We start from the raw sequence: 115343 nt of genomic DNA, 5'->3' as shown, positions 1-115343 counted from the left end.
CAAGCTGATGGAGCTGCGCAGCAGGTGACCGAGGGACAGCGCGACGCGCGATATGTTCGCATGGCCTTCCGTTTGCGCCATCCAGTTGATCGTCTCCAGCGTGTTGTATAGAAAATGCGGATTGATTTGCGCCTGCAGCGCTTTAAACTCCGTTTCTTTGATACTGAGTTGTTTTACATAATTTTCTTGTATCAATTCATGGATTCGCGCGATCATCATCCGAAACGTCCGGTGCAGCAGTCCCACCTCATCCATATGACCGGACACTGGAGGCAATCCGCCGGGCTCGATGCTTTCAAGGCCGCCTTTATGAAGCGCTTTCATTTGGGCGGTGAACGATTGTATCGGCTTCGTTATGCTCCGGGCAAAACCCATTCCGGTGACGGCCGCCGCGGCGAAGGTGACGAGAAAGCCGGCAATCAGCATCTTCTTCATATACACAACTTTATCGAAGATGGAGTTGTACGGGACGATGTTGTAATAGGTCCATCCTGTATAGGGGGAGCGGATGTAGGAAATAAATACGTGTTTTCCGTTCGAATTTGCGATGTCGTAGCCCGTTTGCCGATCGGAAGTTGCTGCCGCTGAAGGGATCGTCTGCGCCGGCGGGTTGTCCGGAATGATGGCGTCGCGGCCCGACATGATCCGAAGCCCGCCGCCGGCCGCATCGGAGCCTGCCGCCAAGTCGTCTAACAGCTTTCGCAAATTGATGCGGATGATCAAGGTTCCGATCGGAGTCAGGCTTAGTCCTTCATACGAGCGGATTTCCCGCGCCATAATAACGGCTGAGTCGTTCTCGTCAGGGTAAAACCAACGGACCCTCCCTTCGGCAAGATGCGTTTCCGCCCTGATATTCTCCAGCTTGCCGTCCGGAATCGAAATGTTGTTGCCGGCGGCAAAGCTTTCCTTGTTCAAGGAATCGATCAAATGCAAAGACATCACGTAATGTTCCGAAGTGATGTGCCGGACAAGCGTATTTTTGAGCGCGGCGCGGTTTTGGAAATTTTCATAGTCCGCGTTCCCTTCCCGGATGGCCAGAAGCGTGCTTTGGATTTCGCCGTTGGACAAAATACCGAAAGACATCCGCTGGATCTTCCGCAGTTCGGCTTCAATCGCCGTGGAGGACAAATTCAGCAGCTGCGACGATTTTTCGTACAGCTGCCTGTCGTATATCGAGTAAACGTAATAGAGCGCGCTGAACGTTATGGTTAAGCCGGAGAGCATCACAAGCGACAGGAATAGAAACAGCTTCGACTTGATATCCATGTTTCGATACGTCCGCAGCATCATATTCGGAAGCATATTCACCATTGCAAGATCCCTCATTTCTAGGTAGAAACATCCCATATAACCACATAAGCGTCAAGGGAAAAATCCGGCCGTATCGTTCAAAAATCAGTGAGAATTCGGTCCTTCTTGACATTGCTACGATTTCGAACTAAAATAGGTTTTATAATTACTACGAACTCGTACTAAAAAGGAGTGGCGGCATGCAGGAGCTATACGATCTCTTTCTCAAGACCGGATTGCGGCCGTTCGCTTTCATGTCCGACACGCTGCACCTCGAACAAAATGTGACGCGCTCCGATCTGTCAACGCTGCTTATTTTGCTCTTCCGGGGAGATTTGCCGATGTCGGAGCTGGCGGCCGAGATGGGAGCTCCTTTAAGTTCTATGACAAGCATCGCTAAACGGCTTGAACGTAAAGGCTATATCGCCAGGGCTGCATCCGTGCAAGACCAGCGGGTTAAACTTGTCACGTTGACACAGGAAGGACGGCAGCTGGCGAAACAATGCGAGCAAATCATAATGGCCATGTTGAGCAGGCTGGAGGCGGCGTTTACGCCGGAAGAAATGGAGCAATTCACGACACTCCTGTTTAAGGCGGCCAGAGTTTTTCAAGACGGAGGAGCCATAACGCTCAAGGAGACAAAGTCCCGTCCGATGAAGATTAAGATTGAGGAATGACCGGTTTGAGCCGGATTTTTTTGAACATTTACTACGAAATCGTACTAAAGAGGAGCGAGCGGAATGAGAATTATTATTTTCACGGGAAAAGGCGGCGTCGGAAAGACAAGTGTGGCGGCGGCGACGGCGGTGAAGATGGCGAAACAAGGGAAACGGACTCTCGTTCTCAGCACCGATGCGGCGCACAGTTTGGCGGATTCCTTGGCCGTACCCGTCGGGCCGGATCCGGTCCGGATTTCCGAAAATTTATGGGGGCAGGAGGTGAACAGCCTCCGGGAAACGGAGCGCAACTGGGGAACCGTTCAAGGCTGGCTGTCGAAGCTGCTTGACAAAGCGCAGTTGAAAGATATCACGACGGAAGAAATGCTGGTATTTCCCGGTATGGAGGAACTGTTCAGTTTATTGAAGATTAAGGAGCATGCTCAAAGCGGACATTACGACGTGCTTGTGGTCGATTGCGCGCCGACCGGTGAAACGCTGCGGCTGCTCAGTTACCCGAACGTATTGAATTGGTGGCTGGAAAAAATTTTTCCGACCGAGCGCAGACTGATCAAGCTCGTCCGGCCGGTCGCCAGGCTTGCAAACAAAATAGAGCTTCCTTCGGATGACGTGCTGGACAGCATCGAGCGTTTCGCGCGGGGGTTGGAGGAAATGCAGCGGATCGTTCTGAATCCGGAGATCACGTCGGTGAGGATCGTGTTGAATCCCGAGAAGATGGTGCTTGCGGAAGCCAAACGCTCCTTCACCTATTTGAACTTGTTCGGGTTCAACACCGATGCGATCATCGTAAACCGGGTGCTGCCGGACGAGGCGGGACAGGGGTTTTTCGCTGGCTGGCGCGACATTCAAAAGAAGTATGAGGAAGAGATCGTAACAAACTTCCATCCGCTGCCGATTTTGAAAGCTCCAATGATGAAAGAGGAAGTTACCGGGCTTCCCGTACTTGATAGATTTGCCGATATCATATATGGAACCGGTGATCCTTCCGATATGTTTTATCGCGGCATAACGGAATCGATCCGGGAGGAGGGGGAGGAAATGGTGTTGGAGCTTGCGATACCTTTCGCCGATAAGGCTGTTCTGGATTTAACGCAGACGGGGGACGAATTGACAGTGGCTGCGGGCGCCTACAAACGGAAGGTCATTTTGCCAAGACCGCTGATCGGCCGGAAGGTTGCGGGCGCGAGGTATGCGGATGACAGGCTTATGATCCGTTTCGGCAAAAGGAATTTATCTGAACTGGAAAGCGGGGAAGACCAATGAGAGGTACCGGGCTGGGCATGGAGCGGATGCTTGAAAATTTAGCTGCTGCGGAACGCTTTCTAGCGCACCTGGAACGGAGAGAAACCAAATCGCATGTGAAAAACGCACTTAAGGAGTGGTTGCTCGCGTCCCGGTCGGTCATCGACAGTGTCATTGATACGTTAGAGGAGGAGCAAACCGCACCGTCTGCCCGAAAAATCGATATTTCGTAAGAGTGCCGGGAATGAGGCAAGCGAGAGGAGAGGAAACGGTATGGTGAGAGGGATCAAACGCCGCGCAGGGTTATTTCTTATGCTGACAGGGTGGCTTCATACGGCCGTGGGGCTGATTCTTTACAGGAAGCAGCTTCAGGAAATCTTGGCAGACGGCTTATGGAACACTGCGCCAGAGGGAGAATGGGAGGCTATGACGGTGTTCTGGTTTATGATGTTCGGATTTATGTTGATATACCTCGGTTACACGGCGGACTGGTTGTTGAAAAAGAAGGGCATTGCACCTCCGCCCGCATTCGGTTGGATACTCCTTGCGATATGTTTGGCCGGTGTTGTCGTTATGCCTGTTTCGGGTTTCTGGCTTGTCCTTCCGCAGGCCTGGATTTTATTGCGCAACTGAGTTTATCTACACACCAAGAAAAACTTCCGCTTAATGACTAACCTAAAGCTCGAACTGAAAAGACGCCGTCAGGCGTTTTTCTTAACGATAAAGAATTTATAAGTTTTCTGCTTCAGCAGGAAATGAGTCAATTCTTTACCAAGAAAAACTTCCTCTTACTCGCGGTCGCTCATCCTTGAATGTACTTCGATAGAAGTTTTTCTTACTTTCGGACGGCGACTGGACAATCCATCTAAATTTACAGCAAAAATATCGTTAGTACAGGCAGTTTTTTTATTTGATAATGAACAAGAATCCAAAAATCAGTGAAAGGAGCGGCCATTCTTGCAGTTCATTATTTTGAGAGGGGAAATGTGCATGAAGAAAAAGTTATCGGCGACAGCATTGACATTGACGCTTGTTATGCTTTGCAGCCTCTTTCCTTTAACCGCTTTTGCAGGAGAGTACAAGAACGACAAAAACCCGGCTGATCTCGATATGATTTTCATTGGCGCCCATCCGGATGATGAAGCGGGCGGACTTTCCACTTACGGTCAATGGATCGAACAATATCAATTTAAAATGGGTATTGTGACCGTCACTCGGGGCGAAGGCGGAGGAAATGCCGTCGGACCCGAAGAGGGTGCGGATTTGGGGATTTTGAGGGAGAGGGAGGAGCGGGATGCCGTTTCGATCGCGGGGATAACACAAGTTTTTAATCTGGATAAAGTTGATTTTTACTATAATGTGAGCGCTCCCCTGACCGAACAGGTTTGGGAGCATGATTCGACGCTTGAAAAAGTAGTGCGTACAATTCGGATCACTCAGCCCGAAATTATTTTTACGATGAATCCGTCCCCGACTCCCGGCAATCACGGACATCATCAATATGCGGCCCGGATGGCGGTGGAAGCATTCTACGCTGCTGCGGATCCTGCCAAGTTTCCGCAACAGCTGACCGAAGAAGGCTTACAGACGTGGGCGGCGAAAAAGCTCGTCTACCGTGGAGCCGCGGGCACGGGTACTAATTCCGGAGCCGCTTGCGAGACTACATTCGTACCGGCGGAGCCGACGGACAAGGTTTACAGCGTTTGGAGCGGAAGAATGTCGGAGAAGCAAGGCAAGACATGGGCCCAGCTCGAGCGCGAAGCGCAAAGAAAGTACGCGTCGCAAGGCTGGGCGGTTTTCGCCGACGTGCCGGCGAATCCGAATGAGTTAGGGTGCGATCGCTTTACCGAGTTCGACAGCCGCGTTCCGGTAACCGATAATAATCTGCAATCGACGGCGCTGTTGGAAGGCGCGCTTCTTTCCGGCCCGGGAAGCTTGGCTCTTGGCACGGAGCTGTTCGTGACAACGTCGGATTACAGCATTGCCCCGGGCGAGAAATTTACGGTCGACGTTGAAATTACGAATAACAGCCAGGACATATTGAAGGATGCCGTGCTGGCGCTTGAATTGCCTGCAGGCTTGCAGGCTGACGGCGGCTCGCAAACCTCAATTAAGAAGCTTGCCAAAGGGGAGACGGAGAAAATCAGCTTTAACGTGACAGCATCCGCAGCGTTGGAAGCGAAGAGGTACCGTCTTAAAGCCAAATTAACGGCTGACGGCAAAGAAGGTTATTCAAGCCATGTGATCGCAGGCGTGCCGGAGGTTCAATCGACCCTTGCGCCATTGCCTCATGTGAAAGAGTACCAACAATGGACTGCGGCAAACGGTGTTCAACACTTGGACAATCTGATTAAGCCCGTATTCTCGATCGGAGTCGGCGAAACAAAGTCGGTTCGGATTGTCGTAACGAACAACAGCGGCGAGCTTCAAAACAGTGAGGTGTCCTTGCAATTGCCGGAGGGCTTCGAAGCGGTTCAGTCCAAGTTGGCTTTGAATCTGCCAGCCAATGAAACGAGTACGGCCGAATTCTCGGTCAAAAATTCCGACACATCCTTGAAAACTTCCAATCAAGGCGGCGCGAACGGGGATTACAACTTTACGGTTACGACCGAAACAAATAATACGTCCGTCGTTCAACAAGCAGCCATCAACCTGGTTCCCGTTACTGAAATTTCTCAGGCAGCATCCGAGCCTGCCGTTGACGGGTACGTTTCCGGACACGAGTACCACGATCATGAATTGGACTTAAGCCGTGTATGGGAAGGCCAAGCGCCCTCGTCCGCCGAAGACGGTTCAGGCCATGCCAAAGTGAGCTGGTACAATGACGCGTTGTACTTCTATGTAAAGGTGAAAGACGATACGCTTGGCGCCGTGCTGTCCCAAGCGGATGCCAAACGCCACTGGAGAACCGATTCCGTTGAAATCGCGATCGATCCGCGCGGAAATTCTGAAAACACGTCGTCCACATTTAAAGTCGGCATTTTCCCTACTACGTCCGAGGGCAAGCCTGCCGCTTACCGGGATGCGGACAATCATCAAGGTCCGATTGATATTACCGCCAAGGGAATGGAAATAGCATCTCAAATCGATACAAGCGATTATTCCGGGTATACGATTGAGGCGAAGATTCCGTTCTCCGCGCTTCCGGCGGCCGTGGACCCTCGGATGATGGCCTTCAATATTTTCATCTATGATTCAGATACGCAAGACAAGACAGGGCAAACGCGGCTTGGCTGGTCGACATGGGGAGGCGTGCAGGGCGATCCGTACCGTTGGGGCCGAGGCTATGTGAAAGAATACGAACCGGACGGTTCACTGCCTGCAACGCCTATACCGCCCATCATTCCATTGAATGTCGCGAGAAGTACGCTCTCACCCCAGTCGATCCTGCAATCCTCTTTGAACGACGTGCCATTGGCGAGCGGTCAGGCGGCGGATAAGAACAGCCTGCAAATAGCGGGCAAGCCTAAACTGTTGAATGACGGCAAACTGCAAGTAACGCTTATAGCCCAGGATGACGGCGAAGCGAACTTGTTCATATGGTCGAACAATCAAACTGTCGATAAGCGTACGGTCAGCTTGAAAGCAAAGCAAAGGGTTGAAGTAACGTTAACATATCCGAGTTCCAAACAATCGATCGGTGATGTTCTGCTAATTTCATATGAGACGGACGAAGGCAAAACATTGAGTCTATCGCATTGGCTACGGAAATAAGCAGGTTGCGGCAGAACAAAGAGGTTGTGCGGTCGGCGTCGCACAACCTCTGAATTCTCCTCAATACTTTTTGCAACACTAGACAACTGTGTTATCTAGTGAGGCATGCGGTCGCGCAAGCCGGACTTCTAATGCTTCTTAAGATTATAGTAATACTTCGGCAGCTTCCGGTACTTATTCGGACTTACGCCTATCAGCTTTTTAAAGGTCCAATGGAAATGGGTCACATTGTTATACCCCACTTGAAAGGCGATCTCCGTGACCCTCGTATCGGTATGCAACAGGAGCTCCTTCGCCTTCCAAATACGCTTGAAAGATATGAACTCCATTACCGTAAAACCGGTGTTTCGTTTGAACTCCCGGCTCAGGTAGGAGGGGTTGACGCACAGATGCTCGGCAATGGGTTTCAAATGTATATCCTCGTGATAATGCACATTGATGTAGTCCATCGCTTGTTTCGTAACTTCTTTGAACCGGATGCCGTGCCACGATTCAACCCCGTTGTACCGCTTATTATTCGCGTATGCGCGGTTCAACTCAACGAGCAGCCACTGCAGCAGAGAGCCCACGATGCGAAGCGAGAAGCCGTCCTCGCGCGCATACTCCTCCATCATAAGATCAAAGCACATCCTAAGCTTGCAGTCCAACGGCCCGGAACATTTCAATTGATGCGAGAAGTTATCCGACCGTTCATAAAAGATGGAGAGCGGATTGAATCCGTCGTCGAGGTTGAAGAACGTCGTCAATTGCGGATCGAACATCAGCACCAGCACTTCGAACGCTTCATTGTCTATCAGTTGGCTGCGATGAAGCTCTTGATTTCCGATGACGAACAAGTCCCCCGGCTCAAAGATGTAGACCTTATCCTCGATATAATATTTGCCTCTTCCCGATCTCACGTAAAAAATCTCCAGAGGCTTATGCCATTCAAAGGGCATATGCCATTCGCCTTCATTCCGGTTGATGAAGATTTGAAAGTCATAAAAACTTCTAAACGTTTGCAGTGATTCCGGCAGATTTTTCACAATCTTTCACTACCTTTCGTTTAGCCTTTAATGGCGCCGTTAGTCAATCCTTCAATGACCTGCCTTTGCAATAAAATAAAAATTGTAACGATCGGAATAATGCTCATGATAATAGCAGCAAACATTGCGGAGAAGTCGGCGCTGAATTGCGCTTTGAACAAGCTGATTCCGACTTGGAGCGTTCGTACGGACTGGTCGCTCGTGAGCAGCAGCGCATATAAGAATTCATTCCAGCAAAACAGAAATTGAAAGATGCCTGCGGTTGCGAGTCCCGGCCGGATCAGAGGGAGCAAGATTCGCCAGAATGTATGATAGAACCCTGAGCCGTCGATTTGCGCCGATTCGAACAGTTCTTTGGGCAGTGTGCTTACGAAACCGTAAACGATCAGCAGCGTTAAAGGCATCCCGACCGCAGAGTATGTCGTAATAAGCGACATCTTCGTGTTGAGTATGTTCAGGTTGGATGCAATCAAAAAATAGGGAACCATCAAGGAGTTAATAGGCAAAAATATGCCCGTAATAATGACCGCATAGATGATTTTGCCGATTTTGCCGCCCAAATGAACGGCATAAGCAGCCATTGAGGAAAACAATAACGTGCAAGCGACAGAGACGGTGGAAATGGTTATCGTATTGATAAACAATTGTCCCAAGTTCGCTGATTGAAACGCTTTAATATAATTTGAAAAGCGCCAAACGGCAGGCAGCGAGAACGGAGATCGCATTAGCTCCGCGTTCGTCTTCAGCGACCCGACGATGACCCACAGCAGCGGGAGGATGGTCACACAAAAGAAAAACAGGATAACCGCATAAGCGGGAATCGATTTAATCCTTGGCATCTTTGTCACCGGCCTCAAGCTTCTTTCTCGTTGAACAAGGTTCGAACGAGCAGTACCATCAAGCTGCCCATAGCGATCAGCATGACAGCTAACGTGTTGGCATAGCCATACTGGTAAGAAGCCATTTTATTGTATATGTGCAGCGAAAGCACCATCGTCTGATCAACGGGTCCTCCGCCGGTCAACAGGAACGGAGCTTCGAAGTTCTTGAGCGTATCCGTCAACGACAGCAACACCGCCGTGGCAAATGCCGGTTTAATGAGCGGGATGGTAATATGCCAGGCTTGTTTGACGGCGGTCGCGCCGTCAATTTGGCTGGATTCGTATAACGAGGCATCAATTGTAGAGATGTACGCCATAAAGATAATCATGTAAAAGCCGATGTAAAAAATCCAATGAGCGATGAGAGCCGGAAACGCCGTATTCATCTCGCCGAGCCAGTTGTGCTGCCACGATGATAAGCCGATTGCTGTGAGCAGTCTGTTAAGCAAGCCGAATTCCCCGTTGTAAATAAATTGCCACAACATGGCGAGGGCAAGCGTCGAGATCAAATTCGGGATGAAGAAGAGGGTGCGGAAAAACTTCCAGCCTCGAATTTTCCTGGACAGTATCATGGCGACAAGTGCGGCCATGGGGATGTGGATGCAGATGGAGGCAGCACCCCATAGCACGGTGTTGATCATCGCTTTAGTGAAGGTGCCGTCCGAAAACAGCAGCCTGTAGTTGCGAAGCCCCACAAATTCCATAGGCGTTATGGAATCCCACTTCATAACGCTTGTATACAGTAAAAAACCGACGGGATAGACGAAATAGACTAAAAAAATGACCGAGACAGGTATTAGAAAAAGAAAGATGCCGATACGCTGATGTTTAACTTTAATCATAATTCGGAACACCGCCAATTATTGTTGGCTCGCTTTGACAACGCGCTCCACGAATTGTTCAGGGGTATACTCGCCAAGCACCAGTCCGGACAATGCCGCGGGAAACTCGGTTTTTACACCGGAGCTTACCATGCCTTCGAAGTAGTTGTACGTTTGAGGCGCTTCATTGACCTTAGCCAAAATATCTTGCGTAATCCGGTCGACATTATCGGTCTCCGCCAGCTCATAGTTGGTCGAATTGAAAATTTCGCCGCTTTGAAGGAAGATTTGTTTCGCGTTTTCCGGACTTATAAAATATTCGATAAACTTGGCCGCGAATTCCTCTTTTTTAGGGTCATCCTGTTTTTTTGCGGCCATGGTCCATCCTAGACCGGATACAAGCGCTCCTTCTATCCCGAGTCCGCTCGGCTGTCCGGGAGATGCGGCAACGCCGATTTTCGCAGGCAGTGCTTCGTTATGCTGCTGGAATTCGGAGATCATCCATGGGCCGTTAACCGTTATTGCGGCCTTTTCGTTCAGGAAGTGCGCTGCGTACTGCTGATAAGTGGCGCCAACAGCGTCTTTGGGAGTAAATTCGAACAGCTTTTTCAAAATTTCGGCGCCTTTGACGAACGCAGGGTCGTTCAATCCGGCTTGGTACACGTCAGGACCGCCAACGCTCGAAACGATATAGGAATAGAGCAGCATGGCGCTCCATGCGTTCTCTCCGGTCCCCATCGCAAAGGCGTTGATACCCTTGCTTTTCAACGCTTCCGCCGCATTGATTAAATCGTCCCACGTCTTCGGGAACTCTGTAATCCCTGCCTGCGCGAACAGGTCTTTATTATAGAAGAAAGGAGTGATCATCTGATCGAGCGGAACGGCCAAAACTTTTCCCTCATATGTACCCGCCGCGAGCACTTCCTCTCCGAAGTTCGCCTTCAATGAATCGCCGACGATAGGGGCGAGATCGAGCAAACGTCCGGATTTATAGTACAATTCGGACTCCACGGGATTATAGTAAAACGTAAAGATATCCGGAAGCTGGTTGGAAGCGAGATTGGTTTTCATCTTTGTCTGATAAACGTCGTCGTCCGGAATCGGATCAATGACGACTTTGGCTTGTCCCTCATATTTGGCATTGAAATCATTTACGATTTTTTGCACAATATCCGTTTTGCCGTCTTCACCGACCCAGAAGGTAGGAAAACTAAGCTCTACGGGTTCGCCGCCTGCGGATTTCGAATCCGATGAACACGCTTGCAAGAACAGTGCTGTGAACAGTATGATTGCCAAGGATGCCGGCAAACAAAATCTGCAGCTTCTTTTCATTCGGTATAACCTCCCTAATAATTATTAAATATCTTGCAAAGCATCAACCACATGTTGTTCCAAAGGAGCGCCGCTGTATCCTCCGATCGACTGAACGCACCTGCTGCCGCAGTAATTCGCTATGATCAGGCATTGTTCGATTGGCTTTCCGTTCAGCCAGCCGTATAGAAATCCGCCGATGAAGCAGTCTCCGGCGCCGGTCAAATCGATCGAATCGGCGGGAAAACCTGCAGCATGAAAGATTTGGCCCTGGAATTTCGCTATGGCGCCTTCCTTGCCCAATTTGACTACTGCAAGAGGCGTCATCTCGGCGAGCAGCTCGAGAGCTTCATAAGGGTCTTGCTTGCCGGTAATCGTCTGAGCTTCTTTCAAATTCGGAAGAAAAATGTCCGACTGGCGAATTTGGTTGCGAATTCCTTCGGATTTCAGCCATTCTTCGTCCCACACCGCGTCCAAGCTGACCGTGCGGTTGTTGTTCTTGGCCTCCCGAATAAACTCGGAATAGTCTCTCTGGGCCGAGAAGTGGTACACCCCCGCATCGCAGTTTCGGATAACGGATAACAGGTGAGATTTAAAATCATCGGAAACTTTGCCGGAATCTCCGTACGAAACCATGGCGCGGTCATCCTGATGGTTTAACGATACGGTTACTTGAGGATAAGGTCCGGGAAACTTTTTGGCCAAGGCGGTGGATACGCCTTCCTCCAACATCTTCGATTCGATGATATCTCCCCAGAGATCCGAACCGTATGCGGTTACAAGCCCGACATGTTTGCCGAGCCGGGAGAGCGATGCGGCGGAATTCATCATTCCTCCGACGGTGAGCAGCAGCCCCTTGGCCCATATTTCTTCTCCGGGCTTCGGCATAGAAGGCAGTTCGTTGAAAATAATATCGCAGCAGGCGGCTCCTACCAAGATTGAGTCGAATTTAGGCATGATTGGTATCCTCGCTTTAATGAAATTGCGGTAAATACGGTTTGTGCCGCTCTAGGTAATCGTCGACGATTTTCTTTGCAAGCGAATGGGAACCGACGAGCGGATGAACCGTTAACGCCATGATCGCGTCGTCATAAGAACCGCTCACAGCCGCGGAGACGGTATATCGCTCGTACTGTTTGACCGATTGGACCAGCCCCTTCACATGTTCGGGCATTTCTCCGACCGCCAGCGGTGTGGGGCCGTTTCCGTCCAACACGCAGGGAACCTCGACGATATCATCCTCTTGAAGAAAATCGATAATTCCTTTATTTTTTACATTCAAAATCAGATTCGTCTTTCTGTTATTAATGATTGCTGCCAGGATGGACATCGCGAGTCCCGCGTAGCCTTCGTTTTCGAACATATCCTTGTCAGGATGTGCGCCTGAATGCGGCTTGCTCCCGGTTTCCGCGGACATGTAGCTGTTTTGCCTCTCCATCATTGCGACGGTGTATGCGTGCATCACCTGTTCGATATCGTCTTTTGCAAGCATTTCTTTAAGCCGGGCGATCAAAGCCGAATTGATCTGCAAGATTTGTTCGCCGCGCGTTTGTTTACTCCCTAGAATATTCTCTACCGCTTGCTCCCGATAGTAAAAATAATAGAGATATTCGTTGGGCAGCATGTTCAACCGCTTAATCAGAGAAGGGGAGAAGCTCGCCATATGCGGGCATACTTCCGCAAACCGTTCATAATCGTTCACAATATCCGGCAGCCGGTCTTTGCCGTTTACCCGCACTTCGCTGATCCAGCCCAAGTGATTCAAACCCGCATAATTGATATGAATGGAGTCCGCGGGCTCATTCAGATATTTCGCGATGTCCAGCTTCATGGCTGAGGGGGCGTCGCATATTCCGATGATTTTCAGACCGGTGTATTTCGTCAGCGCCTCCGTAATCAATCCGGCTGGATTTGTGAAATTGACTACCCAAGAGGAGGGGGCATATGTTTCAATTACGCGGGCATATTCGAGCATGACGGGAATTGTCCGCAGCGCCATGGCGAAACCGCCCGGTCCGGTCGTCTCTTGCCCCAGAACGCCATAGCTTAACGGCACCCGTTCATCGATCGTTCTTCCTTCTTCTCCGCCGACACGGATGGCCGTGTAAATGAAATCCGCATCTCTAACGGCCTGCACGAGATCGGTCGTAAACTCAACCTTGAACGGCGCTCCTTGTTTGTCGGCCAAATACCTGACGATCGATCCGATCACTTCGATCCGCTCAAAGGAAACGTCGTGGACAGCCAACAGCTTAATTGGAATTTCCTTATGCCGCCGAATCAAATCGTTGATCATCGCAGGTGTGCGAACGCTCCCACCTCCAATAACGGTCAGTTTCAATTTGCCTCACTCCCTGTTCATTCTGTAGCATCAATATAATGTATAAAGAAGAGCTATTACTAACGAAATTATGGTTAGAAATTTAGATATTTTTACTTTTCAGGCCGATCTCACAACATAATTTCGAACAGACGGAAGTCATTGCATCGTTGAAAAAAGGACTGTCCGTATCTCATGCGCCGTGCACCGGCACAAGAAATATGAGACAGTCCCGAAAGCAGCTGTTGCTTCTATCCGTAATCTCCGACTTATTGGCAGTCTTTGGGTTGCGATAAGATATGGAGGTTTGCATCGGAATGCGCTGCGGACATTTTTAAATGTTCTTTTCCCCACTGTTCGAGCAAATCTAGTACCGGTATAAGACTTTTCCCGTGTGAAGTCAACGTGTACTCAACTTTTGGAGGAATCTCAGGATATACCGCCCTCCTTACCAGGCCGTTATTTTCCAATTCCCGCAAGTGCTTGGTGAGCATCTTTTGGGTAAGTCCGGGAATCAGCTTTGGAAATTCGCAAAATCGGACGGCCCCTTTTCTTAAATGACATAGAATCAGCATGCTCCATTTGCCTCCGATAATGTTCAGCGTAACGTAAGCGGCATAATCGTGGACTCCTTTTTTCATTACTCTCGCCTCCTCTTTATAACTTACCTTTTGGAAACTACCGCGAAAAAAAGTGCCTACTTAACAAAGATCAGTTCATGGGATACTTTAATAAACAACAACAAGGCTAAGGCAAATGCAGTGAATTGAATCATCATTTTACACAAAATTATCGTTAAGCGAAACGGGAGGCATCTCATGGGTAGGAAAGTATTGGTTACAGGGGCGACCGGCTATATCGGAGGGTCAGTAGCAGTAAAGTTGGAACAGGCGGGATATCATGTAACAGGGCTGACAAGGACGGTTGCCGGGGCAGAGAAGCTAAAGGAACTGGGAATTTCGCCGTATCTCGGTACGTTAGACGATTACGAGTCGTTGATTCGGGCGGCGAATGAAGCCGATATAATTATCAATGCCGCCGATTCGGATCATATTTTCGCGGTTTCAACCATACTGTCCGCTTTGGAAGGAACCGGGAAGATTTTCATTCACACCAGCGGTTCCAGCGTTGTTGGAGATAAGGCCGCGGGGAAAATCAGCAGTTTGGTCTTCCATGAAGAAACCATCGAACCTCGGCTTGAAAAATTAGCGCGCGTCACTATTGACCGGACGGTCGTTTCTTCAGCCAATCGCGGCGTACATTCCGTTGTCATTTGCCCTACTTTGATTTATGGAGAAGGTCATGGTATCCATAAGGATAGCATACAAGTTCCATGGTTGATCGATCTGGCGCTGGAACACGGTGCGGCCCTTCATATTGGCAAGGGAGAGAATGTCTGGTCGAACGTTCATATCGATGACCTGGTAGAGCTCTATTTATTAGCTCTGGAGAAAGCGCAGGCCGGTTCATTCTTTTTTGCGGAGAACGGTGAAGCGTCCATGAAAAGTGTTTGCGAGTCGATTAATCGAGCATTTGCACTTGGTCTTAAGACGAAGACGATGAGTTTGGATGAAGCGATTAGGCGATGGGGGCCTGAAGCCGCTCATTTTGCCTTCGGGTCCAATAGCCGTGTGAGTTCAACAAAAGCGCGGAGAATGCTGGATTGGAAACCTAAAGGCATTTCGTTGTTAGATGAGATCGAGAACGGGTACTACAAAAATAAATATAAGCGCGAATAATTCGCATGAACAAAAATCGGTGTCTCTCCCACGAACTTGAATTCGGCTGCAAAAAGGTTCAAAATGAAGATATTATTTTTTGACGGAACCTGCTTACATGGTGGTCGGCGGGGACGCAATATAGAATAGGGGGAACCGTCAGTGGAAATAGGTGTGAGCACCTTTGTGGAGACGACGCCGGACGTTCGGACCGGCGAGGTGATAAGCCATGCGCAGCGGTTGCGCGAGGTAGTGGAGGAGATTGTTCTTGCAGATCGGGTAGGATTGGATGTGTACGGTGTGGGGGAGCATCACCGCAAAGATTTTGCGGCGTCTTCTCCTGCGGTCGTGCTGGCCGCCGCCGCATCGCAGACGACAAGGATAAGGCTGACAAGCGCGGTCACGGTGCTTTCTTCGGCAGACCCGGTGCGCGTGTTTCAAGATTTCGCCACGCTCGACGGGATCTCGAACGGGCGTGCGGAAATCATGGCGGGCCGGGGTTCTTTTATCGAATCGTTTCCGCTGTTCGGATATGATTTGAAAGATTATGACGAGCTGTTCGACGAGAAGCTGGAATTGCTGCTTAAATTACGCGAGTCCGAGAAAGTGGCATGGAGAGGCGGACACCGGCCGGCAATCGATAATTTGGGCGTGTATCCGCGTCCGGTTCAGAATCCGTTGCCGGTGTGGATCGGCAGCGGCGGCAATTCGGAATCGGTAATCCGGGCGGGTCTGCTTGGACTGCCGCTCGTTCTCGCGATTATCGGAGGCAGTCCGCTGCAGTTCGCGCCGCTTGTGAAGCTTTATAAGAGAGCGGCAGCCCGCGCGGGCCATGACGTTTCGAAGCTGCCGGTCGGTTCTCACTCGCACGGGTTCATCGCGGAGGACAGCGAAGCGGCGGCCGATATGTTTTTCCCCTCCACTCAGCAAGTCATGAATGTGATCGGACGGGAGCGGGGATGGGGGCATTACGACCGCTCAAGCTACGACGCCGCGCGCAGCTTTGAAGGAGCGCTGTATGTAGGCGATCCGGAGACGGTTGCCCGGAAAATCATTCATCTGCGCAAGAACGTGGGCATAACGCGCTTTATGCTGCATGTGCCGCTTGGCACGATGCCGCACGAAGATGTGATGAGGGCGGTAGAACTGTTGGGAACTGAGGTTGCTCCTAGGGTTCGTGAAGAAATATCGGAATGGGAAGACAGGGGCGAGGCGGAGCAATAGAAGTTGCTGCCTTCCGGCAAAGTTCGGTTGAACCGTCATGAAAGCCGGATTTGAGCGTTGTAACCGAAAAACGAGCAGGGGCTGCCCAAAAGTCATCCGAAGATGACAGAGGGACAGCCCCTTTTAAACAAGAATCAATTTTCTCTCGCAGTCCACATCGCTTCCATTTGCTCCAGGGATCTGCCCTTCGTTTCAGGAACGGATCGCCACGTGAAGAAGAAAGTGAACAAAGCGGCCGCGCCGAAAACCCAGAATGTGCTTGCCGGGCCTGCAGAGCTTAAGAGGGGCGGGAATGCTTGCGATACGACATAATCGCCGGCCCACAGCGCCATCGATGCGATGGCGACGGCTTTCCCGCGAACATGGTTTGGGAAAATTTCCGACAGCATCACCCATACGACAGGTCCGAGCGATATCGCAAAGGCCGCCACATACACAAGAATTACGATTAGAACAAGCGGACCGGACGTAAGTCCCATCTTGAATGCTATTCCTATGATTGCCAGGCACAGGGTCATCAGAGCAGAGCCTGTGAGCAGCAGAGCTTTGCGTCCCACTCTGTCGATGAGCCACACGGCCAAGATCGTGAACAGGAAATTAATCAAACCGATCCAAATCGTCTGCTGCAGTGAGGCGTCGGTGCCCGCTCCCATTTCCTTAAAGATGACGGGCGCGTAGTACATAATCGCATTAATGCCGGATACATGCTGAAGCAGGGCCAGCATGACGCCGACAAACATGGCGATTCGAATGCCCGGGGAGAACAATTGCTTTAACGATCCGCTTTCCTTTTCCTGCTTGAACGACTCTTTAATTTCCAGCACTTCCTGCTTCGCCAACTCTTCTCCATGGATCTTCAACAAGATCGGCAAAGCTTGATCAGGCCTGTTTTGTTTAATGAGCCATCTGGGGCTTTCCGGAATAAAAAACAACAAAAGCATGAACAAGATACCGGGCACCGCTCCGACGCCGAACATCCAGCGCCATGCGGAGGAAACGTCCCAAGCGTCGTCTCCGAATCCGGCGATCCACAAATTCAAGAAATAAACGAGAAAGATACCCGTAACGATGGCCAGCTGATTAAGAGCCACCAGCCGGCCCCGGTATTTGGCGGGAGCAATTTCGGCATTATACATCGGACAGATGGCGGAAGTGATTCCGATGCCAATGCCGCCGATGATGCGGAAGATAATATAGCCTGTGAATGTTTCCGGGGTTGCGGTGCCGATCGAGCCGATAACGAACAGGAGCGCCGCAGCCGTCAGCACTTTTTTCCGGCCGAATTTTTCGCTCATACTCCCCGAGATCGCCGCGCCTATAACGCAGCCTACAATGATGCTGGATACGGCCCAGCCGATCTGCACATTATTCAGCACAAAATGCTGCTCCATAAAAACGATCGCACCCGAGACGACCGCAATATCAAATCCGAATAATATTCCTCCCAAAGCCGCTGCGATAGATACAAGCGTTACAAACAGCATGTTGGGTTTTTCCGCTTGCAGAGATGCTGCCTTAGCCGTAGTAACCCTGTTGGCAACCACTGTCATTGTTCAAGTCTCCCTTCCTTCACTTCAGACCGGTCTGCCGGTTCTCATGTTGGATTATATCATCGGGGCCCGGGCGCTTAAGCTGCAATCGTCTTCATTAATCCGGCTATTTCCCGCACTATATTGTCCTGAACGGTTCGGCAGACGGGAATCGCTCCTGCAATAGCATTTTTTTGTTCCGCGTGCACAAAAAAATCCATGCCGGGCCGCCCGGCATGGAGAACTACTGATTTCTGTATTCCGTTGGTGTAACTCCGGTAATTTTTTTGAAGACACGGCTGAAATAGTTGGGATCCTTGTAGCCTGCCTCGAAGCATACTTCTTTGAGACTCATCTGCCCTGTACTCATGAGTGAAATGGCTTTTTCGATCCGTAAGCGTGTTACGAAATCGATAAAGGTCTCACCGAACTGCTGTTTGAAAATTTTGCTGAGATAATGGGGGTTCAAATGGACGTATTCGGCCACCTCTTCGAGCGATATGTCCTCTGTGAACCGCTGCTGAATATAGTTTTTTGCCCGGTCAAGAGCGGTCAACGTTTGCTGCTCGCGCTGCTCGCGAATCCGGTGCAAAGCGGAAACGACGTAAGACTGCTGCGCGCCTTCGTTCTCCGGTTTGCCGTTATGCGAAGAGTTTACAGGGATATCGCCTTTCTTGAGCTCTTCGAAACTGTAGATATTATTTTCCGGCGACGAGCAGGTGGAGGCAAAAACAGCCTCAAAGTACGATTTGTGCAGTCCTTCCGTTCCGCTGCCCGGGGAACCGATTCCGACGGATAACCGCAGTCCGAGCTGCTGCCGGGCAAGCTCGTTAAGCCGATGGGCCAACCTCTTCGTTTCCTGCCGCCAGCCGCTGTCGTTCAGGGATGACGGTTTCCGCAAAAAGACGGCGATATGGCTGTCGATCAACGAACTGATGATGGAGGCGGGACCATGCGTTTTGACAAAGCTGCGAAGACGGTCGTAAATCTTCTTTTTGTCCTGCGGATAGACCTCCTCGGTAAAAGCCATCACTATCGCGCACCCATGATCGAGGGGAAACAACAGCCATTCGGAAAGCTGCTCCGCGTCGGCATCAACCGTTTGGTCAACCATGAGCATTAATGCCAGCTCATTCTCCGCAAGAGGAATCAGTTGGGACACTTTATTCCGCAGGTCAAGCTCCTCGGCCCTTGCCCGTTTCTCCCGCTCGATTTCCTCTACCAGCCGCTTCAGCGTACCGACAATCTGTTCCTTCTTTGCGGGCTTCAATATATATTCTTTGACGCCGAGCGACAGCGCCTCCTGAGCGTATGCGAAATAATCGTATGCGGTAACCAATACGAATCTGGTGTCCGGGAGCCGCCGTTTCATGTCACGCAGTGCCTCCAAGCCGCTAATGCCGGGCATGTTGATGTCCATGACGGCGATATGCGGACGATGCTCTTCCGCGAGTTCAATTGCCGTTCGGCCGTTAGCGGCTTGAATAATTTGGAACGTATCCGGCATAGCGTGTTTCACGATCCATTCCAAACCTTCCAATTCCAGCGGCTCGTCATCCGCGATCAACAGCCGGTACATCTTTATGCTCACCGTCCTTTCCAACGGGAATCCGAATCACGACCTTCGTGCCTTTTCCGGGACTGCTGTCGATCTCGACAAGATCGTCCCTTCCATAGAAAAGCTGCAGCCGCTTGAATACGTTGCGGGTTCCGATCCCCGTCGACCGCATGCCGTCCGGTTCGGCTTCCAGCCGGAGCATGGAGAGCCTGGTCTCTTCCGTCATGCCGGCTCCATTGTCCGAAAGGGCGATAAGCACGCCGTCCGCTCCGCCCGATATGCTGAGTCGAATGACGGCTCCGCTCTCCATGCCGGCAACGCCGTGCAGAAATGCGTTCTCGACGAGGGGCTGAAGGGTTAACGCCGGTATTTCCACCTGCAGGGGAGCATCAATTTGAAGCTCAAATGTGATGCGGTCGCGAAAGCGGGCCTGCTGGATGGCGGCATATTCCTTGACGTGCGCGAGCTCCTCCTGCAAAGTGACCGGCTTGTCCAGCTTGCGGAGGCTGTAACGCAGCAGATTGGACATCGAGATAATAAGATCGCTTGTCTTCTCCGCTCCTTCCAGGAGAGCCATCTTCGAGAGTACATTTAACGTGTTGAAAAGAAAATGAGGGTTAATTTGGCTTTGTAATGCCTGAAGCTCCAGTTCCTTCACAAGACGCTGCATTTCGAGACTTTCCTTATCCTTCTCGATCAATATGCTTAGATCGGCGGACATTTGCCGGATCGCTTGCGACAGTATGCCGAGCTCATCCTCCGTTTGCGGCAGCGGGCCGATGCGGAGATTTCCTCTGGCGATTTGTTTCGCCACGCCAACAAGCCTTCCGACCGGACCGGTTATACTGCGCGAAATCCAAACCGCAAGAAGAGCTCCCATAAGCGCGTTCATGCCGAACAGTGCTGCGCCGAGCCGGTTCATGCGCTCCGTCTCGGCTCTAACGCTTTCAATGATCGGGCGGTAAAACGTGAGCTCGGCATCGACCATCCGCTGTCCTTCTTCACGAACATAGCCGACTGTTTTCTCGGCTTCTATATAATGCTCGAAGGCGGATTGAAAATCCCGTGCCTCCGCTGCGGATACGGCGGACCGCTTATACTCCAGCAATGTTGTCAGCAAATTGGCGTAGCCTTGCGGAGTGAACGATTCGGAAGAGTAGGCCGGCCCGGCGCCTTCCTTTATGCGGTCGCGCAGCCGTGCCAACTCGTCCCCGGCCGCGTCCATCCCGTCGGCGGCGGCCGCCGGGTTGAGCAAATAAGCGTAGAGCATTCTCAGATTGCTTTCCGCCTTTTCGGCTGACTGCTCGATCAGCAAAATGCGCTCCATCATTTCGTCATAGGTAGTCTGAACGATTTTCCCGCTTTGAAACACGAAATATGCGACCGTGTTCGCGAGTACGACAAGGAGAGGAATAAAGATCAACAGCTTCGTTCGAATGGTCATCGGCAATCGCCTCCGGCCCCGGCGTCCGGCGAGCCGGCCTTTAGTACGTATGATTCGGTAAAGGTTACGTTACGGGGTGTTTCCCCTTGAAAGTACCCGTTTAGCAGTTGAACCGCTTTAAATCCCATTTCCACGGGCCGCTGCACGATCGTCGCTTCGATCCGGCACGCTTGAACGGCTTTCACCGTTTCCGGCAAGTCATCAAAGCCGAAGATTCGGACCCCGGCCGGCCGAACCCGCTGCGCCGCTTCGATAATGCCGAGACCGTCCAACGAGCTGAAGCCGACCATATATTGAATCTGCGGGTGCCGCGACAGCATGTTTTGCGCCCGCTGCGCCGCCTGAAGCCGTGAAATGTCAGAAGATGCCGCTTCAACGATTTCTAGGCCGGGGTAGCGGTCAATGACCGAGCGGAAGCCGTCGAGCCGCAACCGTTGGTTTTCGGCCTTTTCATGACTGATCAGCACCCCGATGCTTCCTTGCTTTCCGGAGGCTTCCGCCACAAGCTCGCCCATTTGCCTCCCCGCGCCGAGGTTGTCCGTTCCGACATAGGCCAGCCGCCGGGAGTCCGGTTCGTCCGTATCCACCGTGACGACGGGGATGCCCAATCCGGCTGCCTTATCGATTAACCGCCGGTACTCCGGATCGTTAATTCCTTGGACTATTATGGCATCGGCTTTAGCCGCGATTGCTTTATCAAGATTCTTGATCTGCTCTGCCGGATTTATTCGGGCAGGACCGGTATATTCGAGCTCCATGCCGAAGCCGGCTGCCGCCTCGCGGGCTCCTTGCTCGATAAATCGCCAGAAAGGATTGTCAAGCTCCTGGGAAATCAATACGATATGTGCCGTATCGGCGCCGGCTGCAGATTCCGCCTGCAAAGGCACGACAAGCTTGCGGATCTGCAGAACGGAGCCGGTAAACTGCAGCAGCAGCCAAGCGAACAGCAGGAAAAGCAGGACAATCGAGAATGTCCATTTGCGATTTGACATACCGTTGCTCCTTTGAAGTCTGAAAATGAAATATTTCTTTCATTATAGATTGAACCCTGGGTTAATTGTACAATCACCGCCGAATATTTTGAGGAAACAACTTCCAACAAGAACATTTGTTTGCTATAATGGTGTTCGTGTGCACATCGCAAACCGGAAGAGGTGGAAGAACTTGTCTTTTGTGACTCGGCTTCAGTGGTTTTTTAAATGGAAGTGGGGCCGTTATGCGCTTGCCGTCGGATTGATGGCGACCGTCAGTTTGATTTCGACCATACCGCCCAAGATGGTAGGAAATACCGTCGATTTAATCCGCGGCAATAATTTGACTACCTCGGCGTTAACCCAGACGGTTCTTTTACTCATTGTCCTTGCTCTTCTTACATATGTAATGGTTTATGTATGGATTACGACGTTGTTCGGGAGTTCGTCTTTGCTGGAGAAGCTGCTCAGAGGACGGCTGCTGGCGCATCTGACGAAGATGACTCCGGGCTTTTTTCAGCGCAACAGCACAGGGCAGCTGATGGCGCTTGCGACCAACGACATTCTCGCGATCGGACAAACGGCCGGATACGGCGTAATGACTTTGGTTCACACGCTTGTCGGAGCTTCCGTCGTTGTCGTCATGATGATCTCCTTTATAAGCGTTAAATTGATGCTTGCGGCTCTCATCCCGATGCCTTTCTTAGCCATAGCCATCAACAAGCTGGGCAAACAAGTCAGGACCCGGTTTCTTGATGCGCAAGCATCCTTCGGCAAGATGAACGACCATGCTCTCGAGTCGATTTCCGGAATTCGCGTCATACGTTCCTATGTTCAGGAAGACAACGATCTGTCCGCGTTTGATCGGGTGACTTCCGATGTGATGAACAGGAATAAACAAGTAGCCGTTATGAACGCATTGTTCCAGCCGGTCATCTCGCTGATCGTCGGATTGAGCTACACGATAGGGATCGGCTACGGTTCTTACCTTGTATTTGAAGGGGAAATTACGCTGGGTCAGTTGATTTCTTTCAATATTTATCTGGGAATGCTGATCTGGCCGATGATTTCCTTCGGCGAGTTCATTAACGTGCTTCAGCGCGGAAGCGCCTCGGCGGACCGTCTTGAAACCGCGTTCACTGAGAAAGCCGACGTGCGGGATACGGAGAACCCGATAGCGGTCGAAGTGCCGGCCAGCATTGAAATGAGAAGGTTATCTTTCACATATCCGTCCTCCAACCATCCCAGTCTTGACAACATTTCATTTCGGTTGAAACGCGGCGAGACTTTGGGCATAGTAGGAAAAACCGGGAGCGGGAAGAGCACGCTGCTGAAGCAGCTGCTTCGCCAGTACCCGGTGGAACCGGAGAAGCTGTTCATCTCCGATGTTCCAATCGAGAAAATTGCTTTGGACCGGCTGAAAAGTTGGATCGCTTACGTGCCGCAGGAGCATATGCTGTTATCCAAATCGATTCGCGACAATATCGCGCTCGGTAAGCCTGATGCGACACTTGACGAGATTTCGGGAGCGACAGAGATGGCCTCTTTCGCGGAGGATATTCAACAAATGCCGGAGGGGCTGGACACGATTGTCGGCGAGAACGGCGTCATGCTGTCCGGCGGCCAAAAGCAGCGTCTGGCGATCGCCCGGGCGCTGCTGATCGATTCGGAGATTTTGCTGCTTGACGATGCGTTGTCGGCGGTGGACGCCCGCACGGAAAGCCGGATTCTTCATCATATACGCAAGGAACGCGCGGGCAAAACGACCTTGATTACGACGCACCGCCTTTCCGCCGTCAGCCACGCCAATTGGATTATCGTGCTGGATGAAGGGCGAACCGTGGAGGAAGGAAAGCATGAAGAATTGATGATGCTTGGCGGTTGGTACAAGGAGCAATGGGAACGCCAACAGATGGAAGCAAGCCTAGAAGAATAATAATCATGCATAACCAGTAAGGAGGGCTTCGGATGCCCAAGCAATCCACGGCGAGAAGACTGTTCTCGTACGCTCTTTCGTATAAATTAAAAATTATCGGCGCGCTTCTCATACTTTGCTTATCGGTCGGCGCCGAGCTTGCCGGTCCGTACATTACCAAGACGATCATCGACAAGCATCTGGCCGAAGACACGAAAGATTTGGCCGCGGTGTTCGGGCTGCTTGCCTTGTATATGGGACTTCTCCTTACCGCCAGTATCGGAAATTTTACCCAATCGTACATTCTGCAATCGACGGCGCTGCAAATCATCAAGAACATGCGAATGGATTTGATGGCTCACATTCACCGGATCCCGCTGCGCTATTTCGACAAAACGCCGATCGGGCAGGTCGTGTCGAGAATCGCGAACGATACGGAAGCGATCCGAGACTTGTTCATGAGCTTTATGGCGACATTCGTCGTCAGCTTCATACAGCTGACGGGCATTTTCGTTGCGTTGTTCATTTTGGACGTGCGTCTCGCGTTGTTTTGTCTGCTTCTTCCGCCGCTGTTCGCGATTATCATGATTATCCATTTAAAATATTCAAAGATCTACATTTCGATCATGCGGGCACGTCTTAGCGACATGAACGCGATGATTAACGAATCGATCGTCGTGATGCCGATTATTCAAGCGTTTCGCCGGGAGAAGGTAACGCAGGACGAATTTGAAGTGATGAATGAAGACCGTTATGTAAATCAAATCAAGATGCTGCGTGTGTTTTCGTTGTCTTCCCGGAACATTGTGGGAACGATCGGCGCCTTGGTGACGGCGTTCGTCGTCTGGTATTTTGGCAGCAGGTCGCTGACGGAGGCGGGCATTTCGTTCGGGGTGTTCTATGCTTTCATCGATTATTTGGGACGCATCTTCCAGCCGATTATCGGCATATTCGATCAGTTGACGAATGCTCAGCGAGCGTTTGTTTCCGCGGACAAAGTGTTTGCGATTATGGACTTGGATGGCGCCGAGGTCGGAAAGACGGATGACGCAAGCCGTCCGGAAGGCGTTGTGAAGTTCGATAACGTGTCGTTTGCGTACAAAACCGGAGAAACCGTGTTGAAGGGCATTTCTTTCGAAGCCCGCAAAGGGGAGACGGTCGCGCTTGTCGGCCATACCGGCTCGGGCAAAAGCTCGATCATTAACTTGCTGCTAGGCTTCTACGAACCGGGTGAAGGAAAGATTACGATTGACGGGCGCGACATTACGACGATGTCCAAACAAGCGCTGCGCAAACATATGGGAATCGTGCTGCAGGATCCGTTCTTGTTTGCCGGAGACATCAAGTTCAATGTGAGCCTGTATAACGAAAATATTTCACTGGACCGGGTAAAGAGCGCGCTTAGAGACGTCGGTGCGGCACCGTTTGTCGAGCAGCTGCCGGGCGGCTACGACGAGCAAGTGGTGGAGCGGGGAAGCACTTTATCATCAGGCCAAAGGCAGTTGATTTCATTCGCCAGGGCGTTGGCGTTCGATCCGTCCATACTCATCTTGGACGAAGCGACGGCAAGCATCGACAGCGAGACGGAAGGACTGATCCAACAGGCGCTGAAAGTCGTCAGCGCAGGCCGGACTACGTTCGTCATAGCTCATAGACTGTCTACCATTCGCGACGCAGACCAAATTCTTGTGCTGCACCGCGGAGAAATTGTCGAGCGGGGTAACCACGACCGGCTGATGGCGCTTGAGGGCAGATATTACAAGATGTATCAGCTTCAAAAAGGGGAAAAGCCGTCTTTGGCCGCAGGTCCGGCTGAGACCGCTGCGGCGAATTCGCCGATGGTGTGATCGGGGTGCAAAATAACAATACGCTCGAAATTGAAGGACGCCGTAAGGCGTCTTTTTAGACATATAAGAAAGTATAAGTTTCACATCTATACTTGGCTTATATTTCAACGGTAAACGGCGCCGACCTCGAAGAGGACGGCGAAGCCGTTTATCCTTGACATTGTAGAGGGATAAAAGAAAATCGATAACGGAAATTCGTGTACTTAACCTGATCAATCAGTGGGTACGACATACAGCTTAATGGAATTTTTTGTACTTAATCGGTACCGTTCGAGCGATATTCATATGTTGCGGCTACTTTTAAGTACAGTATTTTCCCATAAGTCATACTAACTACCATATAAGATGGGAATTAAGTACATGAATTTCCGTTAAGTTTCGAATCACATATTGGTTTTGCCACGCTTATAAGCCGATTCCCACCGGTCATACAGCATGATCAAGGCGATCGGAACGATGTATCGCAATGCCGTTAACAAATGATTCCAACGGTGATAGATCAACCATCCTTGATAATGAGCGAGGAAAGCAAAGGATATTCCGATGCAAGCAACTGCGGCGAATGCAATCGGCCTTGCTTTCTTAGGTATCATCGGAATGAAGATGGTAATAAGCAGAGCGAGGATGTCTCCGGTGAGCAGGTCGGTAAACCGGCAGTCGGCCATCGGCTCTTTAAATACGCCGGGTCTGTATTCATACATCTTAAATAACGGCGATGCGAACAACGCGCCGACCCACATGATGAACGTATGCGAGAAAGCCATCAATCGAAGACGGTAAGGAACAGGCGGACCGTAAGTTACAATGCGGGGGGCCAGATAAGCGGCGATACGAAAACCGGTCACATAAAATGCTGCCGAAATGGCGAGGCTCCAGTGTATGTACTTCATATATCCGAACTGCAAGAAAATCCACTCTAACACGATAAAACCGATGGCGAACGGCAGCGATATTTTCCATGGGTTAATTTTTTTGGAAGCGTAATAGACAAATACTATGAGGGTAAATGGCAGAATTAACGTATCTGCAAATATGATGCCAAGTTCATTATCATCGGAAGGATTCAGGTGCAAATGTGTAGGGAATTTGTAAAGCCCCAGCAGCAGGTTAAACAATACCTCGAACATATCCGCGGTGAACACGGCGATCGAGTACGCGGCCACAATGGAATGAAAAGACAGCCTTCCTTTGCGAATTACTGCAATCATCCAAATACCGATAACCGCCAGCGTAATCACGTACAACAATTGGAACACCATTCCCCGCACTTCGGATTTGCAGTTATTTTTGGATATTATGTAATTATTTATTCTAATGCCATGCGGCCATGATACAATATATTGCGATAAGGGATTGGAGCGTATGATCCGGCATTTCCAAATCGATGGATGGGAGAGCGTCCAATGGGAAAAAAGTTCGAAAACTCTTCAATCGCGTACGCGCTCGGCATGTTCGCCATGATGGTTCCAAGTCAAGCATTTAGCGCGTTTTACAGCTATTATTATGTGGAGAAGCTTGGTCTCGCCATCGGCCTTGCGACGATTGCAAGGGCTGTCTTCCTCATATGGGATGCCGTGAACCAGCCGATGTTCGGATATTTGTCCGACCGGACAAGAACGCGTTACGGCCGGCGCAAGCCTTGGATTTATGCGGCGATTCCGTTTTTTATGATGACGTTTGTCATGGTATTTGCAGTACCTGAAGGGTTGACGGACTTTGACTTGTTCATATGGTTTTTAATCGCACTTATACTTTATGAGGGTGTCGCTACCATTCTGTGGGTGAATTACGGAGCTTTGTTCCCGGAGTTGTTCCAAGGGGACCGGTTGAGAGCGAAGGCGTCCGCGGTCCAGCAAGGCTTCCAAATGGTAGCGATTCTTATCGGCTCGGCTTTGACGCCGATACTGTTCAACGCGCTCGGCTTCGGCAGTATGTCGGTCGTGTACGCGCTGGTTTTTGGCGTGTTTATGCTGCTGTTCGTCGTATCGGTAAGGGAAAATGAGCAAGCGATGAAGGAGCCTCCGCTGAAATTGATCGAAGCGTTCCGCGAAACCTTGAAGAATAAAGAGTTTTGGATTTTCAACATTGCGAACTCCTTCGCCCAGACCGTAAACGGACTTCTCGGTTCCATCATTCCGTTCTACGCCAAGTACGTATTGAAAATACCGGAGTCGCAGGTTTCGTTACTGCTCGCCTCCATCTTTGTGTCTGTCATTCCTCTTGTCGCGGTGTGGTACTTCATCGTGCGCAAGCTCGGAGGACTTAAGAGCTGGCGCCTTGCGTTAGTTGTATACGGGTTATCCGTCATCCCTTTGTGGTTCGGGCAAAATCTTGCCGGCGGCATCGCAGCCGGAGTCGTCGTCGGGTTCGGCCTCGCCGGATTTCTCGTTACTCCCGCCATGCTGAGCAGCCGGATTATAGACCTTGATGCGGAGAAGACCGGGCGGAGAAGGGAAGGGGTCTATACGGCCGTAGCCGGATTCATTACCCGCTCCAGCGGACTGATTTCCGCCTTGGCGTTCTGGGTGGTCGGCATGATCTTCGGATATGTGAGCGGTGAAAATCCTGGCCCGAATCCGGAAGCCACATTCAGGTATTTGGTCAGCGTCGTTCCCTTCTGTTTGTTGGCGGTCTCCATGATCGTTTCTCTGTTTTTGAAAAATTTATCGGACGACAACAATGAGCAGATCGCAAGGGCGTTGGAAGGACAAACAGTGGAGAAGTAAGTGGAGGAAGTACAGTTGATAAATTGTACAAGCCAGTTTGGGACTAAACAAACGGGCAGGATAGTTAAAATTTGGCTACAATTTATGCCCTAAGCGAACTTTGATAAACTAATCGTGAGAGGAGGAGTTATTATCTAAAAATTTAAACCTTCAAGAAGCCTGTCACTAATTTTTTTACCACTTGGCGTAGTGTTTTCACTGTCCGTTTGGGATTCAATAATTCACTAACGGCTACGACGGAAACGATAGCTAAATAAATGAGAACGTCCGGAGCATCCCCAAATTTTATTGAGGTAACGGGAGGATAGTTGAACCCATCACTCAAATTAAGCAGGATGACAGTGGATACCATAGGAGGGTTCATTTTATCTTAACAAGACTATCGGCCATCTAACAACAGGGGGGCGAATTACAAGTGCAAGAGTCGAAGTTGATAATGATTGAAGGTATACCCGGTTCCGGAAAATCGACGATGGCCCAATCCGTATCACGTACGCTAAAGCGCCAAGGCATTGTGTATAAATGGTGGTACGAGGAGGAAAAGGGGCATCCGGTATATATCTACGACGATTACAATACGATGGGTGCGGTCATTGAAGAGCTTAATGGCGGAAATTACCGGCTCGTTATTGAGAAAGCACTCGACCAATGGAGGGAGTTCAGCCGGTCCGTCCAAGCGTCTAATGAGATAGTCATCGTGGACAGCTGCCTTTACGGATATCTTACTTGGACCTTGTTTCCTTATAACGTACCGCGATACGAGATCCTAGCCTACGTCGAGGAGGTCACGCGGATCATCGCTATATGCAACCCCAGCTTAATATATTTGTACCAGAAAAACATAAGCACCGCATTACAAAAGATTTGCTCACGCAGAGGTGGCGACACCGAAGGCCGATTTATCCGTTCCGCAGTAGAGTCAACATACGGGAGAGCAAACGCACTTAGCGGATTTGACGGAATGGTTGCCTATTGGGAGGCGTATCGTGACATCACTGACGAAGCATACAAGCAATACCCATTCCGGAAAATGGCGTTGGATAACACGGACGGCGATTGGTCTACATATAACCGGGAAGTACATAAGTTTCTCGGTTTAGAGATTGCGGACGAGCATGAAGCCCCACACAATCAGGAGCGTTTTTCCGGAAGATACGTTAATGAGACGGGGGGCGACCGATTCTGTACGGTGATTCATGAGGAAGGCAGACTCCTTGTGGAAGGGCTTCCCCACGCATGGCCACGGGCACCGATACTCCAAGCGTTCGGGCTCACTTTCGATGTGGAGTCGCTACCATTTCAGATTACCTTTGAGGCCGATCCTTCGACAGGAAAGATCATACGGTTTTTCATACATGGACCTGAGCTATTGGAAGGGTCGGTTAATGGCATTTTCAGAAAAGAACCGATTACGGATCAGACAATGCGTTGAATTATCGGGGTACGATAGTTCAACAATCAACGCAAAGGCTGCGGATCGAAGAGGTCGGAGGCCATCATTGCGAACGGTCAGTTTAGCGTAGTCAACTGAGCGAGTGAAAATATTGTGGAGGGGGAACGCCCGTTCGGTATAATCAAAATGAAAATATAACTAATGGTGGGGGATAGCTTGAAAATTGAACTCAACAGAGAAGCGAAATATTACTGTGATGATTTTTCACAGATACGTGAAATACTTAGTCGAATTAATGCACGATTTGTAACTATGAAACAACAGGAAGATTATATTTTCAAAATATATGACACATTGACAAAAACAAATTCCAAGAGAATTAAAGTAAGAATCGAAAACGAGGAGTCATACCTAGTTTATGTATACTGTCGAAGAGACCAAGAAACAAATATTGAATTTGATTATTACCAGGTTAAAGACGGACAAATCATTTCAATCTTTACCTCTCTTTACGGTGAAGCGATACGTATTAATAAAGTAAGGGAAGTTTGGTCCAAAGATAATGTGGTCTTTCACTTGGACACTGTTGAAGGCATCGGGAAGATTTTCGAAATTGAGCTTTTAAAATCAGGTATTAACCAAAATAATGAGGACTTGGATGGCTACAAACAGTTGTTTCAAAGCTATCTTTTGAAAAAAATCGAAGGATCCAATGAAGACTTAGTGTCCGGAAAGGACTTTGAAGATGGCAATTACTAATTACTCGGCCCATAACATGGACCTTGCCAGTCAAATGGAATACCTCACATCGATTATTTTGCTGAATCCTATTCTGGACCATATTTTCAGGAAGGCTCCTGATCTAAAATTAGAACATTATTACATAGGTGCAGGGTGTATTACTCAAAGTATTTGGAACCACCTATGTGGGTTTCCGGTTAATGGCGGGATCAGTGACATTGATTTTGTTTACTACGACCCGGACCTATCGTATGACAAGGAGTGCGAGGTAATAGATAATGTCAAAGGATTACTCGTCGACATTCCTTTAAGAATAGATATTAAAAATCAAGCACGAGTCCACTTATGGTATGAGCAGCACTTCGGTTATCCTATAAATCCATATTCTTCACTTGAAGAGGCAATTAATACTTGGCCTACAACAGCTACTGCAATTGGGTTGAGAAGAAATGCAAACGGAACATTTAGAGTCTATGCACCATTTGGATTAAATGATTTATTCGGTTTAATTGTAAGAGCAAATAAAGCCCAAATAACAAAAGAGATATATGAAAAGAAAGTACATAGGTGGAAGTCTAACTGGCCAGATCTTACTGTCATTCCATGGGATTAACTATTAAACAAACGGGTACGAGAGCTCAAACAACAAGGGCTGTCGACGAACTGTGGTGTAAGATTAATCAATTGTTCAGGGGGCTCACATGGAATCTAAAAGAGCAGCAGCTGAAAAAGCTGTAGAGTATGTACGTGACGGTATGGTCGTTGGTTTGGGTACAGGGTCTACTGCTTATTGGGCTATTCAAAAATTAGGAGTGGAAATAAAGAAAGGTCTAAGTATTAAGGCAGTAGCAACTTCAATTAACTCTGAGAACTTGGCTAAGGAGTTAGAAATTCCGTTAATTTCAATTTCTGAGAGAGAAAGCTGGGTACGCTTGGATGTGTTCCACAATTAAGGATTCTCGATAATAAGCCATTCATTACAGATAACGGAAATTATATAGTTGATTGTGACTTCGGGAATATAGACCAACCAAGAGAATTTCATACCGCGATCAACATGATACCAGGAGTTGTAGATAACGGATTATTTATTCAGATGGCAACAAAAGTGATTATTGGTTATCAAGATGGTTCTGTTAAAGAACTATGAAAAATAACGGGTTATTTATCGCTAAACTAAACGGAAAACAATAATTAATGCAACCGGCAGTCAGGGCAATAATTGAGACTGCCGGTTTTGTAGGAAGATTTGTGTCGTTAGATGTGTGCGTTAGGTTTTCATGATAATGTAGGAACATTTCTGTCGTTTATGTAGGGACATTTCTGTCGTTAGAATTGAAGTATTTTAACGACAGAAATGTGACGACATAAAATTCATTATTTAAAGCCCAGCTTATGGGCTTTTTCCCATTTATGTCGGCACTTTCGGTTCGTGGGTCTGCGATACAAAAGATCCGACATTGTACTCAAACGAAACAAATGTAGTGACATTACATATGTCAACCTCGCTAAACTAAACCGAGGGACGGGCAGATTAGTACAACAAATTTTCGGATAATTATCTAGACTGTATTGGTTTCCATCTGTGGTATAATTGCATAAGTCCATGCAGGAGGGATATAGATGTATAACTTTATTGCACCCCCGGTAGTACCGCAAGCAGTAGAATCTACTGTCAAGGTACTACATTAATTTTGCTGGTCCTTTTCCGTAGATTCTACTGTATGAAAGGGCAGACTAGTTTCATTGGTCTCACCATCATATTAGTAGAAAGCGGGAAAAAAATTGAAAGAAAAAATTTATTTTGTATTGTCCATGATCATCTTTGGTGCAGTTGGAGTTTTCGCAAAGTATATTGAATTGAGCTCAAGTGAAATAGCTTTATTAATGAGTCTGATTGGCAGTTTATTATTATTCATTGTCTGCGTCTTAACCAAGATTAAAGTATCTTGGCATAACATGAAAAAGAATGCTCTTGCATTGTTACTCGCAAGCATTTCCTTGAGCGGGAATTGGATCTTTCTCTTTCAGTCTTACAAGGAAACGACAATCGCAAATGCCGCTTTAAGCTACTATTTTGCTCCCGTTTTGGTTATCGTTATGTCACCTATTGTGCTTAAAGAAAAACTCTCGCTCAAAAAAGTATTATGTGTCTGTGCAGCCCTCTTCGGGTTGATATTAATTTTGCAGAGCGGCAGAAGCGATGAACACGGCAATCATTTGCTTGGTATTGTCTATGGACTCATTGCGGCAACTTTCTATGCAATCCTGACAATTACCAATAAATTTATTAGAAACATGAATGGAATAGAAATCACATTCTCACAATTATTATTATCCTCGGTATTGTTAATTCCTTACCTTTTTATTACTGAAGAGAAATTAGGATTATTTCAGATATCAAGCAATTCCGTTATCCTTATTTTGATTTTGGGTATCCTGCATACAGGCGTGGGATTCTACCTATTCTTTTCAGGAATGAAAGGTCTGGAAGGTCAAAGCATCGCCATATTAAGTTATGTAGATCCCCTAACATCATTATTGATTTCAGCTCTAGTGATAGGCGAAAGGATGACATTGGTTCAAATATTAGGTGCTGTCCTGTTACTGGGATCAACGTTTATTAGTGAAGTAAGCACAAAGATGAAAAATCCTTCTAGGAAAAACCGATTGTTAAGCTAACGGGTAACGATAGTGGAATTACGGTTGCTTTTCGGCAGCCGTTTTTTGTTCGTTAAATTAAAGGGCTGTTGCCGCTTAATGTGGACTAATCCTAACACTTCAGATTTTGAAGATTGGGTTTCCAAACAAGAAGTATCGGCAACGAACAAAAACTCCAAACTTGAGCTTGAAAGCATAAGAAGCAAGAATTATCTGTTCTTTTCGTACCATGAACTAACACTCGTTAGGGAGAGGGATGAACATTTCGTCTCGTACGCTCTATATTCAGGGATTGGACTGTTAAAAATGATATTCACAATTAGTGCACCTGGTGATAGTGTGAAAAAGTCGCCTGTTTTGTAAGAATTGAATGAAACTAAATAAAAGTAAGAGTATAGCGACGGGTTCCAGTGTATTTCTCGTCTTTATATTTTGGCTGAATAAGATATCGCAACGCTTTTGATGGTGGGGTAAGTAGATCTGGATTGGATGGATGCACGAATGAAGAAGATTCTTGTCGCATTTTGCGCGCTATTGTTGCTATTGTCTTCTGCTTGCGAGAACAAATTATGGACCTTCAGCGCGTTGGAACGGAGTGGCTCGTATGGGGAGACATGAATTACACGCAGTTTGATTGAAGTCTGTTCTTAAGAAAGGAAGATATAATGGAACGTCAGAGGTCCTTACACTTATGAATCGTATCGAATTTGACAAGGGAACATTCTCTGTAACATGGAACGGCCAATCCGTCGCTCTGCTGCCGAAAGAGTTCGAACTGTTGGAGTTCATGCACCGGCATTCCGGTCAGACGTTATCGAGGGAGCAATTGCTGCATGCCGTATGGCCGCTGCAGTTTCCGACCGATCGGACGGTAGACGATCATGTGTACCGGTTGCGAAAAAAACTTGCACTATGGGATCCTATGATCAGGATTGAGACGGTCCGAAGCTCCGGTTATCGTTTTGCGGCAAAGGTGCCGGGGCACACAGATAATCCGCTGCATCATGTCCCTTCGTTTACAGAAGATATGCGAAACATTTTCACCGCCTTTGTCAGGTATGGTAGAGGCGATGCGCTGTTAACGTTGTACCGGAATAAGGACGTATTCGGATTTGACATAGATTTAACCTATCAACTGTTGATCCGGTTTATGGAAGGGGACCTGCGCTTTCTGGTGGAGGAAGACCAGGCAACGTTTGCCGAACGGGCATTTTTTCTTCTGAATATCTATCAACATATGAATCCTAATGAGAACCGCAAATATGTGGAAACGGCGCTGCGGTGCAAAATACTCCCTTCCGTATGGCACAATGAGTTGGAAAACTACATTCTCATATACATGCTTATGGACTGGGGCGAATACGACAAAGCGAAGGCGAAACTCGATGCCTTGTCGCTGGAAATCGAACAGAACGGATGGGACGGTCTCATTCCTTATGCCGCCAACTTGAAGCTGGAGTATGACCTGCGTATTCGAAACTGGAAACAGATCGGTGCGGATATCAAACAGGCGGAGGAACGGTTGGAACAATTTCCGTATCAGCGGGAGCAGGGGCAATTTAATATTTTAAAAGGAATAGCGATGTACGGGAAGAACCCGCATGAAGCATTGCAATGTATCGATCAAGGCTTGGACATTTTGAAACGCTCGCGTTTTCTGCCTCATTTGATGAGCGGGCTTCATACTTTGATTTCTTTTGCGCAGGCCGAACAATGGGGCGGGATTCTGGAAAAGTACGAGAAGGAATGGGACCGCTTTTCGCGTCATATCGGGTTGAGTGAGATGGAAGGCCTGATCAGGCAACAATTGCAGACTCATTTGGGAAGCTTCTGATATTGCTCTGACAAAGGTACGTTACTTTGGAAGAAAAATGCCGGAGGTTTTTTATTATGGAATTGTCGCGAGAACAAATATGGGCACCGCTGCGTATCCGGGCATTTCGCCGGTTATTCATCGGGCAGGCGCTGTCGGACTTCGCCAATTGGATCGATTTTGTCGCACTGAGCGCTTTAATCGTATACACGTGGGGTTACGGGTCGATGGCGATTGCCTTATTGTCCGTCTGCATAGGCGTTCCTTGGGTCGTTGTCGGACCGTTGATGAGTGTGCGCGCAGGGCGCTTGTCCGGAAAGAAGGTGCTTGTAGTATGCGATTGTTTGCGGGCTGTCATTGTGTTGGGGATGGTTTGGGCGCCCTCCCTTCCGGTGTTGCTGTTGTTAGTGTTTCTAAAAATGTGCGTAAGCGCCGTGTTCGATCCGGTAAGACAAACCGCCGTGAAACGGTTGGTGGAACCGGGAGCGATGGCCCAGGCGTCTTCGTTAAGCCAAATGTCGGTAAACTTGACGAAGATTATCGGGCCGATGGCAGGCGGAGCTTTGATCGGATGGATCGGCGAATGGACGCCTTTTCTCATCGGTGCGGTGTTATATGCGGTTTCCGCATCGGTTCTGTCCGGCATGCCGGAATGGACGAACAAGGACGAGACAATTATCAAAGAGAAAAGCAGCCTCCGCGAGGCGTGGACTCATATTGCCCGCCGGCCGGTATTGAAAGCTGCAATTGTGTACGCAGCCATAATCTTCTTCTTGATCTTCTTGTATGACGGCTTGTTCGTCATGCTCACCAAAGAAGCGGGAATGAACGAAGCGCACTTCGGGCTGCTCATCGGCGCAGTCGGAGCGGGGAGCGTGGCCGGGGCGTTGGCTGCGGGACAATGGAGCGGTTGGAAGCATAAGCCGTTGACGCACATGATATCGGCCGGCTTCGTTTCCGGCATCCTCATTGCCGTCGCGGGTTTGGGGCCTGCGGGGTGGCTGCCGAATACGCTCTGGCTATGGATTCCGTTGTGTATAATGCTAGGCTTTTGCGGCGCGCAAAGCGCGACTCCGTTCGGATACATCTTACAAACGGAATCTACCGACGATACGATCGGTCCGATTTCAGCGCTTTCCAACTCGTTGCAGACAGTCTCGATGCTGATTGCGCCGGTTTTGGGCGCATTAGCGGCCGCATGGGTCGGCACGGGATGGGTGTTTATATTCGCCGGTGCGGCGATGGTATGTTTGGCCGCGGTTTACCGCCTGGCGGTGGTAGGTGTGAAAGAACGCGGGAAAGAAACACCAGTTTCAGTCTCATAACCCGAAAGGTGAACGTATTAGTTTCATTTATTGAAGTTATTTTTGAAAAATGATGCGTTTCTGGCGTGATAGTTTCATTTTTTGAAATTATTTCTTGAATTGTCTAGCTTGCTGGTCGCTTTAGAAAAAATAGTTTCAATTTTTGAAGTTATTTGGGGGTTTGCGGGCAGCTGCGGGATAATAGTTTCAAATTTTTAAGTTATTACGCGGCGCTGCTTAGTAGAAATGTCTAAAAGATTCGCAGACCGGGCACAATAAACGTAAAACCTATGGATTTCGGTGGGAGGAGTACGTTTATGAGAGCGCCGCGCGAAAATGTGTTGTGGGACCGCCCTCAAGCGCTGCTTGAGGGTGTCGTTCGTCATATCGAAAGAATTGTAATCGGAAAGAGAGAGTCGATAGAGCAAATTCTAATAGCTATTCTTTGCGGAGGACATGTGCTGCTGGAAGACGTGCCGGGAGTCGGCAAAACGCTTCTCGCAAAAACGGCGGCCAAGGCGCTCGGATGCACATTCGGTAGAATTCAATGCACTCCGGATTTGCTGCCGTCAGACGTGACCGGCGTCTCGGTGTACAAGAAAGCGCTCGAGACGTTCGAGTTTCGGCCGGGGCCGATTATGGCGAACATCGTGTTGGCGGACGAGCTGAACCGTACGTCGCCGAAGACGCAATCGGCGCTGCTTGAAGCGATGGAGGAGCGCCATGTGACGGTCGACGGGGAGACGTATGCGCTCCCGGAGCCGTTCGTCGTGCTGGCGACGCAAAATCCGCTCGGCTTCGAAGGCGCATACCCGCTGCCGGAAGCGCAGCTCGACCGGTTTCTGATGAAGATCCGGCTCGGGTATCCGACGGCGGCGGAAGAGACCGCGCTGCTTAACCGGGCGGACGGCGCGATGTCAAGCGCCGAAACGCGAGCGCTGCTCTCCCTGGAGGAGCTGCGCGAGCTGCAGCGGCAGGCGGCGTTGACGCACGCCGACGATTCCATCAAGCAGTACATCGTACTGCTTGTGCATGCGACGCGCCGGTCGCCCGAGCTTTCGCTCGGGGCGAGTCCGCGCGCGTCGCTGGCGCTGCTGCGCGCGGCGCAGGCGCAGGCGCTGCTGCGGGGACGGGGGTTCGTCGTCCCCGACGATGTGAAGGCGCTTGCCGGGCCGGTGCTGGCTCACCGGCTTGTCGTGCGCCCGGAAGCTTCCTATGCCAGCGTAGTGGCGGAAGAGGCGCTCCGCCGCATCGTGCGCGAAACGCCGGTGCCCGCATCGCCCGCATCGTTCGGGGGCGTCGCCAGATGAAAATATACGGGTGGGCTGCGGCCGCGGTATGGGTGCTTTTAGGGGCGGCGTACGCATATCAACGCGGCTTTGCATTCGGTTTCGTATTCTTTGCTTATAGTCTGTTATGCATATACGGCATTATTGCGGGATGGATCGGTTTGCGCGGTGTCAAAGCAACCCGGATCGTATATAAAGACGGGGGTCCGGCCGTGCCCGCGACATTCACGGCGGGCGACGAAGCGGCGGTGGAAGTCACTTTGCGGCGTCCGTTTCCGCTGCCGCTCCCATGGGTCGCCGTGAGGGACCGGGCGGGCGGTTGGCGTCATGACCGCTTGTGCGGACCGTGGCTGGGCGATGAGCTCAAGTATCGTTATTTACTGCCGCTGCCGGAACGCGGAGTATACCGTTTCGAGCATTTGGAGTTGTGGACGGGAGACCCGTTCGGTATCGTGACGAGAAAGCTTCGCGTTCCGATGCCTGCGGACGAAGCGGTTGCCGCTCCCAAGCCTTTCTTGTTTGACGCGGCCGCGGAGAGAGCGCTGCTGCCGCTCTCCGAAGAGGACCGTTACGGCGGCGTACGTCCGTTTCGCGACGGCGATCCCGTGAAAAGCATCGTTTGGAAGACGGCGGCGAGAACCGGGCAATGGATGGTCAGATCGCCGGAGGACCATGGAACAATTCGGGACGCGGCGGTGCTGGTGGATGCAACGGTATCCGGGCGCGGGGACGATTCCAAAGCGCTTCTCGATTTGTGTGCGGAAGCGGCTGCAGGCGTCTGCGCCGCTCTGACGAGGCATCGCCTCTCGTTCGGCGTGTGGGACGGGTCGGCTCGGTCACGGAATGCCTCTTGGGCTTACCGGTTCGCAGCGCTTGAACCCTACGTAGGGACATCTTTCGCGGATGCGGCTCGAAAATCGGCCGCTTTCGGTCCTGAAACATCGATCGTTATCGTCAGTCCGTCGGCGGACGGCGACGCGGTTGTCTTGTGCCGGGATTTGCGTGCGCGGGGAACGCATGTCGTCTATATCTTTGTAAGTCTGGGAACGCGAGCGAGCGAACGCGAACGGGCGGCATTGGAATGGATCGCTAGATCCGGCTGCCGTGTGGTGAAGCTTGAAAAGTCAGGAGGTGTCTATGTTGAAACGGACAGAGTCGATCGAACTTCGTCATTTTGAGGACAGCCCGCATCGGGGCGGAAGCTCATTACCGTATAACTTGATCGTCTCCGCTTTTATTTTCCTGCTTTTCTGGGAGTGGCTGCGGCCGCTGACGGCGATGGCGGAGTTGACGGATATACACAGGTTGAATCCCTTTATATGGGCCGTCGGAGCCTATTTGCTCATTGACGCACTGCGTGTTACCGGTTGGATTGGCTGGCCGTTGAAGGCCGTATTCACGGCCGGTTGGATCGGTTATTGGTTTCGGCCTGATGCGCTCGCTTCGCATACTTGGTGGCGGCAGGCCGCAAGCATCGCCGAGAACGACCTTCAGCGCCTTCTGAATGCCGAATTGTTCGCACTAAGTCCGGAATCGAGAACGTTCGTCTTCTTGCTTGGGTGGGCGGCTTTGGTATATGCCGTTCAGCGCATTGTGACCGAACGCGGTCAAGGCGTCTGGTTTGTCGGCGCTACGGTCGGATTTTTGCTGCTTCTGCAATTATGGCCGGGGATCGACACGAATGAGGGGCTGATCAGGGCGGCGGCATGGGGTCTGATGATGCTGGCGGTGCTGAACGGACCGAAGTGGGAATTATTGTCGGGCTTCGGCTTTGCCGGCGGCAAACGGTCGCTTGCGGCAAGCGCGGCGGCGGGAGCGGTGCTGGGAGCGGTTGTCCTCGGCGGAGGTTACGCGTTATCGGCGTCGCTGCCCAAGACGGTCGAGCCGGTTAGTTTGGAGCCTGTTGTGCAATGGGCGGGCAAAGCGGCGATCGACGGGTTGTCATTTACGGCCGAAGCGAAAACAGGGTACGGCTCATATGACGGAAATCTCGGAGCGCCGGTAACGGCCGACGATTCGGTAGCGTTCGTCGCCCGCTCGTCGCAACCGTCGTATTGGCGCGGAGAGTCGAAAGACATATACACCGGCAGGGGATGGCGGAAAAGCGCATTATCCGACGGCGGCACAATGTTTCAAGCCGGCGGCGCAGCGGGGGACCCGGCCGCGGACACGGCGATTTCTCAACGTATTGCCGTCGTCGACGAAAGCTTTTCCCGATTCGTGTTCGCCGGCGGCTCCGTGCTTCGCTTTACGGAGCTCACTTCGCGAGACGGCGAAAGCGTCTCCGAGATACATATCCGCCACGACGAAGAAACCGGTTCGTATTACGTCGGAACCAATACGGTAGAGCTTTCTTCATACGCGTTCGAAGCGTCGGCGGGCAAAGGAGATTGGGAGACGCTGTTGTCGGATCGCGGCACCGTACCGGAACAAATAACGCGGCGCAATCTTCAATTGCCGGACGGCTTGCCCGCCAGAGTAAAACAGTTGGCCGAGCAAATCGTAGAGGAAGTGCCGGATAACCGGTTGCTGCGAGTATCGGCGGTCCAGCGGTTTCTGCACGAAAGCTACACGTACACGCTGGATACGGAATTGCCGCCTCGCGGCGCCGATTTCGCGGATACGTTTTTGTTTGAGCGGCGCGCGGGGTATTGCAACCATTTTTCCACCGCCATGGTCGTGCTGCTCCGGTCCATCGGCATAGAATCGCGATGGGTGAAAGGCTTTGCTCCGGGAACGCCGGATGCGGACAATGCCGGAACATACGTGGTTCGGAACAAAGACGCGCATTCATGGGTGGAGGTGTATTTTCCCGGTGCTGGTTGGGTTCCTTTCGAAGCGACACCCGGTTTTGGAGGGGAGGCGGTGAATATGGTCTCTGCGGATGAGCAAACGGCGGGAACGGGTGCGCAATTCGATGAGCCGTCCGGTAATGAGATGAATTCTATCGCGGCCGCGCCCGCGGCCACGGCATCGACGCAGGACGAATGGTTTGCCCGCGCATCCGGCTGGTTGACCGAAGCTTCGAACATATGGAACGAAACGGCGGCCGCAGCGAAACGCTTGAAGCGTCAATACGATGCGGCCGTAGCGGAAGACGGAAGGCTGCCCGCGGCCATGATCGGGCTTGCAGGCATTGGGATTATCGCGGCGGCGGCTCCGCTCATCGTAAAATTATCCGCTTCACGCCGAGGACCGCGGTTACCTTCGATGCGGCGGGACCCTGCTTCCGCTGCTGCGATTGCGCGGTTGGACGCGTTCTGGACAAGGATGTATAGACGTTACGGGCAGAGGTCCGTATCCTGCACGCTTCGGGAGTACGTCGCGGGACTGCCTCCGCACGGCAGAAAAGCGCTGGAGGAGCTTCTGCAATATGACGAGCTCGTTCGTTTCGGAGGCGGAACCGGCCGGCGGGCAACGCGTCAGTGGCTGGAAGAAGTGTGGCGCAAAGTGTCCGGCTCGTAATTGCGGAAAGAAAAATACCCTTCATTCAGGATTCCGGCGTCCTGATTGAAGGGTATGCTGCTCGATTGCAGAATCCTATTCACAACGGTTGCGTTTGCGCACGCAGCCGTTTCGCCTCCATACGTTTGATCTCGTAAGTTTGCAGCCCGTCTTCGATGTGATTGGCGATGTCAATTAACCTCTCAACGTCAGCGAATGAGTATTTTCTCGTTCCTCCCTTAGATCGTTCCGGGAAGATCAACTTCCGTTCTTCATAATATCGGATTTTTCTTACGGACAGTCCCGTAATTTCGCTGACCAAGCCGATGGAGATCACTTTTTTGTCACGGTACGACATAATGTTCATCAACCTCCCGTCAAAAACAAAAGTCGGAATATCGGCGGCGAACATGCCAGCAGTCCATGCTGTGATGTTTCATGCCTTAAAGTAAAGGTATATGCGGACATTTTATCACATAACAAAAAATTTGGTAAGATATATGTAATATAATATGCCACAAACCGAGGGTTTGAGCAACAAAGTCCATTTTTCATGTGAAAAAAGCTTACAATGAACTATGCACTCCGGTATCGGTTATCGTATGATAGGTTTATCAAGCGGAGGCTCAATATCCTCGCTGAGGTGCCGCCGTGAATGATGTTACCGTCGATCCGGGCGTTTTACGCTTCGGAGTGCCTGATCTCACTCCCCAATTGGAGCCCTGTATAGGGCTCGTTTTTTTTTGTCTGAACATGGGGAAGTGTGCCATACTTGTACAATAAACATTTAGGAGGGAAAAATGATGGCGTTGAAACAACTTCGCATGAAAGACGGTATTGAGCTTGAAGTATACGACGAGGGATCCGGTGCGGCCCTTTTATTTCTTCATGGGTTTCCGCTGCACAAAGGGATGTGGGAGCCGCAATTCACGGAGTTTAAATCGACCCGGCGCGTAGTGGCTCCGGATTTAAGGGGATTCGGCGGTTCGCGGAACTCGTCCGCAGTCGGGCCTGGGCGCATGCCGGAGCCGGTGACGATGGCGCAATTCGCGGACGACGCGGCGGAGCTTCTGGACAAGCTCGGCATCGATAAAGCGGTAGTGATCGGCTTCTCCATGGGAGGCTACATAGCGTTCGAGCTTATGAAGCGGCATCGCGAGCGCGTCGCCGGACTTGTGCTGGCGGATACGCGGGCGGGCGCGGATACGGAAGAAGGGCGGGCGGGACGGCGCAAGATGGCCGCGGCTGCGATGGAGCGCGGTCCGGTCGTTGCGGTGGAAGCAATGCTTACAAAGCTGCTCTCGCCCAAGACGCCGGATGAGCGTCCGGAGCTTGCAGCCGCCGTTGAGCGCATGATGCTGGATGCGTCCGGAGCCGGCATCGCCGCAGCGGCGCTCGGCATGGCCGGCCGTTCGGATATGACGGAGCTGCTGCCCGATATTCAAGTGCCGGCGCTTGTCATTGTTGGGGAAGACGATGCAATCACGCCGCCGGAAACGGCAAGATCGATGGCTGAGGCGATCCCGGACGCGGCGTATGCGGTTATAGCCGGCGGCGGGCATTTGGCCAATATGGAACGTCCTGCCGAATTCAATCGGGTCTTGTCGGATTGGTTGAGGGAGATTTCGAAGTAACAAGCTGTTGAGAATGACCGTGATTCGGGTATAATAGTCTCTATTATATGTAGGAGGCTGTACGTACTAATGGAAAAACCGAACGAACTTGTGGTCGTTCTCGATTTCGGCGGCCAGTACAATCAATTGATCGCCCGCCGCATCAGGGATCTCGGCGTGTATAGCGAATTGCTCCCATTTAACACAAGCGCGGAGCGGATCCGGCAATTAGCGCCGAAAGGGATCGTGTTCTCCGGCGGCCCGGCGAGCGTGTACGGCGATGATTCACCGCTCGTCGACCCGGGCGTATACGATCTTGGCATTCCGATTCTCGGGATCTGCTACGGAATGCAGATGATGAGCCATCAGCTCAAGGGTAAGGTGGAACGGGCGGGAAAGCGCGAGTACGGCAAAGCGACGGTCCGTTTCAACGAAGGCTGCCGCCTGATCGCCGGGCTTAAACCGGATCAGCAAGTATGGATGAGCCATTCGGATCTTGTTACGGAGCTTCCTGAAGGATTCGAAGTGGATGCAAGCACCGAGCACGCGCCTGTTGCGGCGATGAGCCATCGGGAGCGCAATCTTTACGCCGTTCAGTTTCATCCCGAGGTGCGTCACAGCACGTACGGCAACGAAATGATCCGCAACTTCCTGTTTGACGTGTGCGGCTGCGACGGAACGTGGAGCATGACCACGTTCATAGAAGACACGGTGCGCGACATTCGCGAGCAGGTCGGGAACCGCAAAGTATTGTGCGCGCTTAGCGGAGGCGTCGACTCATCCGTAGTCGCCGTTCTCATCCATAAAGCGATCGGCGATCAGCTCACTTGCATGTTCATCGATCACGGGCTGCTGCGCAAAGGCGAAGCCGACAGCGTAATGGAGACATTCTCCGGCAAATTCGATATGAACGTTGTGAAGATCGACGCCAGGGAGCGGTTTCTCGGCAAGCTGAAGGGCGTTGACGATCCCGAGCAAAAGCGCAAAATCATCGGCAACGAGTTCATATACGTGTTTCAGGAAGAGTCCGAGCAGTTGGGCGACTTTGATTTCTTGGCGCAAGGAACATTGTATACGGATATCGTGGAAAGCGGTACGGCGACGGCTCAGACGATCAAATCGCACCATAACGTTGGCGGACTGCCGGAAGATATGAAGTTCAAACTGGTCGAGCCGCTGAAGGCGCTGTTTAAGGACGAAGTGAGGAAAGTCGGCGAAGCGTGCGGTCTGCCTGAGGAGATCGTACAGCGGCAACCGTTCCCGGGGCCGGGGCTTGCGATACGCGTGCTCGGCGAAGTGACGGAGGACAAGCTGACGATCGTTCGTGAGTCGGACGCGATATTGCGCGAAGAGATCGCTAAAGCGGGGCTTGGCCGCGAGATATGGCAATATTTCACCGCGCTGCCGAATATGAAGAGCGTCGGGGTTATGGGCGATGCGCGCACATATTCGTATACGGTGGGCGTACGCGCGGTTACGTCGATCGACGGCATGACCGCCGATTGGGCCCGTATTCCGTACGAGGTGCTCGAGACGATTTCGACCCGGATCGTGAACGAGGTCGAGAATGTCAACCGCGTCGTCTACGACATTACCTCCAAGCCGCCGGCCACGATCGAGTGGGAATAACACAAATTAAGCGTTACAGGACAGCTGATTTTGCGGGCTGTCCTTTTTTTAATTCTGGAAAAATTTGAACGTGTATCTTTTCCTTCGGCAGGCTACGAGAAGCAGGAACAATGCCTCTTTGTGTCGAAAATTGTTGAGATTCCACATAGGGGAGAGGCCCGGCAGTGCTGTTCAACTCATATCAGTTTATTCTTCTATTCCTCCCGATCACGGTTACGGGTTACTTTCTGCTGAACAAGAGGCGGCTCGTCAAAGCGGCCAATGTTTGGCTTGCCGCCGCATCGCTGTTCTTCTACAGCTACTGGAATATCGCTTACCTGCCTTTGCTTCTGGCATCGATCGCTTTTAACTACGGAGTAGGATCGCTGCTTAGCCGAACGATGGGGGACAACCCGTCACTCAGGAAATGGATTCTGGCAGCAGGCGTCATCGGAGACGTTGGACTGCTCGGTTACTACAAATACGCCGATTTTTTCATCGCCAACTACAATGCGCTGGTTCCGGCCGACATTCCTCTGCTGCACGTTATTTTGCCGCTCGGCATATCGTTCTTCACGTTCACGCAGATCGCTTATCTCGTTGACGCCTATAGAGGCCTCGCGAAAGAATACAACATCGTGAACTACGTGTTGTTCGTCACGTTCTATCCCCACTTGATCGCGGGTCCGATCCTTCACCATAAAGAGATGATGCCGCAATTCGCAAAGCTCTCGGGCAAAACCTTTCGCTACCGCAACGCGGCGCTTGGCGTTTATCTGTTTTCCCTCGGACTTGCGAAGAAGGTGCTGATCGCCGACAATTTGGCGCCGATCGCGACGGAAGGCTTCGATGCGGCTTCGAAGCTCGGCTTCACGGACGCATGGATCACCTCGCTCGCCTACACCTTCCAGCTCTACTTCGATTTCAGCGGATATACGGACATGGCGATCGGTGCGGCGCTTTTGTTCAACATCAAGCTTCCGGTCAACTTCAACTCGCCGTACAAATCGCTGTCCATCCAAGATTTCTGGCGCCGGTGGCACATGACGTTAAGCCGGTTCCTCCGCGACTACATCTATATCCCGCTTGGTGGAAACCGGAACGGCGAAGTGCGCACGTATACGAATTTAATGCTGACGTTCTTAATCGGCGGATTTTGGCACGGGGCCGGATGGACGTTCGTTATGTGGGGTTTCCTTCACGGATTCGCTCTCGTCGGGCACCGCGCCTGGTCGAAGCTGAACATCGCCATGCCGCGGCCGTTCGCGTGGTTTCTCACATTCATGTTCGTTAATGTGACGTGGGTGTTTTTCCGTGCGGACACATTCGGGGACGCCCTCAAGGTGCTTAGAGGCATGTTCGGGTTCAACGGGATCGATATCCTCTATAAGCTGCACAGCCCGTCCGTCGTGTTGACGCTTGCGGGCGGCGCAATCGCGGCGGCAATCGCCCTGCTTGCGCCGAACACGAACGAGCTGTTCGCCAAATTCCGCCCGGCGCCTTGGCAAGCGGCTGTTGTGGCGGCTGCCGCGGTGCTCGCTCTGCTGCATTTCAACCGGATCAGCGAATTTCTTTATTTTAATTTTTGAGGGGAGAGGCGGGCGTGACAACGAAGTACAAAACATTTTTCCGTCTTTTCCTGGCCTTTGCGATTTTATATTCATTCGCGTTTATGGCGCTTGCCTATGTGGTGGACCCGCTGCAGTTTTATCGCAAAGCGTGGTATCCGCCTCTCTTCTCGGAGGAAGAACGGTACCAAAACCCTGGGCTGGCGAAAAACTACGAGTACGATACGATCATCGTCGGCAGCTCGATGACGCAAAATTTCGTTCCGTCATATGTCGAACGAAAGCTGGGCGGCAATGTGTTGAAGCTGTCCATCGAAGGCTCGACGTCGCGCGAACAGCGGCTCATCGCGGAAACCGCGCTGCGGACGGGTAAAGTAAAGAGAGTGATTTGGGGACTCGATTATTTTGCGTTGAGGGGCGACTCCGAGGCGGTGCGAAGCGATCAGGGGCCGTTCCCATTTCACTTGTATGACGACAATCTTGTCAACGATATTCTTTATCTGTTCAATTTCAGTGTCGTCCGACAGGCGGCGGAAGTGGTTTACGACCGTATGGCCGGAGAGGAGAGCGAGACGCTCGAGACGCTAAACAACTGGGATGAGGCGGCAGACTACGGAGCCGAACGGACGTATGAAAATTACTTGACGGCGCGCGGGCTCGAGAGCGGCATGGCGGAGAGTGAAGTGCCGCTTGAAACCGTTCGGAAATCGTTTGAACGAAATGTGCTCGCATTGATTGAATCGTATCCGGATGTGCAGTGGGTGCTCTATTATCCGCCGTACTCCATTTTGCGCCATTATGTGTGGTATGAATTGAACCCTGAGCGCTTTGACAATCAATTGAGCATGAAAGAATGGATGTTTGAGAAGCTGTCGGTGTTTCCGAACGTGTCGATCCACGACTTTCAATCGGACGAGAGCATTACGTTTAACTTGGACAACTACAAGGATATTTCGCACCATTCTCAGGCAATCAATGAGTATATTATCGACGGTTTGGCGGCGGGAGCGCATATTGTCACGAAGGATAACGTGCATGAGTACACGGAACGGCTGCGCCGGCAAGTTGCGGAGCTGGACCCGTACCGCCTCGACCCGAATCGCGTGATTGTCGTCGTCCGGGGCCAAGAGCTGGCTATGGATCCGAAGCCGGTGATGACGGAAGACGCGGTCATTATGGCGCCGGCGCGCGGAACGTTGGATAAAGCGGGAGTCGGGTTGAACTGGGATGCGGCTTCGGGACAAATGACGCTGAAGAACGGCAATGTGACGGTGCTGCTTACGGCAGGACGGGATACGGCCGGTGTGAACGGGGAGAGAGTGATGCTCGACGCCGCGCCTCGAATCGCGGCCGGCCGGCTGCTCATTCCTCTCGCTGCCGTTGCGGAGATATTGGGGTTTGAGACGGAGTGGGACGAGGGGGAAAGGACGTTCACGATCCGGTAAAATCCGCACATCGCTCGCGTCCCGCTAAAATCCGAACATAATTTTTAGAAAAAGTTTGATCGTTCGTATTCTTGTTGACAGCGCTAACATTTCCCAATTACAATTAGTCCGGAAGTCAGGCCGGCGGTTGATTAAGATGCATACTTTTTCCAGAGGTACGCAATCTATGACTGCCGGATAGTTGACTCAGACATTATTGCAAGGGGAGTAAGATAAGCGATGGATCAATTGTTTCGATTGCGGGAGCGCGGAACGAATGTAAGAACGGAAATTATCGCAGGCTTGACCACTTTCATGACGATGGCTTACATCCTGTTCGTCAACCAGATATTCTTGGGACCGGACGGCGCCGGTATTCCCGCGGATGCGGTGTTTTTCGCTACGGCCGTAGGTGCGGGGTTGGTCACTATCGCCATGGGCTTGTTCGTCAACATTCCGGTAGCGCTTGCCCCGGGTATGGGCCTTAATGCGTACTTTATGACCGTCGTGTTGAGCTCCGGAGGAGCCATCACGTGGCAAGCCGCTCTGGGAGCCGTGTTTATCTCCGGTATCATCTTCATTATTTTGACGGTGACCCGAATCCGACAGATGCTTATCCGCGCGGTGCCGCAGAGCATCAAGGTCGGGATCACGGTCGGCATCGGGTTGTTCATCGCATTAATCGGATTCAAATTAAGCAATTTGACGATGGTGTCGGTAACGCCGGGTATTGACGCGACGAAGCCGGTGCCGGGCGCGCTGTTCTCGCTCATACTCGGATCGTTCAATCCGGCGACTCATCCCGATACGTTCCTCGCTCTTCTCGGTTTGCTGCTCATCGGTGTATTGATGTCGCTGAAAGTGCGCGGTGCGCTGTTGATCGGCATCGTTGCGACTACAGTCATCGGCGGCATATTTTTCCCGTCGGTCGTCGATTTCAGCAGGCTGGGCCAAGCGAATTGGATTCCGCAGTTCAATAACTTGGCGGTCGGCCAGTTGGATATTATGGGCGCTTTGGGTGTCGGCATTATCGAAATCATATTCGTGTTCACCTTCGTTGAACTGTTCGATACGTTCGGTACGCTTGTCGGCACCGCCAGCAAAGCGGGAATCGACGTTAACAAGCCGGAAGGCCAGAAGACGGTAGGGCGCGCGATGCTCGTGGATGCTGCGGGCGTAAGCACGGGCGCGGTTCTCGGCACGAGCACGATAACGGCATACATTGAGAGCGCTTCGGGTGTTTCCGAAGGGGGCCGGACCGGCTTGACCGCGGTGACGACCGGCGTATTGTTTCTGCTTTCTCTGCTGATCCTTCCGCTTGCGGGCTTGGTACCGTCCGCGGCAACCGCACCTGCTTTGATCATTGTAGGCGTGTTGATGATGGGCTCCGTGCGCGAGATTCCTTGGGATGATTTCACTCAAGCTCTTCCCGCGTTCCTGACTATCGTGCTTATGCCGTTCACGAACAGCATCGCAAACGGAATCGCCATCGGTATCGTAACCTATGTCGTGATCGGCGGCGTGCACAACTTGTTCTCTTCGCGCCGCGTGCCGATACACTGGCTCATGTGGGTGCTCGCCGTTCTCGTCATTGCGAGGTATGCGTTCTTGGGCGGCGAATAAATCGAATTATCTTTGGTTAACCGTCGGCCGTTTCGGCCGGCGTTTTTTTGTGTGCGGCTTTTGAAGCGGCGATATCGGGGGGGGGGGCTATGTGTAGGCTTAAAAAGTGTTGGATCGCTCTCCCGTTTGCTCAGGAAATGTTGCCGAATGTGGAATGAGATTCCGAGGCGCATATGGTGCGGTAAAATAGAAGCGATTCATCGGGGGTGCATATGCGGTATCTGAACATTAGACTAAGGCGGCATGAACACCACATAACGAATTTGAACATCGATAAATAAAGGCGTGTAATTTAGAAATGAGGGTGGAGAGCAACGGGAACAAGAACAAGAAAGAGGAGTTAATTAAGATATCTGCTTAGATGGATACGTCATGCAGATGCCGGAAAGAGAGTCCATAACCGGCATGTCACGGAACGATTGATTGCACCGGAAACAAAACTCGTCCAAATAATTTTGCAAATATTTGCCGCCTATTCCGTGAAATGTGCGGTTGATCCATCTTTTCGCTTGTTTAAACACGTCCGGAAGCAGCTCAATTTCGTGAAGGCGGAAACGCTTGAGTATCCTCATGTCGAAGGTGTCGGGTTCGACATGCCGTTCAACAAACTCATTCTCTCCTGAACGGAGAATCGATTTGCCGTCCATATGAAATTCGGAGACCAGCTTGCATTTGACGTAGATGGGCTGGCCATTCTGATGAAACGCCGCACCGACCATAACGGGATGCTCCTGCGGATGCCGTACGAACGGCTGATGGTATTTACGGCCGTAAAAGCTGAGCCCAGCTCTGACCGTGCCGGACAGCAATTGTCTTACATCAATGGCGCTAATCGCTTGGCGAATTTTCCGGAGCATGGCCCAAGCAGTCTTATAGGTAACCCGGATTTGTTCGGCAAGTTGGACGGCATTGATGCTGGCAGGTTGAGACAAAAGTTGCAGGGTAACCGCCCACTTGTGCAGCGGGGTGCGGCTGCCTTCCATCACGGTGCCGGCAGTGAGAGAAGTCTGGTGACGGCAAGAATGACACTCGTAAAGAGGCAATCTGCGGGTGTTGATCGTATAGGCGCGCGCGTGTCCGCACCGGGGGCAGTGGAAGCCTTCCGGCCATTTCATCCGATAAAAATACGCAACGCAATCCTCTTCCGACAAAAACTTATGAATTGCAGACTCCTCTAAATGAGTCATCAAAACCACCGCCGAACATATATTCTTACTTTCCATATTACAGAACCTATGTTCCTAAGTCAAGATAATTTTGGGAATATAACCCTAGCACGATGCTTGAGAAATTCATCTGAGTCGTAGAGACACACTTCTTTGGAAACTCATTCTGAGTTATGGGGAGACAGCCCCCATGAGAAAATCATCGGAGCTATGGGGATACGTCCTCTCATGAGAAAATAATCTGAGTTATGGGTACACGGCCTCTTCAGATAATCATCCTGAGTTAACAGGACAGCGGTTTGAGATTTATAGCGGATTGCTGGAGGTGACCAGGCCGATTGCGGTAAGGGGGTACAACGTTATTAAGAGGCGGGGGATCGCCCAGGCACGTCGGAAGGACAAAAACGGTCGTCGCGGTCGAAGCAACTTTATAATACTTACATTTTCTCTGTTAATCAGATTTTCTGAGCAAGTGGCATAGCGACTGAAAGGAAGGGAAAGAGGACACTTCTGCTCGAGGTGTTCGACATTGCAAACAATTTAATAAAAAATTAGCACAACTTCCTACCAATAATCTATTAATATAATAGTGGTTAATTAATAGATTCTATCAGGAGGAAATGATGTGAGGAAACCTATTTGGAACAGAGTCGCAGGTTTTGTACTGTCGGCGGTAGTGGCGGTGTCCGGATTTGCCGGAGCGTTCGCCGCTCCGCAGCAGGCGTCGGCGAACGAAGGTTCGATCACAGTGGCGCAAGCGATCGCGAACAACTCGGGCGCGGCGACGGTAGAAGGTTACGTCGTTGCGCATACGACAGGCACTAATGCATATGATTTTACGGCGCCTTTCGCGAATGACTTCAACTTTGCAATCGCCGACAGCGCGTCCGAGACGAGTGCGGCGAACATGCTCCCTGTTCAACTGACCACAGCATATCGGGCTCAGTTCGGACTAATGACGAATCCGGCGATTATCGGCAAAAAAGTGCGCGTAACCGGAACGTTGGGAGCATATTTCTCGGTTCCAGGCTTGAAAGCCCCGACGGCTATGGAGTTCGTCGATGGCGGCGATAACGGAGGAGGAGGCGGCAGCGGAGAGGCAGTCAGGCCGATTGCCGAAGCGAAAGCCCTTTCAGGCCAGACGGTTACGATTGAGGGCGTCGTTACGGCCGACAACGCCGCCATTGGCGGCGGCAGATTGTCCACATACGTGCAGGATGCGACGGGCGGAATCAACGTGTTTGCGTTCGATGCATCGGCGTTCCCGGCGCTAACGGAAGGCCAGTTTGTTCAAATTAAAGGGCAAATAACGTCCTATAACGGTCTGACGGAAATTGTTCCTGCTTCGATCACGGTGAAAGCGGAGGGTCAACCGCTTCCTGAGCCATTGCCGCTTTCGCTCCTTGATGCAAGTCAAGCGGCAACGGCGGAACCGCATGAAGGAAAGCTCGTGACGGTTCGCGCGTTTGTAAACGATATGCCATCAACTCCGGCAGGCGGCGGATACAACGTGCCGGTCATCGACGAAAATTATAACGGCATGACGCTTCGCGTGATGGCGGAAACGAACGTCATCGGGCAGCTCAAAGAAAAAACTTGGTACGATTTCACCGGCGTGTTAAGCCAATATGACTCATACCAGCTTCTTCCCCGTAAGGCGGCGGATGCAGCGGAATTGAATCCGCAGCCCCCGGCTCCGGCTCCGGAATCGAGCTATGTGTCTACCGTGAAATCGGTAGTGGACGGCGATACGGTTCACTTGACAACCCCGGTATTGGGAGTTACGAAAGTACGCATGCTTTCCATCGATACTCCCGAGAAAAATTACGAAGGCCAGTCCCAAGGGTATTATGCGGATGCGGCGACGGAAAAATTGCTTGAACTGCTGCCGCCCGGGACGGAGGTCGAGATCGAACCCGGCAGCGATCCGATCGACGGCTACGGCCGCCTTCTCGCGCACATTCGCGTGAAAAGCACCGGACTCGATGTAAACAAGGAAATGGTAAAAACGGGTTTCGCGGTCAATTACTTTATCTGGCCGAATATGAGCTATTTCGAAGAATACAGCGCCGCGGCGAAAGAAGCGATCGAGAACGGGTACGGCATGCATAACCCTGAAAACCCGATCCCGCAATTGCCTTACCAGTTCCGGTTCGAGCTTCGCGGCGGTCCGGACAAATTCGTCGGTGATTACTTTACGAAGACATACGTCGCTCCGGACAAGTGGATGGAAGTTCCGACGGAAAACCGCGTATTCTTCTTCACGGAACAAGAAGCCCAAGAGGCGGGCTACGTTCCGGAAGCCTCACAGCTTGTTTCGGTTCAATTGTTGAGTGTCAACGACCTTCACGGCAAAATCGACGTAACGTCGCCTATTAACGGCGTGAATTACGGCCGCGCGGATTATTTGGCGGCGTATTTGAAGCAGCGTGAGGCGACGAACCCGAATACGTTGATCGTGCACCCGGGAGACATGGTAGGCGCTTCCTCCCCGGTATCGGCGCTCCTCCAAGACGAGCCTACGGTGGAAATCATGGAAGCGATCGGTTTCGACGTCGGTACCGTCGGCAACCACGAATTCGACGAAGGCGTCGAGGAGATGCTCCGCCTGATTAACGGCGGGACGCACCCGAACGGTACGCCAAACTATGACGGCATCAACTTCCCTATGGTTGCCGCGAACGTTGAATACAAAGACAACGGCGAGCTTGTTTTGCCTCCGTATACGATCAAAGAGACCGGCGGAGTGAAAATCGGCTTTATCGGAGTCGTGACGACGGAAACTCCGAATATCGTTATTCCGGAAGGCATTCAAAGCATTCGTTTCACGGACGAAACCGCCGCCATCAACAAATACGTTCCTGAATTAAAGGAACAAGGAGTTGAAACGATTATCGTTCTTGCCCACAACCCCGGCGATCAATCCGGAGAAACGGTGACAGGCAATATCGCCGACATCGCGGCTGCAATCGACGATGAGGTGGACGTTATTTTTTCGGCGCACAATCACCAGAAGAACAACGGCATGGTTGACGGCAAACTCATTGTCCAAGCGTGGGAATACGGCAAAGCGATCGGCGACGTCGATTTGCTCATTGATCCGGCGACCGGAGAAGTTGTGAGCAAGAAGGCCGAGATCATAGACGTTGTGCAGACCGGAATCGAACCGGATGCGGAAGTGGCGGCGATTCTAAAGAAATATGGCGACATTGTCGCTCCGAAGCTTAACGAAGTGATCGGCGAGACGTTGGTGGAGATGACCAAGGGATATCCGACAAAAGCCGTAATCGGCGACGATGACCTCGGCAATTTCCTGGCTGACGCCATGAAATGGTCCGTAAACAGCGATTTCGCTTTGATGAACGGCGGAGGCGTGCGCGACAACATCAATGCGGGGCCTATCACTTGGGGAGAGCTGTTCAACGTTCAACCGTTCGGCAATACCGTCGTTCGCGTTAACGTAACGGGCGAAGAATTCGAACAAATATTGAATGCCATGATCAACCCGAGATACGGCCCGGATTCGTTTATTGCAGGCGCTTCATATTCCTGGGATGCAGACACGAAAAGAGTGAAACAAATAACACTTCCGAACGGACAACCGATAGACAAGAATGCGACGTATTCCTTGGCGGTTAATAACTACATGTACGAACAAACTTCGGACAAATACCGGCTCATCGCGGAGTATGGCGACAGCTTCGTGCAAGGTCCGATCGATGTCGATGCGACGGTAGCGTTCTTGCGCAGCATCGGCGAGCCGATCGCTTATGAAGCGGAAGGCCGCATTTCGACGGATGTGACCGCTCCGGTAACGTCCGCGGCGCTTGACGGGCTGAGCGGCGAAACGCAATTTAACGATAAAGATGTAACGCTGGTATTCAGCTCGGACGACGGTCAAGGCATCGGCGTTCTGCGTACCGAAGCCCGCATAAACGGCGGCCAATGGCAGACGGTGAACGGTCCGCTGAGGCTTTCGGGCGAAGGAATGAACCGCGTAGAATACCGTTCCGTCGATAAAATCTATAATGTAGAACCGTCGCAAGAAGTTGCGGTGGCGATCGATAAGACGGCGCCCGAGATCGACGCGCACTTTAATGACAGGATTTATCTGTATGAAGAATTCCTCTTCGCAGCTGAAGCGACCGACGTATTGAGCGGAACGGAATCGTTAACCGTCGAAATGGACGGCAAGCCGATGAGCAATCCGTTTACTCTGGCTTCGATGACTTTGGAAACGGGAGTTCACAAGGTGATAGTCACGGCAGCCGATTATGCCGGAAACATGGCAAAAGCGGAGTATGAATTCGAGGTCATGCTTGACATTGGACATCTCGACGAGCTTGTTCAATGGGGTCTCGACAATGGTAAGGTGGCCGAACAACAAAAAAACGCATTATTAAGTAAAATCGATGCCGTCCAAAAATCGGCCGCCGATGCTGCGCAAAACAACCAGCTCGAAGCACTTATAAATCATGTGAAGGCGCAAGCGGGCAAACGGATCGATGCCGGCTTTGCCGAGCAGCTCATCAAAGAAATCCGGAAATTGCAAAGCAAGCTGTAACTCAAAGAAACACCCGGGATATCCCGGGTGTCCGTTATATTTTTCGGAAGTCTCCGCATGTAAAGCATGTATCTACGCTGATCCAGCCGGGCTTGTGAAGCCCGTTTTCTTTCGAGCAAGAGATCGGTTTTTCCGAGTGTGCGTCTGTTGAAATCATGGCGCAGTATGTACAGGGACTTATTAACTCGTATGTCATTCGGTGAATCGTCTTCTTCACTTCAGTGACATCTTCTTGCAACAGTCTCAATGAAACCAGGTCATTGTCGGAACTTTCGTAGCCGACAGGTTTCCCTTCCCGCACGGATTTCACCTCATTCTCAGAACAGGTGCGCACTACATCACCGACCGAAAAGGACGAACCTCCACAAGAAGGTTAAATCGTAAGGGCAGCTTGGCGATCGTAGCTTTTCAGCCGTAGACCCATAGCTTTGCGTCCTTTCCTTTCGGATAAGTTTGCCGCTTTCCTTTGCTCATTAATTAATAAAGAACCAGTTGATGTATATACTACCACAATGAAAAGAAAGCGTCACCATTTTTTTGCAAAATGCAATTTTATATTTCAAATACGAACTTTCCTGTTAAAGTGGGCTGAATTGTTCGTCTTTTGCATTGACACTCGCATTCTCCAATTGTTACACTTATAATGTGATGAAATGAGTCGAATTATGTTTGCCGGAAATGTCCGATGATTCTTTTTCGTTCGGACTTTTTCTATTGAAGTAAACGTTTGAGAGGAGATTGAATGCCGTTGTCCAGACCGATTGTTGGTGTCATAATGGGGAGCCGCTCCGATTGGGAGACGATGAAATCGGCTTGCAGCGTGTTGGATGAACTGGATGTGCCGTACGAGAAGAAGGTCGTTTCGGCGCATCGTACGCCGGATGCAATGTTCGCTTATGCGGAGAACGCCAAGGACAGAGGCATCAAGGTCATTGTGGCAGGAGCGGGAGGCGCGGCGCACTTGCCGGGAATGGTGGCGTCGAAGACGGAGCTGCCTGTCATCGGGGTGCCGGTACAGTCTAAGGCGTTAAACGGTTTGGATTCGCTCCTTTCCATCGTGCAGATGCCGGGAGGCATACCCGTCGCGACAGTGGCGATCGGTACGGCCGGCGCGACGAACGCGGGGCTGCTGGCCGCGCAAATCATCGGAACGTTCGATGAAAGCGTTGCGGAGCGCATAAGGGAGCGCCGCGAACGAACGCGGGCGGAAGTGGAAGCAATGAGCGATAACTTGGAATAATCCGGAGAATACTACTGACATGGAAAATCATTACTTACAACAATTGCAACCGAAACCGGGCAAAGAAGACGGTCGAGCCGTCAAGCGCATCGTTCCCGGATCGACGATCGGAATACTCGGCGGAGGACAGCTCGGGCGCATGATCGCCTTGGCGGGGCGGAATATGGGCTACCGGTTCGCGGTGCTCGACCCGACTCCCGATTCGCCGTGCGGACAAGTCGCCGACCGCCAAATTACGGCAAATTACGCCGACGAGGCGTCCGCGCGCCAATTGGCCGCGATGTCGGACGTCATCACGTACGAGTTCGAGAACGTGAATGCGGGCGTGGCGGCCGTGTTGGAAAGGGAGTCTTATGTGCCGCAAGGGAGCGAACTGCTGCGCACAACCCAGCATCGCCTGCGCGAGAAACAAGCGATCGAAGCTGCGGGCGCAACGGTGGCTCCGTACCGGCAAGTGCGTGATATGACGGACATGCGGGAGGCTGTGGCAGAGCTCGGGCTTCCGTGCGTGCTGAAGACTGCCACGGGAGGATACGACGGCAAAGGACAGCGAGTGATCCGCAAAGCCGCCGAAGCGGCGGATGCGTACACGTCGCTGGGCGGCGGAAGCGCGGAGTTGATCCTCGAAGGGTTTGTCGATTTCTCGATGGAAATATCCGTCGTGGCGGCGCGTAGTCCGGACGGCAGCGTTGCGACATTCCCGCCGGCCGAGAACGTGCATGTCGGAGGCATACTTCATACGTCGATCGTGCCGGCCCGCATTGACCCGCAGACGGCGGATCGCGCCCGTAAGCTGGCCGCGGATATCGCGGAACACCTCAAAGTCGCCGGATTGATCGCCGTGGAGATGTTCGTCGGGAAAGACGGCTCCATCTACGTGAACGAGCTGGCGCCGCGACCTCATAATTCGGGGCATTACACGATGGACGCGTGCAACGTCTCCCAGTTCGAGCAGCACATCCGGGCGATATGCGGATTGCCGTTGACGGAGGCGCGCGTGCTGACGCCCGTCGTTATGGCGAACGTGCTCGGCCAGCATGTGGATCCGCTTCTGCGCTGGCTGCGAAGCGGAGGCGAGCGGGAGCTGCCGGAAGGCGTTACTGCGAAGCTGCATTTGTACGGCAAGGCGGAAGCAAAGCCGGGCCGCAAGATGGGGCACGTCAATTTGTTGACGGACGATGTGGAGAAGGCGCTCCGATGGGTGGAGTCGTGCGGCATTTGGACATAGCATAGGCAACCGAAGGTTGTCCGCGGATTGATGCACGGAACGAGCAGGAGGGGAAAAACAATGATCGAACGTTACAGCCGGCCGGAGATGGCCGCGATTTGGACGGAAGAGAATAAGTTTAAAGCATGGCTTGAGGTGGAATTGGCCGCTTGCGAAGCATGGAGCGAGCTTGGGGTCATCCCGCAGGAAGACGTCAAGAAGCTGAGGGAGAACGCAAGCTTTGCGATCGATAGAATTTACGAGATCGAGCAGGAAACGCGGCACGACGTCATCGCGTTTACGCGGGCGGTGTCTGAGACGGTCGGACCGGAACGGAAATGGGTGCATTACGGCCTTACATCCACCGATGTCGTAGATACGGCGCTTGGTTATTTGCTGCTTCAGGCTAACCGTATCCTGGAAGCGGACATCGTTCGCTTTATCGACATCTTAGGCGATCAAGCGATTAATTACAAAGACACCGTCATGATGGGCCGGACGCACGGCGTGCATGCGGAACCGACGACGTTCGGCTTGAAGCTCGCGCTTTATTATGAAGAGATGAAGCGCAATTTGGAGCGGTTCCGCCATGCGGCGAACGGCGTACAGTTCGGCAAGATCAGCGGCGCCGTCGGAACATATGCCAACATCGATCCTTTCGTTGAAGAATTCGTGTGCAAGCGGCTCGGCATCTCTCCGGCGCCGATTTCCACGCAGACGCTTCAGCGCGACCGCCACGCCGAATATGTTGCTGCGCTTGCTCTTATCGCAACGTCGCTCGATAAATTCGCCACGGAAATCCGCGCCCTGCAAAAGTCGGAAATCCGCGAAGTGGAAGAACCGTTCGCCAAAGGGCAAAAGGGTTCTTCCGCCATGCCGCACAAGCGCAACCCGATCGGCTGCGAGAACATCAGCGGCTTGGCCCGCGTCATTCGCGGACATATGCTCTCCGCGTACGAGAACGTGCCGCTGTGGCATGAACGGGATATTTCGCATTCTTCGGTGGAGCGGATCATCTTGCCCGATGCCACGATTTTGTTGAATTATATGCTCAACCGGCTCGGCAGCATCTTTAAAAACCTCACCGTTTTCCCGGAAAACATGAAGCGCAACATGGAGCGGACGTACGGCGTGCCGTTCTCCGGACGCGTTCTGACGAAGCTCATCGACAGAGGTTGGAGCCGCGAGAAAGCGTACGATACCGTGCAACCGAGAGCGATGCAGGCGTGGGAAGAGCAGCGCCAGTTTCAAAGCATTATCGAGAGCACGCCGGAAATTACTGAAGTGCTCACGCCGGAAGAAATCGACGACTGCTTCAATCCGAGCTGGCATTTGAAGCACGTCGACACGATTTTCCGCCGGCTTGGACTTAGATAATAAGGAGGCGTACGCCGTGACGAACACAATGTTGCCTGAAGCGATGTCCACTGCGGTCCCCTATGTGGGAGCGCCTCTGGTGTATAAAGGGAAAGTCCGCGAATTGTATGATATTGGGGAACATTTTCTCATCGCCGTTACCGACCGTATTTCCGCATTCGATTATATATTGCAACCCGCGGTGCCGGATAAAGGCAACATTCTGAATCGGCTCAGCGTGCATTGGTTTAATGAAACGCGCGGCATCGTGAGAAATCATATGGTGCATGCGGATGTGAACAAGCTCGGCAGCTTCGTCACCGATAAAGAGCGGCTTCGCGACCGGATCATGGTCACGAGGAAAGCGCGCCGCATCGACATCGAATGCGTCGTGCGCGGCTACTTGACCGGAGGCGGTTGGAGACAGTACCAACAAACGGGCGAAGTGAACGGCATCAAGCTGCCGGACGGCACGCGCAAGAACGCGCGGCTTCCGGAGCCGATCTTCACGCCTGCGGCGAAGAACGACGTCGGGCACGACGAGGACATTTCGTTCGAACAAATGAAGCGCTCGGTCGGAGCGGAACTGTCCGAAAAGCTGCGCGACACGAGTTTGCAATTATACGAATTCGCACATCAACGTTTGTCGGAGCGCGGAATTATTTTGGCCGATTGCAAATTTGAATTCGGGCTGCTCGACGGGGAGCTCATTCTGATCGACGAGCTGTTCACTCCGGATTCGTCGAGATTTTGGGCGGAAGAAAACTATGCTCTGGATATAGAGATCGATTCGATGGACAAGGAGCCGGTCCGAACGTACCTCGCCGAATCGGACTGGGACAAAAACAGCGAACCGGATCCGCTGCCGCCGCACGTGGTGGAAGAGACGACGAGGCGATACCGCGAAATATACCGCCGCATAACCGGCGTGAACCGATAAGGAGGCAACTTACACGATGAAAGCGACCGTTTACGTAACCGTGAAGGAAAATGTGCTCGACCCGCAAGGCAAAGCCGTTCAAGGCGCTCTGCATTCGATGGGGTTTGAAGAAGTAGGGGAAGTGCGCATCGGGAAGTACATGGAGTTGAACCTCGACACGAACGACAGGGCCGCGGCGGAGGAACGGATACGCACGATGTGCGAAAAGCTGCTCGCCAACACGGTGATCGAAGACTACCGATTCGAATTGAAAGGGGAGTAACGCGCATGGCGGACTTGGCCGACAATCGTCAAATGCAGACGGCCGTCATCGTATTCCCGGGTTCGAATTGCGACATCGACTGTTACAAAGCGGTGGAGCAGACGATACGCCAACCGGTGGAGTATGTGTGGCATACGTCTTCGGATCTTTCTAAGTATGACTTGATTCTCGTTCCGGGCGGCTTCTCCTATGGAGACTACTTGCGCGCGGGCGCGATCGCACGGTTCGCTCCGGCGATGGAGGAAGTGCGGAAAGCGGCGGAAGAAGGGCGCTACGTGCTCGGCATATGCAACGGATTTCAAATTTTGCTCGAGTCCGGGCTGCTTCCGGGAGCAATGCGCCGCAACAACAGCTTGAAGTTTCGCTGCTCGCAAGCGACGCTGCGCGTCGAGCGCAGCGACACGCCGTTCACAAGCGGCTATTCGGCGGGCGAGAAAATATCGATTCCGATCGCGCATGGGGAAGGCAACTACTATTGCGACGACGAGACGTTGAAGCGCCTTGAATCGAACCGGCAAATCGTGTTCCGTTACGACGGATGGAATCCGAACGGATCGGTATCCGACATTGCGGGCATCGTGAACGAACGGGGCAACGTGCTCGGCATGATGCCGCACCCTGAGCGGGCGGTGGACGTGCTGCTCGGCTCCGAGGACGGCAAGCGGATGTTTACGTCAGTCTTGGAAGCATGGAGGGAACGCGCATATGGCAACGCAGCAGCAGCTCGCAGCTAAAGAACCGACGGCTGAACAAATCCGCGACCAGAAGCTCTATAAGCAGATGGGTATGACGGACGAAGAATACGAGAAGGTGGTCGGGCATCTCGGACGACTTCCGAATTATACGGAAACCGGCGTATTCAGCGTTATGTGGTCGGAGCATTGTTCGTATAAAAACTCGAAGGTCGTCTTGAGGAGATTTCCCACGACCGGAGAGCGCGTGCTGATGGGCCCGGGCGAAGGCGCCGGCATTGTCGATATCGGCGACAATCAAGCGGTCGTGTTCAAAATCGAATCGCACAACCACCCGTCGGCGATCGAGCCGTATCAAGGCGCGGCGACGGGCGTCGGCGGCATCATCCGCGACATATTCTCCATGGGCGCAAGGCCGGTTGCGCTTATGAACTCGCTCCGTTTCGGACGGCTGACCAACGACCGCGTGAAATACTTGTTCGAACACGTCGTATCCGGCATCGCAGGTTACGGCAACTGCATCGGCATTCCGACCGTCGGCGGCGAGATCATGTTCGACGAATCGTACGAAGGGAACCCGCTCGTCAACGCCATGTGCGTCGGCCTCATCGAGCACGAACGGATTCAACGGGGCGTGGCGCAAGGCGTCGGGAATCCGGTGTTTTACGTAGGGCCGGCGACGGGCCGCGACGGCATTCACGGCGCCACGTTCGCGTCGGAGGAGCTTACCTCGGAGTCCGAAGCGAAGCGTCCGGCCGTGCAGGTCGGCGATCCGTTCATGGAGAAGCTCGTGATGGAAGCGTGCCTCGAAGTGATCGAGCGGGATCTCGTGCTCGGCATCCAGGACATGGGCGCGGCAGGCCTGACTTGCTCCAGCGCCGAAATGGCGAGCAAAGCGGGCAACGGCATGGATCTGTACCTCGACAAAGTGCCTCAGCGCGAACCGGGCATGACGCCGTACGAAATGATGCTCTCCGAATCGCAAGAGCGCATGCTGTTCGTAACGACGCCGGACAAGGAAGAAGCGGTTAAGGAAGTGTTCAAGCGCTGGGGGCTGTTCTGCGAGGTGGTCGGCAAAGTGACCGACACCGGACGCCTGACGTTGTACCACAACGGACAAGTTGCGGCGGATATGCCGGTTACCGCGCTTGTGGACGACGTCCCCCAATATCATAAACCATCCAAAGTGCCTGAATATTATTTGAAAAATGAATCCGTAGACACGACGGCGTACCCTGAAGTGACCGACATCGAGGGCGCGTTGCTGAAGGTGTTGGCGTCCCCGACGGTTGCGAGCAAAGAGTGGGTGTACCATCAATACGATTACATGGTGCGCACGGCGACGGTCGTTCAGCCCGGTTCGGACGCCGCGGTCGTTCGTATCGACGGCACGCGTAAAGCGATCGCCATGTCGACCGACTGCAACGGCCGGTATGCGTACCTCGATCCGGAAGTCGGCGGCCGCATCGCGGTGGCGGAAGCGGCGCGCAACGTCGTGTGCTCCGGGGCGGAGCCGCTTGCGATTACGGACAACTTGAACTTTGGCAGCCCCGAGAAACCGGAAATTTTCTGGCAGCTCGAGAAAGCGGTCGACGGCATGGCGGAAGCTTGCCGGGTACTGAATACGCCGGTCATCGGCGGCAACGTGTCGCTGTACAACGAGAACGCGCGCGGCGCGATTTATCCGACGCCCGTCGTCGGCATGGTCGGTCTTGTGCACGACGTCGAGCATATTACGACGCAAGGCTTTAAGAAAGAGGGCGACGTGATCTTCCTGCTCGGGGAAACGTATGCCGAGCTTGGCGGCAGCGAGCTGCAGCTAGTCGTGCACGGCGTAACGGAAGGCCGGCCGCCGAAGCTTGACCTCGCTGTCGAGCGAAAGCTGCAGAAGACGGTGCTCGCCGCGATCCAAGGCGGCTTGGTCGCTTCGGCCCACGATTTGTCCGAGGGCGGTCTCGCCGTTGCGCTTGCGGAGTGCTGCTTCGCGAACGAGGTTGGAGCCGACGTGGACGTGAGGATCAATCTGCGTCCGGATATTGCGCTGTTCAGCGAATCGCAATCCCGCGTCTTGCTGACCTGCAAGCCGGAGAAGGCGGATGCGCTTCAGATGATGCTCGTAGAGAACGGCGTGCAGATGTCGCGCATCGGAACGGTCGGCGGGAAGAAGCTGACGGTGCGGGTCCGCGGGAATGCAGTGATCGATAAATCGGTTGAAGATTTGGAGAAAACATGGAAGGACGCGATCCCGTGTCTCATGAGTTGATTCGCCGGCTGTGGACGGGAGATTACTTCAACGAAGGAACGGAAGACCGCGAGTGGTTCGACAAGCTGCGCGAGGAATGCGGCATATTCGGCGTGTGGGGCCACTCCGAGGCTTCGTCGCTCTCTTATTACGGGCTGCACGCGCTGCAGCACCGGGGGCAGGAGAGCGGCGGCATGGTGACGTCCGACGGCGGCGAGTTCCATTATCACCGCGGCATGGGCCTTGTCAAAGAAGTGTTTGACGGGACGCGGCTTGCCGCAATGCCGGGAACGGCGGCCATCGGGCATGTCCGCTATTCCACCGCCGGCGAAAGCAAGCTCGCAAACGCGCAGCCGTTCGTATTCAAATATCGCGGCGGCGATTTGGCGGTGGCGACGAACGGCAATATCGTGAACGCGCCCGCTATCCGCAACGAGCTGGAAGCGGCGGGTTCGATTTTCCAGACGACGAGCGATACGGAAGTGGTGGCGCACCTGATCGCGCGCTCCAAGCAGCCGACTTTCGCCGATGCGGTGAAAGAAGCGCTGCATCGTTTGAACGGTGCGTACGCTTTCTTGTTCATGTCGAACGATCAATTGATCGCGGCGCGCGACCCGAACGGCTTGCGCCCTTATGTGGTTGGAAAGCTGGGAGACGCGTGGCTGTTTGCGTCCGAGACGTGCGCGTTCGACGCGGTCGGCGGCGAATACGTCCGAGACGTGCAGCCGGGCGAGCTTATCGTGCTGGATCGACAGGGTATGCGAACGGAGCGGTTTGCGGAAGGGAAGCGCCGTGCGATTTGCGCGATGGAATATATTTATTTCGCCCGTCCGGACAGCGACGTCGACGAGATTAACGTCCACACGGCGCGCAAGCGGATGGGCAAACGTCTTGCGCAGGAAGCGTTCGTCGATGCGGACGTCGTAACGGGCGTGCCGGATTCGAGCATTTCCGCAGCGATCGGCTATGCGGAACAAACCGGCATTCCCTATGAGCTCGGATTGATCAAGAATCGCTATACCGGCAGGACGTTCATCCAGCCTTCGCAGGAATTAAGAGAGCAAGGGGTCAAGATGAAGCTGTCCGCGGTTCGCAAAGTGGTCGAGGGCAAACGCGTGGTCATGATCGACGATTCGATCGTCCGCGGCACGACGTCCCGGCGCATCGTCAATTTGCTGCGCGAAGCGGGAGCGGTGGAAGTCCATGTTCGCATTACGTCTCCGCCGTTCGCGAATCCGTGCTTTTACGGAATCGATACGCCTTCGCGAGAGGAATTGATCGCATCTTCCAAGACGGTGGAAGAAATAAGGGAAACGATTAACGCGGATTCGCTGTATTTCTTAAGCCAGGAAGGATTGCTGGAGTCGATCGGCCGTCCGCAAGGAGAACCTAACCGAGGTCACTGCACCGCTTGTTTCGATAATGTGTATCCGACGTTTGACGAGGTCGAATCGCAGACTTCGGATGAGGATGCGCTGCAGCTCATTCCGGGCTGCGGAGATTCGACGTAGGCGTTAGTTCGACTTAAGCGTTAGAAATAAGATGGGAAGGTGACGGAATTGTCGGAAGCGTATAAAGGAGCAGGCGTCGATATCGCGGCGGGCAACGAAGCGGTGGAGCGCATGAAGAAGCACGTCTCCCGCACCGTGCGTCCCGGCGTGGTCGGCGGTCTGGGAGGATTCGGCGGCTTGTTTTCGCTCGGCGCCGCGGGCAAATATGAGGACCCGGTTCTTGTGAGCGGAACGGACGGAGTCGGCACGAAGCTGAAGATCGCGTTCGCGGCGGACAAACACGACACGATCGGCATCGACTGTGTCGCCATGTGCGTGAACGATATCGTCGTGACGGGTGCGGAGCCGCTGTTTTTCTTGGATTATTTGGCATGCGGCAAGCTGGTCCCCCATAAGATCGAGCGCATTGTCGCCGGCGTGGCGGAAGGCTGTGTGCAGGCGGGCTGCGCTTTGATCGGCGGGGAGACGGCGGAGATGCCCGGCATGTATCAGGACGGGGAGTACGATATCGCCGGATTCGCCGTAGGCGCGGCTGAACGCACCCGGATGATCGACGGCAGCGGCATCGGCGCGGGGGACGTCGTCCTCGGGTTCGCATCGAGCGGCGTGCACAGCAACGGATATTCGCTTGTTCGGCGGCTGCTGCTTCAGTCAGACGGCGGCAAGTACCGGTTGGACGAGGCGATTCCCGCATTGGGCGGCGCAACGCTTGGGGATGTGCTGCTGACGCCGACGAAAATTTACGTCAAGCAAGCGCTGGCCGTGTTGAAGAGCGTGCCGGTCAAAGGCATGGCGCACATTACGGGCGGCGGCTTTATCGAGAACATCCCGCGCGTCCTTCCATCAAATGTGAATGCGCACATCCGCCTCGGTTCTTGGAATATGCCTCCGATCTTCGGACTGCTGCGCGAAACCGGCGGATTGTCGCACGACGATTGCTACCGTACGTTCAACATGGGAATCGGCTTTATACTTGTAGTTCCTGCGCAATCGCGCGACGCGGCGTTGGAGGCGGCCCGCGAAGCCGGCGAAACGGCTTACGAAATCGGCGTCATTACCGAAGGTTCCGGCGCCGTTACATTCGAAGGTTCGGAAAGATGATGCGGGTGGCGGTATTCGCTTCGGGCAACGGCTCGAATTTTCAAGCGATCGTTAATGCGGTTAAAGAAGGGCGGCTCGACGTCAGCGTCGAGCTGCTCGTTTGCGACAAGCCGAAGGCGTACGTCGTAGAAAGGGCGCAAGCCGCCGGAGTGCCGGTGCTGGCGTTCCGGCCAAAGGAATACGCTTCGCGCGAGGAATACGAGCGGATGATTCTCGCCGAGCTGCAGGCGCGCGGCATTGAGCTGATCGTGCTTGCGGGTTACATGCGCATTATCACTTCGGTGTTGGTCGAGCCGTACTACGGGCGGATGATCAACATTCATCCATCGCTGTTGCCCTCGTTCCCCGGCGTGGACGCGATCGGGCAGGCGCTGGCGCATGGCGTCAAGGTGACGGGGGTTACGGTTCATTTTGTCGACGGCGGCATGGATTCCGGTCCGATCATCGCGCAGCAGGCCTTGGATATTCAGGTAGATGATTCGAAGGATACGCTTGCGACGCGCATTCAAGAAGTGGAGCATGAGCTGTACGTAAAGGTGATAGGCATGATCAGTGCCGGACGCATAAAGCTTGAGCCTGATGGACTCAGAGTAACAGTAAAGTAAGCGATTAGCGGTGGGCCTCCACCTTTATGGCAACAATTGCAATCGATTAACTTATAGGAAATCCTCCAGTTATTTCGGTTAGAATCGTACAATTGAAAAAAATTCCAGGAAAACCTCTAGTTCATTCGGCGGTATCCTCCGCATTCGGAGGGAAGGGCTCTAATTAACGGCAGTTTTTCCTGGTAAACAAGAAGACTTGTTCATTCGAAGCAAAATTAGCGTGAGAAATTCCCGTTAGCCACACACATGTCTTCGAGCTTAACCGACGGGCGCCGATTGACTGCTTCGAAACAATCTCTTTGGTTTACATTACAAATAAGGACGGTACCGGAACATGACTGAAGCATACGAGCTTTCCCTGCGATACGGAATGAACCCGCACCAAAAAGAGGCGAAGCTGACGAACGACGGCAAGCCGCTGCCGATTCAAGTCTTGAACGGAGACCCGGGCTTCATCAACCTGCTGGATGCGCTCAACGCGTTCCAGCTTGTCCGCGAGCTGCGGAACGCAACCGGGCTTCCGGCCGCCGCATCGTTCAAGCATGTCAGCCCGGCTGGGACGGCCGTCTACAGCCCGCTGACGCCGGAGCTGGCGAAGGCTTACTTCGTCGAAGGCGCGGAGCTGTCGCCGCTGGCGACGGCTTACGCCCGAGCACGCGGCGCGGACCGCATGTCGTCGTTCGGCGACGCCGCCGCGCTTAGCGACACCGTCGATGCCGCGACCGCTAAGCTGCTGAAGCGCGAGGTGTCCGATCTCGTCGTCGCTCCCGGCTATACGCCGGAGGCGCTCGACATCTTGAAGCAGAAGAAAGGCGGCAAATACCTGATTCTGCAGATCGATCCGGACTATAAGCCGGACCCGATCGAGAAGCGTAACCTGTTCGGCTTGACGCTGCAGCAGGAGCGCAACGACGCGGTGCTGACCGAAGCTTCATTCGAGCGCATCGTAACGGAAAACAAAGAGTTGCCGGATAGCGCGAAGCGCGACCTGCTCGTGGCGCTCATTACGCTGAAATACACCCAGTCGAACTCGATCTGCTATGCGCTGGACGGCCAAACGATCGGCATCGGCGCGGGCCAGCAGTCGCGGATTCACTGCACGCGCCTCGCGGGAGATAAGGCCGACCGCTGGTACCTTCGCCAGCATCCGATCGCGCTGGCCATGAAGTTTCGTACCGGCCTGCCGCGCGCGGAGCAGAACAACGCGATCGACCTGTGGCTGGAAGAAGAGCTTACGCCGATCGAGCAGGCGAGCTGGGAGCAGTGCTTCGAGGAAGTGCCGCAGCGCCTCACCTGCGAGCAGAAGCGGGAATGGCTGAACGGGCTTAATAACGTCGCCTACGGCTCGGACGCGTTCCTGCCGTTCCGCGACAACATCGACCGCGCGAGCCGCAGCGGCGTGAAGTATGTCGTCCAAGCGGGCAGCTCGATGCGCGACGAAGAAGTGGTGCAAGCGGCTAACGATTACGGCATGGTGATGGTGTACTCCGGCGTACGGCTGTTCCATCACTAAAGCGGATTTGGCGGCGCTCCGGAACGTGTCCGGACGGATGCCGCAACCGCAAGCTCAGAACGGAAAGGAAGCGAGAACGCGATGGCAGCAGCATGGAACGCGCTTGCGGAGCGCACCATCAGCGAATTGAAGAAGAACTCTTACCCGGGACGGGGTATTATTATCGGCTTGACGCCGGACGGCTCGAAATACGTGCAGGTGTACTGGATTATGGGGCGAAGCGAGAACAGCCGCAACCGGGTGTTTATTGCGGAGGAGAACGGCTTCCTGCGCACTGAAGCGCGCGACCCGGCGAAGCTGTCTGACCCTTCGCTCATCATCTACTACCCGGTGCGTCATCTGAACGGTGCGCATATCGTCACGAACGGCGATCAGACCGATACGATTTACGAAGCGCTGCAAAACGGCGGCACATTCGAGGGAGCGCTTGCGACACGCACGTACGAGCCTGACGGCCCCAATTTCACGCCGCGCATCTCGGGCATCGTCGACTTGAACGACAATCTGAACGCGTACAAGTTGTCGATTCTGAAAACGAACGAAAACGACGAAACGCAAACGAAGCGCCAGTATTTCCATTACGAAAATGCGATCGCGGGCTACGGCCACTTCATCTCGACATATCGAGGCGACGGCAATCCGCTCCCTACGTTCGACGGCGAGCCAAAGCTGGCACCGCTGTTCGACGATGCGGAAGCGACAGCCCGGTATTACTGGGAACTGCTTAACGACGATAACAAAATTTCGTTACTGGTCAAAACGATCCGCCGCGACAACGGTGAAGCCGCGCTGACGGTTCTGAACAAATAGCCAGGAGGGGGGAGTTTTCCGTGCAAGTATTGGTTATCGGCCGCGGAGGGCGCGAGCACGCCATCGTATGGAAGCTGAAGCAAAGCCCGAAAGTAACGAAGCTGTATTGCGCACCGGGAAATGCGGGAATCGCGGCGCAGGCTGAGTGCGTTCCGATTAACGAGCACAGCTTTGACGAACTTGTCGCCTTCGCGAAAGAGAAACACATCGATTTGGTTGTCGTCGGCCCGGAAGATCCGTTATTCGCAGGCGCGGCCGACGCATTCGAAGCGGAAGACATCGCCGTATTCGGGCCGCGCAAAGACGCCGCCATCATAGAAGGCAGCAAGGCGTTCACCAAGGATCTCATGAAAAAATACAACATCCCGACCGCAGCATACGAAACTTTCGATAATTTTGAGGAAGCGCTCGCATATGTGCGCAAGCAGGGCGCACCGATCGTTATTAAGGCGGACGGTCTCGCGGCGGGCAAGGGCGTAACAGTGGCGGCTACGCTTGAGGAAGCGGAAGACGCGCTGCGCACGATCATGCTCGACAAAGCGTTCGGCGAAGCGGGAGACAAGGTCGTCGTCGAAGAGTTTTTACAAGGTCAGGAGATGAGCATTCTCAGCTTTGTGGACGGTACGACCGTAAAGCCTATGCCTGCCGCTCAGGACCACAAGCAAATATTCGACAACGACGAAGGTCCGAACACGGGCGGCATGGGTACATATTCGCCGGTTCCTCACATCCCGCAAAGCGTCTACGATGAGGCGATCCGCACGATCGTGAAGCCGACGGCGGAAGCGATGGTGAAGGAAGGCCGCCCGTTCCGGGGCGTCCTGTTCGCCGGTTTGATGATCACGCCGGCCGGGCCGAAGACGATTGAATTCAACTGCCGTTTCGGCGATCCGGAAACGCAGGTTGTCCTATCCCGCCTCGAGTCGGATTTGTCCGAGTTGTTCCTGGCAACGGTGGAGGGCCGTTTGAATGAAGTCGAGCCGAAGTGGAGCGATGAATCCGCTGTCTGCGTCGTGCTTGCTGCCGGCGGATACCCCGGCCCGTACAATAAAGGCGACGTCATCGAAGGTCTCGACCTTGCGAGCGAATCCGTCGTCTTCCACGCCGGAACCGCGCACGACAAGGAAGGTCGCATCGTGACGAACGGCGGCCGTCTTCTCGGCGTCACCGCCACCGGAGCGACGATCGATGAGGCGCGACGCAAAGCGTACGCCGATGTCGACCGTATCCGTTACGAAGGCAAGCAGTACCGCACCGACATCGGAAAGAAGGCATTATAACATTGCACGGTCTTGCTTCCTTGAATATACTTCGATGAGGTTTGTTATAAAATGGCAAGACAGAGCCGATCCTGTGGAGGGTCGGTTTTTTTGCGTGCAGGGGGAGGGGCCGTATGTTGACTCGGAGTGTAGGATCGCTATTCCGTCGGCTCAGAGAATGAACGCGATGCACCCATATTCGAAATTGTGAGGATAGTGGAGTTCTGAGTCTGGGACAGAGGTAATACGGAGTATGCGGGAGCATTTTCAAGCTGATGTGCAAAGTGATTTCTGGGGCGGATGTGCAAAAGTGATTCTGAGTTGTGGGGAGAGCGTTTGAAAAGGAAGCCGACGCCGTAAAGTTCCTGAGCAACCGGGAGAGCGAGCGAAAGGAAGCAAAACAAAACACACCGGCACATTACTCTAAGACTTCAATCATTTAACCTTCTAAAGCCGATCCTATCGCAGGATCGGCTTTTTACATGGAATTACCACTTACATTATTGGTTCGAAAGGACGATAAATAAATTATGACATGAGGAGGATAGATAATGCAGAAGAAATGGTCCAAGTTTTATCGAAGCGGTGTTTTGTCGTTCATGTTGGCATTTGTCGTCACATCGGTGATTATTCCAACCGGTAAAGTTCGTGGGGAAGGCACTCTGCTAAAAACAGGGAATTATATTCATAGTCCTGCTCCGGACGGAGGGAACTCTCCCGACTGGCGAGCGACCGGGATTATATCCTCGGCTAACGGTGTTCTGTTTGACGGAGGCCCGGCTTATGCCGGCTGGATGGGGAGCGCGACCTCTCACGGGACAGTGAATGTGATCATTGACCTGCTTAAGGATTATCCCTTGGACGAGATCCGCCTGGCGCTGAATTCACCTAACAAATATTGGGGATTTAAAGACATTACCGTAAAGTATCGTCCCGAGTCGGCAACAGGTTATTACATTGCAGCCAGACACGTAAGAGCGGGAACCGAGTTGAACTATTCGGTAACCGTACCGATGTCGAACAAGACGGCCAGGTTTATCGTGCTGAACATTAGACGAACCCAAGCCTATCAACATATTCCCTTGACGGAAGTTGAAATTTACAGAGGCGTCGGCCTCGAAGGACAGAATGCGAAACCCGCTTTTACAGCCGAGGAATTGAAAGCCGAACTGAAGAAAGAAGCTCTGTTGGCTGACAAATACGGTCAATGGATGAATGAAACGTGGCCGGGGAAGGTGACATCCGACGCGCAGCTGCAGCGGGAATATGCCGATGAGGCCGCCGCATTGGCGAACGTTTCGTTGGATCTGACAAAATACGATCAATACGGAGGAATTAAATGCCGGGGCAAGTACGCAAACACAGGGTACTTCAGGCTTCAAAATATCGACGGCAAATGGTGGTTCATTACGCCGGACGGATATCCCTTTATTGTTAAGGGGGTGGATGCAACAAGTTTGTGGGAGTACGGATACAAGACTTCTATCCTGAAACCGGACGGCACCCTGAAGCAGATTTTTGAAGAACTGCCCGACCGGACCGCTTACGCTCCCGCCTACACCAAAGATGCCAACGGCGAATACGTCAACTTCGTCGTCGCCAATGTGATGAAAAAATACGGAAGCGACTACGAGGAGAAGTGGGAGGATATTACCAAAAAGCGCTTGATCCAATGGGGCTTTAATACCTTTAGCAAGTGGACCAAACCGAAAAACATAACGTTTCCGTACATTCAAGTCCTGAATGACCCTTGGAATTTGAGAAGGATACTATGGTCGTACGACGTGTTTGACCCGCAGAGCGGCCCTATCATCGAGAACGCGCTGAAGGCACAGCTTCACAATGCGAGATACAGTAAGTGGTTGATCGGCTACGCCTACGACAATGAAGCCGGTTGGGATGCGGAAATCGTAAAAAAGGTGCTGACATATTCTTCCACGTCACCGGCGAAGAGCGCATTCGTGGATTTTCTTGCGCCAAGATACAACAACAACCTCGCCGCCGTCAACCGGCTTCTGGGTACGAACGCCGCGTCGTTTGACGCTTTGAAAGATATCCCGATCAATATCGCCAATGTTCCCGCCGTCGATGTATCGGAATATATCAGGCTGGCATCCAGAACGTACTATTCCATGATCAGGGACATCATCAAAAAATACGACCCGAACCATCTGTTCCTGGGCACGTCTATCGTTCCTACTTGGCGAACGAGTTTGGATTGGGATCAAGCGGCTATGCCGTATGTAGACGCCTTTTCTGTAGACAGCTATACGAGAGACGGGTCGTGGATTTCCAGATACGAAGCTTATGGGAAACCCTTGTTGAATCTGGAATATTCATTCGGCTCATCCGAGCGCGGACTTTCGTATATCAGTGCGGCAACGATGACAACAAGCGTAGCGGACAGAGGAAGGGCTTTCCAAACATTCGTAGAAAGCCAGGCCGAGCATCCTTTGTTTGTGGGTTCGGGATGGTTTTCATACTTCGATCAGCCGGTTACCGGGCGCCCGGACGGCGAGAGCTACAACCTCGGCCTTGTCAATCAGCAGGATCAGCCGTATACGGACATGGTTAACATTATGAAGACCGCACACTCCGGTTTGGAAAATATCCACTCGTACGGAGGGGTGAATCTTTCCATGAAAGCCACTGTTGCTGCCAGTCCTTCAGCGAAAATGGCCGCCGGGAATGCAGTCGACGGGAATTCCGCTACGCGCTGGGCATCGAATTATACCGACAATGAGTGGATATACACGGACCTCGGTGCGGTCAAGACCGTAAACAAAGTTAGATTGAACTGGGAGGGAGCCTACGGAAAGGAATACAAGATTCAGGTGTCCGGCGATTCCGTGAATTGGAGAGACGTATTCTATACGAATACGGGCAATGGAGGAATAGACGAAATATCTTTTGCGGCAACCGAGGCAAGGTATGTGAGGATGTTGGGGCTCAAAAGCGGCACCCTGTACGGATTTTCGTTATGGGACTTTGAGGTATACGCCCCGCCTTCGGCAGCGCAGGCTCCGACTTCAGCCAAGATAGAAGCTGAGGGATACAGTTCTCAAATGGGGATTGCGACCGAGACATTGTCGGGTACCGAAACGGGGTTGCTGAAAATCGGTTCGCTGCATCCCGGAGACTGGGCCGCTTACAGCGAAGTTAATCTGACGGGGATGAAAAGCATCGACTTCAGGGTCGCCTCGGCCGCTTCAGGTACGATGAGGGTACGGCTGGGAAGCCCGACGGGTACCGTTATAGGTACGTTTAACGTCACTTCCACGGGCGGATGGCAGAGCTGGGTCACTTCAAATGTTCCGATCGCAGAAACCGTCGGCACGCAAAACGTATATTTCACGTTTGAGGGTGTTGCGGGACAGGAGATCGGCAAGATCGACTATTTTGTAATCAAACCGAAATGAAACGAAAAATGAACAAATGTTTGACCCGGCCGCGGTGCCGGGCTTTTTTTTTTTACCATTAACATTTGCTCCACGCCGGGCGGTTTTTTCAGTACAATGGGAACATATATTGCATAAAAAAGGTGACATATGACTGTATTGAAGAAGAGGCGCCAAATCATACGGCCGGAATGGGTTATCGTGGCGGTGTTTCTCGCAATTGTTTCAGCAGTGACTGTCGTTTCCGCGATCCCCGTTTATTACGAATTCGAAGCTCCGGGCGAAACGGTGCCTGTTTCAGAGATCGGAGTGAAGGGGAGCGTGCGCTACACGTATGTGTATGGAGGGGTAACGGCGAATTTGTTGGAAAAATGGGTGCAGCCGCTCATCTACGGGCCGGAAACCGAGTTTTATTCCATTCCGAAAGAGTATTACGATACTTATGAAGAGACATACATCGAAACCGAGACCAAGGAAGCGACGATTAGCAACGCTCTAGAGGCCGTGGAAGAGGTTGCGGAGGCAGAGAGAGGCACGGTTGAAACCGGCGGCCGTCTGGAGAAATTGCTCGCGCAAACGCAAAATCTATACGGCGATTCGATCGGATTAATGGTGGCAGTCGGCCTGTATGAAGAAGCCACTGGCCAAGATTTCTCACGGGGAGGACGCTACAAAATCGCAGGTACAGGCACGCTGGAAGCGGATGAAACGGTCGGTTCGGTCGGATCGATAAAGCATAAACTGATAACCGCCGGGAAAGAGGGAATCGACCTGTTCTTTATCCCGGCGGATAAGGACGAATGGGGCGAATGGAGCAACGAAACGGAAGCCGAAACGGCCGCAAAGCAATTGAATCTGGACGTAAAGATCGTTTCCGTGGATACATTCGACGAAGCCATCGATTATTTGAAAAGCTTGCCTTGACCGGCTCATTGCCTTGAATAACGGCTTATTCGATGAGCCCCAGCGCCTCGTAAACCGTCCGGTCAACAATTCCGTCGGCGAGCAATCCCTGTGACCGCTCATACGCGCGCACGGCCCGGTCGGTGGCGGGGCCGAATATTCCGTTGCAGGTGCCGTCGAAATAACCCGCCGCTTTCAACCGGTTTTGCACGAGTTGGACGTCGAGGCCGGTATGGCCTTTCACCAGCCACCGGGGCTCTTCTTTGAGACCGCGCAGCGCGTGGCCGTAGATCGTCACTTTCGTGCCGATTTTTACCCACGGATACAGTTCTTCCACATGCCGGTTCAACATGCGGATGCAGCCGTGCGATGCGTTGGTGCCGATCGAGCCGGGGCGGTTCGTTCCGTGTATCCCGTACACGCCCCATGGAACGCTAAGTCCGATCCACCTTGTGCCGAAGCCGGAACCCCAGTTTATATGTTTATTCGCCACTGTGAAATCCCCGATCGGCGTCGGAGTCTTGCGCTTGCCGATCGCCACCGGGTACGCTTTGCGCGGAACTCCGTCTACAAATACCGTCAGCCGGTGGGCTTGAGGGTCGATGACGATGGAAACTTCCCCGTCCGGCTTGCTTAACGGTTTCGGCTGCGATGCGGCGCCGCCTTCCGCCTGAACCTCCCCGTACCATGGCCCCGCCGCGAGCGCTGCCGCCAATATAGCCAATAGTGTTAGTAACCGTGTTTTATTGGCGAACGCGAACCATTTTTCATACGACATCTTTCACTGACTCCCGCCTTCGTTCAAAATATTGTGGTTAAAGTTAGAATTTCCCATCATCATTCTTTCTATCCCATTTCGCAACCCATCACCGGCTAAAACCGTTATAATAGAGTAGCAGTCATACATATTTACCGAGGTGAACGAATGAATCGATCCCTGCAACGAACCGCCGTCATCTTTCTTTCCGCTTCCCTGCTTCTTACAGCATGTTCGCAAGTGCCGGAACAGCCGGCCGAGGAGACGGCCGTTACGGAACCGGAACCAACGGAACCGGTAACACAGGAGAAAGAGGCGGAACCGATAGCGCCCTACCGTCATCCGTTGACCGGAACTCCGTCGCAGCTGCAGCTTACGGATCGCCCGGCCGTAGTGATGGTGGAAAATTCGCCGGCGGCGCGGCCGCAATCGGGTTTGCACAAAGCGGATATCGTCTATGAAATATTGGCGGAGGGCGATATCACCAGATTTGTCGCGGTATATCACAGCCAAACCGTCGAGAAGATCGGTCCCGTCAGGAGCATTCGGCCGTATTTCGTGGAGCTCGGCGCGGGTTTGGACGCCGTGATCGTTCATGCCGGCTGGAGCCAGGACGCGATGAACGTGATCAGCAAGAACCGTTTGAACCATCTCGATCAAGTATACGGCGACCACAAATATTATTGGCGGGAGAAGTCCCGCAAAGCGCCGCATAATCTGTATACGAGCACAGAGATGATCAAGGAAGGCGCGAAGGACAAGAAGTTCCGCGAAAGCTGGACCGATCCGGTATTGGCTTTTGCCGAGAGCGTGGAAGCATTTTCGAATGAGGGACAAGCCGTCGCCAGTGTGACTATTCCGTATATCAACGGTTACACCGCCGGTTACGAATACGATGCCGGCCCCGGATTATACCGCAGGTCGATGAAGGGAAAGCCGCATACCGACGCTGAATCGGGGGAGCAAATAACGGCGGCGAACGTCCTTATTTGCGAGACGGATCACCGGATCTTGGACAATGCCGGGCGCAGGAACGTCGACGTGTTCGGACCGGACAAAGGCTATTTGCTGCAACGCGGCAAGCTGCGAGAGATTACATGGGAAAACAAGAACGGAGTTATTCGCGCTTATGCCGGCAGCGTTGAATTGCCGTTGCTGCCCGGACAAACATGGGTCCATGTCGTGCCGAGCTTGTCCAAAGTCGATGTTGGCGGCGAAGCCGCCGGCGTTGCCGGGTAAGGGCGCCCGAACGAATTTCCGTTCGAGCGCCTCTTACCTTGAATTAGCGCCGGCGGCGCTTTGCCGAGGGGCGGGTTGAACCGCTTCTTCTGCGGCGTCGTCTGCGTCTGCGGCGGCGGGGATATTCATCGTAATCGTCATCAGAAGCGATTGCCGATTTGCCTTTGCCGAAGCTGCCCATCACGAGCTTCAGCATCGGGCCCATCTGCTGCAGAGTGCCCATAATTTTCTGCACCTTCGTAACGTTCTCCAGTACGCCGTCGATACCGCCCATGCGGTCGATTATTTGACGGATGTTGCCGAGATTGCCCAGCAATCCGGCTAATCCGCCTCCGCCGGCTCCGCCCCCGGTTGCGGCAGGCAATGCGGGAGGACCCCCCGTTTGCGCGCCGAAGTCGGCCGGTCCGCCGTACGGCGGCAGAAAACCGTTGGTTTGCGGCGTGGGCGCCGGGTACTGTACTCCATCGTAATACGGCGTGTTTCTGACATGTACCTGTTTATTCACTGCGCTCACTGTCCTTTTTTCGCGAGTCTTAGGCTTTCATACTACACTTTATGTGGTAGGCGAATGTTTTGTATGGACTGATGTCCCGATTTTCGCAACAACATGTTACAGGACTTTTACGATTCAGGCAGAACATGGTACTATAACATTGTAAAATTTTAATGCGTTAACGTCCGACCAAGGGGGAAACTTTGAAGTGCAATTGAAGAAGCTCAACGATAAATCGATCGATCAACTGTTCGAGGCGATTCTCACGCTGGAAAATTTGGAAGAATGTTATTTATTCTTTGATGATCTCTGCACCATCAACGAGATTCAATCGCTGTCCCAGCGGCTTGAAGTGGCGCGGATGCTGCGCAAGGGAAGCACGTACAACCAGATCGAAACGGAAACCGGTGCGAGCACGGCGACCATTTCCCGGGTAAAGCGATGCTTGAACTACGGAAACGACGGATATAAGTTTACGCTGGAGCGGCTTGGGAGATAACAGGGATGCAAGGGGTACTGGTCATTTCCCACGGCTCGCGCAACAGCGAATGGGTGCGGCTTGTAGACGAAGCGGTCGACGCGGTACGGCGCCGAATTTCCGTTCCGATTGTCTCTTCGTTCTTGGAAATCGTTGAAGGAAGGCTCATCCAAGACGGCATCGGCGAATTGGAAGCGCGGGGAGTAACGGAGATGATCGTCGTGCCGCTCTTCATCTCTTCCGGAAGCACCCATGTCGAGGAAATCTCCTGGGCGCTCGGCGCAAAGCCGGACTGTCGGGTGGAGACGGACCTTGAGCCGTTTCGCCGCCGGGCTCGGGTTCGATTTTGTGCGCCGATCGACGACGATCCGGATATTGTGGACATTTTGTATGAGAAAATGCTTCCTTTATCCGTTACTCCCGAGCAGGAGCTCGTGCTTGTCGTCGGTCACGGCAGCGCGATGGAAGGGTTCCACCTGATTTGGCGCGGCGTATTGGAACGAATCGCGGGCCGGCTTTGCGAGAAGGGCGGATTTGCGGCGGGAGACGGAGCGATGCTGCTTCCGGATCAAATTCCTTCGAAGATGGACTTCTGGCGCTCGCGGCACCCGGAGCGGGCAGTGCTCGTCGTACCGCTGTTCGTCAGCGAGGGGTATTTTACCGAGAAAGTCATACCGGAGCGGTTTGAAGGGTATGATGTTCGATATAACGGCCGTTCGCTGCTGCCGCATCCTCTGTTATCGCGATGGATGGAACGGCGCATTGCGGAGAAGCTGGAGGAGCAAGATCATGATGGCCAAGAGAGCGAGACTCATTTATAATCCGACATCCGGACGGGAAGAGATGAGAAGGCGGCTGCCGGACGTGCTGCAGCGGCTGGAAGGGTACGGCTTCGAAACGTCCACGCACGCAACCGTCGGCTCCGGCGACGCTACGCTTGCCGCGGCGGAAGCGGCCCGGCGCGGGTTCGACATCGTCATTGCCGCGGGCGGCGACGGTACGATCAACGAAGTCGTCAGCGGTCTTGCGGAGGCGGAGCATCGCCCCCCGTTAGGCATTCTTCCGCTTGGCACGACCAACGACTTGGCGCGGGCGCTCGGCATTCCGCGCTCGTGGGACGCGGCGATCGACATCATCGCCGAAGGCCATGAGCGGAAGGTCGATATCGGCCGGCTGAACAAGCGGTACTTTATCAATATTGCCGGCGGCGGTTCGCTGACGGAATTGACGTATGAAGTGCCGAGCAAGATGAAGACGATGCTCGGACAGCTCGCTTATTATATGAAGGGTTTGGAGAAACTGCCCCGCTTGCGGCCGATCGAGATGACGGTCCGCTCGAAGGAAGTCGAGCTGCACGAAGAGATGATGCTGTTCCTAGTGGCCAATACGAGCTCCGTCGGCGGCTTTGAACGGTTGGCGCCGGACGCGAAGATCGACGACGGTTTGATGGACGTGTATTTGCTGCGCAAGTGCACGTTGCCGGATTTTATCCGGCTGGTCTCCTTAATCGTGCGCGGAGAAACGGTGTCCGACCCGTTGGTGGTAAACTTTCAGACGAGCCGCCTGACGATCGAATCGAAAGATTACGTTCAGTTAAATTTGGACGGAGAATTCGGCGGCACGCTGCCTTGCGAAATTACGGTGCTGCCCAGCCATCTGGGATTGTTCGTTGACCCGCTGGGCAAGGCCAGCTACCATCTGTCGAAGCCCGGACAGCCGGGTTCGACGGGAGTCGGCTTTGGCGCGTCTGGAGGCGCAGGCGGGGTAGGCGGCGGAGTAACGATGAGCGGAGTGATTGCGCGGCATGAATAAACATACTCGAATGAACGGTCGGGACCGCAGAGGGCCCGGCCTTGCTTCTTCTATAGAGAAGCATGGTGTTCGCGGAGCCGCACCAGAAGCCGGGCGGAGGCCGCCCGTTGAGATGAATGAGATCGTCGAAGCCGGTGTGATCGGTCTCGGACATGAAGGAGAGGGCGTCGGGAGGTACGAAGGTTACACGTTGTTTATTCCCGGCGCGCTGCCTGGGGAGCGGGTAAAGGCGCGCGTGTCGGAAGTGAAGAAGCAGTTCGGACGCGCGGACTTGATTCAGGTGTTGGAGGAAAGCTCCGACCGCGTCGCTCCGCCGTGCGCGATATACGAGCAGTGCGGAGGGTGCCAACTGCAGCATCTGGCTTATCCGGCGCAGCTGGCATGGAAGCGCAAGATGGTTGTCGATGCGCTTGAGCGGATCGGCAAGCTCCGGGTTGGAGACGGCGGCGGCGCGATTGTCCATCCTGCTATAGGAATGAACGAGCCTTGGCGTTACCGCAATAAAGCGCAGGTGCCGATTGGCTTCGATCTGGGGGAAGGCGGGCTCGTCGGCGGATTTTATGCGCTAGGGTCGCACGATATCGCGGATATGGACACTTGTTTGATCCAGCATGAACGCAACGATGAGACGGTCGCGGCCGTCAAGCGTATCGCGCGGGAGCTGGGGGTGGAAGCGTACGACGAGAAATCGCACACCGGCTGGTTGAGGCACGTGGTGGCGAAGTACGCTTTCGCTTCCGGGGAAGTGATGGTCGTGCTGGTAGTGACGGAGTCGTCGTGTGCGGTTTTCGAGGAGCTAATCGAACGCATTTGTGCGGAGGTTCCGGGAGTTGCAAGCATCTGCATGAACGTGAATCCGGAACGCTCGCGCGCCGTCTTCGGAGAGCGAACCGTCACGCTTTGGGGGAAGGATTCGATCGTCGATTCGATCGGCGGGATCCGGTTCGCGATCTCGGCCCGGTCGTTCTACCAAGTGAACCCGGCGCAGACCGAAGTGCTGTACCGCACCGCGCTTGAATACGCCGCCCTCACCGGCGGCGAAACCGTGATCGATGCTTATTGCGGCATCGGAACGATCTCGCTTTTCCTGGCGGGAAAAGCTCGCCGCGTGTACGGCGTCGAAATCGTGCCCGACGCCGTGGAAGACGCTCGCGCGAACGCGCGGCTTAACGGCATTGCCAACGTCGAGTTCGCCGTCGGCCGGGCCGAAGCCGTCATCCCCGCGTGGCGCGAAGAAGGCATCGACGCCGACGTCATCGTCGTCGACCCGCCCCGCAAGGGCTGCGACGCCGCCCTGCTGGACACGATCGTCGCGATGCGGCCGAAGCGGGTTGTGTATGTGTCGTGCAACCCGTCCACGCTCGCCCGCGATCTCCGCGTTCTGGAGGACGGCGGCTTCCGCACCGTCGAAGTGCAGCCGGTGGACATGTTCCCGCACACGGCGCATGTGGAGGTGATAGTGAGACTTGAAAGAAAAGATACAGCCCAATAACTGTACCTTAATTCGAGGGGAGAGAGGTTGTAGTTAATCTATATTAACGCAGATTGGAGAGATAATAATGGGAAATACTGATAAGTTTGAAATGATAGCTAGTAGTTATGATACTTCTGAAAGAGTTCAAATGGCAAAGGTATCATCAGATGCCATTCGTGAATATTTAGTTGACGCTAATAATAAGAACGCTATTGATTTTGGGTGTGGAACTGGTCTTGTTGGAATGAACTTGTTAAATGATTTCAATTCTATGCTTTTTCTGGATACATCGCAAAATATGATTAATCAAATAAAACAGAAAATTGCTGACTTTAATATTCAGAATGTTGATACATTATGTTTTGATTTCGAAAAGGAAGATCGATCGGATATACATGCAGACTATATTTTTATGGCTCAGGTTTTACTCCATATTAATGATGTTGAGTTAGTTTTATCGAGATTATATGATGTTCTAAATCTAGGAGGGCATTTAATAATCGTAGATTTTAATAAAAATGAAGAAATAGTCTCAGATATGGTTCATAACGGATTTGATCAAGAAAAGCTTATTGACCTCATGACTAATATAGGGTACAGAGAAATTCAATCTAAAACTTTTTATACTGGAAGTAAAATATTCATGGGCCATGATGCATCTTTATTCATACTAGATTCTCAAAAATAAACGCTAAGTCAGATGTTTTTATCCTGTTGCTAGACTTGAGATTAATGAGAGAATATTGAAAAGAGACAAATTAATATGAAAGAATAACTGGGGTTTCAGGAGTTCATCATAATGCAATAATGCATCATAGAATATCTTTATTTGGCGACCCATGCCATTATTGTGAAATGGGATATTAAAAGATAATGGAGTTGAAATTTTTGGCGAAGAAGAATCTGATGTATATACGACTTTTGGAAAATGTTTGGATGAAATAAAAAGGAGCGACTTTTGGAAAGCCGCCCTATGATTGAGCAAATGTCATCCCTGTTGATTTGTGTACTCCCTGTCATCTCCTCACATGTGGAGTGTTCAGTGTTGTTAAAATGGGCGGGGTGCCGATAAGTAATGGCACCCGCTTTACGCTTCGATTCTTCTAAAATAAAAACTGAATCAAAAACATATAGGCGAAAGTACCGCTTGCAATCGACAAAAACATATTTCTCTTCCAAATATGGAGCAAAGCAACTAGAACAATAGAAATCAGTTCGGGTACTCCGTAGTTGCCGGATAAAAATTCCACATCTTTGATACTATAGACAACCAGTAACCCTAGAGCTGCCGAGGGCAATACTTTGCCGAGATACTGCACATAACTTGGAGTGGGTCTGCCTGAAGGAAAAATAATAAATGGAATAAATCTTGTCATCATGGTTCCCAGTACGACCATTCCAATCGTGATAATTTGCTCTAATACAGTCATTGACATGTACTTTCACCTGTTTTCTTCTCCAGTTGCTTCCTCATCAATGTGAGTACGAAGAGAATGATGATCATGGAAGGGATGACAAAGTTGCCGCCGTTAAAAATGAAAAGGCATAAAATTGATAGTCCTAGACCCAGTAACGCGCTGTGATGTGCTGTCTCTTTCATCCATTGATCAATAAAGATGACAACAAATAGAGCCGTCATAACAAACTCAAGCCCTTCCATATTTAATTGCACCAACGCTCCAAAAAGCCCGCCAATTGAAGCCCCAAGCACCCAGTAGCTATGATTAAGCACGGTGACGAAGAACATGTACCATCCTTTATTCACCTCTTGCGGTATATTTGCTGTGTAATTGATGGAGAAAGATTCATCGCATAGACCAAAAATCAGATAAATCTTTTTTAGTCCGGTCCCCCTGTACTTTTCAAGCATGGATATCCCATAAAAAAGATGACGCGCGTTTACCATTAAAGTTAGCAGCAGTGCACCCAATGGATTAAAAGCGCCAAGCAACAGACTGACAGCGACAAACTCCATCGAACCGGCAAAAATAAGCAGGCTCATAAGGACGGAATACCCCGCACCAAAACCCGATACGTTCATGAAGATGCCGTAAGCAATCCCCAAGAATAAAAAGCCGGCTAATATAGGGACAGTAGAGGGAAAGGCCGCACGAAATGCCGCTTGAAGTTCGTTTTTGCTAATCATGGTTAGCCCGCATCTCCTCAGCACGATTACTTTTCCATGCCATTTTAGCAGCGTAAATCCATACAATCAATGCTATAATTGTATGGATTACAATTCTGTGAGGTACTATATGCCTATAAATTCCTTCACTGATTACCCCATGTCGTGGAGACCCGACAGAGACGCATTGAAACGTCCAGTCTATCTTTCGCTCGCCTTATTACTGGAACATGACATTGCAAACGGATTTTTAGCTCCCGGCACCAAACTTCCGCCACAAAGGGAGTTAGCCGATTTTTTAGATGTAAATTTTACGACTATTACCCGTGCGTATAAACTATGCGAACTTAAAGGCTTAATTTATGCTGTTACAGGGAGCGGTACATTCGTTGCGCCCAACGCGGCACGCTCCGTCACAATTTCAAAAGATAAAATCTCAAATGAAATTATCGATCTTGGTTTTGTTGCATCATTTGAGCAAAGCAATACAACTGTAGCTGAAGCTGCCAAGAGCGTGATAGAGAAAAGATATTTGGAGCAGCTCTTTAATTACAATGATCCTACAGGAATACCTCATCAAAAAATAGCGGCGCTACATTGGATGAAGGCTTTTGGCATCCATGCGGATACAGAAAATATGGCCATTGTTTCCGGAGCACAGAATGCGTTGGCAATTACGTTGTTAGCTCTGTTTGAACCAGGAAACCGGGTCGCAGTCGATATTTATACTTACGCAAATTTTATTGAGATTTCGAAAATGTTTCGTATTAAGTTAGTTCCGATTCCCGGTGACGAGCACGGAATGCTGCCTAATGAGCTTGAAAATCAGTGTCTTCAATTGGATGTGCACGGCGTTTTTTTGATGCCTTCTTGTTCTAATCCGACTACTGTAATGATTCCGGAAAACCGCAAAAAGGAATTAGCCGCTATTATTCGAAAACATCATTTGATTTTAATTGAAGATGATATTCATGCCTTTCTGACAGCTGGTATTATAGATGATTATCGTCAGCCTATGTATCAGCTTCTTCCAGAACAAACTGTTTATATCTGTAGTACCTCCAAGTCCATCTGTTCGGGTTTCCGAGTGGCATATATTGTGTTTGGGGACAAATTTAAAGAGAGGATTATAAAGGCTATTTTTAATATTAATGTCAAGACTTCTTCATTGGATGCCGAGATTATAACGGAACTTATTTTATCTGGAAAAGCAAATGCAATTGTTGAGGAAAAAAAGCAGCTAGCTCAGTCTGCAAACAGTTTATTTTCAGAGTTTTTCCCACAACCTCTCCACACTGGTCATCCACTAAGCTTTTATAGATGGCTTCCCATATCGGACTATGTTAATGCATCACGCATGGAGAGTTACTTTCTGAACAAAGGAATTCGTGTTTTTCACTCAGATCGCTTTTTAAGCGGGGCCAGCGCACAGGACAATTTTTTGAGAATAGCACTTGCGTCTACAAATTCTTTGGGTGAATTAAAAAAAGGATTGGAGATCTTGAAAGAAAATCTCAGGTTTTAAACACGCAGCAGCTGAAGAGGAGGAACGACTCAACCGTGATTATAGACAGGATTGAGGAGCCGGTCGTCAAAGAAATATTCATCGAATGTCGCCCGGAGACCCTTTTCCCATTCCTCACCGATCCCGAAAAAATGGTCCAAACCAAGGACGATTTCGAGGCTCGGACGGACGAAATGCGGAAAGAGAGTTACTGGCCGGCGTGGAAGGCCTTCACCCAATCGATGAGGGAGGCCGGTATACTGGCCAACCCTGGAAATATCCTGCACCCTGGGAATACGGCGTATTCGGTGAAATGCGCCAATGGACAAGTTCATGCGAGCGAAGGTTCTCATACGGATGGTTCGGAGCAGTTAAGCGGATATTACGTCATCGACGTTCGCGACGCGGACGAAGCGATTGAATGGGCCTCCGCGCTCCGGCAGCCTTAAGCGGTTTTGTTGAAGTGCGGCCGGTTTTTAACCTGTGACTATACAACTAACACCGGAAGCAGCTTACGACGAGATCGTACGGATCCTGTCTCAAGATCCGGAGGTCACGACAACCATTGACCACACGAAGAAAAGATTCGGTTCCTCGGGAGAATTGAAGTATGCGGGAAAGATGTTCGCTTTTCACCATAAGGGGAGATTGATCGTCAAACTGCCGAAGCCGCAAGTAGACGCTTTGATTTCCACCGGGAAATGTGAAACTTGCGTCATGGGACGAGGACGGGCCATGAAAGAATGGGTTGTGATCGGTGCCTCTTTTCAATCGGAGTGGCTGTCGCTTGCTTCCGAGTCTAAGAGCTTTGTTTCAGGTAAGTATAAATGAGTTTTTGCCTAAAGTGCCTTCCGCCTCTGCGGCCCTGTGGTCCGCATGGCGGAAGGATTGAGTTGAGAGAGCCACCTCAATGCGTCGCTTCTTCTTATCTCACACGCCGCGCAGTAACATAATGATCTTCCCAGAACCCATAGTTCAGGTTATTGAATCCGACCTTGTTAGACGGTGCGCTGTGAATGAATCGGCCTCTACCCATGTAGATACCTACGTGGTTAATTCTGCCGTCATCATTCGTATCGAAGAATACAAGGTCGCCTTTTACTAAATTGCGCTTCGCTACATAGTATCCCTTTTTGGCCTGCTGACGGCTTGTACGAGGCAGGTACACACCTTCCCGCTTAAACACAAGTTTTGTGAAAGAAGAGCAGTCGGAGTACCTGTAACCGCTATTCCACGGCTCGGCACCAAACTTGTATCTGAAGTCGCCAAGGTAATTGTCGGCCCGGCTTGCGATCTCTTTACCGGTAGCTGCGAACGTCAATGTTCCGAACAGCATTGAAACAACCAGCATCAATGTGGTGGTACTAACTAGCTTCTTGAACATTGGTTTTCACTCCTAGTCTGTGATTTGTATGAGTATTGCTTCGATTTGCAGCGGCATAAAAATCCCCGAAGTTGCGAAAGTTAATACCGATGCCCGATGGCAAAAGAACACCCGAATAAGTTCACAATTGGAGGTTGGCTCCCAGTAACGCATGTTAACATATATGAAAAGAAGACTGAACCCCACAGCATTTACCAATATCCGTTTGGCATTTGCGGCTTAAAACGCCGAATTCCTTGAGAACACTGGCAAAGCTTCAACTGAGGGCTGCCTCAAGTTGCACAGTAAATACCAGATATTACATTGTCGGGCGAAAGCCGACTTACCGGATAACCGAAAACTAGGGCAAGAGCGGTTTAAACCCGGCTTCAATTGGTTAAGATAGCGTCTAAACGGATTGAACGAGGTTTATTCATGATCTTGACCGCCTGGGCAATAGTTAACGTTCTTTTGTTGCTATTTACCGTATTGAAATTAATGGACCTGTGTTAATATTGCTGTACGGGTTAGCTATAGCCAAAACCTATGATTTCATGATCGCTTTTCCCCCGCTTGATATGTATGATTTAAACGACCATAAGGATAAGTATGATTTGGTTGAGCCTTTGTTGGCGTTTGCTTACTGTCCCTTTTCGTATTTTTACTTGTATATTTACGAAACATGGAAGTTCAAGGAATGGAAACTTCTTCTTTATATGATAGCCGTTTCGCTTTTTGCCGTCGGACTTGAAGCCGTCGGCGAATGGGTGGGAGTATTTCATTATAAAAAATGGAACTTACTGAATTCGTTTCTGGTTTATCTGGTGACCTTGGGACTGACACACTTGTTCTATAAACTGATTGTTTGGAAAAGACACAAGAGCTTACAATTGAATATTGAACAAGGTGCAAATTGAGCCCGGGCGAGTTATTCGCACCGGGCTCTTTGCATGTTTATTCATTGCTGCATACACCGGACACCCTCCGAATACGGTTATCGATTTATCGGGCGCGGCAAGATTGACGCACGACCAATTCGGGCTCGACCAGAATGGCCGAAGGCTCGATTTGCTTGTTGATCATGTCGAACAGCATGATGGCGGCCAATTTGCCGATTCTTTCTTTCTCCTGTCTGACGGTCGTCAGCGCCGGCTCGGTATACGGGCAAGCGTCGATATCGTCGCATCCGATCAAGGCCACATCTTCCGGAATTCGCAAACCGTGTTCCTTCATCGCCCGCATGACGCCGAAGGCGAGTAGATCCGTCACCGCGAACATCGCTTTAGGCAGGGAACCGGCGGCGATCGCGCGTTTCATCGCTTGATATCCGCTCTCCTCGTCATATTCCTTGCTATAGAAGAACCAATCGGGGTTGACGGCTAGCCCGAACGTTTTAAGCGATTCCTTGAACGCTTTTTCCCGCAGTGCGATGACCTCCGAGTGCCGTTCAATACCGAGAAAACCGATCTCGCGGAATCCGTTCAAATACAGATGCTCCACGACTTGCTTCGAGATTTTCGCGTTGTCCGACATAATATAGGCGGAGTTGGTACCGGACAGCGGAATATCGATTCCGATGCAAGGAATTTCGCTCTGGTCCAGCTGGTGAATGCTCGGTTCGATTTCGTCGCCGGCGATAATGATGCAGCCGTCCACTTGAAAGTGGCGGCATCGCGCCAAATAATCTTCTTTGGAATGAAAGAACGTTTCGTTGGAGAAGAACAGAAGATCGTATCCGAGCAGACCGATTTGTTTCTTGAACGCGTTGAGGACGCTTACGAAAAAAGGATGATTCAGGTCGGAGTTCAGCGCGCCCGCAAATACAACGCCGATCAGATTCGATTTTTTGGTGGCGAGCGTCTTGGCGGATGAAGAAGGGCGATAGCCCGTTTCCTCCATAATTTTAAGAACCCGTTGCTTCGTTTCTTCGCCGATATCGCTGTAGTTGTTGATGATTTTCGAAACGGTCGCAACGGAAACGCCCGCCATTTTCGCAATTGTTTTAATGTTCATTGCTGTGGGCTCTCCTTTATTTCATTGTCGGACATGGACTAAATCGGTTTCGAGTCCGCAAATGCGTTATATAGTAAACACTCTACCTATTTTAGGGTTTACGAAACAGTTTCGTCAATAAAAACCTTAAAATAACTGGAATTGTCGACCGGCAACATTTTTTTTGAAATCCCTCTTTACAAAATCTCCTCGATGAGAAATAATAAAGCTGTAATTTTCGAAAGCGGTTTCGGATTCCAAATCCTCATTCAATCCTGGTTTCAGGGGAGCCGGAGGAAAGTCATTGAAGGCGTTTTCTGAAAATTTTCGAGCAATCGATCCATATTATTAGGGGGAACAAGGAATGTTGAAGAAGTACGCATTAGGGTTAATGAGCCTGGTTCTGGTCTTCGTCGTTGCAGCCTGCGGCGGTAACGGCGGCGGCAATACGTCGGAGACGCCTTCCGAAAGCTCCTCGGAGCCGGCCGCTTCGGAATCCGGCGCGAAACCGGACGAAGAAGTGACGCTGAAAATCATTCACTGGATCAACGAGCCGGTGAACAAGTACTACGAAGAGTTCAACAAGGAATTTATGGAACGCTACCCGAACATCAAGGTCGTGTACGACGTCGTTCCTTCGGACGCCACATACGACCAACTGCAGCAAACGCGCATTAACGCCAACGATGCCGACTTGGTGGCGCTGAAAAGCGGTTTCGCCCCGATTCCGCAGGAATGGGCGAAAGGCGCCGAGGACCCGCTGTGGAAGCAATGGATCGATGCCGGTTTGATTGCAGATTTGACGAACCAAGAGTTCGTCTCCAACTACAATTCGATTGACGTGCAAAACTCCACCACGTACAACGGCAAAGTGTACGGCATCAACATGGGTAAGGTGTCCTTCACCGGCCTTTACTACAATAAAAAGATTTTCGCCGACAACGGCCTGCAAGTGCCGACAACATGGGACGAATTCGTAACGGTCGTGAACACGCTGAAAGAAAAAGGCGTCACCCCGCTCGGATTCGCCGGAAAAGACATTTGGCCGTTCAACCTTGCGGTTCAAGGATTGTCCGCCTCCGTTCACAAAGACCAAGCGGCATTCATCGAAGGGCTCTGGCGCGGCACGACGAAATTTACGGACCCGGCACAAATCGAAATTCTCGGTAAAGCCCAGTTTCTGATGGAGAATGCGATCGACGCTTTCATGGGCGTCGACTACGGTTCGCTGCCGAGCCTGTTCGTCAGCGGCCAAGTAGCCATGATCGCCGACGGCACCTGGAACGCGCCGACGCTCAAGTCGTTGGACCCGAACCTGGAATTCGGCTACTTCCCGATCCCGGGCAGCAACGACGCGTCTCAAAACAACTCTCTCGCCGGCAAATACGACATGTCATGGGTCGTTCTGGAAAAAGCGAAGAACAAAGACGCCGCTCTGAAATGGCTCGCGATGCAGTCCGAGCCGGAGCATTATGCGGAGTTCGTGAAAGCGTCCGGCTTCCTTCCGAATGCCGACGTGACGGTCGAAGATCCGTTCATCAACGAAATCAAGCCGTATTTGTCGAGCTTCAAGCTCGCGTGGGACCAATTGTTCATCAACCGCGCCAACGCGGGCGAACATGTCAGCGGCTCCAGCATCCACGCGGAGTTCCTGGCCCCGGCGGGTCCGGTCAAGACGCCGGAAGAGTTGGCTGAGCTTTCGCAATCCGAGTGGGATGCGGCAGCTCCGAAGTAATAAAAAAACGGATGGATCACGGGGTCTGATCTCGAATCAGGCCCCGTCGTTCCTTCAATACAAAAATAGCGAGATCAGGTATGAAGAGGTGATGGGATGTATCCGTTCGGAAAAGGGATTGCAAGGCACTTGCCGCTCGCTTTGCTGATGCTGCCCTTGCTGCTTTATGTCGTGTTCGGATTCGGTCCTTCCGTCGCGACGATCTTTTTTTCGTTTACGAACGCCACGGGACTGCCGGGCGTCGAGTGGAAATTTGTCGGCTGGCACAATTATGAAAGGTTTTTCTTCTCGTCGGACCAGAAGGAGCGAATCCGCTCGATTGTCAACACGGTCTATTTTTCATTCGCCGTCGTAATTATTCAGAATGCCATCGGGCTTTGGATGGCAGTCCTTCTGAACCGTAAATTGAGAGGAGACGCTTTCTACCGGGCAACCTTCTTCCTGCCGGTCGTTCTAGGCGTTACGGTGTCCGGTCTCGTCTGGAGGATGATGACGAATCCGCTGGGCGGCCCGATGAAGGAGCTGTTCGGATGGTTCGGCGCGAAATCGACGTTTTTTTCGGACTACAATTCCGCATTCGAGTGGGTTATTTTCGTCCAAATCTGGATGTATATGGGCTATTCGATGACGATCTTCCTGGCCGGTCTGCAGTCGATTCCGAAAGACTTGTACGAAGCGGGCCATATCGACGGCACGAGCCGCTGGCAGTCGTTCCGGCATATTACGTTTCCGATGATCGCTCCCGCGTTTACCGTCAATATTATGCTTTCGATTATCGGCGCTCTGCAGACGTTCGATATCATTTACGTGCTGACGAACGGCGGCTTCAATACGCGTACTTTGGCCTTCGACGTGTACCGGGACGCTATCGCCAATAACCGGGTGGCCGACTTCGGGCTCGCTTCCGCCGGCGCGATGATCCAGTTCGTGTTCGTGTTCGCCGTTACCGTTGCCGCCATGATTTATTTACGGAGACGGGAGGTGGAACTGTAATGCAGGAAAACAAAGTCCCGCTGCTCTTCCGTTATCTTGTCGTTGTTGCCATGTTGGTCATTTATCTTTTTCCGTTGTTCTATCTGTTTAACGTAGCCATGAAAACGCAAATCGAATTTTTGAAGTCCCCGGTCGGCATTGCGGAACAGTTTCGGTTCGGGAATTTCGTCGAGGCATGGAACAAAGGGAATTTCTCGACTTATATTTGGAACAGCCTGCTGTATACTTCGACGGCGACATTCGGTTCGATCATGTTGGCGGTTTTCGCGGCGTTCCCGATCGCGCGCCGTTACGTCAAATTTTCCAACCTGATCTATTTGTTCTTTGTGATGTCCCTGTTTCTCCCGAATCCGCTTGTCCCGCAGTTTTGGCTCGTCAACAAGCTCGGGCTTTACAACGAGCAGTGGGGGTACATTTTGCTGCGCACCGGAGGGACGGGCATCGCCTTCATGATGTTCGTAGGCTATATCAAGTCGATTTCCAAGGAGCTTGACGAAGCGGCGGCGATGGACGGTTGCGGTTACTTGCGTTTCCTGTTCCAAATTTTGCTGCCGTTGATGAAGCCGGTTATGGCGACGGGGATACTGCTGACCGCCATCGGCATCTGGAACGATATTATCGGTCCGACCATTTATTTGTCCGACTCGAAGTACCAACCGATCACAAGGGGGCTGTTCGCGTTTTTCGGTCAATATTTGAACAACTGGCCGCTGCTCGCCTGCGGCATTATCCTCGTCGCGCTGCCGCTGATCGTGCTTTATGTGTTCGTACAGCGCTTCTTGGTGAGCGGAGCGTTGGCCGGATCCGTAAAATTTTAAGCTGAAAGGTGTACGGTTTGATGAGCATTGATACGAAGAAATTTCCCGACGGCTTCGTCTGGGGGGTCGCCACTTCATCTTACCAGATCGAAGGGGCGGCGGACGCGGACGGCCGGACGGCATCGATATGGGATACTTTCTGCCGGACGCCGGGCAAGGTAGCGGGGGGCGATACGGGCGATCGCGCGTGCGAGCACTATTACCGTTATCCTGACGATGTCCGGCTGCTGGCCGATTTGGGAATCAAGCACTACCGCTTCTCTGTGGCGTGGCCGCGCATTTTTCCCGAGAAGGGGAAGCTGAACCGCAAGGGGCTGGATTTCTACCGGGCTCTGCTGCAGGAATTGAAGAAATACGGCATTCAGCCGCTCGTGACGGTCTACCATTGGGATTTGCCCCAGTGGGTTCAAGACGAGGGGGGTTGGACAAACCGGAAGACGGTAGACTATTACTTGGAATATGCCGGAGCGTTGTTTGCCGAATTCGGACACGACGTGCCGATGTGGAACACCCATAACGAGCCGTGGTGCGCCGCCGTTCTCGGCTACGGCATTGGCGTTCACGCCCCGGGGCACACCGATTGGCGCGAGGCGCTCGTGTCCGCGCATCACATACTGCTGTCCCACGGCCTGGCGATCAGAGCGTACCGGGAAATGGGCTTGTCCGGGCGGATCGGCATGACGCTCAATCTGGACTACAACGATCCGGCGTCCGATCGTCCCGAAGACTTGGCGGCGCAGCAAAGACACGACGGGTATTTGAACCGGTGGTTTCTCGATCCCTTGTTCAAAGGGGATTATCCGCAGGACATGAAGGAATGGTACTTGCCGCACATCGGGTCGTTCGATTTCGTGAAACCGGGCGATCTGGACGCGATCGGCGAAGCGGGTGATTTTCTGGGGATCAACTATTATACCCGCGCAATCGTGAAGGAAGGAAACGGCCACCCGTTGCTGAAGGCGGATTATGAGTTGCCGGAGGGCAGCGAAGTGACGGATATGGGCTGGGAAGTGCATCCGGAATCGCTGTACCGGCTGCTGAAGCGTCTGCAACAGCAATATACGTCTCTTCCGATTTACATTACGGAAAACGGCGCAGCGACGGCGGATCGGTTGATCGAAGGAAAAGTAGACGACCGGGACCGTATCCGTTACGTTAAAGCGCATTTGGAGCAGGCGCAGCGGTTCATAGCGGAAGGCGGCAACCTGCAAGGCTATTATTTGTGGTCTTTCCTGGACAACTTCGAGTGGGCTTTCGGATACGAAAAACGGTTCGGGATGGTATACGTCGACTACGAGACGCAGGCGCGCACGCCCAAGGCAAGCGCTTATTGGTACAAGGATGTCGTGCGAGCGAATCGGATTGTAGATTGAGATAATAATGCTTAACCTCCTCCCAACACGCGGCGGAGGTTTTTTTGTGTCTTATGAACGGCAGTACAACGCACAGGACAATATTTTATGGAGAAAGGTTGTCTACGAATGGTCGCCGGATTGCCATAATTTTTACGGAATCCGATGATCGGGATCAATTATGGCAATGCACTGTTCATAAACGGTTGTTAAGAACACAGATTACGTACACACTATTGCCATAGTCACAGAAGTACGAAAAAATATACCGCACGGACATACACAACGACGACCGCTTATGAACATTCCGTTGCCATAATGATCATGCGACGGGCATAAGGACCACACGTTGGAGATAATGAAGCGCACCAATTCGGGCAAATGATGTCCGGACGGTCAACTCATAAACTTTCAAAGACTTGGAGCCGGATCTCCAAGTCTTTTTCTGTTTGGGGCACATCAAAGTTCATAAATTCCAGCTAGATTGGGAATGTTTAGATTTATGCGGCTGTGCTAACAATATCTTCGCTGGGGGAAAGTGCATGATTTTGAATAATGAACAGCTTAGGCATGAGGCACGCCAATTGGCATTGAAGCATGACCCGTTGGTTCGGCGCAGACCGTCAAAGCGCTTATTGCGGAACCTTGAATCCGGCGCTAGAATGCTGCGGACTTTCGCCGCCGAATTGCGCGAGAACCGCTCCGATTGTTCCCAACCCGCCGAGGAATGGCTGCTCGATCATGCGGAGTTTCTGGAAGAACAAGTGCTGTCTGTCAGGCACGAGCTTTCCAATACGTTCACCGATGCTTTGCCTTATCTGAGCAAGACCGGAGAATTGCGGGTTTTTTCGATTTGCGCGGAATATATCGGCCATGCGGACGGGAATTTGAACGAGGACTCATTTATCGCCTATCTTCAGGCTTATCAAGAAGTATCCGTTCTGACCATCGCTGAAGCGTGGGCAATTCCGTTGATGCTTCGGATCGCTCTCATTCGCCGTCTGGCCGGCATTATGGAGACGGTTCGGGAACGCCGCGAAATGTGCGCTTTGGCGGATCGCGTGCTTGACGGCATCGCGACTTCCGGATTGACACCGGAAAGGCTGAAGAAGGCGTTAGAAGAAGCAGGTCAAGATATGCCGCTTTCCGGCCCGTTAATTGTTCATCTGGTGAAGCATCTCCGGGAACGCGCGGAAGATACCGCGACGGTGGGGGAATGGCTGATCTGCAAGCTGGAGAACGGACCGGAAAGTCTGGATCGTATCCTATCGTACGAATATCAGCTTCAGGCCGCTAATCAAGTGACGGCGGGCAACCTCATCGGAAGCCTGCGAAAGGTGTCGCGTTGGGATTGGCGCGAAACGTTCGAACGGATCAGCATGGTGGAACAAACGCTGCGCAAAGAAAGCTCGGGGGATTATGCCCGTCTGGATTATTCCAGCCGCGACACGCTTCGGAAGAGAGTAGTGCGGTTGGCGCGGCGAATGCATATCCCGGAAAATCTTGTCGCTTCCCACGCCGTGGAACTGGCGGCATCGGTATATGAAGAGAAACGAAGGTCGGATGGCGGCGTGGAGGAGCTCCCTCGCAATGCGTTTGCCGCCTATTATTTATTGGAAACCGACGGGATCGCGGCATTGAGAGAGTCTCTCAAGATATGCGGAAAACCGAGAGCTTTGCCGGAAACCCCATTTTTGCGGAGAACGACCGGAATGTATTTCAACCTCCTTTCGGTCATATTTGTCATCGCTTGGATCGGGTTTTCGGTATGGATCGGGCGGAATGCAATTTTAACGCCATTGGAATGGGCCTTTATTTTAGCCGTTCTTCTACTGCCTGCTGCGGAGTGGGCGGTTACGGCAGTGCATTGGTTCATTGAACGGGTCAAAAGCCCCGTGCCGCTATTGCGATACGACCTTTCCGATGCGGTTCCCCCGGAAGCTTCAACGATGGTTGTCATTCCCGTCATTTGGTCGACCGTCGAGGAAGTTCGGGAGATGACGGAAAGGCTTGAGCTGCACTACTTGGCGAACCGCGACCCCAATGTGCATTTCGCCATATTAAGCGACTTCAAGGATGCGGAAGCGGAGAAGCTTCCCGAGGATGAGCCGGTTGTCAAGGCTGCTGAAGCGGAAATCGACCGATTGAATCGCGCATACCCCGAAAGCAAATTCCATCTGTTTCAAAGAAGCAGACAATGGAACGCGTCCGAAAGGGTTTGGATGGGATGGGAGAGAAAGCGCGGGAAGCTGGCGGAGTTTGTCGAGCTGCTCAAAGGTGATACCGGCACGAGCTTCGATGCGGTGAGAGGAGATGCGGCGGTACTCCGGCGGATCCGATACATTATCACTCTGGATGCCGACACGCAGCTTCCTCTGGAAAGCGTACATAGAATGATCGGGACGATTCACTTGCCTTTTAACCGGCCGAGGCTGAACGAGGCAAAAACAAGGGTGATCGAGGGTTACGGCGTACTCCAGCCGAGGATTGCGATGAGGCACGAATCGGCTGTCCGTTCCCGGTTGTCGTACTTGTGGTCGGGCGGCCACGGAACGGATCCTTACTCCTTCGCCGTTTCCGATCCGTATCAAGACGGGATGGGAGAAGGGATCTTTACAGGGAAAGGAATCTTTGACGTTGACGCCTTTTACCAGGTGCTCTGCGAGAGAATTCCGGAAAACCGGGTGCTGAGCCATGATTTGCTGGAAGGAGGTTTCTTGCGCGCGGGCTTGCTCTCGGATATCGAGCTGATCGATGATCATCCGGCAACCTACAGTGCATATCAGAAGAGGCAGCTCCGTTGGGTGCGGGGCGATTGGCAGCTGCTGTTGTGGCTGATGCCCAAAGTGCGCAATCGCAGGGGGGAGCTGCTGCCGGTGGATTTATCGGTATTGACCCGCTGGCAGATCATAGACAATTTACGGCGGAGTCTGCTGCCGCCGGTTCTTTTTGCCATACTGCTCTTGTCTTTGAATGTGCTTCCGGGGTCTTCCGCGGCTTGGATCGTACTCGTGTTTGCGACATGGTTTCTGCCGGTGATCCGGCAAATTGCGGCGGCCCGATCCGCCCTTCGGCATTCGGCAAGCTTGGGCTTGACGACGGGGCAAGTGTTGGTAGGACTTATGACGCTCCCTTTTCAAACCGTGTTGTTGATTAATGCCATTGCCAGAACTCTATGGCGGTTAATGTTTACCAAACGCGGGTTGCTGGAATGGGTCAGCTCAAGCGAGGTGGAACGAAGAAGCAAGCTGAAGGGAGCTCCGCCGCTGCTCGGCATGTTCGGAGGATATGTGCTTGTCGTTGTGTTTCTGGCGGAAACGGTGCGCAGCGGAAGTCTCGTTTCGCAGGCTATCGGATTTTCATTAACCGCTCTGTGGATTTATGCTCCGTTCGCGGTTCGGTGGTTAGAACAGCCGCCCCGGCAAGAGAAGCTTGAGTTTTCCGCCGAAGAAACGGAAGAGCTGCGGAGATTGTCACGGGAAATCTGGTCATTTTATGAAGACTATGTTACGGAAGAGGACAATTGGCTGCCTCCGGACAACGTGCAGATCGAACCGCCGAACGGGGTGGCCCGCCGCACATCTCCCACCAACATAGGCTTATATCTTTCCTGCGCCTTGGCCGCCAGAGATTTCGGGTTTATCGATACGCCCGGATTGATTGAACGGTTGGAGAGGACGCTGAGTACGATAGAACGGCTGGAAAAGTGGGAAGGCCACCTTTACAACTGGTATGACACCGCGACACTGAAGTCTCTGCCTCCCTTGTACGTATCGACGGTGGATTCCGGCAATTTGGTCACTTGCCTGATGACAGTGAAAGAAGGTGTGAAGGAATGGCTTGAACATGACGACATGGCGGGAAAGCGGACCGAATCGGGAAGCCGTACCGATCGCGGGGCCGAATCCCTCCATGTAGCGTTTGCCGAGGAAATATCGCCTGCCAAATCGGCCGAGCCCTTCGCGCAAGCAAAGAACGACTGGCGGGACCGCGGCAACCGGGTGGTTACCAGGTTGGAACGGTTGGTCCAAGAAACAAATTTCAGACCGTTATACGACCATAAAACAAAACTGTTTTCCTTAGGGTACCATGCCGGCGGCCGCGAACGCGATCAAGTGCTTTACGACTTAATGGCGTCGGAAGCAAGGCAGGCCAGCTTTGTCGCCGTAGCCCTCGGTCAAGTCTCCGTATCGCACTGGCATGCTCTCGGCCGGACGATGACGAAATCGGGAACACGGCCTCTATTGCTGTCCTGGTCCGGTACAATGTTCGAATATTTGATGCCGTGGCTGTTTTTGCGCACGTACCGGAACACCGTTTGGGAAAGCACGTACCGTGCGGTCGTCGGCCGCCAAATCGAATACGCGCGGCAGAGAGGAGTGCCGTTCGGAATTTCCGAGTCGGGCTATTACGCGTTCGATTTTCAGATGAACTATCAGTACAGGGCGTTCGGAGTTCCGGGATTGGGCTTCAAACGGGGGCTTGAGCAGGACTTGGTCGTGTCTCCGTACGCGGCGGTTTTGGCTATGCCTTTCGCGAAGCATCAAGCGCTCGACGCTTTGAAGCGTATGGAACAATTAGGCGGCCGCGGCAAGTACGGGTATTATGAAGCGTTGGACTTTACTCCGGAACGGATGCCCAGGGATCGCCGGCATATAGTCATCCGCAGCTTTATGGCGCACCATCAAGGGATGAGCATGCTTACTCTTGCGAACTTGCTGCTGCCGCAAACCATGTACGGACGGTTTCATCGCGACAAAAGGGTGCGCACAGCGGAAATGCTGCTGCAGGAACGAATTCCGCAAAGGCCCAAGTTTATCAAACACCCGTCCATGCACCGCGTCCATGCGCCGTTATCCGAGCCTGTACAGGATACAACCTCATTGAGGGAGTACTCTTCCGCGATTACAACGGTTCCGGAGGTTTGCGTTCTTTCGAACGGCACATTCACGACGGTGGTTACGAACAGCGGCAGCGGGTTCAGCCGGTACGAAGGTCTGTCCGTCTCGCGTTGGCGGGAAGATCCTGTCACGGATCCGTGGGGCAGCTTCCTGTATATTCGCGATGTAACGAAGGATGTTGTCTGGTCGCCGTCATACCAGCCATGCCGCAGCGTATCCCAGGAACAGCGCGTTCAATTTTTTTCGGATCGCGCAACGTTCATGCGCGCGGACGAGGAAATGCAAACCGTCATGGAAATTTGCGTTTCGCCGGAGTGGAACGCGGAAGTGCGCCGGATCACCCTGACCAATACGGGGAAAGAAGCGAAGATATTGGAAGTTACGACCTTTGTTGAACTGGCCTTGGCTCATCCGAATGCCGACGATGCGCACCCGGCTTTCAGCAAGCTGTTCGTTCGAACGGATTATGACGAAAAATCGGGATGTCTGGTTGCCGGGCGCAGGCCCCGTGAACAGAAAGATAGAACGCTATGGGCGGCTCATTCTCTCATCGCGGACGGAAATACGATAGGAGCGGTCGAGTATGAAACGGACCGGGCCGGCTTTATCGGCCGCGGACATCGTCTTTCCGAACCGCAAGGAATTCGCTCCCGCTTGCGCGGCACGGTCGGCTCGGTGGCCGATCCCGCTTTTGCGATGAGGCGCCGGATCCATATCGAACCGGGGGAAAAGGCGCATTTGTTCGCCGTTACCTCGGTTGCCGATACGAAGGAGACGGCCGTTGACACCGTTCTTCAGCTTACAACCGGTCAAGCGGTGGACCGGGCGTTTCAATTGGCATGGAACCGCGGTCAGATTGAGCTCCGGAATCTCCGTCTGACCAATCGGGAAGCCGCGGCTTTTCAAATGTTCGCAAGTCAGGTGCTTTATAATCCGCCTTTGCGGAAAGAGCGCGAACAAAGTATCTCGAGCAATGTCAAGGGACAGTCGGGCCTCTGGTCCTTCGGCGTATCCGGGGATCGTCCGGTCGTCCTTGCGCGGATTGATCACCGCAGCCAGCTGCCGTTCGTCGTCAAGCTGTTGACGGGACACGAATACTTGCGCAGACTCGGGATTTCGTTCGATCTCGTCTTGCTCAACGAATCCGCGGAAGGATATTATCAGGAGCTGCAAGAAGCGCTTCAACGGGCCGCCGAGCACGGGGTTGACCGGTTCGGAGCGGGTTTGGCCGGGGTGTATGTGATTCCGGCGAATCAGCTGCGGGAGGAGGACAAGACGTTATTGGCCGCTGTAGCCCGCATCGTCCTGCGCGCCGGCGGACCTAGTTTCGCGGCACAAATTCAACTGCCCAAGGATGAAGCTCAAGCCGCATGGCCGGAGGAGCTCGCCCGCAGCGCGCCAGTCAACCGGTATGACGGCCGCCCGGTGCAAACAAATCAGGACGATGCCGCGAAATGGTTGTTTTATAACGGTTCGGGAGGGTTCTCCCCCGACGGCAAAGAGTATCGGATCATGATAAGAAACGGGAAACATTTGCCGTCGCCGTGGATTAATGTGCTTGCCAATCCGCACTTCGGCTGTTTCGTCTCGGAGCTCGGTACGGGGTACACTTGGTTTCGGAACAGCCGCGAATGCAAGCTGACGCCGTGGTCCAACGATCCAGTGCTTGATCCGCCGGGCGAAACAGGGTATTTGCGCGATGAAGAAAGCGGCGAAGCGTGGTCCCTTGCGCCGTCCGCCATGCGTTCGGAGCCGCCGTACCGGATTGCGCACGGGCGCGGATACACGAAGTTCGACCATCAACGGCACGGAATCGAACACGAAATGACCGTGTTCGTTCCACTGCAAGATCCTGTGAAAATCATGCGTTTGAAGCTGAGAAACAACACTTCGGAACCAAGACGTATGTCCGTCACCTATTACGCGGAATGGGTAATCGGCGTGCAGCGTCATTCCAACGCCCCTTACATCGTAACGGAATGGAACGAGTCCGCAAGCATACTGACGGCACGCAACATGTATCAAGAGACGTTCCGCGACGCGACGGCTTTCCTGGGTGTGTATCCGCAGCCTTCGTCCGGCGGAGAGTCGAACGGCGCGCATGAGCTGTCGTGGACGGTCGACCGCAACGAATTCATCGGCCGGGGCGGAAGCATGGAGAGCCCAGCCGCGCTGAACCGGGCGCGTTTATCGGGCCGGACGGGCGCCTGTTATGACTCCTGCGGAGCAATCCAGGCGAAGTTCATATTAGAACCGGACAGTGAGAAGGTTGTGTATATACTGTTGGGCTGCGGGACATCGGACGAAGCCGCATCGAAGCTTGCGCTGCAATACAGCGGTGTGGCGGCGTGCGAGAAAGCTTTGAAGGAAGTAACGGATTTCTGGGAGCATACTTTGGATCAGATTGTTGTTTCGACTCCGTCTCCCGAAGCGGACGTTCTCTTGAACGGTTGGCTGTTATACCAGACGTTAGTATGCCGGATGTGGGCGCGCACCGCTTTCTACCAAGCCGGAGGAGCGTACGGCTTCCGCGACCAGCTGCAGGACTCGTTGGCGCTGCTGCATACCCGGCCCGATCTCGCCAGGGCGCAAATCGTGCTGCACGCGTCCCATCAGTACGAAGAAGGCGATGTGCAGCACTGGTGGCATGAAGAGACCGGGCGCGGCATTCGCACTCTGTTCTCCGATGATTTGCTGTGGCTCCCGTACGCGGTATCGCGTTATGTCGAGCATACGGGTGACGGAAGCATTTTGGACGAGACTGCCCCGTTTCTTCACAGCGAACCGCTGCGGGAAGGGGAGCATGAGCGGTATGAGCCTACGCAACACTCAGGGCGTTCGGCAACGATATACGAGCACTGTCTCAGGGCGATCGATAAGGCATTACAGCGCATGGGCGAGCATGCTTTGCCTCTCATCGGGGTCGGAGATTGGAATGACGGCATGAATTTGGTCGGCGCCGAAGGACGCGGCGAAAGCGTATGGCTGGGATGGTTTATTTGCGAGGTGCTGCGCGGCTTTGCGGAGCATTGCCGGACGCGGGGGGATACGGACAGGGAGGCGGCCTTCGAAGAAATTCGCTCGAAGCTCACGGCTTCTCTAAACGAGCATGCTTGGGATGGCCAATGGTACCGCCGGGCGTTCACGGACAGCGGACAGTGGCTTGGTTCGATTCGCAACGAGGAATGCCGGATCGATGCCATCGCCCAATCGTGGTCCGTCATCTCCGGAGCGGCGCCGGAAGACCGTGCGGTACAGGCTATGCAATCGTTCGACCGCGAGCTCGTGGACCGCGACATTTCCGTTGCTCGTCTATTGACGCCTCCGTTCGACAAGACGGATCTGAATCCGGGGTATATCCAAGGGTATCCGCCGGGCATTCGCGAAAACGGGGCGCAGTATACGCACGGTGTGATTTGGAGCATTGTGGCGTGGTGTCAGCTTGGGAACGGAGACAAGGCATTTGAATTGTTCCACATGCTGAATCCGTTGACGCATACGCGAACGAATCGCGAGGTCATGGAATACGGAGGAGAGCCGTACGTGATGGCGGCGGATGTGTACACGGCGGAGCCGCACAAAGGTCATGCCGGGTGGACGTGGTATACCGGAGCGGCAGGCTGGATGTACCAAGCGGGGATCGAATGGATTCTCGGCATCCGGCGCCGGGGGGAGAAGCTGTATATCGACCCGGAAATTCCTGCCGATTGGCCCGGTTATTCGGCGACGTACCGTTTCGGCAAGGCGCGTTACCATATTACCGTGAAAAAATCGTCCGGTACGGCATCCGAGGCGGGTATATTGCTGGTTGACGGCAAAGAAGTCCCGCAATCGCAGCATAAGCCGGAACAGGGCGTTTGCTTCGAATTGCGCGATGACGGGCAGGAGCATCATGTGGAGCTTACCTATTGACCGAATTGGTGAACTCTGGATTCCGCTGAAGTAAAACATCGAGTATAAGCTAAGCTCTCTGTAGAACCTTCTCAGACTGTCGAGAAAACTCTCGGCAGTCTTTGTGTTTCATTTAGCATATATATGAGAGACATGTGGAGTGAGAACTTCCGATATATTCGCTTAGCGCATGTATCGGTGCACTATTTCCCCATTGCGCCTTACTAACCGGAGAAACTCCGGTTACGGGGCCTAATATCGGTCATCAGCGCCTTACGAACCGGAGAAACTCCGGTTACGGAGCCTAATATCGGTCATGAGCGCCTTACTACCCGGAGAAACTCCGGTTACGGAGCCTAATATCGGTCATGAGCGCCTTACTACCCGGAGAAACTCCGGTTACGGAGCCTAATATCGGTCATCAGCGCCTTACTAACCGGAGAAACTCCGGCTACGGAGCCTAATATCGGTCATGATCGCCTTACTAACCGGAGAAACTCCGGTTACGGAGCCTAATATCGGTCATGAGCGCCTTACTAACCGGAGAAACTCCGGTTACGGAGCCTAATATCGGTCATGATCGCCTTACTAACCGGAGAAACTCCGGTTACGGAGCCTAATATCGGTCATGATCGCCTTACTAACCGGAGAAACTCCGGTTACGGAGCCTAATTTCGGTCATGAGCGCCTTACTAACCGGAGAAACTCCGGTTACGGAGCCTAATATCGGTCATCAGCGCCGTACTAACCGGAGAAACTCCGGTTACGGAGCCTAATTTCGGTCATGAGCGCCTTGCTAACCGGAGAAACTCCGGTTACGGAGCCTAATTTCGGTCATGAGCGCCTTGGTACCCGGAGAAACTCCGGTTACGGAGCCTAATATCGGTCATGAGCGCCGTACTAACCGGAGAAACTCCGGTTACGGAGCCTAATTTCGGTCATCAGAGCCTCACTAACCGGAGAAACTCCGGTTACAGCGCTCGATTACGGCCATTGTTACATGGACAAAATTTGTTTTCAGAGTGAAACAACATAATGAATCAACGCCATCTTACCTCCTCTAATCGCACGGTGGAGGTTTTTTCATGCAATCATAGCGGCTAAAGCAGAAGTTGTGAACACTCGATTTGCTTCAGTTTTCCGAGTTTCCGGCTTCAATACTTCTTCTTGCAACCAAAACCTAATGTACTGATTATGTACGAAATTTCCAGATGGCATATATGATGAAGCAAAACTTGGAAATTACCGCAAGGAGGGACATGATGTATCGAATCATTCTGATTCGAGACGGCAGCGTTGTGTTTGAGCGGGAGTACGCAAAGACGGGAGATCAAGCGGCGTTCATCGTTGAGACGGTGGAGAGGGCGTTGCATGAAGTTGGGAGTTTGGATGAAAGAGAGGGTGCGGATCCGCCGGAAGACGATTGCCTGTCTCAACTGGAAGCAGTCAATCGAGTGAAACAATATGTAATGGAGCATCTTTCGGATCCTTCTTTAACGTTAACGAAAATCGCCAATGAGATTGTGTTTCTGAACGCGGATTATTTGGGGAAAACATTCAAGAAAATGACGGGGGAGCGGTTTTCGAAATATTTGCTTCAACAACGAATCCGGCAAGCGGTCCGGATCATGGAATCGGACGGACAACTGAGAGTGGCAGATATTGCGTCGAGATGCGGATTCGGAGCCAATGTGTCCTATTTCTGCCGAAGCTTTAAAAAGCTGATGGGCCTTACCCCGTCCGAATTCAAGAACGCCGTGCGAGAAAGACGGAATAATGCAACGACAACCTCTGAAAAGTGACATGCATTGTATTTTATAATGGCTTTATAGCAGTGTTGTAAGCGCTTACCGATACGGTGATCGGAGGTGTGTTTCATGTACTTCGGACAAGCACCCTGATGCGCATGATGGATCGGAAAAAGCGGATGTGTTTGAAAAATATGTTACAAGGAGTGAGAATGGTGAAAAGGTCGCTTTGTTTGTTTCTGATTGCCAGCTTGCTGTTGTCCTTGTTTATGGTTATTCCGGCAAGCGCCGCCACACTGTTCAGCGATAATTTCGAAGACGGGAACGCGAACGGATGGACGCCGCAAAGCGGTTACGACGATTGGTCCGTGGTCTCGGACAACGGTGACTATGTATACTATTCGTCGAGTACAAGCGAGGCGCGCACGTCCGCCGGTTCAGCTTCCTGGACGGATTATGCGGTGGAAGCGAAAGTGAAGGTGGAAAATTTCAACGGCTCGAACCGGGCTTATGTCGCCGGGAGATATAAGGACGGCAACAATTACTATGCCGCATCTTTAACAGGCGGGAACAAGCTGGAACTGCGGAAGAAGGTCGGCGGCAGCACCTCCAACCTGGCTTCGAAATCCTACACCGTTTCGACCGGGACCTGGTATACGGTGAAACTCGAGATGACCGGTTCTTCCATCAAGATGTATGTCAACGGCAACCTCGAACTGGAAGCGACGGACAGCAGCCTGTCGTCGGGCGGCATCGGACTGGTCGCTTACAAGACGGTGACCAAGTACAACGACGTGATCGTGGCCGACGGCGCGTCCCAGAGCCCGCCGTCCGCGCCGACCGGCGTAACCGCTTCCGCCGGCGACGGACAAGCTTCGATCGGCTGGAACGCTTCGTCAGGAGCGGACAGCTATAACGTGAAACGCTCCGGGAACACCGGAGGACCTTACTCGACAGTTGCATCAGGAGTGCAGGGGACAAGCTATACGGATATCGGCTTGACGAACGGCGCGACATATTACTACGTTGTCAGTGCGGTAAACGAAGCCGGCGAAAGCGCAAACTCCGCGGAAGCCTCTGTTACGCCGTCGAGCGGTTCCGGCGGAGATCCCGGCGGCGGCACCGGCATGGAAGGGTATGTCGGATTTGCGACGTTAAACGGCGGGACGACCGGCGGGGCCGGCGGACCGGTGGTAACCGTCAGCACCGGCACCGAGCTCCAGAACGCGATCAAGAATAAGGACCCTGACTCTCCGTTGACGATTTATGTGGACGGCGTCATTACCCCCGGCAATTCATCCGGGTTGACGAAGATCGACATCAAGGACACCAACAATGTTTCCATCCTTGGCGCAGGCGAGTACGGCGAGTTTAACGGCATCGGGATCAAAATTACCCGCGCCAGCAATGTCATCATCCGCAACCTGAAAATTCATCACGTGAATATCGGCGATAAAGACGGCATCAGCATTGAAGGGCCGGCCAACAACATCTGGATCGACCACAATGAAATCTATAACAGCCTGGATGTCGACAAAGATTATTACGACGGGCTGATCGATGCCAAAAGCACCGCCGCTTATATCACCATCTCGTACAACTACCTGCACGACAGCTGGAAGACGGCCCTGGTAGGCTCGTCCGACAGCGACAATTACGACCGCAGGATCACGTACCATCACAACCGGTGGGAAAACATATATTCCCGCGGACCACTGTTCAGATATGGCCAAGGACATCTTTTCAATAACTACTACAACAACATTATCGACACAGGCATAAATTCCAGAATGGGCGCGACGCTGCGAATCGAGCACAACGTGTTTGAAAATTCGAAAGATCCGATCGTATCCATGTACAGCGACGAACCCGGTTACTGGGATGTCGAGAACAACTTGTTTATCAACAGCACCGGAAACCAGCCCACGACGGATACGACCAATTACACTCCGCCTTACACCTATACGTTGGATCCGGTAGAAGACACGAAAAATATCGTGCTCCAAAATGCCGGCGTAGGCAAAATTACTCCATAACTAATCGCAATCGAACAAGAGGGGTGGTTGTCCCTCTTGTTCGGTGTTTACGCGGGAAGGAACGAATGAGTAAAAAAATTTCCTAAAAGTGTAAAAATATTTCGATGTATTGGCGCCCAAAGTGAGTTACCTTGATAGTGCGGGCATTACATTTTGGAAGGAGTGATTTGAAAGCGGATACATAATTATGTAATCGTTGATTGCCGGACCGCTGCAGTCGCAACAGCATGATTACGCGTCATTTTATTCTGATGGAGGTGGATATTTATGAGTAAAAACAAAGTCATACCGTGCTTACTGGCCGCCGCTCTTTGTTTCGGCTTGATCGGCGTTGTCCACGCCGCGCCTGTAACCATAACCAACGGAACGCAATTCAGCGATACGGCCGGGAATGTCGCGCATGCGCACGGCGGAGGCATGATCAAGGCTGGTTCCTATTATTACTGGTTCGGTGAAAACAGAGACGGCACGAACTATGTTTCCGTCTACCGTTCGACGGATTTGAAAAATTGGGAGTTCCGCAATCACGTGTTATCGAAAAGCTCCCATTCCGAGCTGCAAACGGCCAATATCGAGAGACCGAAAGTGATCTACAACGCACAGACCGGAAAATATGTGATGTGGATGCATAAAGAAAACGGAGTCGACTATTCGGAAGCGAGGGTAGCGGTGGCCACATCGGATACGGTTGACGGCGTTTACACGTACCACGGCAGCTTCCGGCCGCTCGGATACGATTCGAGGGATATGACGGTGTTTAATGACAACGGAACCGCTTATTTGATCTCCGCCACCCGGGTAAACGCCGACCTTAATATTTACCGGCTTACGTCCGATTTCCTCGGCGTCGAATCGTTGGTCCAGACGTTGTGGCCCGGCGCATACAGAGAAGCCCCCGCCATATTCAAGCGAAACGGAGTCTATTTCCTGATCACCTCGGGCGCGACGGGATGGAATCCGAACCAGGCGAAATATGCGACCGCTACCAGCATTGAAGGAACATGGAGCGCATTAAGCAATTTTGGGGATGGGACTACTTACGACTCTCAATCCACCTTCGTGGTGCCGATTGAAGGATCTTCAACGACTTCATATTTGTATATGGGTGATCGTTGGGCCGGGGCATGGAGCAGACCGGTCAACGAATCCAAATACGTATGGCTGCCGCTTTCTTTCCCGAGCGGTACCTCGCTTTCCATGGATTGGTACAGCAGCGTCGATATCGACACGGCGACCGGCGCCGTCACGGGCGTCCCCTTCGTGCTCGATACGAACGCATACTACGAAATCGAAAGCCGGGGAAGCCATAAGCTGTTGAACGTGAGGGACAGTTCGACAGCGAACGGAGCCGACGCGGAGCAGTTTACCGACAGCAATGCGCACAGCCAGCAGTGGAAATTCGTCGACGCGGGCGGAGGATACTACAAGATACAGAACCGGAACAGCGGAAAAATAATCGGGGTAGAGAACGGCTCGACCGCGGACGGAACGGTGATCGAACAGTGGTCTGACGGCGGTTGGACAAGTCAGCACTGGCAGCTGATCCATGTCGGAGGAGGAAACTATAAGCTGAAAAACAGGGCGACCGGCAAGCTGATGGACGTATCGGGCGCTTCCTTGTCCGACGGCGCGAACGTCATCCAATGGACCGACAACGGCGGCAAGAATCAGCATTGGCAGCTGTATAAAGCGAATTAATGGCCGTATGTGAGAAGCATTCTTCCGGCTGAACGCTTGGGAAAATTCACTATAATCATTTAATAAATTGTTTCCGCGAACAAAGAGACGTACGATGGAAACGTGGCAGGAATAAGCAGACCGCAGACACAGCCTGCGGTCTTTTTGCGCAAATTTTACTGGTGAGGAGCCGGATGCTTTTGTTAAAGTTAAAATATCTTTTTAACAATGTGGACTTGGCGGAAATGATTTTGAAAAATTGGGACTACGATGAGCAATCGATCGATATGTTCAAGCACTACCGGATCTCGTCCAACGCCATTTATCCGTTTAAGTATGAAGGCAAGACCCGCCTGTTAAGGTTCGCCCCAATGACGGAGAAGCTAAAAGCGAATATTTTGGCGGAGCTTGCGTTTATTTCGTACTTGCGAGACAACGGCTACGGAGTTTTAGAGCCGGTCGAATCAAAGCGGGGCGAGGAGCTTGTGGAGGCGCGGACTCCATGGGGAGATTATTTTGCATCGGTGTTTAAACGCGTTTCCGGTGTGCAGTTGAAAAATACGGATTCAAGCGATGCGATAATATTCAGCTATGGAAAAGCTCTTGGAAGGCTCCATTTTTTATCCAGTCAATACACACCTGGTACGGACAAAAGATGGTCATATAGCGACGTTTTAGATTGGATCGAGGATGTGTTATCGGATTTTCCGGAAGAGTCGGCGGCACGTAAGGAAACGAAATTGCTGAAGGATTACTTTGCTTCAGTCCCAAAAACGCAAAGTAACTATGGATTGGTTCATTATGACTTTGAATACGATAATGTATTTTACGATGATGAATCCAACTCGTGTAATGTTATTGATTTTGACGACGCCATGTATCACTGGTATGCAATGGATATCGTGCAAGTGCTTGACAGCTTGAGGGACTGCATTCCTTCCGAAGCTTTCAACCATAAGAAACAATGCTTTATGGACGGATACGCCTCCGAGTATGATATCCCGCAAGATGTTGAGGAAATGTCACCGGCTTGCAGGCGCTTTGGCAAATTATACGGATATGTTCGAATACTGAGGTCCATTGCGGAAAGATGGGACAATGAGCCGGATTGGCTGATGGATTTGAGAGAAAAATTATCAAAAAGTTTGTATAACGACTGATTGCTCAGCAACATTACTTATTCGATATTCGTTGTAATATCCAAAGGGGGGCAACTATGAATAACAGAACTTATTTGAAGGTGTTCATTATTGGAGTGTCATTGACCGTGGTCCTACTGTCGGGTTGCGGCAGTGTTCAAACGGATTCTTACGAAAGCAACATGGATCAAGAAAGCAAAACACAGGCAGTAAACATTTCTCTGACTGAGGATACAATGACGGGCTTATTGCTTCACATTGATACAAATAAACGTGAGCTTCGCTTGAATATTTCAAATTGGGTCAACCGAGGTAAAACGGAAGTTAATGATATGATGCACTCGAAAATCATAACATATCATGAAAACACTATTTTTCAGGATGAATATGGCTCGATCGTCCACCCAGAGAATTTCAAGATAGGAGAAAAAATGGCGGTGTTGCCAACACCAGATGCCGCAAGTTCAAGTGATGAAACAGCTTTTACTGCAGATAAAATCATTCAGTTGACGATGTCTAAAGAAGAGAAATTGGATGGGTTTTTAGCTGAAGGGGACAATTTTCATACCGTGGTACTGTACGAGGAAGGTACAACGCCGCCATACGATGAAATGGACTTCGATAAACATGTACCTGAATCATTTTCGGGCGGCATTTCTTGGGTGCCCTCCGACGGAAACCGTTAAAAGAACATAGAGTAGAATGCTTCAGCTATCGGAGAACATATACTGTATCATACGGGAGATGATTTAATGAAATCCGAAAAAGAATTAGTATACGAATATCACCGATTGTCATCATGGGACTCTCTTCTAAACCATCCAAACACGACGAGTTCAAAAAGTCTATTCGAAGTAGAACAAAACATTGAAATAAACGATGCGAGGCTGTCAAAGATATACTTAGACTACAAAAAAATACCTGAACAATGCATCTCTGACCTTGTATCTCAAAGAAATTCCGCCAAAGAAATGGTTCAGTTAGAAGACATAAACATTTTGGAACTGGGGACTTTTCTCAAATGGTCTGTAGGAAATAAATTAAACGAACAATCTAAGAAAATGTATCCCTCCGCTGGGGCGATTTATCCTAATAAGATATTTTTAGTTGTTAAGAATGTCGAGAATATAGATAGTGGCTTCTATTTTTATAATTCAAACGTTCATTCATTAATAAAAATTTCCAATGACGATACGTTTGAAGATGCATTATTACAAGAAGGAATCAATTCAAATGTATGTTGTATTATTGCATCGCATTTTGAAAGTTCCGAAGCTAAATATGGGTTAAGAGGGTATCGATTTTGTCTTTTAGAGGCAGGACATATTGCCCAAAATATGTTACTTTTAGCCAATGCAATGGGATGGAGTGCAGCACCTATTGGAGGATTTAAAGATGAAGTTATAAACAAAAAATTAAACAATAAATTAAAGGCAATATATTTAATTCCTATTGGAAAGCAGGCTAATTAAGCTATTTTTAAGAACAAAAGGAATACTTTGCTAACGCATAACGATAGTTAAATGCAGAAGGGCTGCCGCGCGGCAGGATGTCGATTATCTGGCGGACTTGGGGTTGAAAGCGTCCTTTAACCCTTCGCCCACAAAGTTAATAGCCAATACCGTCAATGTGACCATAACCGCAGGCGGCATCCATTGCCAAGGTTTATTTCGCAATACGTCGGCGGCGCGCGCTTCCGACAGCATATTTCCCCAAGTCGGCACATTCTGGGGTACGCCGAATCCGATGGCGGACAGCGCGGATTCCACTACAATAAATGACGCCAGCAGCAGTGTGGCTTGTACGATTATCGCCGATAATACATTGGGCAAAATATGCCGCGCAATCGTATTCCAAGGTTTGGTACCGATGGAGACAGCGGCGAGCACATATTCATTCTCCTTCTCGGCCAGCACTTTGCTGCGGACGATTCTGGCCGTTCCGCCCCAGCTTAAGGCGCCGATCACGAGTATGAGGCTGGTTACGCCGGAAATCTTCCCTATGAATATGGCGTTTACCACAATAACAAACGGCAAAAACGGAAAGAGAATGATGAAATCGGTAAATCGCATTAGCAAATCGTCCGGTTTGCCGCCGAAATATCCCGCTGCGGCACCGATTATTGTCCCGATGACCGTAACCAGAACCACGCATGAAAAACCGATGGTCAGCGACGCCCTCCCTCCGTGGATCAGACGGGTCAGGACATCCCGCCCGTTGCCGTCCGTTCCCAGCCAATGTTCCGAAGAAGGCTTCAGATTGATCCGGTCGAATTGTACGCGCGTAATGTCTTGCGTTGCAATGACAGGCGCAAAGACCGATATCAGAACGAGCAGCACGATAAAAATGAGTCCGGACATCGCCAGGTTATTTTTCACAAACTTTCGGCAGGCGACCGCCCAGTATGAGGGACTCTTCACGATCTTCGGTTCCGATACTGACAGCATAAAGTCCCTCCTATTCCAGACGAATGCGCGGGTCGACAACACCGTACAATAAGTCGGCAATCAGGTTCCCGATCAGGGTCATCAAGCTTAAAATCATAAAGATCGCCATAAAGACCGAGTAATCGCGGAATGTCAGCGAGTTCAGGTAAAGGCTGCCGATCCCCGGATAAGTAAAGATCGTTTCTATAATGATCGCCCCGCCCAAAATGCCCCCGATATCAAAGCCGAAGAAGGTGACTAACGGGATCATCGAGTTGCGCAAAATATGCTTGTTGTAAATATCATTTTCATTCGTTCCCTTGGCCCGCGCCGTCCGGACGAAGTCCTTCTGGCTGTTTTCGATAATGTCATTGCGCAAAAATTGCGTATAGCTGGCCGTGTTGAACGCCCCCAGCACAATGGCGGGCAACAGAACATGATGAATCCTGCTGATCCAATATTCGAAAGTTCCCGGCTCCACGCCGATCTTGACGGAACCTGTCGACGGAAACCATCCCAGCTGAAACGAGAAAAAATAAATGGCTACAATAGCGGCAACGAAAGACGGGATCGCGAGCGCGATATAATTGGCCGTGGCAATCGCGTTATCGCCGAGACGGTAAGGGTATTTCCCCGAATACATTCCCATTGCAAGGGAAAGCGCGTATGTGATGACAAGAGAGACGATGCCCAGAAACAGCGTATTGGGTATGCGCTCCGCGATCAACTCCGATGCCGGCACTTTGTATTTGAAAGATTTTCCGAAATCGCCTTGGACGAAATCCTTAATCCAACGGCCGTATTGGACGTAAATCGGGTCGTTCAAACCCAGCTTCTCCCGCATCTCCGCAATATATTCCGGGCTGGTGTTTGTGGGATCGATCTCCCCGGACAGGGCATCGCCCGGCATCGCTTTCGCCAGGGCGAATACCGTGACCGAGAGCAGGAACAAGATGGGGATCATGCCTGCGATTCGTCTAATTGCGTATTTCAGCACCGCATAATCCCCTCCCGGTTAACTTGAATTACTCCGTAACCCACCATTTGTGCACATCGTTCAGAAGTGAAGCTGAGTTTACATGAATGCCTTGGATTCGTTTGTTCACGGCATACAAGTCCATATTCTCCCATAGCGGAAGCGCCGGAAGCTCTTCATTGAAGAGTTTTTGCCATTGGATATAAGTTTCTCTACGGTAATTTTCATCGAACGCTTTTTCGCTTAACGCCTCCGCAAGGAGCCGGTCGGATTCCTCGTTCACCCAGCGGCCGTAGTTCCATTGGGATTTGCTGCCCCACAGGCCGGTCGGGTCCGGATCGCTGCCGGTGCCCCAAGCGCCGAAGAACAGTTCGAGCTGCGGGTCGTCATTATCTTTCATGTCGTTGTAAGTGTTGAATTCCACAAGTGCGCCTGTCATCAATTGAACATCGAGTCCGACGTCGCGCAGGTTTTGAATGATGCCTTGAGCGCGGCCTTCGAACGCCGCAGGGCCGGCATAGTGGCCGAAATTGATTTTAAACGGTTTGCCGTCCTTGTCTTCCACGAATCCGTCACCGTCTGTATCCTTATATCCCGCTTCAGCAAGCAATTCTTTCGCTTTTTCGGAATTGTACTCGTACGGATTCAGTTCGGATTCGGGCGCCCTCGTCCAGAAAACCGAAGGAATCGGAGAGTTGGCCACATTAGCGAATCCTTGCAGATACGCATTGATCAGGCTTTGGCGATCGATGGCATACAGCATCGCTTGGCGCAGCTTCTTATCCTGGAATTTGGGGTTGTCCATGACGCCAGTGCCTTTTTCCTTGTCATAATGGCCGAAATCGATGCCGATGTAGGAATAGGAGAGCCCTTGCTGCTCGATGACCTGTACGTTGCTTGCGCTCTTCAACCCTTCTACGTCTGCGGGACGAATCCCCATGGCGTCTACTTCGCCGTTTTGCATCATGCCCGAGATGAGAGACGGATCGATTACTTTTACAATGACGCCGTCCAGTAGCGGCTTGCCTTGCCAGTAATCGTCGTAGCGTTCGAATTCCACGGATTCGCCGGGAACAATGTTCTTTAATTTGAACGCTCCCAGTCCGATCGCTTTCGTACGGACTTTATCGCTGTTCGGAAGATCTTTCACCGAGATGCCTTCATAATACTTCTTCGGCATCGGGAACGACCACAAATTGTCCAGATTGTTGATCTTCACTTCCTTAAAGGTGATCTGCAGCGTATAGGGGTCAACGACTTTAACGCCCTCAATGTGATCCGCCTTGCCGCTGTGGTACTCGTCGATGCCAAGTATATCTTTCACATTGTCATAGCGGGGGCCGGAGTAATCCGGATGGCCGAGCACTTCGAGCGCATAAGCCCAGTCTTCCGCCGTCAATTCATCCCCATTGTGCCATTTCACGCCTTCTTTAATATGGAAGGTATAGACTTTGTGATCCTCGGACTCCTCCCAGGTTGCAAGATTGGGAGCGGTTTTCAGATCGTCTTCCGTTTTAAACATTCCTTCCGTCAAGAAGGACAGAAGCTCCGCATCGACTGCGCTGCCGTAGAATCCCGGTTCCAGGAAGCCTTCCGGGGCCGTATCGACCGCGTATGTAACGACGCCGCCTTCTTTAGGTCCGTCTGCGGGCTGATCATTCGGTTGGTCTTGAGCTTGATCGTTCGTTTGCTCGGGAGAGGGTTGATCTTGATCTTCGGCCGCACCGTCGGAGCTGTTGTCGCTGCATGCCGCCAACACAAACGAAAGCGCAAAAACAATTGATAGCACGATTAGCAGATGTTTCTTCATTTTGGTACCCTCCTTTTTACTAGATAATTATTCCATTTTAAGGGTAAAGATGACATGCAACCTGATGCCCGGGCGTCACCTCCCTTAATAGCGGCTTGATTTCGCGGCATTCCGGCTTAGCGTGCATGCAGCGGGGATGGAATGCGCATCCTCCGGGCGGATTGGCGGGGGAAGGCACATCGCCGGATAATACGATGCGCTGCTTTCGTCTCCTCGGATCCGGAACCGGGATAGCGGAAAGCAAGGCCTGCGTATACGGATGAAGCGGCTCTTTATATAAACCCTCTTTATCTGCAAGCTCCGCCAATCTGCCCAAATACATTACTCCGATGCGGTCGCTTACATGCTCGACCACGCTCAGGTCGTGCGCAATAAACAAGTAGGTGAGTTGAAACTCTTCTTGCAAATCTTGCATCAGATTCAAAACTTGGGACTGAACGGACACGTCCAGCGCGGATACCGGCTCATCCCCGACAATCAGCTTCGGCTTTAACGCAAGGGAGCGCGCGATTCCGATTCTTTGCCTCTGGCCGCCGGAAAATTCATGCGGATATTTATAATAAGCGTCTCCGGGCAGGCCGACCTTATCCAAGAGCTCCATTACCGAATCTTTCAACTCTCGCTTTGTTCTCTGTTCATAATTTCGGATCGGTTCGGCAATAATGTCTCCGACCATCATCTTCGGGTTAAGCGATGCGTACGGATCTTGAAATACCATTTGCATATCCCGGCGCGTTTTTCTTAATTCGTCCCCCTTGATCCCGGTAATATCTTTCCCTTGAAATAGAATCCTGCCGTCCGTAGGATCCGCTAGGCGAAGAATCGTTCTTCCCGCAGTGGACTTCCCGCAGCCGGATTCTCCGACCAGTCCGAGAGTTTCACCTGCTTTTAAGGCAAAAGACACACCGTCCACCGCTTTAACTTCTCCGAGCTTTCGCTTGAAAAATCCCCCTGTGATCGGATAGTATTTCTTCAGGTTCTCGACTTCCAGCAGCATGCGAATCATTTCACCCCTTCAGATACCGCGGGAATGCTCTCTTTGTATAACAAGCAGCGAACCGTATGCCCGTCTGCAATATTCGCCAGCTGAGGCGCGATCTTTCGGCAATCGCCCGTCGCCTCCGGACAGCGGTCCGCGAACCGGCAACCCTCTCTCGGCATATTGGCCAAAGAAGGAACGATCCCTTTGATCGAATCCAATCTCTTCTTCTTTTCCCCAAGCCTTGGTATTGATTTGAGCAATGCTTTTAAATAAGGGTGCTTCGGATTATAAAAAAGCTCTTCCGCGCCGCCTTGTTCGACGATCTGCCCCGCGTACATCACGATAACGTCGTCGGCCATCTCCGCCACTACGCCTAAATCATGGGTAATAAGAAGAACGGACATGTCCCGCTTGTACTGAATGTCCTTGATCAGTTCAAGAATTTGCGCTTGAATCGTAACGTCCAATGCCGTTGTAGGCTCGTCCGCAATAAGCAGCTTCGGATAACATGCGATCGCCATGGCGATCATTACGCGCTGCCTCATGCCGCCCGATAATTGATGCGGATATTGATCCAGAACCTTCTCCGGTGCCGATATTCCAACTTGCATCAACAGTTCGGCGCTTTTCTCCCGCGCATGTTTCCTGCTGATTTTGGTATGGTTGAATAACACCTCTTCTACTTGAAAGCCGACGGAAAATACGGGATTTAACGCCGTCATCGGTTCCTGGAAGATCATTGCCGCATCTTTGCCGCGGATCTTGTTCATTTCCTCTTCGGAGAAAGAAGCGATGTTTCGTCCTTCCAATATAATTTCTCCGCCCGCTATTCTGCCGATCCCTTTGGGAAGCAGCTTCATAATCGAAAGAGACATCACGCTCTTGCCGCATCCGGATTCTCCCACGACACAGACGATTTTGCCGCGGCCGGCTTTGAATGAAACCCCGTCGACCGCAAGGCGGAGCCGTCCTCCGATTTCAAATCCCGCTTTTAAATCCCGAACCTCCAAAAGAGGCGGTTGTTTTGCTTCAGCGTTCTCATTCATCCTACCCACCTCATTAACAGTGGTTCACTCCGAAGGGAAATAAAAATTAATTAAAAATTAAAAAAATTAAAAAAATTATAACAAAATTATAACGATTCTAACATTTATTTTACATAGGCTGGAATTACTATTATATTTTGGACTGGATGAAGGATTGTATGGAGAATTCATACATGTTCGAATTCCTGTCGTCATCTATTTAGTAAGTATCCGATGGTAATAGTTGGGTGGGTTATTCGGTTTTATGAATACTCCCGCCACTCCCCGCGAACGCTCCGGTTGAAGTGGGGGTTTCTAGTGTATCCATCGTACGAATTACCGAAGGCTTAACACCAGCGGAGTTGACACGTTGACGGACTGGTTACCGTCCAACCCCTCTATCCCATCAGCCGAAGCGTTTGGGACTACTTTTCGCAATATATTCGCCGCACCGTTCACATCCGCATGAATCAGACCTATCTTACTCTTGTATAAGCCACGTCGGATTCGTTTCCCGGAGAACATCGGCGCCTTTCCTTCTTCATATGCAGGTAACGGATCGTGATCCAAGAAACTGGCTTGTGATGTATAGGCTTCTTCCGTTACTTGTACGTCCATCCCCTGTTGCGCCGCTTTATACTTGATCAGGGAAATCAACAGGTGATGGGGAATATGACAGAAGGACTGGTTGTTCCGCTTTCCCATGTCGGAAGCTTGTTTCCATCCCTTGTTCTGTCCGACGATGATCGTGCCTATGTTTTGTCCGACAGCCAACCGTACGATATAGGCGCTCGCTTTGTGAAACAGGTCTTTGATTTTACGGTAACGGGTTCGATGCAGCCGTTCCAATCGTTTGGAAGTATGCTGTCCTTCATGCGGCTGCTTGCCGTGACGGAGAATGCTCATAAAATGAGCCTTTCTCTTGTTGTAGTACTGATTGATCGCCTTGATCCGCTTGCCCTTCACCAATACCGGTCGTGAACCGGTGGTGGTGACGATGGTTGCAAGATGTTCGACCCCCAGATCAATCGACATGTACCGCTCTTTATCCAACTGTTTCGTTTCCATCGAACAGGCAAAGATCAATTCAACAACGTATTGCCCGTACTTGGGAACCACTCGCACCTGTTGCAA

Annotated in this window: 88 protein-coding genes, 3 pseudogenes and 1 riboswitch (1 of these 92 running past the window's edge); of the genes and pseudogenes, 63 read left to right on the top strand and 28 right to left on the bottom strand. The window is 52.0% G+C overall.

The genetic code is table 11. The features are described from left to right. Positions 1–1311, bottom strand: partial view of a cache domain-containing sensor histidine kinase gene (locus tag JET16_RS16595; protein WP_199617614.1) — the 5' portion only. Its footprint begins 486 nt before the window's first position; only the first 1311 of its 1797 coding nucleotides appear in the window; it begins with the start codon at positions 1309–1311; the stop codon falls past the left edge of the window. Between the two features lie 179 nt (positions 1312–1490). Between JET16_RS16595 and JET16_RS16590 the strand changes: the two genes are divergently transcribed. The 5 genes from JET16_RS16590 (at position 1491) to JET16_RS16570 (ending at position 6923) form a co-directional block, all read left to right on the top strand. Next, a complete protein-coding gene (locus JET16_RS16590; RefSeq protein ID WP_199617612.1) occupies positions 1491–1967 on the top strand; it encodes a MarR family winged helix-turn-helix transcriptional regulator in 477 nt (158 codons plus the stop codon). A gap of 63 nt (positions 1968–2030) precedes the next feature. Continuing rightward, positions 2031–3230 (top strand): ArsA family ATPase, encoded by a 1200-nt coding sequence (locus JET16_RS16585; RefSeq protein ID WP_199617610.1) that lies wholly within the window; start codon positions 2031–2033, stop codon positions 3228–3230. After that, entirely contained in the window at positions 3227–3442 is a 216-nt protein-coding gene (locus tag JET16_RS16580) for a hypothetical protein (protein WP_199617608.1), read from the top strand. Before JET16_RS16585 ends, JET16_RS16580 begins: the two co-directional genes overlap by 4 nt. Before the next feature lie 40 nt (positions 3443–3482). Next, complete coding sequence (locus JET16_RS16575) at positions 3483–3842, top strand: DUF6463 family protein (protein ID WP_199617606.1); 360 nt, start codon at positions 3483–3485, stop codon at positions 3840–3842. Between the two features lie 357 nt (positions 3843–4199). After that, on the top strand, positions 4200–6923 hold the full coding sequence (locus JET16_RS16570) for a sugar-binding protein (RefSeq protein ID WP_199617605.1): 2724 nt from the start codon (positions 4200–4202) through the stop codon (positions 6921–6923). 128 nt (positions 6924–7051) lie between these two features. Here JET16_RS16570 and JET16_RS16565 read toward each other — a convergent pair whose 3' ends face one another. The 7 genes from JET16_RS16565 to JET16_RS16535 form a co-directional block, all read right to left on the bottom strand. Continuing rightward, entirely contained in the window at positions 7052–7948 is an 897-nt protein-coding gene (locus JET16_RS16565; RefSeq protein ID WP_325176708.1) for an AraC family transcriptional regulator, read from the bottom strand. 20 nt (positions 7949–7968) lie between these two features. Next, the gene (locus JET16_RS16560) at positions 7969–8787 is read right to left on the bottom strand and encodes a carbohydrate ABC transporter permease (RefSeq protein ID WP_199617603.1); all 819 of its coding nucleotides are present in this window, start codon (positions 8785–8787) and stop codon (positions 7969–7971) included. Positions 8788–8801: 14 nt separating this feature from the next. Then, entirely contained in the window at positions 8802–9671 is an 870-nt protein-coding gene (locus JET16_RS16555; protein WP_199617602.1) for a carbohydrate ABC transporter permease, read from the bottom strand. 18 nt (positions 9672–9689) lie between these two features. Further along, positions 9690–10982, bottom strand: a complete 1293-nt coding sequence (locus JET16_RS16550; protein ID WP_199617601.1) for an ABC transporter substrate-binding protein — start codon at positions 10980–10982, stop codon at positions 9690–9692. Between the two features lie 24 nt (positions 10983–11006). After that, a complete protein-coding gene (locus tag JET16_RS16545) occupies positions 11007–11918 on the bottom strand; it encodes a carbohydrate kinase family protein (protein ID WP_199617599.1) in 912 nt (303 codons plus the stop codon). Positions 11919–11934: 16 nt separating this feature from the next. Next, positions 11935–13302 (bottom strand): 6-phospho-beta-glucosidase, encoded by a 1368-nt coding sequence (locus JET16_RS16540; RefSeq protein WP_199617597.1) that lies wholly within the window; start codon positions 13300–13302, stop codon positions 11935–11937. A gap of 248 nt (positions 13303–13550) precedes the next feature. Further along, positions 13551–13922 (bottom strand): winged helix-turn-helix transcriptional regulator, encoded by a 372-nt coding sequence (locus tag JET16_RS16535; RefSeq protein ID WP_199617595.1) that lies wholly within the window; start codon positions 13920–13922, stop codon positions 13551–13553. A gap of 177 nt (positions 13923–14099) precedes the next feature. Here JET16_RS16535 and JET16_RS16530 point away from each other — a divergent pair, with 177 nt between their 5' ends. Next, positions 14100–15020, top strand: coding sequence for an NAD-dependent epimerase/dehydratase family protein (locus JET16_RS16530; protein WP_199617593.1), 921 nt, complete (start codon positions 14100–14102; stop codon positions 15018–15020). A 141-nt stretch (positions 15021–15161) separates the two neighbouring features. Then, the gene (locus JET16_RS16525) at positions 15162–16223 is read left to right on the top strand and encodes an LLM class flavin-dependent oxidoreductase (protein ID WP_199617592.1); all 1062 of its coding nucleotides are present in this window, start codon (positions 15162–15164) and stop codon (positions 16221–16223) included. A gap of 134 nt (positions 16224–16357) precedes the next feature. Here the strand turns inward: JET16_RS16525 and JET16_RS16520 are convergent, their stop codons facing one another. The 5 genes from JET16_RS16520 to JET16_RS16505 form a co-directional block, all read right to left on the bottom strand. Beyond that, complete coding sequence (locus JET16_RS16520) at positions 16358–17773, bottom strand: sugar porter family MFS transporter (protein WP_199617591.1); 1416 nt, start codon at positions 17771–17773, stop codon at positions 16358–16360. A gap of 77 nt (positions 17774–17850) precedes the next feature. After that, a complete protein-coding gene (locus JET16_RS30615) occupies positions 17851–17973 on the bottom strand; it encodes a hypothetical protein (protein ID WP_267908707.1) in 123 nt (40 codons plus the stop codon). A 23-nt stretch (positions 17974–17996) separates the two neighbouring features. Then, positions 17997–19331 (bottom strand): helix-turn-helix domain-containing protein, encoded by a 1335-nt coding sequence (locus JET16_RS16515; RefSeq protein ID WP_199617590.1) that lies wholly within the window; start codon positions 19329–19331, stop codon positions 17997–17999. Further along, positions 19306–20754 (bottom strand): sensor histidine kinase, encoded by a 1449-nt coding sequence (locus JET16_RS16510; protein ID WP_199617589.1) that lies wholly within the window; start codon positions 20752–20754, stop codon positions 19306–19308. Before JET16_RS16510 ends, JET16_RS16515 begins: the two co-directional genes overlap by 26 nt. Further along, entirely contained in the window at positions 20751–21746 is a 996-nt protein-coding gene (locus JET16_RS16505; protein WP_199617588.1) for a substrate-binding domain-containing protein, read from the bottom strand. Before JET16_RS16505 ends, JET16_RS16510 begins: the two co-directional genes overlap by 4 nt. Before the next feature lie 172 nt (positions 21747–21918). On the opposite strand from JET16_RS16505, the gene JET16_RS16500 reads away from it, so the two are divergent. Together JET16_RS16500 and JET16_RS16495 are read left to right on the top strand one after the other, a co-directional pair. Beyond that, positions 21919–23661: an ABC transporter ATP-binding protein gene (locus JET16_RS16500; RefSeq protein ID WP_199617587.1), complete on the top strand. Its 1743-nt coding sequence runs from the start codon at positions 21919–21921 to the stop codon at positions 23659–23661. Positions 23662–23693: 32 nt separating this feature from the next. Then, on the top strand, positions 23694–25487 hold the full coding sequence (locus JET16_RS16495) for an ABC transporter ATP-binding protein (protein ID WP_199617585.1): 1794 nt from the start codon (positions 23694–23696) through the stop codon (positions 25485–25487). 383 nt (positions 25488–25870) lie between these two features. On the opposite strand, the gene JET16_RS16490 is transcribed toward JET16_RS16495, so the two are convergent. Next, positions 25871–26746, bottom strand: coding sequence for a hypothetical protein (locus JET16_RS16490; protein ID WP_199617583.1), 876 nt, complete (start codon positions 26744–26746; stop codon positions 25871–25873). 144 nt (positions 26747–26890) lie between these two features. On the opposite strand from JET16_RS16490, the gene JET16_RS16485 reads away from it, so the two are divergent. From JET16_RS16485 to JET16_RS16435, 11 genes and pseudogenes are all read left to right on the top strand, one after another. Then, complete coding sequence (locus tag JET16_RS16485; protein WP_199617582.1) at positions 26891–28213, top strand: MFS transporter; 1323 nt, start codon at positions 26891–26893, stop codon at positions 28211–28213. A gap of 415 nt (positions 28214–28628) precedes the next feature. After that, complete coding sequence (locus JET16_RS16480) at positions 28629–29645, top strand: AAA family ATPase (RefSeq protein WP_199617581.1); 1017 nt, start codon at positions 28629–28631, stop codon at positions 29643–29645. Between the two features lie 177 nt (positions 29646–29822). Further along, positions 29823–30365, top strand: coding sequence for a CYTH domain-containing protein (locus JET16_RS16475; RefSeq protein WP_199617580.1), 543 nt, complete (start codon positions 29823–29825; stop codon positions 30363–30365). After that, positions 30352–30960: a nucleotidyltransferase family protein gene (locus JET16_RS16470; RefSeq protein ID WP_199617579.1), complete on the top strand. Its 609-nt coding sequence runs from the start codon at positions 30352–30354 to the stop codon at positions 30958–30960. Before JET16_RS16475 ends, JET16_RS16470 begins: the two co-directional genes overlap by 14 nt. 88 nt (positions 30961–31048) lie before the next feature. Beyond that, positions 31049–31497 (top strand): annotated as a pseudogene (locus JET16_RS16465) (ribose-5-phosphate isomerase A). Positions 31498–32132: 635 nt separating this feature from the next. Further along, entirely contained in the window at positions 32133–33029 is an 897-nt protein-coding gene (locus JET16_RS16460; RefSeq protein WP_199617578.1) for a DMT family transporter, read from the top strand. 670 nt (positions 33030–33699) lie between these two features. Further along, the gene (locus JET16_RS16455) at positions 33700–34842 is read left to right on the top strand and encodes a winged helix-turn-helix domain-containing protein (RefSeq protein WP_199617576.1); all 1143 of its coding nucleotides are present in this window, start codon (positions 33700–33702) and stop codon (positions 34840–34842) included. 56 nt (positions 34843–34898) lie between these two features. Beyond that, the gene (locus tag JET16_RS16450; protein ID WP_199617574.1) at positions 34899–36146 is read left to right on the top strand and encodes an MFS transporter; all 1248 of its coding nucleotides are present in this window, start codon (positions 34899–34901) and stop codon (positions 36144–36146) included. A gap of 296 nt (positions 36147–36442) precedes the next feature. Further along, positions 36443–37435, top strand: a complete 993-nt coding sequence (locus JET16_RS16445) for an AAA family ATPase (RefSeq protein ID WP_199617573.1) — start codon at positions 36443–36445, stop codon at positions 37433–37435. Then, the gene (locus JET16_RS16440) at positions 37432–38592 is read left to right on the top strand and encodes a DUF58 domain-containing protein (RefSeq protein WP_199617572.1); all 1161 of its coding nucleotides are present in this window, start codon (positions 37432–37434) and stop codon (positions 38590–38592) included. The genes JET16_RS16445 and JET16_RS16440 overlap by 4 nt, the downstream gene beginning before the upstream one ends. Next, positions 38552–40879, top strand: a complete 2328-nt coding sequence (locus tag JET16_RS16435; protein ID WP_199617571.1) for a transglutaminase-like domain-containing protein — start codon at positions 38552–38554, stop codon at positions 40877–40879. Before JET16_RS16440 ends, JET16_RS16435 begins: the two co-directional genes overlap by 41 nt. A 79-nt stretch (positions 40880–40958) precedes the next feature. On the opposite strand, the gene JET16_RS16430 is transcribed toward JET16_RS16435, so the two are convergent. After that, on the bottom strand, positions 40959–41216 hold the full coding sequence (locus JET16_RS16430) for a MerR family transcriptional regulator (protein ID WP_199617570.1): 258 nt from the start codon (positions 41214–41216) through the stop codon (positions 40959–40961). Positions 41217–41661: 445 nt separating this feature from the next. Between JET16_RS16430 and JET16_RS16425 the strand changes: the two genes are divergently transcribed. The 5 genes from JET16_RS16425 to JET16_RS16405 all read left to right on the top strand — a co-directional run bounded on the left by JET16_RS16425 (position 41662) and on the right by JET16_RS16405 (position 48694). After that, positions 41662–42492: an alpha/beta fold hydrolase gene (locus tag JET16_RS16425; protein WP_199617569.1), complete on the top strand. Its 831-nt coding sequence runs from the start codon at positions 41662–41664 to the stop codon at positions 42490–42492. Positions 42493–42561: 69 nt separating this feature from the next. Continuing rightward, complete coding sequence (gene guaA / locus JET16_RS16420; RefSeq protein WP_199617568.1) at positions 42562–44100, top strand: glutamine-hydrolyzing GMP synthase; 1539 nt, start codon at positions 42562–42564, stop codon at positions 44098–44100. Positions 44101–44264: 164 nt separating this feature from the next. Then, positions 44265–45668 carry an MBOAT family O-acyltransferase gene (locus JET16_RS16415; RefSeq protein ID WP_199617566.1) on the top strand — a complete coding sequence of 468 codons (1404 nt, stop codon included), beginning with the start codon at positions 44265–44267 and terminating at the stop codon, positions 45666–45668. Between the two features lie 14 nt (positions 45669–45682). Then, positions 45683–47092 (top strand): copper amine oxidase N-terminal domain-containing protein, encoded by a 1410-nt coding sequence (locus JET16_RS30870; RefSeq protein ID WP_199617564.1) that lies wholly within the window; start codon positions 45683–45685, stop codon positions 47090–47092. A gap of 219 nt (positions 47093–47311) precedes the next feature. Beyond that, entirely contained in the window at positions 47312–48694 is a 1383-nt protein-coding gene (locus tag JET16_RS16405; protein ID WP_199617562.1) for an NCS2 family permease, read from the top strand. A 344-nt stretch (positions 48695–49038) separates the two neighbouring features. Here the strand turns inward: JET16_RS16405 and JET16_RS16400 are convergent, their stop codons facing one another. Then, a complete protein-coding gene (locus JET16_RS16400) occupies positions 49039–49881 on the bottom strand; it encodes a transposase (protein WP_199617560.1) in 843 nt (280 codons plus the stop codon). 604 nt (positions 49882–50485) lie between these two features. On the opposite strand from JET16_RS16400, the gene JET16_RS16395 reads away from it, so the two are divergent. From JET16_RS16395 to JET16_RS16320, 16 genes are all read left to right on the top strand, one after another. Continuing rightward, entirely contained in the window at positions 50486–54424 is a 3939-nt protein-coding gene (locus JET16_RS16395) for a 5'-nucleotidase C-terminal domain-containing protein (RefSeq protein WP_199617558.1), read from the top strand. A 382-nt stretch (positions 54425–54806) separates the two neighbouring features. Next, positions 54807–54892, bottom strand: a riboswitch (cyclic di-GMP riboswitch). 274 nt (positions 54893–55166) lie between these two features. Further along, complete coding sequence (gene purE, locus JET16_RS16390; RefSeq protein WP_199617556.1) at positions 55167–55664, top strand: 5-(carboxyamino)imidazole ribonucleotide mutase; 498 nt, start codon at positions 55167–55169, stop codon at positions 55662–55664. A gap of 19 nt (positions 55665–55683) precedes the next feature. Continuing rightward, a complete protein-coding gene (gene purK, locus JET16_RS16385) occupies positions 55684–56892 on the top strand; it encodes a 5-(carboxyamino)imidazole ribonucleotide synthase (protein ID WP_199617554.1) in 1209 nt (402 codons plus the stop codon). Between the two features lie 60 nt (positions 56893–56952). Then, a complete protein-coding gene (gene purB / locus JET16_RS16380; protein ID WP_199617552.1) occupies positions 56953–58248 on the top strand; it encodes an adenylosuccinate lyase in 1296 nt (431 codons plus the stop codon). A 28-nt stretch (positions 58249–58276) separates the two neighbouring features. Continuing rightward, positions 58277–59167 carry a phosphoribosylaminoimidazolesuccinocarboxamide synthase gene (locus JET16_RS16375; RefSeq protein ID WP_199617716.1) on the top strand — a complete coding sequence of 297 codons (891 nt, stop codon included), beginning with the start codon at positions 58277–58279 and terminating at the stop codon, positions 59165–59167. Between the two features lie 16 nt (positions 59168–59183). Then, on the top strand, positions 59184–59429 hold the full coding sequence (gene purS, locus JET16_RS16370; RefSeq protein ID WP_199617550.1) for a phosphoribosylformylglycinamidine synthase subunit PurS: 246 nt from the start codon (positions 59184–59186) through the stop codon (positions 59427–59429). A 32-nt stretch (positions 59430–59461) separates the two neighbouring features. Further along, entirely contained in the window at positions 59462–60163 is a 702-nt protein-coding gene (gene purQ / locus JET16_RS16365) for a phosphoribosylformylglycinamidine synthase subunit PurQ (protein ID WP_199617715.1), read from the top strand. Beyond that, complete coding sequence (gene purL, locus JET16_RS16360; protein WP_199617548.1) at positions 60135–62384, top strand: phosphoribosylformylglycinamidine synthase subunit PurL; 2250 nt, start codon at positions 60135–60137, stop codon at positions 62382–62384. The genes purQ and purL overlap by 29 nt, the downstream gene beginning before the upstream one ends. Beyond that, positions 62351–63874: an amidophosphoribosyltransferase gene (purF, locus tag JET16_RS16355; protein WP_199617546.1), complete on the top strand. Its 1524-nt coding sequence runs from the start codon at positions 62351–62353 to the stop codon at positions 63872–63874. The genes purL and purF overlap by 34 nt, the downstream gene beginning before the upstream one ends. Positions 63875–63922: 48 nt before the next feature. After that, a complete protein-coding gene (purM, locus tag JET16_RS16350; RefSeq protein WP_199617714.1) occupies positions 63923–64975 on the top strand; it encodes a phosphoribosylformylglycinamidine cyclo-ligase in 1053 nt (350 codons plus the stop codon). After that, positions 64972–65580, top strand: a complete 609-nt coding sequence (gene purN / locus JET16_RS16345) for a phosphoribosylglycinamide formyltransferase (protein ID WP_199617544.1) — start codon at positions 64972–64974, stop codon at positions 65578–65580. Before purM ends, purN begins: the two co-directional genes overlap by 4 nt. A 334-nt stretch (positions 65581–65914) precedes the next feature. Further along, positions 65915–67093 (top strand): phosphoribosylaminoimidazolecarboxamide formyltransferase, encoded by a 1179-nt coding sequence (locus JET16_RS16340; protein ID WP_199617542.1) that lies wholly within the window; start codon positions 65915–65917, stop codon positions 67091–67093. 81 nt (positions 67094–67174) lie between these two features. Then, positions 67175–67903 carry an IMP cyclohydrolase gene (locus tag JET16_RS16335; RefSeq protein WP_199617540.1) on the top strand — a complete coding sequence of 243 codons (729 nt, stop codon included), beginning with the start codon at positions 67175–67177 and terminating at the stop codon, positions 67901–67903. 20 nt (positions 67904–67923) lie between these two features. Beyond that, a complete protein-coding gene (gene purD / locus JET16_RS16330; protein WP_199617539.1) occupies positions 67924–69183 on the top strand; it encodes a phosphoribosylamine--glycine ligase in 1260 nt (419 codons plus the stop codon). Between the two features lie 530 nt (positions 69184–69713). Next, a complete protein-coding gene (locus JET16_RS16325) occupies positions 69714–72581 on the top strand; it encodes a carbohydrate-binding protein (protein WP_199617538.1) in 2868 nt (955 codons plus the stop codon). A gap of 129 nt (positions 72582–72710) precedes the next feature. Continuing rightward, a complete protein-coding gene (locus JET16_RS16320; RefSeq protein WP_199617537.1) occupies positions 72711–73484 on the top strand; it encodes a hypothetical protein in 774 nt (257 codons plus the stop codon). 25 nt (positions 73485–73509) lie between these two features. Here JET16_RS16320 and JET16_RS16315 read toward each other — a convergent pair whose 3' ends face one another. Continuing rightward, positions 73510–74241, bottom strand: a complete 732-nt coding sequence (locus JET16_RS16315) for a L,D-transpeptidase family protein (protein WP_199617536.1) — start codon at positions 74239–74241, stop codon at positions 73510–73512. A gap of 147 nt (positions 74242–74388) precedes the next feature. Here JET16_RS16315 and JET16_RS16310 point away from each other — a divergent pair, with 147 nt between their 5' ends. Then, a complete protein-coding gene (locus JET16_RS16310; protein WP_199617535.1) occupies positions 74389–75459 on the top strand; it encodes a DUF3048 domain-containing protein in 1071 nt (356 codons plus the stop codon). Positions 75460–75502: 43 nt separating this feature from the next. Here the strand turns inward: JET16_RS16310 and JET16_RS16305 are convergent, their stop codons facing one another. Then, on the bottom strand, positions 75503–75964 hold the full coding sequence (locus tag JET16_RS16305; RefSeq protein ID WP_199617533.1) for a tyrosine protein kinase: 462 nt from the start codon (positions 75962–75964) through the stop codon (positions 75503–75505). A gap of 196 nt (positions 75965–76160) precedes the next feature. Here JET16_RS16305 and JET16_RS16300 point away from each other — a divergent pair, with 196 nt between their 5' ends. The 5 genes from JET16_RS16300 (at position 76161) to JET16_RS16280 (ending at position 80404) form a co-directional block, all read left to right on the top strand. After that, positions 76161–76451, top strand: coding sequence for a YerC/YecD family TrpR-related protein (locus tag JET16_RS16300; RefSeq protein WP_199617531.1), 291 nt, complete (start codon positions 76161–76163; stop codon positions 76449–76451). Positions 76452–76456: 5 nt separating this feature from the next. After that, a complete protein-coding gene (locus JET16_RS16295) occupies positions 76457–77251 on the top strand; it encodes a sirohydrochlorin chelatase (RefSeq protein ID WP_199617528.1) in 795 nt (264 codons plus the stop codon). Continuing rightward, positions 77223–78242 (top strand): diacylglycerol kinase, encoded by a 1020-nt coding sequence (locus tag JET16_RS16290; RefSeq protein WP_199617713.1) that lies wholly within the window; start codon positions 77223–77225, stop codon positions 78240–78242. Before JET16_RS16295 ends, JET16_RS16290 begins: the two co-directional genes overlap by 29 nt. Continuing rightward, entirely contained in the window at positions 78235–79734 is a 1500-nt protein-coding gene (gene rlmD / locus JET16_RS16285) for a 23S rRNA (uracil(1939)-C(5))-methyltransferase RlmD (RefSeq protein WP_407673155.1), read from the top strand. The genes JET16_RS16290 and rlmD overlap by 8 nt, the downstream gene beginning before the upstream one ends. Positions 79735–79801: 67 nt before the next feature. Further along, on the top strand, positions 79802–80404 hold the full coding sequence (locus tag JET16_RS16280) for a class I SAM-dependent methyltransferase (protein ID WP_199617526.1): 603 nt from the start codon (positions 79802–79804) through the stop codon (positions 80402–80404). 415 nt (positions 80405–80819) lie between these two features. Here JET16_RS16280 and JET16_RS16275 read toward each other — a convergent pair whose 3' ends face one another. Together JET16_RS16275 and azlC are read right to left on the bottom strand one after the other, a co-directional pair. After that, positions 80820–81152, bottom strand: a complete 333-nt coding sequence (locus tag JET16_RS16275; RefSeq protein WP_199617525.1) for a branched-chain amino acid transporter permease — start codon at positions 81150–81152, stop codon at positions 80820–80822. Next, positions 81143–81862, bottom strand: a complete 720-nt coding sequence (gene azlC / locus JET16_RS16270) for an azaleucine resistance protein AzlC (RefSeq protein WP_199617523.1) — start codon at positions 81860–81862, stop codon at positions 81143–81145. Before azlC ends, JET16_RS16275 begins: the two co-directional genes overlap by 10 nt. A gap of 109 nt (positions 81863–81971) precedes the next feature. On the opposite strand from azlC, the gene JET16_RS16265 reads away from it, so the two are divergent. Genes JET16_RS16265 through JET16_RS16255 form a run of 3 tightly spaced genes read left to right on the top strand, consistent with a single transcriptional unit; the run spans position 81972 to position 84176 of the window. Then, the gene (locus JET16_RS16265) at positions 81972–83366 is read left to right on the top strand and encodes an aminotransferase-like domain-containing protein (RefSeq protein WP_199617521.1); all 1395 of its coding nucleotides are present in this window, start codon (positions 81972–81974) and stop codon (positions 83364–83366) included. Between the two features lie 35 nt (positions 83367–83401). After that, a complete protein-coding gene (locus tag JET16_RS30865; RefSeq protein ID WP_199617520.1) occupies positions 83402–83794 on the top strand; it encodes a YciI family protein in 393 nt (130 codons plus the stop codon). A 34-nt stretch (positions 83795–83828) separates the two neighbouring features. Then, positions 83829–84176 carry a hypothetical protein gene (locus tag JET16_RS16255; RefSeq protein ID WP_199617519.1) on the top strand — a complete coding sequence of 116 codons (348 nt, stop codon included), beginning with the start codon at positions 83829–83831 and terminating at the stop codon, positions 84174–84176. A 94-nt stretch (positions 84177–84270) separates the two neighbouring features. On the opposite strand, the gene JET16_RS16250 is transcribed toward JET16_RS16255, so the two are convergent. Then, positions 84271–84729, bottom strand: coding sequence for a C40 family peptidase (locus JET16_RS16250; RefSeq protein WP_199617518.1), 459 nt, complete (start codon positions 84727–84729; stop codon positions 84271–84273). A gap of 593 nt (positions 84730–85322) precedes the next feature. Here JET16_RS16250 and JET16_RS16245 point away from each other — a divergent pair. Then, on the top strand, positions 85323–85625 hold the full coding sequence (locus JET16_RS16245) for a hypothetical protein (RefSeq protein ID WP_233531715.1): 303 nt from the start codon (positions 85323–85325) through the stop codon (positions 85623–85625). Positions 85626–85710: 85 nt separating this feature from the next. Here the strand turns inward: JET16_RS16245 and JET16_RS16240 are convergent, their stop codons facing one another. Next, positions 85711–86721, bottom strand: coding sequence for a LacI family DNA-binding transcriptional regulator (locus tag JET16_RS16240; protein WP_199617516.1), 1011 nt, complete (start codon positions 86719–86721; stop codon positions 85711–85713). A 343-nt stretch (positions 86722–87064) separates the two neighbouring features. Between JET16_RS16240 and JET16_RS16235 the strand changes: the two genes are divergently transcribed. From JET16_RS16235 to JET16_RS16185, 12 genes and pseudogenes are all read left to right on the top strand, one after another. Next, entirely contained in the window at positions 87065–88435 is a 1371-nt protein-coding gene (locus JET16_RS16235) for an ABC transporter substrate-binding protein (RefSeq protein WP_199617515.1), read from the top strand. 96 nt (positions 88436–88531) lie between these two features. Continuing rightward, positions 88532–89428 (top strand): carbohydrate ABC transporter permease, encoded by an 897-nt coding sequence (locus JET16_RS16230; RefSeq protein ID WP_199617514.1) that lies wholly within the window; start codon positions 88532–88534, stop codon positions 89426–89428. After that, positions 89428–90246, top strand: coding sequence for a carbohydrate ABC transporter permease (locus JET16_RS16225; RefSeq protein WP_199617512.1), 819 nt, complete (start codon positions 89428–89430; stop codon positions 90244–90246). The genes JET16_RS16230 and JET16_RS16225 overlap by 1 nt, the downstream gene beginning before the upstream one ends. Positions 90247–90266: 20 nt before the next feature. Then, positions 90267–91619 (top strand): GH1 family beta-glucosidase, encoded by a 1353-nt coding sequence (locus tag JET16_RS16220; protein ID WP_199617511.1) that lies wholly within the window; start codon positions 90267–90269, stop codon positions 91617–91619. 521 nt (positions 91620–92140) lie between these two features. Continuing rightward, on the top strand, positions 92141–100411 hold the full coding sequence (locus JET16_RS16215; protein ID WP_199617509.1) for a GH36-type glycosyl hydrolase domain-containing protein: 8271 nt from the start codon (positions 92141–92143) through the stop codon (positions 100409–100411). Between the two features lie 1241 nt (positions 100412–101652). Then, positions 101653–102192 carry a helix-turn-helix transcriptional regulator gene (locus JET16_RS16210; RefSeq protein WP_233531712.1) on the top strand — a complete coding sequence of 180 codons (540 nt, stop codon included), beginning with the start codon at positions 101653–101655 and terminating at the stop codon, positions 102190–102192. A 98-nt stretch (positions 102193–102290) separates the two neighbouring features. Further along, positions 102291–102914, top strand: a pseudogene (locus tag JET16_RS30860) (LamG-like jellyroll fold domain-containing protein); the annotation flags it as partial. 366 nt (positions 102915–103280) lie between these two features. Next, positions 103281–104174: pseudogene (locus JET16_RS30855) on the top strand (pectate lyase family protein); the annotation flags it as partial. A 267-nt stretch (positions 104175–104441) separates the two neighbouring features. Continuing rightward, the gene (locus tag JET16_RS16200) at positions 104442–105872 is read left to right on the top strand and encodes an RICIN domain-containing protein (RefSeq protein WP_199617503.1); all 1431 of its coding nucleotides are present in this window, start codon (positions 104442–104444) and stop codon (positions 105870–105872) included. A 179-nt stretch (positions 105873–106051) separates the two neighbouring features. Continuing rightward, positions 106052–107011, top strand: coding sequence for a phosphotransferase enzyme family protein (locus JET16_RS16195; RefSeq protein ID WP_199617501.1), 960 nt, complete (start codon positions 106052–106054; stop codon positions 107009–107011). Between the two features lie 56 nt (positions 107012–107067). Next, positions 107068–107676 carry a putative periplasmic lipoprotein gene (locus tag JET16_RS16190; RefSeq protein ID WP_199617499.1) on the top strand — a complete coding sequence of 203 codons (609 nt, stop codon included), beginning with the start codon at positions 107068–107070 and terminating at the stop codon, positions 107674–107676. A gap of 66 nt (positions 107677–107742) precedes the next feature. Beyond that, on the top strand, positions 107743–108462 hold the full coding sequence (locus JET16_RS16185) for a SagB/ThcOx family dehydrogenase (protein ID WP_199617497.1): 720 nt from the start codon (positions 107743–107745) through the stop codon (positions 108460–108462). Between the two features lie 84 nt (positions 108463–108546). Here the strand turns inward: JET16_RS16185 and opp4C are convergent, their stop codons facing one another. From opp4C to JET16_RS16155, 6 genes are all read right to left on the bottom strand, one after another. Beyond that, positions 108547–109437 carry an oligopeptide ABC transporter permease gene (opp4C, locus tag JET16_RS16180; protein ID WP_199617495.1) on the bottom strand — a complete coding sequence of 297 codons (891 nt, stop codon included), beginning with the start codon at positions 109435–109437 and terminating at the stop codon, positions 108547–108549. Between the two features lie 10 nt (positions 109438–109447). Then, a complete protein-coding gene (opp4B, locus tag JET16_RS16175; RefSeq protein ID WP_199617493.1) occupies positions 109448–110413 on the bottom strand; it encodes an oligopeptide ABC transporter permease in 966 nt (321 codons plus the stop codon). 28 nt (positions 110414–110441) lie between these two features. Beyond that, entirely contained in the window at positions 110442–112202 is a 1761-nt protein-coding gene (gene opp4A, locus JET16_RS16170) for an oligopeptide ABC transporter substrate-binding protein (protein ID WP_199617491.1), read from the bottom strand. A gap of 37 nt (positions 112203–112239) precedes the next feature. Continuing rightward, entirely contained in the window at positions 112240–113208 is a 969-nt protein-coding gene (locus JET16_RS16165) for an ABC transporter ATP-binding protein (protein ID WP_199617489.1), read from the bottom strand. Continuing rightward, positions 113205–114230: an ABC transporter ATP-binding protein gene (locus JET16_RS16160; protein WP_199617488.1), complete on the bottom strand. Its 1026-nt coding sequence runs from the start codon at positions 114228–114230 to the stop codon at positions 113205–113207. Before JET16_RS16160 ends, JET16_RS16165 begins: the two co-directional genes overlap by 4 nt. Positions 114231–114545: 315 nt before the next feature. Then, the coding region (locus JET16_RS16155; RefSeq protein WP_199617487.1) for an RNA-guided endonuclease InsQ/TnpB family protein at positions 114546–115343 on the bottom strand (798 nt) is incomplete at its 5' end.

The organism is Paenibacillus alkalitolerans (genome assembly GCF_016482785.1).
Classification (GTDB): domain Bacteria; phylum Bacillota; class Bacilli; order Paenibacillales; family YIM-B00363; genus Paenibacillus_AE; species Paenibacillus_AE alkalitolerans.
This window is presented reverse-complemented; position numbering and strand designations above follow the sequence as displayed.

Excerpts from the sequence above, each read along its gene's own strand:
- JET16_RS16400 (WP_199617560.1), bottom strand. The coding sequence starts at position 49,881 with ATGACTCATTTAGAGGAGTCTGCAATTCATAAGTTTTTGTCGGAAGAG.
- JET16_RS16165 (WP_199617489.1), bottom strand. The coding sequence starts at position 113,208 with ATGATTCGCATGCTGCTGGAAGTCGAGAACCTGAAGAAATACTATCCG.
- purK (WP_199617554.1), top strand. The coding sequence starts at position 55,684 with ATGGAAAATCATTACTTACAACAATTGCAACCGAAACCGGGCAAAGAA.
- purF (WP_199617546.1), top strand. The coding sequence starts at position 62,351 with ATGGAAGGACGCGATCCCGTGTCTCATGAGTTGATTCGCCGGCTGTGG.
- JET16_RS16570 (WP_199617605.1), top strand. The coding sequence starts at position 4,200 with ATGAAGAAAAAGTTATCGGCGACAGCATTGACATTGACGCTTGTTATG.
- JET16_RS16290 (WP_199617713.1), top strand. The coding sequence starts at position 77,223 with ATGGCCAAGAGAGCGAGACTCATTTATAATCCGACATCCGGACGGGAA.
- opp4C (WP_199617495.1), bottom strand. The coding sequence starts at position 109,437 with ATGCTGTCAGTATCGGAACCGAAGATCGTGAAGAGTCCCTCATACTGG.
- JET16_RS16315 (WP_199617536.1), bottom strand. The coding sequence starts at position 74,241 with ATGTCGTATGAAAAATGGTTCGCGTTCGCCAATAAAACACGGTTACTA.
- JET16_RS16470 (WP_199617579.1), top strand. The coding sequence starts at position 30,352 with ATGGCAATTACTAATTACTCGGCCCATAACATGGACCTTGCCAGTCAA.
- JET16_RS16575 (WP_199617606.1), top strand. The coding sequence starts at position 3,483 with ATGGTGAGAGGGATCAAACGCCGCGCAGGGTTATTTCTTATGCTGACA.
- JET16_RS16490 (WP_199617583.1), bottom strand. The coding sequence starts at position 26,746 with ATGGTGTTCCAATTGTTGTACGTGATTACGCTGGCGGTTATCGGTATT.
- JET16_RS16550 (WP_199617601.1), bottom strand. The coding sequence starts at position 10,982 with ATGAAAAGAAGCTGCAGATTTTGTTTGCCGGCATCCTTGGCAATCATA.
- JET16_RS16505 (WP_199617588.1), bottom strand. The coding sequence starts at position 21,746 with ATGTCAAATCGCAAATGGACATTCTCGATTGTCCTGCTTTTCCTGCTG.
- JET16_RS16425 (WP_199617569.1), top strand. The coding sequence starts at position 41,662 with ATGGCGTTGAAACAACTTCGCATGAAAGACGGTATTGAGCTTGAAGTA.
- purB (WP_199617552.1), top strand. The coding sequence starts at position 56,953 with ATGATCGAACGTTACAGCCGGCCGGAGATGGCCGCGATTTGGACGGAA.
- purE (WP_199617556.1), top strand. The coding sequence starts at position 55,167 with ATGCCGTTGTCCAGACCGATTGTTGGTGTCATAATGGGGAGCCGCTCC.
- JET16_RS16160 (WP_199617488.1), bottom strand. The coding sequence starts at position 114,230 with ATGAATGAGAACGCTGAAGCAAAACAACCGCCTCTTTTGGAGGTTCGG.
- JET16_RS16220 (WP_199617511.1), top strand. The coding sequence starts at position 90,267 with ATGAGCATTGATACGAAGAAATTTCCCGACGGCTTCGTCTGGGGGGTC.
- JET16_RS16530 (WP_199617593.1), top strand. The coding sequence starts at position 14,100 with ATGGGTAGGAAAGTATTGGTTACAGGGGCGACCGGCTATATCGGAGGG.
- JET16_RS16210 (WP_233531712.1), top strand. The coding sequence starts at position 101,653 with ATGTATCGAATCATTCTGATTCGAGACGGCAGCGTTGTGTTTGAGCGG.
- JET16_RS16320 (WP_199617537.1), top strand. The coding sequence starts at position 72,711 with ATGACTGTATTGAAGAAGAGGCGCCAAATCATACGGCCGGAATGGGTT.
- JET16_RS16545 (WP_199617599.1), bottom strand. The coding sequence starts at position 11,918 with ATGCCTAAATTCGACTCAATCTTGGTAGGAGCCGCCTGCTGCGATATT.
- JET16_RS16280 (WP_199617526.1), top strand. The coding sequence starts at position 79,802 with ATGGGAAATACTGATAAGTTTGAAATGATAGCTAGTAGTTATGATACT.
- purQ (WP_199617715.1), top strand. The coding sequence starts at position 59,462 with ATGCAGACGGCCGTCATCGTATTCCCGGGTTCGAATTGCGACATCGAC.
- JET16_RS16485 (WP_199617582.1), top strand. The coding sequence starts at position 26,891 with ATGGGAAAAAAGTTCGAAAACTCTTCAATCGCGTACGCGCTCGGCATG.
- JET16_RS16335 (WP_199617540.1), top strand. The coding sequence starts at position 67,175 with ATGGCAGCAGCATGGAACGCGCTTGCGGAGCGCACCATCAGCGAATTG.
- JET16_RS16520 (WP_199617591.1), bottom strand. The coding sequence starts at position 17,773 with ATGACAGTGGTTGCCAACAGGGTTACTACGGCTAAGGCAGCATCTCTG.
- JET16_RS16200 (WP_199617503.1), top strand. The coding sequence starts at position 104,442 with ATGAGTAAAAACAAAGTCATACCGTGCTTACTGGCCGCCGCTCTTTGT.
- JET16_RS16185 (WP_199617497.1), top strand. The coding sequence starts at position 107,743 with ATGAAATCCGAAAAAGAATTAGTATACGAATATCACCGATTGTCATCA.
- JET16_RS16190 (WP_199617499.1), top strand. The coding sequence starts at position 107,068 with ATGAATAACAGAACTTATTTGAAGGTGTTCATTATTGGAGTGTCATTG.
- JET16_RS16435 (WP_199617571.1), top strand. The coding sequence starts at position 38,552 with ATGTTGAAACGGACAGAGTCGATCGAACTTCGTCATTTTGAGGACAGC.
- JET16_RS16225 (WP_199617512.1), top strand. The coding sequence starts at position 89,428 with ATGCAGGAAAACAAAGTCCCGCTGCTCTTCCGTTATCTTGTCGTTGTT.
- JET16_RS16310 (WP_199617535.1), top strand. The coding sequence starts at position 74,389 with ATGAATCGATCCCTGCAACGAACCGCCGTCATCTTTCTTTCCGCTTCC.
- JET16_RS16560 (WP_199617603.1), bottom strand. The coding sequence starts at position 8,787 with ATGCCAAGGATTAAATCGATTCCCGCTTATGCGGTTATCCTGTTTTTC.
- JET16_RS16495 (WP_199617585.1), top strand. The coding sequence starts at position 23,694 with ATGCCCAAGCAATCCACGGCGAGAAGACTGTTCTCGTACGCTCTTTCG.
- rlmD (WP_407673155.1), top strand. The coding sequence starts at position 78,235 with ATGAATAAACATACTCGAATGAACGGTCGGGACCGCAGAGGGCCCGGC.
- JET16_RS16240 (WP_199617516.1), bottom strand. The coding sequence starts at position 86,721 with ATGAACATTAAAACAATTGCGAAAATGGCGGGCGTTTCCGTTGCGACC.
- JET16_RS16275 (WP_199617525.1), bottom strand. The coding sequence starts at position 81,152 with ATGTCAATGACTGTATTAGAGCAAATTATCACGATTGGAATGGTCGTA.
- JET16_RS16580 (WP_199617608.1), top strand. The coding sequence starts at position 3,227 with ATGAGAGGTACCGGGCTGGGCATGGAGCGGATGCTTGAAAATTTAGCT.
- JET16_RS16295 (WP_199617528.1), top strand. The coding sequence starts at position 76,457 with ATGCAAGGGGTACTGGTCATTTCCCACGGCTCGCGCAACAGCGAATGG.
- JET16_RS16250 (WP_199617518.1), bottom strand. The coding sequence starts at position 84,729 with ATGTTCAAGAAGCTAGTTAGTACCACCACATTGATGCTGGTTGTTTCA.
- JET16_RS16515 (WP_199617590.1), bottom strand. The coding sequence starts at position 19,331 with ATGTACCGGCTGTTGATCGCGGATGACGAGCCGCTGGAATTGGAAGGT.
- guaA (WP_199617568.1), top strand. The coding sequence starts at position 42,562 with ATGGAAAAACCGAACGAACTTGTGGTCGTTCTCGATTTCGGCGGCCAG.
- JET16_RS16265 (WP_199617521.1), top strand. The coding sequence starts at position 81,972 with ATGCCTATAAATTCCTTCACTGATTACCCCATGTCGTGGAGACCCGAC.
- JET16_RS16455 (WP_199617576.1), top strand. The coding sequence starts at position 33,700 with ATGAATCGTATCGAATTTGACAAGGGAACATTCTCTGTAACATGGAAC.
- JET16_RS16235 (WP_199617515.1), top strand. The coding sequence starts at position 87,065 with ATGTTGAAGAAGTACGCATTAGGGTTAATGAGCCTGGTTCTGGTCTTC.
- JET16_RS16215 (WP_199617509.1), top strand. The coding sequence starts at position 92,141 with ATGATTTTGAATAATGAACAGCTTAGGCATGAGGCACGCCAATTGGCA.
- purN (WP_199617544.1), top strand. The coding sequence starts at position 64,972 with ATGATGCGGGTGGCGGTATTCGCTTCGGGCAACGGCTCGAATTTTCAA.
- JET16_RS30615 (WP_267908707.1), bottom strand. The coding sequence starts at position 17,973 with ATGGATTTTTTTGTGCACGCGGAACAAAAAAATGCTATTGCAGGAGCG.
- purL (WP_199617548.1), top strand. The coding sequence starts at position 60,135 with ATGGCAACGCAGCAGCAGCTCGCAGCTAAAGAACCGACGGCTGAACAA.
- JET16_RS16405 (WP_199617562.1), top strand. The coding sequence starts at position 47,312 with ATGGATCAATTGTTTCGATTGCGGGAGCGCGGAACGAATGTAAGAACG.
- JET16_RS16375 (WP_199617716.1), top strand. The coding sequence starts at position 58,277 with ATGTTGCCTGAAGCGATGTCCACTGCGGTCCCCTATGTGGGAGCGCCT.
- JET16_RS16510 (WP_199617589.1), bottom strand. The coding sequence starts at position 20,754 with ATGACCATTCGAACGAAGCTGTTGATCTTTATTCCTCTCCTTGTCGTA.
- JET16_RS16585 (WP_199617610.1), top strand. The coding sequence starts at position 2,031 with ATGAGAATTATTATTTTCACGGGAAAAGGCGGCGTCGGAAAGACAAGT.
- azlC (WP_199617523.1), bottom strand. The coding sequence starts at position 81,862 with ATGATTAGCAAAAACGAACTTCAAGCGGCATTTCGTGCGGCCTTTCCC.
- JET16_RS16445 (WP_199617573.1), top strand. The coding sequence starts at position 36,443 with ATGAGAGCGCCGCGCGAAAATGTGTTGTGGGACCGCCCTCAAGCGCTG.
- opp4A (WP_199617491.1), bottom strand. The coding sequence starts at position 112,202 with ATGAAGAAACATCTGCTAATCGTGCTATCAATTGTTTTTGCGCTTTCG.
- JET16_RS16440 (WP_199617572.1), top strand. The coding sequence starts at position 37,432 with ATGAAAATATACGGGTGGGCTGCGGCCGCGGTATGGGTGCTTTTAGGG.
- purS (WP_199617550.1), top strand. The coding sequence starts at position 59,184 with ATGAAAGCGACCGTTTACGTAACCGTGAAGGAAAATGTGCTCGACCCG.
- JET16_RS16535 (WP_199617595.1), bottom strand. The coding sequence starts at position 13,922 with ATGAAAAAAGGAGTCCACGATTATGCCGCTTACGTTACGCTGAACATT.
- JET16_RS16555 (WP_199617602.1), bottom strand. The coding sequence starts at position 9,671 with ATGATTAAAGTTAAACATCAGCGTATCGGCATCTTTCTTTTTCTAATA.
- JET16_RS16230 (WP_199617514.1), top strand. The coding sequence starts at position 88,532 with ATGTATCCGTTCGGAAAAGGGATTGCAAGGCACTTGCCGCTCGCTTTG.
- JET16_RS16590 (WP_199617612.1), top strand. The coding sequence starts at position 1,491 with ATGCAGGAGCTATACGATCTCTTTCTCAAGACCGGATTGCGGCCGTTC.
- JET16_RS16325 (WP_199617538.1), top strand. The coding sequence starts at position 69,714 with ATGCAGAAGAAATGGTCCAAGTTTTATCGAAGCGGTGTTTTGTCGTTC.
- JET16_RS16450 (WP_199617574.1), top strand. The coding sequence starts at position 34,899 with ATGGAATTGTCGCGAGAACAAATATGGGCACCGCTGCGTATCCGGGCA.
- JET16_RS16430 (WP_199617570.1), bottom strand. The coding sequence starts at position 41,216 with ATGTCGTACCGTGACAAAAAAGTGATCTCCATCGGCTTGGTCAGCGAA.
- JET16_RS16340 (WP_199617542.1), top strand. The coding sequence starts at position 65,915 with ATGACTGAAGCATACGAGCTTTCCCTGCGATACGGAATGAACCCGCAC.